General features: G+C 59.8%; 87 protein-coding genes (1 of these 87 cut by a window edge). 56 read left to right on the top strand and 31 right to left on the bottom strand.

What is annotated here, in order from left to right; genetic code table 11:
- Nucleotides 1-49: 49 nt before the first annotated feature.
- Complete coding sequence (locus V8J63_RS02040; protein WP_125927731.1) at nucleotides 50-952, top strand: homocysteine S-methyltransferase family protein; 903 nt, start codon at nucleotides 50-52, stop codon at nucleotides 950-952.
- Between the two features lie 120 nt (nucleotides 953-1,072).
- On the opposite strand, the gene V8J63_RS02035 is transcribed toward V8J63_RS02040, so the two are convergent.
- From V8J63_RS02035 to V8J63_RS02025, 3 genes are read right to left on the bottom strand one after another with little or no spacing between them, the layout of a single operon-like run.
- Nucleotides 1,073-1,744 (bottom strand): GNAT family N-acetyltransferase, encoded by a 672-nt coding sequence (locus V8J63_RS02035; RefSeq protein ID WP_336463488.1) that lies wholly within the window; start codon nucleotides 1,742-1,744, stop codon nucleotides 1,073-1,075.
- 12 nt (nucleotides 1,745-1,756) lie between these two features.
- Nucleotides 1,757-2,203, bottom strand: a complete 447-nt coding sequence (locus tag V8J63_RS02030; RefSeq protein WP_024014846.1) for a GNAT family N-acetyltransferase — start codon at nucleotides 2,201-2,203, stop codon at nucleotides 1,757-1,759.
- Between the two features lie 10 nt (nucleotides 2,204-2,213).
- Nucleotides 2,214-2,837, bottom strand: coding sequence for an FMN-binding negative transcriptional regulator (locus tag V8J63_RS02025; RefSeq protein WP_125927725.1), 624 nt, complete (start codon nucleotides 2,835-2,837; stop codon nucleotides 2,214-2,216).
- Between the two features lie 93 nt (nucleotides 2,838-2,930).
- On the opposite strand from V8J63_RS02025, the gene pdxR reads away from it, so the two are divergent.
- Entirely contained in the window at nucleotides 2,931-4,481 is a 1,551-nt protein-coding gene (gene pdxR, locus V8J63_RS02020; RefSeq protein WP_336463487.1) for a MocR-like pyridoxine biosynthesis transcription factor PdxR, read from the top strand.
- Here pdxR and V8J63_RS02015 read toward each other — a convergent pair.
- The 7 genes from V8J63_RS02015 to aspA form a co-directional block, all read right to left on the bottom strand.
- Nucleotides 4,438-9,042 (bottom strand): dermonecrotic toxin domain-containing protein, encoded by a 4,605-nt coding sequence (locus tag V8J63_RS02015; RefSeq protein ID WP_336463486.1) that lies wholly within the window; start codon nucleotides 9,040-9,042, stop codon nucleotides 4,438-4,440. The genes pdxR and V8J63_RS02015 overlap by 44 nt on opposite strands.
- 141 nt (nucleotides 9,043-9,183) lie before the next feature.
- Nucleotides 9,184-10,278 (bottom strand): polyamine ABC transporter substrate-binding protein, encoded by a 1,095-nt coding sequence (locus V8J63_RS02010; RefSeq protein ID WP_336353144.1) that lies wholly within the window; start codon nucleotides 10,276-10,278, stop codon nucleotides 9,184-9,186.
- Nucleotides 10,275-11,300 carry a histone deacetylase family protein gene (locus tag V8J63_RS02005; RefSeq protein ID WP_130928014.1) on the bottom strand — a complete coding sequence of 342 codons (1,026 nt, stop codon included), beginning with the start codon at nucleotides 11,298-11,300 and terminating at the stop codon, nucleotides 10,275-10,277. The genes V8J63_RS02010 and V8J63_RS02005 overlap by 4 nt, the downstream gene beginning before the upstream one ends.
- A gap of 155 nt (nucleotides 11,301-11,455) precedes the next feature.
- A complete protein-coding gene (locus V8J63_RS02000) occupies nucleotides 11,456-12,451 on the bottom strand; it encodes an AraC family transcriptional regulator (RefSeq protein ID WP_336463485.1) in 996 nt (331 codons plus the stop codon).
- A 245-nt stretch (nucleotides 12,452-12,696) separates the two neighbouring features.
- Entirely contained in the window at nucleotides 12,697-13,701 is a 1,005-nt protein-coding gene (locus V8J63_RS01995; RefSeq protein ID WP_336463484.1) for an asparaginase, read from the bottom strand.
- A 109-nt stretch (nucleotides 13,702-13,810) separates the two neighbouring features.
- Nucleotides 13,811-15,259 (bottom strand): alanine/glycine:cation symporter family protein, encoded by a 1,449-nt coding sequence (locus tag V8J63_RS01990; RefSeq protein WP_016772471.1) that lies wholly within the window; start codon nucleotides 15,257-15,259, stop codon nucleotides 13,811-13,813.
- 557 nt (nucleotides 15,260-15,816) lie between these two features.
- Nucleotides 15,817-17,241, bottom strand: coding sequence for an aspartate ammonia-lyase (aspA, locus tag V8J63_RS01985; RefSeq protein ID WP_016772472.1), 1,425 nt, complete (start codon nucleotides 17,239-17,241; stop codon nucleotides 15,817-15,819).
- Nucleotides 17,242-17,421: 180 nt separating this feature from the next.
- On the opposite strand from aspA, the gene V8J63_RS01980 reads away from it, so the two are divergent.
- The 5 genes from V8J63_RS01980 to V8J63_RS01960 all read left to right on the top strand — a co-directional run bounded on the left by V8J63_RS01980 (nucleotide 17,422) and on the right by V8J63_RS01960 (nucleotide 21,237).
- A complete protein-coding gene (locus V8J63_RS01980; protein WP_073470875.1) occupies nucleotides 17,422-18,330 on the top strand; it encodes a LysR substrate-binding domain-containing protein in 909 nt (302 codons plus the stop codon).
- Nucleotides 18,331-18,665: 335 nt separating this feature from the next.
- The gene (gene purE / locus V8J63_RS01975; protein WP_007920220.1) at nucleotides 18,666-19,157 is read left to right on the top strand and encodes a 5-(carboxyamino)imidazole ribonucleotide mutase; all 492 of its coding nucleotides are present in this window, start codon (nucleotides 18,666-18,668) and stop codon (nucleotides 19,155-19,157) included.
- 10 nt (nucleotides 19,158-19,167) lie between these two features.
- A complete protein-coding gene (locus V8J63_RS01970) occupies nucleotides 19,168-20,250 on the top strand; it encodes a 5-(carboxyamino)imidazole ribonucleotide synthase (protein ID WP_073470876.1) in 1,083 nt (360 codons plus the stop codon).
- 111 nt (nucleotides 20,251-20,361) lie between these two features.
- On the top strand, nucleotides 20,362-20,607 hold the full coding sequence (locus V8J63_RS01965; RefSeq protein WP_016772475.1) for a GlsB/YeaQ/YmgE family stress response membrane protein: 246 nt from the start codon (nucleotides 20,362-20,364) through the stop codon (nucleotides 20,605-20,607).
- A 93-nt stretch (nucleotides 20,608-20,700) separates the two neighbouring features.
- A complete protein-coding gene (locus V8J63_RS01960; RefSeq protein WP_125927713.1) occupies nucleotides 20,701-21,237 on the top strand; it encodes a DUF3299 domain-containing protein in 537 nt (178 codons plus the stop codon).
- Between the two features lie 133 nt (nucleotides 21,238-21,370).
- Here V8J63_RS01960 and V8J63_RS01955 read toward each other — a convergent pair whose 3' ends face one another.
- On the bottom strand, nucleotides 21,371-22,270 hold the full coding sequence (locus tag V8J63_RS01955) for a D-hexose-6-phosphate mutarotase (RefSeq protein WP_130902825.1): 900 nt from the start codon (nucleotides 22,268-22,270) through the stop codon (nucleotides 21,371-21,373).
- 57 nt (nucleotides 22,271-22,327) lie between these two features.
- Nucleotides 22,328-22,732 (bottom strand): acyl-CoA thioesterase, encoded by a 405-nt coding sequence (locus V8J63_RS01950; protein WP_003229628.1) that lies wholly within the window; start codon nucleotides 22,730-22,732, stop codon nucleotides 22,328-22,330.
- 377 nt (nucleotides 22,733-23,109) lie between these two features.
- Between V8J63_RS01950 and V8J63_RS01945 the strand changes: the two genes are divergently transcribed.
- From V8J63_RS01945 to V8J63_RS01910, 8 genes are all read left to right on the top strand, one after another.
- A complete protein-coding gene (locus V8J63_RS01945; protein ID WP_073470879.1) occupies nucleotides 23,110-24,408 on the top strand; it encodes an MFS transporter in 1,299 nt (432 codons plus the stop codon).
- A gap of 240 nt (nucleotides 24,409-24,648) precedes the next feature.
- Nucleotides 24,649-25,647, top strand: coding sequence for a phosphate ABC transporter substrate-binding protein PstS (locus V8J63_RS01940; protein WP_016772480.1), 999 nt, complete (start codon nucleotides 24,649-24,651; stop codon nucleotides 25,645-25,647).
- Between the two features lie 220 nt (nucleotides 25,648-25,867).
- Nucleotides 25,868-28,153 (top strand): ABC transporter permease subunit, encoded by a 2,286-nt coding sequence (locus tag V8J63_RS01935; protein WP_024014834.1) that lies wholly within the window; start codon nucleotides 25,868-25,870, stop codon nucleotides 28,151-28,153.
- 16 nt (nucleotides 28,154-28,169) lie between these two features.
- Nucleotides 28,170-29,840 (top strand): phosphate ABC transporter permease PstA, encoded by a 1,671-nt coding sequence (gene pstA / locus V8J63_RS01930; protein WP_016772481.1) that lies wholly within the window; start codon nucleotides 28,170-28,172, stop codon nucleotides 29,838-29,840.
- A 95-nt stretch (nucleotides 29,841-29,935) separates the two neighbouring features.
- Nucleotides 29,936-30,769, top strand: a complete 834-nt coding sequence (pstB, locus tag V8J63_RS01925) for a phosphate ABC transporter ATP-binding protein PstB (RefSeq protein WP_016772482.1) — start codon at nucleotides 29,936-29,938, stop codon at nucleotides 30,767-30,769.
- 105 nt (nucleotides 30,770-30,874) lie between these two features.
- Nucleotides 30,875-31,636 carry a phosphate signaling complex protein PhoU gene (gene phoU, locus V8J63_RS01920; protein WP_336463483.1) on the top strand — a complete coding sequence of 254 codons (762 nt, stop codon included), beginning with the start codon at nucleotides 30,875-30,877 and terminating at the stop codon, nucleotides 31,634-31,636.
- A 176-nt stretch (nucleotides 31,637-31,812) separates the two neighbouring features.
- Entirely contained in the window at nucleotides 31,813-32,745 is a 933-nt protein-coding gene (locus V8J63_RS01915; protein WP_041476598.1) for a response regulator, read from the top strand.
- A gap of 207 nt (nucleotides 32,746-32,952) precedes the next feature.
- Nucleotides 32,953-33,849, top strand: a complete 897-nt coding sequence (locus V8J63_RS01910) for a peptidoglycan DD-metalloendopeptidase family protein (protein WP_016772485.1) — start codon at nucleotides 32,953-32,955, stop codon at nucleotides 33,847-33,849.
- Nucleotides 33,850-34,023: 174 nt separating this feature from the next.
- Here V8J63_RS01910 and V8J63_RS01905 read toward each other — a convergent pair whose 3' ends face one another.
- The 3 genes from V8J63_RS01905 to phoB form a co-directional block, all read right to left on the bottom strand.
- A complete protein-coding gene (locus V8J63_RS01905; protein ID WP_016772486.1) occupies nucleotides 34,024-35,364 on the bottom strand; it encodes a hemolysin family protein in 1,341 nt (446 codons plus the stop codon).
- 123 nt (nucleotides 35,365-35,487) lie between these two features.
- The gene (gene phoR / locus V8J63_RS01900) at nucleotides 35,488-36,774 is read right to left on the bottom strand and encodes a phosphate regulon sensor histidine kinase PhoR (RefSeq protein ID WP_231991049.1); all 1,287 of its coding nucleotides are present in this window, start codon (nucleotides 36,772-36,774) and stop codon (nucleotides 35,488-35,490) included.
- 138 nt (nucleotides 36,775-36,912) lie between these two features.
- Nucleotides 36,913-37,602, bottom strand: a complete 690-nt coding sequence (phoB, locus tag V8J63_RS01895) for a phosphate regulon transcriptional regulator PhoB (RefSeq protein WP_007896474.1) — start codon at nucleotides 37,600-37,602, stop codon at nucleotides 36,913-36,915.
- Between the two features lie 151 nt (nucleotides 37,603-37,753).
- Here phoB and V8J63_RS01890 point away from each other — a divergent pair, with 151 nt between their 5' ends.
- Complete coding sequence (locus V8J63_RS01890) at nucleotides 37,754-38,137, top strand: COG4315 family predicted lipoprotein (protein WP_073470882.1); 384 nt, start codon at nucleotides 37,754-37,756, stop codon at nucleotides 38,135-38,137.
- A gap of 117 nt (nucleotides 38,138-38,254) precedes the next feature.
- Here V8J63_RS01890 and ubiA read toward each other — a convergent pair whose 3' ends face one another.
- Entirely contained in the window at nucleotides 38,255-39,145 is an 891-nt protein-coding gene (gene ubiA / locus V8J63_RS01885; protein WP_130888948.1) for a 4-hydroxybenzoate octaprenyltransferase, read from the bottom strand.
- Nucleotides 39,145-39,705: a chorismate--pyruvate lyase family protein gene (locus tag V8J63_RS01880; RefSeq protein ID WP_336463482.1), complete on the bottom strand. Its 561-nt coding sequence runs from the start codon at nucleotides 39,703-39,705 to the stop codon at nucleotides 39,145-39,147. Before V8J63_RS01880 ends, ubiA begins: the two co-directional genes overlap by 1 nt.
- 201 nt (nucleotides 39,706-39,906) lie before the next feature.
- Here V8J63_RS01880 and V8J63_RS01875 point away from each other — a divergent pair, with 201 nt between their 5' ends.
- From V8J63_RS01875 to V8J63_RS01865, 3 genes are all read left to right on the top strand, one after another.
- A complete protein-coding gene (locus V8J63_RS01875) occupies nucleotides 39,907-40,074 on the top strand; it encodes a rubredoxin (protein WP_016772491.1) in 168 nt (55 codons plus the stop codon).
- Nucleotides 40,075-40,094: 20 nt separating this feature from the next.
- A complete protein-coding gene (locus V8J63_RS01870; RefSeq protein WP_130889036.1) occupies nucleotides 40,095-41,243 on the top strand; it encodes an NAD(P)/FAD-dependent oxidoreductase in 1,149 nt (382 codons plus the stop codon).
- A 190-nt stretch (nucleotides 41,244-41,433) separates the two neighbouring features.
- A complete protein-coding gene (locus tag V8J63_RS01865) occupies nucleotides 41,434-41,709 on the top strand; it encodes an HU family DNA-binding protein (protein ID WP_003213368.1) in 276 nt (91 codons plus the stop codon).
- Nucleotides 41,710-41,806: 97 nt separating this feature from the next.
- Here the strand turns inward: V8J63_RS01865 and V8J63_RS01860 are convergent, their stop codons facing one another.
- The 5 genes from V8J63_RS01860 to tssI form a co-directional block, all read right to left on the bottom strand.
- Nucleotides 41,807-42,163 carry a hypothetical protein gene (locus V8J63_RS01860; protein ID WP_071172084.1) on the bottom strand — a complete coding sequence of 119 codons (357 nt, stop codon included), beginning with the start codon at nucleotides 42,161-42,163 and terminating at the stop codon, nucleotides 41,807-41,809.
- Between the two features lie 94 nt (nucleotides 42,164-42,257).
- Nucleotides 42,258-44,588 carry a lipase family protein gene (locus V8J63_RS01855; protein ID WP_336463481.1) on the bottom strand — a complete coding sequence of 777 codons (2,331 nt, stop codon included), beginning with the start codon at nucleotides 44,586-44,588 and terminating at the stop codon, nucleotides 42,258-42,260.
- Entirely contained in the window at nucleotides 44,585-45,370 is a 786-nt protein-coding gene (locus tag V8J63_RS01850; protein WP_016772495.1) for a hypothetical protein, read from the bottom strand. Before V8J63_RS01850 ends, V8J63_RS01855 begins: the two co-directional genes overlap by 4 nt.
- Complete coding sequence (locus tag V8J63_RS01845) at nucleotides 45,367-46,215, bottom strand: DUF4123 domain-containing protein (RefSeq protein ID WP_016772496.1); 849 nt, start codon at nucleotides 46,213-46,215, stop codon at nucleotides 45,367-45,369. The genes V8J63_RS01850 and V8J63_RS01845 overlap by 4 nt, the downstream gene beginning before the upstream one ends.
- Nucleotides 46,212-48,236 (bottom strand): type VI secretion system tip protein TssI/VgrG, encoded by a 2,025-nt coding sequence (gene tssI / locus V8J63_RS01840; protein ID WP_336463480.1) that lies wholly within the window; start codon nucleotides 48,234-48,236, stop codon nucleotides 46,212-46,214. The genes V8J63_RS01845 and tssI overlap by 4 nt, the downstream gene beginning before the upstream one ends.
- A gap of 699 nt (nucleotides 48,237-48,935) precedes the next feature.
- On the opposite strand from tssI, the gene tssA reads away from it, so the two are divergent.
- The 34 genes from tssA to V8J63_RS01670 all read left to right on the top strand — a co-directional run bounded on the left by tssA (nucleotide 48,936) and on the right by V8J63_RS01670 (nucleotide 89,140).
- Complete coding sequence (tssA, locus tag V8J63_RS01835) at nucleotides 48,936-50,498, top strand: type VI secretion system protein TssA (protein ID WP_024014827.1); 1,563 nt, start codon at nucleotides 48,936-48,938, stop codon at nucleotides 50,496-50,498.
- 32 nt (nucleotides 50,499-50,530) lie between these two features.
- On the top strand, nucleotides 50,531-51,034 hold the full coding sequence (tssB, locus tag V8J63_RS01830) for a type VI secretion system contractile sheath small subunit (protein WP_016772498.1): 504 nt from the start codon (nucleotides 50,531-50,533) through the stop codon (nucleotides 51,032-51,034).
- Between the two features lie 28 nt (nucleotides 51,035-51,062).
- Nucleotides 51,063-52,538: a type VI secretion system contractile sheath large subunit gene (gene tssC, locus V8J63_RS01825; RefSeq protein WP_016772499.1), complete on the top strand. Its 1,476-nt coding sequence runs from the start codon at nucleotides 51,063-51,065 to the stop codon at nucleotides 52,536-52,538.
- Between the two features lie 9 nt (nucleotides 52,539-52,547).
- The gene (gene tssE, locus V8J63_RS01820) at nucleotides 52,548-52,955 is read left to right on the top strand and encodes a type VI secretion system baseplate subunit TssE (RefSeq protein ID WP_007920274.1); all 408 of its coding nucleotides are present in this window, start codon (nucleotides 52,548-52,550) and stop codon (nucleotides 52,953-52,955) included.
- An 11-nt stretch (nucleotides 52,956-52,966) separates the two neighbouring features.
- Nucleotides 52,967-53,470 carry a PAAR domain-containing protein gene (locus tag V8J63_RS01815; protein WP_125927433.1) on the top strand — a complete coding sequence of 168 codons (504 nt, stop codon included), beginning with the start codon at nucleotides 52,967-52,969 and terminating at the stop codon, nucleotides 53,468-53,470.
- A 5-nt stretch (nucleotides 53,471-53,475) separates the two neighbouring features.
- Nucleotides 53,476-54,327 (top strand): hypothetical protein, encoded by an 852-nt coding sequence (locus V8J63_RS01810; protein WP_130889039.1) that lies wholly within the window; start codon nucleotides 53,476-53,478, stop codon nucleotides 54,325-54,327.
- A complete protein-coding gene (locus tag V8J63_RS01805) occupies nucleotides 54,324-54,707 on the top strand; it encodes a hypothetical protein (RefSeq protein WP_016772502.1) in 384 nt (127 codons plus the stop codon). The genes V8J63_RS01810 and V8J63_RS01805 overlap by 4 nt, the downstream gene beginning before the upstream one ends.
- 101 nt (nucleotides 54,708-54,808) lie before the next feature.
- Nucleotides 54,809-56,596 carry a type VI secretion system baseplate subunit TssF gene (gene tssF, locus V8J63_RS01800; protein WP_336463479.1) on the top strand — a complete coding sequence of 596 codons (1,788 nt, stop codon included), beginning with the start codon at nucleotides 54,809-54,811 and terminating at the stop codon, nucleotides 56,594-56,596.
- A complete protein-coding gene (gene tssG / locus V8J63_RS01795; protein ID WP_056790879.1) occupies nucleotides 56,560-57,567 on the top strand; it encodes a type VI secretion system baseplate subunit TssG in 1,008 nt (335 codons plus the stop codon). The genes tssF and tssG overlap by 37 nt, the downstream gene beginning before the upstream one ends.
- 11 nt (nucleotides 57,568-57,578) lie before the next feature.
- Nucleotides 57,579-60,236, top strand: a complete 2,658-nt coding sequence (gene tssH / locus V8J63_RS01790) for a type VI secretion system ATPase TssH (RefSeq protein ID WP_336463478.1) — start codon at nucleotides 57,579-57,581, stop codon at nucleotides 60,234-60,236.
- A 10-nt stretch (nucleotides 60,237-60,246) separates the two neighbouring features.
- Nucleotides 60,247-61,767: a sigma-54 interaction domain-containing protein gene (locus V8J63_RS01785; protein WP_206421366.1), complete on the top strand. Its 1,521-nt coding sequence runs from the start codon at nucleotides 60,247-60,249 to the stop codon at nucleotides 61,765-61,767.
- 297 nt (nucleotides 61,768-62,064) lie between these two features.
- On the top strand, nucleotides 62,065-62,205 hold the full coding sequence (locus V8J63_RS01780; protein ID WP_003229566.1) for a hypothetical protein: 141 nt from the start codon (nucleotides 62,065-62,067) through the stop codon (nucleotides 62,203-62,205).
- Nucleotides 62,206-62,223: 18 nt separating this feature from the next.
- Nucleotides 62,224-63,420 (top strand): type VI secretion system-associated FHA domain protein TagH, encoded by a 1,197-nt coding sequence (gene tagH, locus V8J63_RS01775; RefSeq protein ID WP_016772508.1) that lies wholly within the window; start codon nucleotides 62,224-62,226, stop codon nucleotides 63,418-63,420.
- Nucleotides 63,421-63,425: 5 nt separating this feature from the next.
- Nucleotides 63,426-63,926: a type VI secretion system lipoprotein TssJ gene (tssJ, locus tag V8J63_RS01770; protein ID WP_016772509.1), complete on the top strand. Its 501-nt coding sequence runs from the start codon at nucleotides 63,426-63,428 to the stop codon at nucleotides 63,924-63,926.
- A gap of 2 nt (nucleotides 63,927-63,928) precedes the next feature.
- Nucleotides 63,929-65,260, top strand: coding sequence for a type VI secretion system baseplate subunit TssK (gene tssK / locus V8J63_RS01765; RefSeq protein WP_016772510.1), 1,332 nt, complete (start codon nucleotides 63,929-63,931; stop codon nucleotides 65,258-65,260).
- Nucleotides 65,261-65,265: 5 nt separating this feature from the next.
- Nucleotides 65,266-66,141 (top strand): type IVB secretion system protein IcmH/DotU, encoded by an 876-nt coding sequence (icmH, locus tag V8J63_RS01760; protein WP_016772511.1) that lies wholly within the window; start codon nucleotides 65,266-65,268, stop codon nucleotides 66,139-66,141.
- A gap of 14 nt (nucleotides 66,142-66,155) precedes the next feature.
- On the top strand, nucleotides 66,156-69,695 hold the full coding sequence (tssM, locus tag V8J63_RS01755) for a type VI secretion system membrane subunit TssM (protein WP_336463477.1): 3,540 nt from the start codon (nucleotides 66,156-66,158) through the stop codon (nucleotides 69,693-69,695).
- Nucleotides 69,695-70,423, top strand: a complete 729-nt coding sequence (locus tag V8J63_RS01750) for a PP2C family protein-serine/threonine phosphatase (protein WP_041476618.1) — start codon at nucleotides 69,695-69,697, stop codon at nucleotides 70,421-70,423. The genes tssM and V8J63_RS01750 overlap by 1 nt, the downstream gene beginning before the upstream one ends.
- The gene (locus V8J63_RS01745; RefSeq protein ID WP_130926256.1) at nucleotides 70,420-71,421 is read left to right on the top strand and encodes a serine/threonine-protein kinase; all 1,002 of its coding nucleotides are present in this window, start codon (nucleotides 70,420-70,422) and stop codon (nucleotides 71,419-71,421) included. The genes V8J63_RS01750 and V8J63_RS01745 overlap by 4 nt, the downstream gene beginning before the upstream one ends.
- A 28-nt stretch (nucleotides 71,422-71,449) precedes the next feature.
- On the top strand, nucleotides 71,450-73,492 hold the full coding sequence (locus tag V8J63_RS01740; protein ID WP_336463476.1) for a type VI secretion system Vgr family protein: 2,043 nt from the start codon (nucleotides 71,450-71,452) through the stop codon (nucleotides 73,490-73,492).
- A gap of 49 nt (nucleotides 73,493-73,541) precedes the next feature.
- Nucleotides 73,542-76,415, top strand: coding sequence for a hypothetical protein (locus V8J63_RS01735; RefSeq protein ID WP_130926257.1), 2,874 nt, complete (start codon nucleotides 73,542-73,544; stop codon nucleotides 76,413-76,415).
- Complete coding sequence (locus V8J63_RS01730; protein ID WP_130926258.1) at nucleotides 76,405-77,259, top strand: tetratricopeptide repeat protein; 855 nt, start codon at nucleotides 76,405-76,407, stop codon at nucleotides 77,257-77,259. Before V8J63_RS01735 ends, V8J63_RS01730 begins: the two co-directional genes overlap by 11 nt.
- Nucleotides 77,260-77,912: 653 nt before the next feature.
- Nucleotides 77,913-78,491, top strand: a complete 579-nt coding sequence (locus V8J63_RS01725) for a lysozyme inhibitor LprI family protein (protein WP_336463475.1) — start codon at nucleotides 77,913-77,915, stop codon at nucleotides 78,489-78,491.
- 47 nt (nucleotides 78,492-78,538) lie between these two features.
- On the top strand, nucleotides 78,539-78,919 hold the full coding sequence (locus V8J63_RS01720) for a hypothetical protein (protein WP_241663583.1): 381 nt from the start codon (nucleotides 78,539-78,541) through the stop codon (nucleotides 78,917-78,919).
- Nucleotides 78,920-78,974: 55 nt separating this feature from the next.
- Nucleotides 78,975-79,436 carry an XAC2610-related protein gene (locus tag V8J63_RS01715; RefSeq protein WP_130901940.1) on the top strand — a complete coding sequence of 154 codons (462 nt, stop codon included), beginning with the start codon at nucleotides 78,975-78,977 and terminating at the stop codon, nucleotides 79,434-79,436.
- A gap of 20 nt (nucleotides 79,437-79,456) precedes the next feature.
- Nucleotides 79,457-80,821 carry a lysozyme inhibitor LprI family protein gene (locus V8J63_RS01710; protein ID WP_130901941.1) on the top strand — a complete coding sequence of 455 codons (1,365 nt, stop codon included), beginning with the start codon at nucleotides 79,457-79,459 and terminating at the stop codon, nucleotides 80,819-80,821.
- Between the two features lie 138 nt (nucleotides 80,822-80,959).
- A complete protein-coding gene (locus tag V8J63_RS01705; protein WP_336463474.1) occupies nucleotides 80,960-82,354 on the top strand; it encodes a TIGR01777 family oxidoreductase in 1,395 nt (464 codons plus the stop codon).
- Between the two features lie 9 nt (nucleotides 82,355-82,363).
- Nucleotides 82,364-84,814: an alpha/beta hydrolase gene (locus tag V8J63_RS01700; RefSeq protein ID WP_336463473.1), complete on the top strand. Its 2,451-nt coding sequence runs from the start codon at nucleotides 82,364-82,366 to the stop codon at nucleotides 84,812-84,814.
- Nucleotides 84,811-85,320, top strand: coding sequence for a hypothetical protein (locus tag V8J63_RS01695; protein ID WP_110644516.1), 510 nt, complete (start codon nucleotides 84,811-84,813; stop codon nucleotides 85,318-85,320). The genes V8J63_RS01700 and V8J63_RS01695 overlap by 4 nt, the downstream gene beginning before the upstream one ends.
- Nucleotides 85,321-85,406: 86 nt before the next feature.
- Nucleotides 85,407-85,862 (top strand): hypothetical protein, encoded by a 456-nt coding sequence (locus V8J63_RS01690; protein ID WP_129998090.1) that lies wholly within the window; start codon nucleotides 85,407-85,409, stop codon nucleotides 85,860-85,862.
- A gap of 4 nt (nucleotides 85,863-85,866) precedes the next feature.
- A complete protein-coding gene (locus V8J63_RS01685) occupies nucleotides 85,867-86,730 on the top strand; it encodes a tetratricopeptide repeat protein (protein WP_336463472.1) in 864 nt (287 codons plus the stop codon).
- Between the two features lie 2 nt (nucleotides 86,731-86,732).
- Nucleotides 86,733-87,491 carry a lysozyme inhibitor LprI family protein gene (locus V8J63_RS01680; protein WP_336463471.1) on the top strand — a complete coding sequence of 253 codons (759 nt, stop codon included), beginning with the start codon at nucleotides 86,733-86,735 and terminating at the stop codon, nucleotides 87,489-87,491.
- A gap of 58 nt (nucleotides 87,492-87,549) precedes the next feature.
- The gene (locus tag V8J63_RS01675) at nucleotides 87,550-88,638 is read left to right on the top strand and encodes a tetratricopeptide repeat protein (RefSeq protein ID WP_130926264.1); all 1,089 of its coding nucleotides are present in this window, start codon (nucleotides 87,550-87,552) and stop codon (nucleotides 88,636-88,638) included.
- A 73-nt stretch (nucleotides 88,639-88,711) separates the two neighbouring features.
- A complete protein-coding gene (locus V8J63_RS01670) occupies nucleotides 88,712-89,140 on the top strand; it encodes a hypothetical protein (protein WP_336463470.1) in 429 nt (142 codons plus the stop codon).
- Between the two features lie 58 nt (nucleotides 89,141-89,198).
- On the opposite strand, the gene V8J63_RS01665 is transcribed toward V8J63_RS01670, so the two are convergent.
- Complete coding sequence (locus V8J63_RS01665; protein ID WP_336463469.1) at nucleotides 89,199-89,561, bottom strand: DUF6124 family protein; 363 nt, start codon at nucleotides 89,559-89,561, stop codon at nucleotides 89,199-89,201.
- Nucleotides 89,562-89,993: 432 nt separating this feature from the next.
- Between V8J63_RS01665 and V8J63_RS01660 the strand changes: the two genes are divergently transcribed.
- On the top strand, nucleotides 89,994-90,377 hold the full coding sequence (locus V8J63_RS01660; RefSeq protein WP_007920327.1) for a hypothetical protein: 384 nt from the start codon (nucleotides 89,994-89,996) through the stop codon (nucleotides 90,375-90,377).
- A gap of 188 nt (nucleotides 90,378-90,565) precedes the next feature.
- A complete protein-coding gene (locus tag V8J63_RS01655; protein WP_336463468.1) occupies nucleotides 90,566-93,139 on the top strand; it encodes a hypothetical protein in 2,574 nt (857 codons plus the stop codon).
- A gap of 84 nt (nucleotides 93,140-93,223) precedes the next feature.
- Here V8J63_RS01655 and V8J63_RS01650 read toward each other — a convergent pair whose 3' ends face one another.
- The 6 genes from V8J63_RS01650 to exbB form a co-directional block, all read right to left on the bottom strand.
- Entirely contained in the window at nucleotides 93,224-94,624 is a 1,401-nt protein-coding gene (locus V8J63_RS01650; protein WP_073470910.1) for an aminoacyl-tRNA deacylase and HDOD domain-containing protein, read from the bottom strand.
- Between the two features lie 79 nt (nucleotides 94,625-94,703).
- Entirely contained in the window at nucleotides 94,704-96,779 is a 2,076-nt protein-coding gene (recG, locus tag V8J63_RS01645) for an ATP-dependent DNA helicase RecG (protein ID WP_336463467.1), read from the bottom strand.
- Nucleotides 96,780-96,788: 9 nt separating this feature from the next.
- The gene (locus V8J63_RS01640; RefSeq protein ID WP_024014805.1) at nucleotides 96,789-97,718 is read right to left on the bottom strand and encodes a hydrogen peroxide-inducible genes activator; all 930 of its coding nucleotides are present in this window, start codon (nucleotides 97,716-97,718) and stop codon (nucleotides 96,789-96,791) included.
- A 276-nt stretch (nucleotides 97,719-97,994) separates the two neighbouring features.
- On the bottom strand, nucleotides 97,995-98,741 hold the full coding sequence (locus V8J63_RS01635; RefSeq protein WP_024014804.1) for a TonB family protein: 747 nt from the start codon (nucleotides 98,739-98,741) through the stop codon (nucleotides 97,995-97,997).
- Nucleotides 98,738-99,166, bottom strand: coding sequence for a TonB system transport protein ExbD (gene exbD, locus V8J63_RS01630; protein ID WP_016772535.1), 429 nt, complete (start codon nucleotides 99,164-99,166; stop codon nucleotides 98,738-98,740). Before exbD ends, V8J63_RS01635 begins: the two co-directional genes overlap by 4 nt.
- 6 nt (nucleotides 99,167-99,172) lie before the next feature.
- Nucleotides 99,173-100,126 carry a tonB-system energizer ExbB gene (gene exbB / locus V8J63_RS01625; RefSeq protein ID WP_024014803.1) on the bottom strand — a complete coding sequence of 318 codons (954 nt, stop codon included), beginning with the start codon at nucleotides 100,124-100,126 and terminating at the stop codon, nucleotides 99,173-99,175.
- Between the two features lie 188 nt (nucleotides 100,127-100,314).
- Here exbB and V8J63_RS01620 point away from each other — a divergent pair, with 188 nt between their 5' ends.
- Nucleotides 100,315-101,172, top strand: coding sequence for an SDR family oxidoreductase (locus tag V8J63_RS01620; RefSeq protein ID WP_336353165.1), 858 nt, complete (start codon nucleotides 100,315-100,317; stop codon nucleotides 101,170-101,172).
- A gap of 140 nt (nucleotides 101,173-101,312) precedes the next feature.
- On the opposite strand, the gene V8J63_RS01615 is transcribed toward V8J63_RS01620, so the two are convergent.
- Both V8J63_RS01615 and V8J63_RS01610 read right to left on the bottom strand, forming a co-directional pair.
- Nucleotides 101,313-102,053, bottom strand: a complete 741-nt coding sequence (locus V8J63_RS01615; protein WP_024014801.1) for a hypothetical protein — start codon at nucleotides 102,051-102,053, stop codon at nucleotides 101,313-101,315.
- Nucleotides 102,054-102,118: 65 nt separating this feature from the next.
- Nucleotides 102,119-102,246: the final stretch of a RidA family protein gene (locus tag V8J63_RS01610; RefSeq protein ID WP_014340863.1), read on the bottom strand. 253 nt of this gene lie beyond the right edge of the window; only the last 128 of its 381 coding nucleotides appear in the window; its start codon lies beyond the right edge, outside the window — the gene reads right to left on this strand; the stop codon is at nucleotides 102,119-102,121.

The raw sequence follows: 102,246 nt of genomic DNA, 5'->3' as shown, positions 1-102,246 counted from the left end.
AACGACTCTGATAGTGAGTTATTTTCATAAGCATATGAGTGAAAAGCATATGGGTGCAGCGAACAGGGTCATTCTCGATGGCGGCATGGGCCGCGAGTTGCAACGCGCCGGCGCGCCGTTTCGCCAACCGGAGTGGTCGGCACTGGCGCTGAGTGAAGCGCCGCAGGCGGTCGAGGCGGTGCATGCCGCGTACATCAACAGCGGCGCCGACGTGATCACCAGCAACAGTTACGCGGTGGTGCCGTTTCACATTGGCGAGGCGCGCTTTGCGGCTGAAGGCCAGGCGCTTGCGGCACTGGCGGGGGAGTTGGCACGGCGGGCGGTGCAGGCATCCGGCAAGTCAGTGCGTGTTGCCGGTTCGTTGCCGCCGCTGTTTGGTTCGTATCGTCCGGATCTGTTCGAAGCGGATCGCGTGACCGAGCTGCTGACGCCGCTGGTCAATGGGCTGGCCCCGCATGTTGATCTGTGGCTGGCGGAAACCCAGAGTTCGATTATCGAGGCGCGGGCCATTCACGCCGGGTTGCCGAAGGACGGCAAACCGTTCTGGCTGTCGTTCACCCTCAAGGATGAAGACACCGATGAAGTGCCGCGCCTGCGCTCCGGTGAGCCGGTAGCCGAAGCGGCTGCGGTGGCGGCTGAACTCGGCGTCGAAACCCTGCTGTTCAACTGCAGTCAGCCCGAAGTGATTGGCGCGGCCATCGATGCGGCGCGCGCAACCTTTGAGCGTCTCGGCGTCACGATCAACATCGGCGCGTATGCCAACGCGTTTCCTCCGCAACCGAAAGAAGCCACGGCCAACGACGGGCTCGACCCGTTGCGTGACGATCTCGATCCGCCGGGGTATCTGCACTGGGCGCTGGACTGGCAACAGCGCGGCGCCAGTCATCTGGGGGGTTGCTGCGGGATCGGCCCGGAGCACATTGCGGTGCTGGCGCAAGAACTGCGTCGTTAAGAAAGAACCCGCCAATTGTGGGAGCGAGCCTGCTCGCGAAAGCGGTCAGTCAGTCAATATTTCAGTGACTGACACAGCGCCTTCGCGAGCAGGCTCGCTCCCACAGGGGCTTTGTGACGATCAGCTACGGCACTCGACCAAGCCTTTCACCTGGCCATCAGGCGTTTGGTTTTCATCGCTCAGCCAGCGCTCGAACCCGGCACCAATCGCTGGCCATTCCGAATCCAGAATCGAATACCACGCGGTATCGCGGTTCTGCCCCTTGACCACCATGTGCTGGCGGAACACCCCTTCGAAGCTGAAGCCCAGACGCTCGGCCGCGTATTTGGAGCGGGCGTTGCCGTTGTTGCACTTCCATTCCAGGCGCCGGTAACCCAGCTCGAACGAATACTTGGCCAGCAGGTACACCGCCTCGGTGCTTTTCGGCGAGCGCTGCATTGGCGCACCGAAAGTGACGTGGCCGATTTCGATGCGGCCCTGAGCCGGGACGATCGACATCAGGCTGAGGATGCCCTGCACCTGATTGGTCGCACGGTCGATGACGCTGAAGAAATACGGGTCGCTGTTGGCCGCATGATTGTTCAGCCAGTCGTTGAATGCGCTGCGCTCGCGAAACGGCCCGTAAGGCAAGTAATCCCAGAGCTTCGGATCAGCACCCGGCCCTTCGAGGGCGGCGTAAAGCTGCTCGGCATGGCGCGCCGGGTCGAGCTTTTCCAGGCGGATGAAACGGCCTTCGAGCAGGGTGGCGGAGGGGGCGGGGACGCCTTTCCAGTCAGCGAGTGAAGCGGTCATGTGCGCGTCTCCTTAAAGGGCTTTACGAAACTGGATGAATCCCGGACGTTCGGCAATGCGCTCGTAGAGCTGGATCGCCGTGGCGTTGGTTTCATGGGTCAGCCAGTGGACTTTGCAGCAACCATCAGCCTTGGCGGTAGCGTAGACATGCTCGATCAACAGCCGACCGACACCGGTGCCACGGGCTTCCGGCACCACCAGCAGATCCTGCAGATAGCAGGAATTTTCGATGCTCCAGTTCGAGCGATGATAGATGTAATGCACCATGCCCAGCGCTTTGCCTTCAGCCCAGGCGAGGGCGGCGTGGGTCGGTTCGTTCGGGTCGAGAAAACGCTGCCAAGTGCTTTGGGTGACAGCGTCCGGCAGTTCCGTGTTGTAGAAGCGCAGGTACGCCTGCCACAGCGGCAGCCAAGCGGCGTGGTCATTGGCGCTGACCGGGCGAATGTCGATCTGGGTCATGGGTAGATCCTTAGGGCATCAGGCTGGCAAGGGTTTGGTCGTTGGCGTCGGGGCTTGCGGCGAGGCCTTCGCGCACCCCGGCAATATCTTCGGCGCTGCGGTTCTGGCTGAGCTTGCGTTTGCCTTCGAGGCGGTCGATGGGAATGGCGAAGCCGACGATGGCTTTGAGCATGGTGTCGATGTAGTCGGCCGGCGCATCGTCGACCGACCACGGCTGGGCACGGCCTGCCTCGTGACGGTCGGTGAGGGTGCTGACAATGTCGAGCAAGCGGCCGCCATCGCTGAAGGTCTCAGCCTGGCCGTAGGCGTGCACGGCGATGTAGTTCCAGGTCGGCACGACCTTGCCGTGCTCGGCCTTGCTCGGATACAAGCTTGGGCTGACGTAGGCGTCTGGTCCGGCAAAGATCAGCATGGCCTCGGCGCCGTCACGCAGGTCTTTCCACTGCGGATTGGCCTTGGCCAGATGGCCGTAGAGCGTGCCGTATTCGCCCTGTTCGCGATGCAGCAGCACCGGCACGTGGCTGGCTTGCAGGCCGCTTTCGCCGTGGCTGACCAGAATGGCCAGGCGCGTGGCGAGGATCAGTTCGTGCAGTTGGGACAAGTCTTCGATGGCAAAGGCGCGTGGCGTGTACATGGACAGATTTTCCTTGGCGAATGCCTGCATCCTAGGCAGGCTATTGGTCCGTTGTAAGAGCCATTGCTGAGCCATTTCATAGGTCCATTCGCCATGCCTGATTTGCCACCCTTGTCGATGCCTTTCAATCCGGCCGGAATCGAGCTTGATCGCCGTCAGGGCCTGAGCCGCCAGCTCTATCAGGCTCTGCGCCTGCGGGTGCTGGATGGACGTCTGGCCAGTGGCACGCGATTGCCGGCCAGCCGAGACCTGGCCTCGGCGCTGGGCATTTCCCGCAATAGCGTGGTGCGCGCTTACGATCAGCTGTATGCCGAGGGCTTTATCGAAGGGCGCGTGGGCGACGGTACTTACGTGGCGCAATTGGCTCAGGCATCCACGCCGAAGAAAAAACTATCCACAAAATCATCCACAGGCTTGTCAACAGGCTTACCCACAGCCTTATCCACAAATTGGCTGGATTTACCTGTGAATCCATCCAGCAAAGTTATCCACAGCGACGGATTTTGCCGCATTGAAAAGCATCATTTGCCACGACCACCGAGCGGTCCGCCGCGTGCTTTTCGGGTGGGTGTGCCGGCGTTCGATCTGTTTCCGTTCGAGGTCTGGGCCAAGCTCAACGCGGCTTTCTGGCGCAAACCGGATCTGCAGCAGCTGTGTTACGGCGACCCGGCCGGTGACGCGCGGCTGCGCGGCATGATTGCTGCGTATTTGCGCAGCTCGCGCGGCATGCAGTGCACGGCTGAGCAAATTGTGATCACCAGTGGCGCGCAGCAGGGCATCAGCCTTTGTGCACAGCTGCTGGTCGAGCCTGGGGACGGTGTGGCGATCGAGAATCCGGGCTATCGCGCCGCCGGACATGCCTTCGCTGTAGCGGGGGCGCAATTGCATGGGGTGGCGGTGGACAGCGACGGCATCGATTGCAGCGCCATGGCTCAGCTCAGTGATTGTCGAGTGGCTTACGTGACGCCGTCTCATCAGTACCCGACCGGCGTGGTGATGAGCCTGGCCCGGCGTCTGGAGCTGCTCGCCTGGGCCGAGCGTGTCGGCGGCTGGATCGTCGAGGATGATTACGACGGCGAGTATCGCTACACCGGCGCACCGCTGGCACCGTTGGCGGCACTTGATCGTCAGGGGCGTGTGCTCTACGTCGGTACGTTCGGCAAGGTCGCTTTTCCGGCGTTGCGCCTGGGCTATCTGGTGCTGCCGCCCGCGCTGGTCGAGGCGTTCGCGCAACGCCGCGCCGTCGATGTGCGGCACTCGGAGGTCAGCACGCAAGCGGTGATGGCCGAATTCATGGCCGCCGGGCATTTCCAGCGGCATATCCGCCGCATGCGCCGGGCTGCGCTGAGCCGACGCAACTGCCTGCTCGAAGGCTGGCCGACGGTCGCCGGCGTCGGTCAACTGCCCGCCATGCCGGCCGGGCTGCACTTGACCGTCGCCGTGGACAGCATCGAGCGCGAGCAGCAATTGATCGCTCGGGCCGCTGAGGTCGATGTCGAAATCAACGGCCTGAGCAGCTACTGGCTCCCCGATTCGACTACGCCCATGGATAAGCGCGCCGGCCTGGTGCTGGGGTTCGCTGCTGTACCAGAGCCAGCAATCAAAGCGGCGCTGTCGCGTCTGCGGCAGGCTTGGCGAGATTGAAGAACAGCGTTTCGGCGCTGCGACTGGAAATTTCGCTGCGATGGATTTCGATCAGCCTCTGATTATCCACATCGGTTATTTCAGAGGTGCCTCCCAGGCGGTGCTGGGCAACTGTCTTCATGTGTCCACGCAAAAATGCGCCATCGGGCGCGTCGGCGCTGCTGTAATGGAAATGCGCATAGCAGAGGACCTTGTCGGTATGCGCATCACGAATCTGATACTCGTCGAGGAAGTCATTCTTATGGCGCCTCAGGCGCCGTCGGGTCAGGGTTTTCGAAATGTTCACTTCGCCCTTGTCCTTGAGCCACTCGACCCCGGCGGCTGTTGGTAGTTGTTGCTTGACCAGACGGATTCGCGTGCTGGTGCCCTTTTCCTCCAGCGTCGTAGCCGCAGCGTCGAGCTTGTGGTTGAGCGTTTCGGACGGTTCATGCAGAGCTGCGGTGAGGTTACTCACCGTCAACGCTTCATCGATGGCGGCACCGGCCTTGCGCAACAGGGCGGCGTGGTTGTGGTATTCCTCTTCGACTTCCACCGGAATGCGCGAGCCGCGTTTGAGGCGCGCCTCGATGCGCCGATGGAACGCCGCCAGCCCGTCGATCAAGGCCTGCCCTGCGCTGATGCTGTTGTTGAGGTTGGGCCGGGCTTTTGGCGACGGTGCCGGCCGTGCATTCTGCTCGACCCAGATACCTGGCGACTCCTCCTTGAATGTCGCGATGACTCTCGTCAGTGCTGTACTGACCTCGACCAGATCGGTGTCTTTGCCGTCGAGGCTTTTTTTCCGTTCGCCGACCAGGATGCCCTTGTTGCGCGTCTTGATGATCTGCCGATTCGAAGATGACGTTGAAGGTCTCGACGGACCGGCTTGCGGCACCAGTAAATGCCGGTAGCGCAACAGATCGGCGAGTCGATTGTCGGCGTTTTCCTTGAATGCGGCCACGCGCGCCTGCAACTGCTTGAGTCGCTCCGTGTGTATGTGTTCGGAATATTCACTCGCCAGGTCATCGAATCGCTTGTCCACGGAAGCAAACTGTTCGCTCACCTGGCTCAGGGCGTCGATGCGTATGCGCAGATCACTGAGGCTTTCATCGGCGCTCAGGTCCCGTGAACTCTGAACGTTCAGCGCAGCATCTTCGAACAGACCGGCCAGCGCTTGTTGTGCCTCGACATGAGCGGTGGAATCGCCGGGCTTGATGCAGGTGTACTGGCCGAGACTGATCTGCAGAGTCTTCAGATCATCCAGCGGGTAGGGCGCAAGGCTGATGTTGTATTTCTGCTTTACATCAAAGCCATCCGGTCCCAGCCTGGTGAGCTCCACCATGCAGGCTTCAGCCGACTCCATTTTCTCGATAATGGTTTGAGTGACATCGTTCAACTGTTCGAACGCAGAGGTGGCGGCCTGCGATTCGCTGCGCAGTTCGTCGTCGAGTATCGCCTGCACCGCCAGTACCCGCTGCTGGTAATCCGAAGCGTTATTACTCAGCCACTCCTGTCCCAGAAACAACTGCATGTCCAACCGCTCCGGCATTACCGTGCGGTAGTTGGGGATCGACTGCTTGCAGTTGAGTTTCTTGATCAGCTTTATGTTTGCGGCATATTCGTTGTGCTGTGAATCGAGCGTGGCAAGGTACTGCGCAAGCGCTTGCTCGCGTGCCTGCGCAGGGGCATCGTGCAGGCTGTTGCGGTCTGCATCGAGACGGCTCCCTTTGCTCTCCATCGTCAAATCGAACGCAGTAATCTGCTCGGCCAATGCGGCCACCTCCTTGGTTCTTATGCCTTGCGCGGCTTGGCGACCTTCCTCCAGTCCGCCGCCGCGCAGACGCAAGCGCAGATCGATTACCCACTGGCCGTTGGCGGTATAGGCCAGCCTGGGTCCGGCAGGTCGGGTGGGCTGACGCGTATCGACAATGTGCACATCGCCATGCGCGTTGCGCGCGACTTCGAACCAGCGTTCACCGACGCGGGCGTACCATTTGTCTGCGTGGGCGTAGAGGCCTCGCTGCGCACCCTCTCTGGTGGCAGCGCCAAGCCCTTTGGGCTTGGCGAGGTTGAACGTATCCAACAGCTTGGCGAGGGCCAACGGGGATCGTTTCAGCGCCGTGATGCTGTCAATCGATGTGCCATGGGCTTCGGTCAATTGCGGGCCGGTGATGTCCGGCTGGCGCAGCGCTTTGACGATTCTGGCGGCAGGTTTGCTCGTTGCTGTGTCCTCTTCGAGCGTTGTGGCCACGGGCGTCGATGGCGCATCACCCATTGCCGCACGATGGGCGAGCACCATGCCCAGCGCCAGGAGGATATCGGCGATGGCCGTCCAGGCGACTTTCGCCGATTGCTCGTTGGCGCCGTCGGTGATTTCCTGCAGATCATCCATGATCTGCCAGATCCACGCCGCTGTACCTACGCTGCGGCCCAGAAACGGCAGTGCGGCATTGAGCATCACCCAGCCACCCTGTTTCAGCGAGGCCCAGCGTGCTTCTGCATCGGATACCGATTGCCGGTCGGCTTGAGTGACAAGCGCCTTGACGTTGCGTTCGTGCAGGGTGGCGAGGACATCGCTGGCGATCACCTGAGTGCCCAGCGCGACCGCGCCGGACATGTCCAGTGCTGTGGTCGGGTTGATCATCAGTTGCGGGATCGTCCACACCGACGGCAGCCTGGCGGTGAAGACGAACTGGCTGTAATTGAAGCGCACATCGTCCGGCAACCAGGCCAGTACCGAATCGCGCAGATGTCGCGAATGCTGGATCGCAAAGAGCAGATTGGCAAATCCCGGATATTGCAGCAGAGCCTTGTCGAACAACGGTCGATACAGCACGCACGGCCCTTTGTCGGCATCGCGCGGGCCTATGACATACATGTTGTCGACAGTGTCTGCGGTGGAGCGGCTGCGATGGGCCACGAACGCCAATGGGCGAATGACGATTTCCTCACCATCGACGTAGCGTTCTGCGTCAGTCGTGGCCAATGCGGCAACCACGTATCGATAACCCGATTCGTCAATGCCGGCTCTGCCCTGGATCTTGTGCTGCAACGCCAGCAATGGCAGCTCGACGCGTAGCTGACTGGTATAGAGCCTTTCCAACCGTGATGTTTGCACTGAGTCGTCTATCAGTACGGCCTTGAGATGCGCCGGGTAGGTCTTGCCGATGTCGACCGTGCTGACCAGCTTCTCCAGAAAAGTCGCGCTCATCCACTCGGGTACCGGGCTGCCATCCTTGTACCGCACAGTCTTGTTGCCCAAGGGCAGGCCGGCGAGATTTTGCAGGGCGAGCTCGGTCAGCGTCCATGTCTGGGTCTGAGTATTTCCCGGCAACACAAACGTGCCCCAGACCACGAGACTGGTGATGGTGATTTCGATGTTGTCGATGTCCAGGTCTTTGGCGTCGGGCTGCTCCTTGAGAATCTGTTTGATCAGCGCTGCCCGAGTGAACGCCTGCAGGCTGGTGATTTCGTTCTGAAAGGATTTGCCGTTGTTCTCGTGCTGCAGCGTCGTCAGGTCCAGCAGGTGCCGGCTGTAACGTGTCTGATCGATGGGCAAGGCGTCGTTCAGCCAGTCCGGAAGCATCGGCTGTAAACGCTCGAAGTGCGCTTCGAGGCGCGGTGTCGGTTGTGCCGGTTTGCCGGCCGTGCCGGTATGCGGATAGACGCGTTTATCAGGGGAGTCCTGAAAAAAACTGATTTTGCCCAAGGCATCCGCTTCCAGGGAAATCAGGGTGCAGGCCTGCTGGTCGAAGAAATTTCCCTGGGGTTCGACCAGCCGCCACTTGAGATCTTCGCCCGAGGCGTTTGTGCCATATATCCGCAGCAGAGCCTCGCCGAGTTCTTCCAGTGAATCGAAACGCTGAAAGCCCTGAGTAATCGCGTGGGTGAGAATCAATGTACGGTCTGCGATGCTGCCGACCAACACTGCGGCGTCGAGCAGGGTCAAGTGGCTTTGCGTGTCGGCGTTCCCCTGATCGAGATCAATCAGATATGCCTTTGCCGAGTACGGGGCGGGGGCCAGGCGTTGTTGCGGGTCGGGCTGTTTGAAAATCGCCTGGGCCATGGCGATTTCATCGGCATCCCAGCCGACGCTGGCATCGACGTTCCACAGGTTGCGCAGTGCCTCGGACAATTGCTGCCAGCGCGGTTGCCCGGGATAGGTGAACTCGTCCCAGTAGTCGACGTGCTGCTCCTTGTAGGCGATGAACAGCAGCGGTGCCAGTTCGTTGAGCAACAGGCCGATCGCATCGATCTTCACCGGCAGATGCGCAGGGGCGGGCACGCCGGGTTGCAGGGTCAGGTAATGCTCACCATCGAGGTACGTCACCGTGGTACCGGACAGGCCGAGCCGCACCAGCGCGTTGGTCAGCGATCCAGCCTGATACCCGTCGGGTACCACTCGACCCTCCACAATGGCCCAGGTGGGTTGCACGACCATCGCCAGACGCGGGTCTATGTCGAGATTCGGATACAACGTCTTGAGGGCTTCGCGCAGCGTTTTTGAAGCGACCTCTTGCAGCGAGGGGCCGGTAACCAGCTGAGTCACGATATCGACGGCACTGGCTTTGGGAATGGCGGTCATGGTGGTTTCCTGCTCTGTCGGGACGCCGCGAGGGCGGCGGAGCAGGTCAAGTTAAAAGGCGCGACAGCGACCCGTGCGGTAGATAAAGCTGCCAGGCAAAAAAAAGACCCGCCTCGGCGGGTCTCCGGCAAACGAGCCGGTTCAGGTCCCGGACTTGATTTTCGTCCAGGCCCGCGTGCGTGCGCGTTCGGCATCCCGAGGCAGCGGCTGCAAGGTGTAGAGCGTGCTCATTGCCGCATCGGTCGGATACAGGTTCGGGTTGTTGCGAATGGCTGGATCGACCAGGCCGGTGGCGTCCTTGTTCGGGTTTGGATAACCGACAAAGTCGCTGACCGGAGCAATCACCGCCGGTTGCAGCAGATAGTTGATGAAGGTGTAGGCGTCTTCGGTGTTCTTCGCGCCCTTGGGAATGGCGAGCATGTCGAACCAGATCGGCGCGCCTTCTTTCGGCAAACGCATATCGACCACCACGCCGTTTTTCGCTTCCTTGGCGCGGTTGGCCGCTTGCGAGAAGCTGCCGGAATAACCGACGGCCACGCAGATGTCGCCGTTGGCAATGTCGGCCATGTACTTGGAGGAATGGAAGTACGTCACATAAGGGCGGATTTTCATCAGCAGCGCTTCGGCCTTGGCGTAATCCGCCGGCTTCTTGCTGTTGGGGTCGAGACCGAGGTGTTGCAGAGCCAGCGGCAGAATCTCCGACGGCGAGTCGAGCAGGGCGACGCCGCACTGCTTGAGCTTGCTGATGTTTTCCTCTTTGAAGATCAGATCCCAACTGTCCACGGGCGCGTTGTCGCCCAGGGCCGCCTTGATCCTGGCCGGGTTGAAACCAATCAGGATGGTGCCGTACATGTACGGCACGGCGAACTTGTTCCCCGGGTCGTTGGCCTCGATCAGCTTCATCAGTTTCGGATCAAGGTGGTTCCAGTTCGGCAGTTTGCTGCGATCCAGCGGCTGGAACACCCCGGCCTCGATCTGCTTGGCGAGGAACACGTTGGACGGCACCACCACGTCATAACCGGAATTGCCGGTGAGCAGCTTGGCTTCGAGTGCTTCGTTGGTGTCGAAGATGTCGTAGATCAGTTTGGTCTGGCTGTTCTGTGCCTTGAAGTCGTCCAGCGCCTTGGGCGTGATGTAGTCGAACCAGTTATAGACGCGCAGCGTGCGTTCTTCGGCGTAGGCGCCAGCGCTGAGCAGAGCCGCGCACAGCGCCGAGGCGATCAGTCGCTTTTTCATTGTTCGAAACCTTCCAGCACGTTCACCGCGTTGATGCCGATTTCCTCCACCGCGTAGCCACCTTCCATGACGAACAGGGTCGGCTTGCCGAGGGCGGCGATGCGTTTGCCCATGGCCAGATAATCCGGGCTGTCGAGTTTGAACTGCGAGATCGGGTCGTCCTTGAACGTGTCGACGCCGAGGGAGACGACGATGATGTCCGCGCCATAGCGATCGATCTCGTCGCAGGCCTGATCCAGCGCCGCGCTCCAGACATCCCAGCCGGAACCGGCCGGCAGCGGATAGTTGAAATTGAAACCTTCACCGGCACCTTCGCCACGCTCGTCGTCGTAGCCGAGGAAGAATGGAAACTCCGCTTCCGGGTGGCCGTGGATCGAAGTGAACAGGACGTCGCTGCGTTCGTAGAAAATCGACTGAGTGCCGTTGCCATGGTGGTAGTCGACGTCAAGAATCGCGACTTTCTTGTGGCCCTGCTCGAGAAAGGCCTGAGCGGCGATGGCGGCGTTGTTGAGGTAGCAATAACCGCCCATCAAGTCGCTGGCGGCGTGATGTCCCGGCGGACGGCACAGGGCGAAGGCCGCGCGTGCGCCACGCTGGATTTCTGCTTGTGCGGTCAGGGCCACTTGCGCTGCGCTGTAGGCCGCTTGCCAGGTACCGGCGGTAATCGGCGCGCCGCCGTCGAAGCTGTAATAACCGAGCTGGCCATGCAGGCTGGTCGGTTTGATCGCACGCAGCGTGCGCGCCGGCCAGGTGTAGGGCAGCAAGTCGCCGTCAGTGTTGAACTCGGTCCAGCGCTGCCATGCACCTTTGAAAAACTCCAGATAGTCGCGGCTGTGAATGCGCGCGATCGGCTCCAGGCCGAAATCCTTCGGCGCTTCGACCGCACCGAGGTTTTGCTTGCGCACGCGTTGCAGCACATGGTCGGCACGCGACGGCATCTCGAAGCACGGCTTGAGCTGGCCATCGATGAGTTCGCAGCGGCCATGGTGCAAGTGGTGATCGTCTGAGTAGATCGTCAGCATTTGTTGTTCTCCGCAAGGCTGATTCGGTGGTCTTCAGTGTTGCGGCGCAACTTGAATCGGAGAACGTCGGGAGCGGCCAAAAGGGGATCGATATGGCCAAAACCTCTGACCGCAATTCGCCCCTTGTTCATGCAGGCTCATGCCTGGAGCAGCCATCAATGCGGTCGGAACTGACTCGGCGCCACGCCACTCCAGCGCACAAACGCATGGCGGAAACTCGCGGTCTCGCTGAAGCCCAGCGTCTCGGCGATCCGATAGATTGGCAACTGGTCTTCACACAACATCTGCTTGGCCCGTTCGAAGCGCAGTTCATCGAGCAGTTCCTGATAGCTGCTGCCCATGTCTTTCAAATGCCGGCGCAGGGTGCGCGGTGAGCACTTCATCTGCTGTGCCAGACCTTCCAGTCCCGGCGCGGCATTCAATTGTGCGCTGAGCAACTGCCGAATCCGCCCCAGCCAGGCCTGACGTCCGGTGAATTCCAGATTCTGTTTGCGGCAGCGCTCGGCCATGGCCTGATGGGTGATCGCGTCGGCCAGCGGCAGCCGCTGATCGAGCCAATGGCGGTCGAAGGCGAAGGCGTTGTCCTTGGCCGAAAAGTGCAGCGGCGAGTCGAAGGGTTCGGCGTAGCTGGCGCGATAGTCCGGCGCTGCATGTTCAAAGCGCGTGGCGCTTAGCGGCAGCGGATGGCCGAGCAAGTCGTCGCAGATGACTTTCAGTGACACCAGACAGAATTCGGCGTTGAACACCGCCATCGCCGGGCTTTCACGGTAATCAGCAGCGACGAACCAGACCTGCTCGCCATCGTCTTCCAGGCTCAGTTCGAACAACGTGCCCAACAGCGCCGGATAACGGATCGCCAGACGCAAAGCGTCACCGAAGGTGGCACAGGTCAGCAGGGCGTAACCGAGCATGCCGTAACAGGACACGTGCATGCGCCGACCCAATTCGAGGCCGATGTCACGCTTGAGTGCCACTGCGTTGGTGCAGACCTGCATCTCTTGATGGGTGGTGATGCGCGTATCGGCACGCTGCAGATCTGCCGCCACGATGCCGCTGCCAGCCAGCAGCGCCTCGCTCGACAGACCTTCGGCCTTGAACGTGTTGAGGATCAGCGAGACCGCGTTGAGGGTGGTGAGGTGGGAGTGGAGCATGGGATCTTCCAGCCTGGAGGTGGCTGGAACGCAGCAAGTTGCATGCCGCAGGCCCTCACCCCAGCCCTCTCCCAGAGGGAGAGGGGGCCGAACGGGGGATATTGCAGAAATACACCGACGTGAGACACCGCCGCCGAATCCATAATCGACACTGTTTATCAGGTCGGTGTATAGCGCAAGACACTACGATCAGTTCCCTCTCCCTCTGGGAGAGGGTTAGGGTGAGGGGCAATCCAGCGCCGTGCTCAGATCAACTCACCACACAAATCCAGTTCGATCAATCGACGCACTTCAGCCGTTTCCAGCCCGGCCCCCAGCAACCCATGCAACTTGCCTAACGCCGCCTCGCGCGTCATGCCGCCACCGGACAGCACGCCAACACCTCGCAAGCGGCTGCCGGCCTCGTAGACATCCAGCTCGACCCCACCTTCATGGCATTGCGTCACTGCAACCACCACCACGCCGTTATCCCGTACGCGGGCAAGGCTGGCGAGGAACTCGGGGTTATCGCTCGGCCCGGTTCCGCTGCCGTAGCATTCCAGCACCAGACCTTGAATGCCGCTGTCGAGCAGGCCGTCGAGAACCTCGGCACTGATCCCGGGAAACAGCGGCAACACCGCCACTTTCGCCAGTTGCTTCGGCTGGTTGTAGTTCAGCGCGACTGGGATCGACGGCGCCTTCACACCACCGCCCTGACGCTCCAGGCGTTTGAACGGATGGCGGCCGAAGCTGCGCACTTTCGCGCAGCGGGTCGGCGCCAGCAGTTCGCCGTGGAAGTACAGGTGCACGCCCGGCGCCAGGCCCTGGCCGAGGGCGACCAGCGCGCCGCCGAGGTTTTCCCAGGCATCGCTGTCGGTCACACCCGCCGGCAGCATCGAGCCGGTGAAACACACGCGGGCATGCAGGCCGAGCAACTGAAAACTCATCGCCGCCGCGCTGTACGCCAGCGTGTCGGTGCCGTGCAGGATCAGCACGCTGTCGCAGCCTTGCACGTCCACGGCATCGACTACCGCTTCGCGCAGTTGCTGCCAGTAGGCCGGGGTCATGTTGGCGCTGTCGATCAGCGGCGACATTTCCCGAAACTGCCACTGCGGCACTACCAGCTCAGGCTGGCTGTGCAGGTAGTCGCGCATCCGCGCTTCGAAACCGGACGCCGGGGCCAGACCGTTGGCGCTGGCCTGCATGCCGATGGTGCCACCGGTGTAGAGCACCATGACGTGTTGAGCGGCGGGGTAGGTCGACGAGCTCATAGGATTCTCCGAAACGATGAGGGCCTTGCAGGAGCGAGCAGGCTCGCTCCTGCAGGTTATTGCATCACAATAACTGACGGGCGCGGGGGATGCGCCCGTCATTCACCTGTCAGCGTTGCGCTGCAGGTACGCCTTGCGGCGCAGTTTCAGTCTGGCCCGCCGCTGCTGGCGGGTTGACCGGCCAGGCGTTGCGATCCAGATCCAGGTCGGCGAATTTGCTCGAATCGAACACTGGCTGTTTGACGCCGGCGCGACGCTGCTCGTCGTAGTCGCGCATCACCCGCAGGCCGACCTTGAACAGCATGGCCAGGGCCACGAGGTTGACGAAGGCCAGGCAGGTCATGGTGATGTCGGCGAAGGCGAATACCGTCGTCAGGTCCTGCATCGAACCCCACACCACCAGCGCCAGCACCAGGCCGCGGAACAGCATCAGCAGGGCGCGGTTGCGGCTGAGGAACTGCAAGCTGTTCTCGCCCAGGTAGTAGTTGTAGAGGATGCAGGTGAAGACGAACAGCGACAGCGCGACGCTGACGAACATGCGACCCCAGTCACCGACCACGGCAGCCAGCGAGTTCTGGGTCAGGACGATGCCGTCACCTTCGAAGCCCGGGGTGTAGAAGCCCGACAGCAGGATCAGCAGCGCGGTGCAGGTGCAGATCACGAAGGTGTCGAGGAACACGCTGAAAGCCTGGACCACGCCCTGCGCGCCCGGGTGCTTGACGGCGGCGACGGCGGCGACGTTCGGCGCACTGCCCAGGCCCGCTTCGTTGGCGAACACGCCACGCTTCACGCCCATGACAATGGCGCTGCCGAGCAGACCGGCAAAGGCCGGGTCGAGGCCGAAGGCGCTCTTGAAGATGGTTTCCAGCATGGCCGGTACGTGTTCGATCTGGGTGCCGATCACGTACAGGGTCACGCCGATATAGGCCAGGGTCTTGATCGGTACCAGCAGGTCGGAGACCGAAGCGATGCGCTTGATCCCGCCGATAAAGGTGATGGCCAGCAGCACCGCCAGGACAATCCCGGTGTGTTGTGGATTGAAGTCAAAGGCGTTCTGCAGCGAGTGGGTCACGGTGTAGGACTGCAGGCCGATGAAGGCGAAGCCGTAGGTGACCAGCAGCAGAACGGAGAAGACTATCGCCATGCCCTTGAGCTTGAGCCCGTGCTGGATGTAATACGCCGGGCCACCACGGTACAGGCCGTCGCCATCGGCGCGCTTGTAGACCTGGGCCAGGGTGCACTCGAAGAAGCTGCTGGACATACCGACCAGTGCGGTCACCCACATCCAGAACACCGCACCCGGACCACCGAGGGTCACGGCGATGCCGACACCGGCAATGTTGCCTGCACCGACGCGGCCGGCGAGGCTGAGCATCAAGGCCTGAAACGAGCTGAGCTGCCCGGCGCTGCCTTTGAGGCTGTCGCGGAACACCGCGAACATGTGGAAGAAGTGACGCAGTTGAACGAAACGCGAGCGAATCGTGAAGTAGCTACCGAGCCCGACAATGAGCACGATCAGTACTTTCCCTGAGAGGAAGTCGTTGATGACTTCGAGCATGGATTTATCCTCGCTGTTTTTTGTGGGTGCAAATGCTGGATCGGAGAAACATCGTGTTACACCGGCATGCACGCGGCACGACGGGTGAGGCGAAGGTTTCGTCCCGGATCCATATCGCGGGTTTTGTTATTAGTTCGGGTTTCGCATGGGTTATGGCCTCGTTACCGACGACCGCTCACGCGAAGAGGGGCGGCACTATACCGATCAGTGGCGCGCCCGTCTGCACGGTAGTGGTGCAAGCGACGAAACGAAGCTTTGAAACACTTGGCGTTTGTGGCGAGGGGATTTATCCCCGTTCGGCTGCGAAGCAGTCGTAAACCATTGCACGCGGTGTTTCTGGTACATCTTTATTGTTGGTATCGGGGCCGCTTCGCAGCCCAACGGGGATAAATTCCCTCGCCATAAAGGCTCACCTGCATATTGTTCAGTCCTCTACATTCGGGTCTCAGGATAAACAGTTAAAAAAAAGGGCTCGGGGACAAAATCCCCAAGCCCTCAAAAGGTGAGAGGTGTCTAGTCCCTCGACCTGGTGAGCGGTGCTACAAGTTCGCGTCGGCTCAGGCTTTGAGCGGAACCAGACGCGGGGCAATCATGTTTTCCGGGCGCAGGATGTCGGCGAGCATGGCTTCGTCGAGCAGACCTTCTTCGCGCACCAGTTCCAGCACGCCGCGGCCGCTTTCAAGGGCGATACGGGCGATGCGGGTGGCGTTTTTGTAGCCGATGTACGGGTTCAGTGCGGTGACCAGACCGATCGAATGCTCGACCAGTTCGCGGCAGCGCGCTTCGTTGGCGGTGATGCCGACGATGCAGTGCTCGCGCAGCATGTCCATGGCACGTTGCAGCAGGCGGATCGAATCGAGGATCTTGAAAGCGATCAGCGGCTCCATCACGTTCAGTTGCAGCTGGCCGCCTTCGGCTGCCATGGTCAGCGCCAAGTCGTTACCGATGACCTGGAACGCGACCTGGTTCACGGCTTCCGGGATCACCGGGTTGACCTTGCCGGGCATGATCGAGCTGCCTGGCTGACGCGCCGGCAGGTTGATTTCATTGATGCCGGTGCGCGGGCCGCTGGACAGCAGGCGCAGGTCGTTGCAGATCTTCGACAGCTTGACCGCGGTGCGCTTGAGCATGCCGGAGAACAGCACGAAGGCGCCCATGTCGGAGGTCGCTTCGATCAGGTCGGCGGCCGGTACCAGCGGTTGGCCGCTGATCAATGCCAGACGTTGAACAGCCAGTGCCTGATAACGCGGGTCGGCGTTGATGCCGGTGCCGATCGCGGTGCCGCCCAGGTTGACTTCAGTCAGCAATTCCGGGGCCAGCGTCTTCAGACGCGCGAGGTCTTCGCCCATGGTGGTGGCGAACGCGCGGAATTCCTGGCCGAGGGTCATCGGCACGGCGTCTTGCAGCTGGGTACGGCCCATTTTCAGGACGTGGTCGAACTCTTTACCCTTGGCCGCGAACGCCTGAATCAGGCTGTCGAGGCTGGCCAGCAGCGCGTCGTGACCCAGCAGCAGACCCAGGCGGATCGCCGTCGGGTAGGCGTCGTTGGTCGACTGCGCCATGTTCACGTCGTCGTTCGGGTGCAGGTACTGGTACTCGCCTTTCTCGTGGCCCATCGCTTCCAGAGCAATGTTGGCGATCACTTCGTTGGCGTTCATGTTGGTAGAGGTGCCGGCGCCACCTTGAATCATGTCGACCACGAACTCTTCGTGGTAATCGCCGCGGATCAATCGGGCACAGGCTTCGCTGATGGCAGCGTGCTTGGCTTCGCTCAGGTGACCCAGCTCGCGGTTGGCGTCAGCGGCGGCCTGTTTGACCATCGCCAGGCCCACAACCAGTTTCGGGTAATGCGAAATCGGAACGCCCGAGAGGCGGAAGTTGTTCACCGCTCGCAGGGTCTGGATGCCGTAGTACGCATGGGCCGGTACTTCGAGGGCGCCAAGCAGGTCGGTTTCTGTGCGGAAAGATGCAGCGGAGGACATGATAGAAATCATCTCGATAAGGACCCGGTCTGTGCCGGAACGCTGCGAATGCTAGGCTTGTGGGGATTTTTGGGCCAATGCTGTTCAGCACTGCCCTATGCACATTCGGCATAATGCCCATGTGACGCCGCCTGTGCGGCAGACGTGTGACCTGTTTTGGTGCGTGTCCGGGAGGACGTGATGAATCTGGAAAGCAAATGGCTCGAGGACTTCAGTGCCCTGGCCGCCACCCGCAGCTTCTCGCAGGCAGCCGAACGGCGCTTCGTGACTCAGCCGGCGTTCAGTCGGCGGATCCGCAGCCTCGAAGCGGCGCTGGGGCTGACCTTGGTAAATCGCTCGCGCACGCCGGTCGAACTGACGGCGGCGGGGCAGTTGTTTCTGGTGACCGCGCGCACCGTGGTCGAACAGCTCGGCGAAGTGCTGCGCCATCTGCATCATCTGGAAGGCGGGCAGGGCGAGGTGATGCAGGTGGCGGCGGCACACTCGCTGGCGCTGGGCTTTTTCCCGCGCTGGATCGCCCAGTTGCGCAACGAAGGGCTGAACATCGCCACGCGGCTGGTGGCAACCAACGTTGGCGACGCCGTGCACGCTTTGCGTGAAGGTGGCTGCGATCTGATGCTGGCGTTCTACGATCCGGATTCGGCGATGCAGATGGACCCGGAAATCTTCCCGTCGCTGCATTTGGGCCAGACCGAGATGCTGCCGGTGTGCGCGGCCGATCTGGATGGCAAACCGCTGTTCGATCTGGAAGGCGAGGCGAGTGTGCCGTTGCTTGCGTACAGCGCCGGGGCGTTTCTCGGCCGATCGGTGAACGGCTTGCTGCGCCAGCGCCAGTTGCGCTTCACCACGATCTACGAAACCGCGATGGCCGACAGCCTGAAAAGCATGGCCCTGGAAGGACTCGGCATCGCCTGGGTGCCGCAATTGAGTGTGCGCGCCGAACTGGCTCGCGGTGAACTGGTGGTGTGCGGCGGCCCGCAGTGGCATGTGCCGCTGGAGATCCGCCTGTACCGCTGCGCCCTGGTGCGCAAGGCCAACGTGCGGTTGCTGTGGCGCAAGCTTGAAGGCGGCGCTGCCCAAAACGCTTGAAGCTGATGAAGATTGAATGTGGGAGCGAGCCTGCTCGCGAATGCGCAGTGTCAGGCCCTGAGGTATCGTCTGACACAACGCTTTCGCGAGCAGGCTCGCTCCCACAGGGGGATTTTTGCGCTGTTCTTTCGCTGACCTCAAGGTCAATAAAACCGGGCGTTTCGCTCATTTGACAGATGGTCGTTTCGGGGGCTGTTTATTGCTTTCTTTGCGGTATACTGCGCGGCCTTCGGCCGGCACGTCCGGCCATTTTTCGCACAATCAAGCCACGCAACCTGCGTGGCTTGTTGTTTTATGATGCGCCTGCGGGCGCTCCAGAGAGAAGAGGCGCGACGATGAGTGCACTGGTTGGCGTGATCATGGGCTCCAAGTCCGATTGGTCCACCCTTAGCCACACCGCCGATATGCTGGAAAAGCTCGGCATCCCGTACGAGGTCAAGGTGGTTTCCGCCCACCGCACCCCGGATCTGCTGTTCCAGTACGCCGAAGAGGCTGAAAGCCGCGGCATCGAGGTGATCATCGCCGGTGCCGGTGGCGCCGCCCACTTGCCAGGCATGTGTGCGGCCAAGACCCACCTGCCGGTGCTGGGCGTGCCGGTGCAGTCGGCCATGCTCTCGGGCGTCGATTCGCTGCTGTCGATCGTGCAGATGCCGGCGGGCATTCCGGTCGCCACCCTGGCCATCGGCAAGGCCGGCGCAATCAACGCCGCCCTGCTCTCGGCGAGCATCCTCGGCGCCAAGCACCCGCAATTTCATGCGGTACTGAAAACCTTCCGTGCCGAGCAGACAGACAGCGTCCTGGACAATCCAGACCCACGTATTGCCTGAGGTTGTTGAGATGAAGATCGGTGTAATCGGTGGCGGCCAGTTGGGTCGCATGTTGGCTCTGGCGGGCACTCCGCTGGGGATGAACTTCGCTTTTCTCGACCCTGCGCCGGACGCTTGCGCCGCTGCGTTGGGCGAACACCTGCGGGCCGATTACGGCGATCAGGATCATCTGCGCCAACTGGCCGATGAAGTCGATCTGGTGACCTTCGAATTCGAAAGCGTCCCGGCCGAAACCGTGGCGTTTCTTTCGCAATTCGTGCCGGTCTACCCGAGCGCCGAAGCCCTGCGCATTGCTCGTGACCGCTGGTTCGAAAAGAGCATGTTCAAAGACCTCGGCATTCCGACCCCGGCCTTCGCCGACATCCAGTCGCAAGCCGACCTGGACGCCGCCGTCGCTTCCATCGGTCTGCCGGCCGTGCTGAAAACCCGCACCCTGGGTTATGACGGCAAGGGCCAGAAAGTCCTGCGCAAGCCGGAAGATGTTGCCGGTACGTTCGCCGAACTGGGCAGCGTTGCCTGCCTGCTGGAGGGCTTCGTGCCATTCACCGGCGAAGTGTCGCTAATCGCCGTGCGTGCCCGCGATGGTGAAACGAAGTTCTATCCACTGGTGCACAACACCCACGACAGCGGCATCCTCAAGCTGTCGGTAGCCAGCACCGATCACCCGTTGCAGGCGCTGGCCGAAGATTATTCCAGCCGTGTGCTCAAGCACCTCGACTACGTCGGCGTGATGGCTTTCGAGTTCTTCGAAGTCGACGGTGGCCTGAAAGCCAACGAAATCGCCCCGCGCGTGCACAACTCCGGGCACTGGACCACCGAAGGTGCCGAGTGCAGCCAGTTCGAAAACCACCTGCGCGCCGTGGCTGGCCTGCCGCTGGGTTCGACCGCCAAGGTCGGCGAGAGCGCGATGCTCAACTTCATCGGCGTAGTGCCGCCGGTGGAAAAAGTCATCGCCATCGAAGACTGCCATCTGCATCACTACGGCAAAGCTTTCAAGGCCGGACGCAAGGTCGGCCACGCCAACCTGCGCTGCGCCGACATGGCCACGCTGCAGGCGCAGATCATCAAGGTCCAAGCGCTGATCGCCGAGTAAACCAGTTTCATGTGGCCGCGGCGGAACCATTCAGGGGCCGCCGTTCTCTCATGGCAGGATGCCAAAGTCTGTCTAGGCTTTGGCATATCTACCAAATCAGAGGGAAATGCCATGGGAATTATCGGAACCATCTTTATCGGCTTGATCGTCGGCCTGCTGGCTCGGTTCCTGAAACCGGGCGATGACAGCATGGGCTGGATCATGACCATCCTGCTCGGTATCGGCGGTTCGCTGGCGGCCACCTACGGCGGCCAGGCTCTGGGCATCTATCAGGCGGGCGAGGGCGCGGGTTTCCTCGGCGCACTGGTCGGCGCTGTCGTGTTGCTGGTGATCTACGGTCTGATCAAAAAGAACTGATCGAAAGCGACAAAGCCCTCTCGGCCCGCGCGGCCGGGAGGGCTAGAATGCGCGGCGACTCACCGTCCATTCCTTTGTCTGCCGAGCACCTTCATGCGCCGTCTTCTGTTGATTCTCCTCTTGCTGGGCAGCTATCTCGCCCACGCCGGCGAACTGCCGGAAACCGACTGGCTGGAACTGATGCCCAAGTCGGATCAAAAGGCCCTCGAGGCCATGCCTGAAATCGACCACAACACCCCCGAAGCCACCGGCACCTTCACCGAGAAGGGCGGGATGAAGCAGGCCAAAGGTCTGCCGGCGGTGATGTATTCGACGAAAACCGTGGCGTCGATGAACGACAAGCACATTCGCATCGGTGGTTACCCGGTGCCGCTGGAGTCCGATGCCAAGGGCCGCAGCACGTTGTTCTTCCTCGTGCCGTATCCGGGCGCCTGCATCCACGTACCGCCACCGCCGCCCAATCAACTGGTGCTGGTGCGATATCCGAAGGGTTTGAAGCTGGACGATATCTACACACCGCTGTGGGTGACCGGCACACTAAAAATCGAGAAGGTCAGCAATGACCTCGCTGATGCGGCGTATGCGCTGGAGGCGGAGAAGGTGCGGGTGGTGCAGGAGGCTGATCTCTAAAGCGCGCCGCACATAAATTTGGGAGCGAGCCTTTGTGGTGAGGGGATTTATCTGTAGTGAAGGGATTTATCTGTGGCGAGGGGATAAATCCCCTCGCCACAGGGCTCTTTGCCCTTTTGTATAGCGCTAGAGCTTAGAGCGGCGTAGCAGCTACGCTGACACCCATCGTATGGCGCGCCCCCGGCGCCAGGGTGACCAGATCATCCATCACATTCGCCGTTTCGATGCACAGCATGCGCTGCCAGCCATCGTTGTCCATGTCCGGCAGGGCGGCGGCGCGGTCGATCCATGGGTTCCAGATCACCGCCGTGCGCGAGCCGGTGGAGGTCAGCACGATGCGTCGTTCCCAGGTCGGATCAATGATGCTCAATTGCGGCGGAACGTCGAGGTAGATGCGGTCGGTCTCGCCGGCGAAATGCAGATCGCCGCTCTGGCTGGCCGTGTTCCAGTCATCCAGGGTCTCGATATAATTCAGCCCGGCCACGCCGTCGACATGCACATTGCGCACGTCACTCACGGCGAAATAGGTGTGCAGCGCCTGACTCAGCGTGACGGTGTCATTACCACGGTTATGGCTGGTCAGGCTGTAGTGCAGTTGATCCGCCAGATGCAGGGTCAGGGTCAGATCGACCTCGTGGGGCCAGCCCGGCAGGCCACCTTCCGGGTAGGGCAGCTTGAATTCGACCTTGATGCCGTCAGCCTCTGATTCGATGTTGCCCAACTGCCAATCCATCGCCCGCACCAGACCGTGCGCGGGGGCCGGTTGCTCGCCGGTGTACATGGCCTGCACGCTGCTCGGATTGCGTTCGAATTTGCCGAACCACGGCCAGCACACCGGCACGCCGGCGCGGATGCTCTTGCCGGTCTTGAACTCGGCCTTGTCGTTGAGCCAGATGATCGGCGGCTGGCCGTCGATCTGATAACTGAGGATGTGCGCGCCTTGCTGGGCCACCAGCACTTCGGCCTTGCCGTGGCGGATGCGCCAGCAGTTCAGTTCATCCTGTTTCACGGCTTCAACGTTGGGCGTGTTCATGGGCAACTCTCGATCAGACACTGGGGACGACTATCGACCGCAAAACGGCCGCGAGGTTTAACGCGCGCGTGGCGGCACCGAACGGGTGCGACCGCTGCCGTCGATGGCGACGAAAACGAAAACCGCTTCGGTGACCTTGCGCCATTCGCTGGACAGTGGGTCATCGCTCCACACTTCGACCATCATCTGGATCGAGCTGCGGCCGATTTCCAGGGTCTGGGTATAAAAGGACAACTGCGCGCCGACGGCGACCGGGACGAGGAACGCCATGCGGTCGATGGCGACAGTGGCAACGCGGCCACCGGCCACCCGGCTGGCCATGGCAGTGCCGGCCAGATCCATCTGCGCGACCAGCCAGCCGCCGAAAATATCGCCAAAGCCGTTGGTTTCGCGGGGAAGTGCGGTGATTTGCAGGGCCAGGTCGCCCTGTGGGATCGGATCTTCTTGTTCGAGCTCTATCATGCCGAGGGGCCTCTGACCCGTGACTCTTCGTGGGTATTGCGGGTGGTAGCCGTCTTCAAGAAAAACGATTCAACACCGAACACACTGCGTTCGTCACGTTTTCCATCAGGCGCCTAAAGGGAAACTCTGCGAAAAAGGCTAAATCCCGAGCAAAGGACGGGCCAACAACGTTTTCGCACAGCAACCTCTTACAAATCCTGCGCAGGTGGCGAGTATATCGGTCGATAGACCCCGCGACGACCACCCGGTTCTGATTTCGACCGTCAATTACGCGCCTCTATGTGCTTTTTCGAACAATTTGCTATGGTGCCGAACCTGTCCGAGCCACCGCCAGCGTTGTTGTGGCGACAGATTCGACTATAAGAGAAGCCCTTGCCATGACCACAGCGCCTTCGAGCCTCGCGCAGCCCGAGCAACCCGCACGACCGTTGACCCGCAATGACTACAAGACTCTGTCGCTGTCCGCCCTCGGCGGGGCGCTGGAGTTCTACGATTTCATCATCTTCGTTTTCTTCGCCACCGTCGTCGGCAAGCTGTTCTTCCCGGCCGACATGCCCGAGTGGCTGCGCTTGATGCAGACATTCGGCATCTTTGCTGCCGGCTATCTGGCGCGCCCTTTGGGCGGCATCGTCATGGCGCACTTCGGTGACCTGCTGGGGCGCAAGAAGATGTTCACCCTGAGCATTTTCATGATGGCCGTGCCGACGCTGATCATGGGCCTGCTGCCGACCTACGCGCAGATCGGCATCTGGGCGCCGATCCTGTTGCTGCTGATGCGGGTGATCCAGGGCGCGGCGATTGGCGGCGAAGTGCCGGGAGCGTGGGTCTTCGTTTCCGAACACGTACCGCAAAAGCACATCGGTTATGCCTGCGGCACGCTCACCAGTGGCCTGACTGCCGGCATCCTCCTCGGCTCGCTGGTCGCCACGGCGATCAACAGCATTTATACGCCAGCCGAAGTGTCGGATTACGCCTGGCGGATCCCGTTCCTGCTCGGCGGCGTGTTCGGCCTGTTCTCTGTGTACCTGCGCCGCTGGCTGCACGAAACTCCGGTGTTCGCCGAACTGCAACTGCGTAAAGCGCTGGCCGAAGAAGTGCCGTTGCGCGCGGTGCTGCGGGATCATCGCGGCGCCATCGCCATTTCGATGCTGCTGACCTGGCTGCTGTCGGCCGGCGTCGTCGTAGTGATCCTGATGACCCCGACCGTGCTGCAAACGGTCTACCACTTTTCGCCGACCACGGCGCTGCAAGCCAACAGCCTGGCCATCGTCTTCCTCAGCCTCGGCTGCATTGGCGCCGGCGCGCTGGCCGATCGCTTCGGCGCCGGTCGCGTCTTCGTCTTTGGCTGCTTGGGCCTGCTGATCAGCTCCTGGACCTTCTACCACAGCCTCGCCGACCACCCGGACTGGCTGTTCCCGCTGTACGCATTGACCGGTTTGCTGGTCGGCACCATCGGCGCGGTGCCGTACGTGATGGTGAAGGCGTTCCCGCCGGTGGTTCGCTTCAGTGGCTTGTCGTTCTCGTACAACGTCGCGTACGCGATCTTCGGTGGCTTGACGCCGATGGTGGTGAGCCTGCTGCTGAAAGAAAGCGCGATGGGGCCTGCCTACTATGTGGCAGTGCTGTGCGGGATGGGGATTGTGGTCGGGGCGTGGCTCTGGAAGAAGGGGCGTTGATTTTCTCTCCCGCCTGATCGTTCCCACGCTCCGCCTGGGAACGCATCCTGTGACGCTCCGCGTCACGTCTCAAATGCGGACGCAGAGCGTCCATGGCGGCGTTCCCACGCAGAGCGTGGGAACGATCTGTCGCGACATGCTGGCCTTTCATCCAATTGTCATATTTCAGCCATAGAGTGTTCACATGGCCTGCTGATACTTGGCCCCGACTTAACACACCCTATCTGCTAGGAGTAAGGCATGAAACTGAAGCGTTTGATGGCGGCAATGACTTTTGTCGCTGCTGGCGTTGCGACTGCCAACGCGTTCGCCGCTGTTGACCCTGCTATCCCGAGCTACACCAAGACCACTGGTGTGTCGGGCAACCTGTCCAGCGTCGGTTCCGATACCCTGGCCAACCTCATGACCCTGTGGGCTGAGAACTACAAAAAAGAATACCCGAACGTCAACATCCAGATTCAGGCTGCCGGTTCTTCCACCGCGCCACCTGCACTCACCGAAGGCACCGCCAACCTGGGCCCGATGAGCCGCAAGATGAAAGACAACGAGCTGCAGGCTTTCGAACAGAAGTACGGCTACAAGCCGACGGCAATCCCGGTTGCCGTGGATGCCCTGGCGGTGTTCGTGCACAAGGACAACCCGATCAAGCACCTGACCATGGCTCAGGTCGATGCGATCTTCTCCTCGACGCGTCTGTGCGGTGCCAAAGCTGACGTCAAGACCTGGGGCGACCTGGGCGTAACCGGTGACCTGGCCAACAAGCCAGTCCAGCTGTTCGGCCGTAACTCGGTGTCCGGCACCTACGGCTACTTCAAGGAAGAAGCCCTGTGCAAAGGCGACTACAAGCCGAACGTCAACGAACAACCAGGTTCGGCGTCGGTGGTGCAGTCGATCAGCAGCTCGCTTAACGGCGTCGGCTACTCGGGCATCGGCTACAAGACCGCCAGCGTGAAAACCGTCGCCCTGGCCAAGAAAGAAGGCGGCGAGTTCATCGAAGACACCGAAGAAAACGCCCTGAACGGCAAGTATCCGCTGTCGCGCTTCCTCTACGTTTACGTCAACAAAGCCCCGAACAAGCCTCTGGCCCCGCTGGAAGCCGAGTTCGTGAAACTGGTGCTGTCGAAGCAGGGCCAGGAAGTGGTAGTGAAAGACGGCTACATCCCGCTGCCAGCCAAGGTTGCCGCCAAGGCACTGGCTGACCTCGGTCTGCAGGAAGGCGGCGCTGTCGCCAAGAAGTAACACCCTGAGGCCGGCCTGAAGCCGGACTCCTGTGGGAGCGAGCCTGCTCGCGAAGGGGTGGTCACATGCAGCATCGATGTGACTGACCCGACGCCTTGGCGAGCAGACGCGCTCCTGCAACCACCAAATTTTCGACTCCGCTGCCGGACTTCCGGCTGGCGGATTTGCTGCGTCACTGCACTGTCATCTTTCTGTCATACAGGATCGCTAGGGTGTGCGCATGAATGATCTGGCCAATTCCCCAATGACTACGTCTTCCCCTCCCAAGCGCATTGATTTCAATACGCCTGAGCTGCAACGCAAGCGCCGCATCCGCGCGCTCAAGGATCGCTTCACCCGTTGGTACGTCCTCGTTGGCGGCCTGGCGGTGCTCGCGGCGATCACCCTGATCTTCTTCTTCCTAGCTTACGTTGTAGCGCCGTTGTTTCAAGGTGCCGACCTGACCGCGAAAGACTCGATCACCCCGGCCTGGATGCAGGACGCGGGCAAGCCGCTGATGATCTCGCTCGAAGAGCAGAATCAGGTGGCCATGCGTGTATCCGACAAGGGCCAGGCGCTGTTCTTCGATCTCGACAGTGGCGCTGAATTGAGGCGTGTCGATCTGCCGCTGCCAGCGGGCGCTACCGTGACATCTATTGGCGAAGACCAGCCGGGTCATCCGCTGGTGGCCGTGGGGCTGTCCAACGGTCAGGCGCTGGTGTTCCGTCATACCTATAAAGTCAGCTACCCCGATGGCAAGAAAACCATCAGCCCGGCCATCGAATATCCCTATGGCGAGGCACCGATCGCGCTGAACGAAAGCGGCGGCGCGCTGGAGCATGTCAGCCTCAACGCCACCGACTCGACGCTGATGCTGGTCGGCTCTACTGGGTCGCAACTCAACGTGCTTTCGCTGACCAGCGAAGAAAACATGATGACCGGCGAAGTCACCAACGAACAGACGCGCATCGATCTGCCGCAGATGACTGAGCCTGTGAAAAACATCTTCGTCGACCCGCGCCAGCAGTGGCTTTACGTGGTCAACGGGCGAGCTCAGGCCGACGTGTTCAGCCTGCGCGACAAGAGCCTCAACGGGCGCTACAAACTGCTGGAAAATGCCGACGCCCAAGTCACCGCCACCGCGCAGCTGGTCGGCGGTATCTCGCTGATCGTCGGCGATTCCAAGGGCGGTCTGGCCCAGTGGTTCATGGCCCGCGATACCGATGGCGAGCAGCGTCTGAAGCAGATCCGCACCTTCCAGATGGGCACCACGCCGATCGTTGAAATCGCTGCCGAAGAGCGCCGCAAAGGCTTCCTCGCCCTTGATGCCAGCGGCAAGCTCGGCGTGTTCCACAGTACTGCACACCGCACGTTGCTGGTCGATCAGGTGGTTGAAGGCCAGGGCCTGTTCGGTCTGTCGCCGCGCGCCAACCGAGTGATCGTCGAAGCCGGCGGCAAGCTGCAGCCGTTGCTGCTCGACAATCCTCACCCGGAAGTATCGTGGAGCGCGCTGTGGAGCAAGGTCTGGTACGAGAACTACGACGAGCCTAAGTACGTCTGGCAGTCGACCGCCGCCAACACCGATTTCGAACCGAAACTGAGCCTCTCGCCGCTGACCTTCGGCACTCTGAAGGCCGCGTTCTACGCCATGCTGCTGGCCGCGCCACTGGCCGTCGCTGCGGCGATCTACACCGCGTACTTCATGGCCCCGGGCATGCGCCGCAAGGTCAAACCGGTGATCGAGCTGATGGAAGCGATGCCGACGGTGATCCTCGGTTTCTTCGCCGGTCTGTTCTTGGCTCCATATGTAGAAGGGCATCTGCCGGGCATCTTCAGCCTGCTGATGTTGCTGCCGATCGGCATTCTGGTCGCCGGCTTCACCTTCAGCCGCCTGCCTGAATCGATCCGCCTGAAAGTCCCGGACGGTTGGGAAAGTGCGCTGCTGATTCCGGTGATCCTGTTTGTGGGCTGGCTGTCGCTGTACATGAGTCCGTTCATGGAGAACTGGTTCTTCGGTGGCGACATGCGCATGTGGATCTCCCACGACCTGGGCATCACCTACGACCAGCGCAACGCTCTGGTGGTCGGTCTGGCCATGGGGTTCGCGGTGATCCCGAACATCTACTCGATCGCCGAAGACGCCGTGTTCAGCGTGCCGCGCGGCCTGACCCTGGGTTCCCTGGCCCTGGGTGCCACGCCATGGCAGACCATGACCCGCGTGGTGATCCTGACCGCCAGCCCGGGGATTTTTTCGGCGCTGATGATCGGCATGGGCCGTGCGGTCGGCGAAACCATGATCGTGCTGATGGCCACCGGCAACACCCCGGTGATGGAGATGAACCTGTTCGAAGGCCTGCGCACCCTGGCCGCCAACGTCGCGGTGGAAATGCCCGAGTCGGAGGTCGGTGGCAGCCACTACCGCGTGCTGTTCCTCTCGGCGCTGGTGCTGCTGCTGTTCACCTTCGTCATGAACACCCTGGCAGAACTGATTCGTCAGCGTCTGCGCAAGAAATACTCGTCGCTTTAAGCAAAGGTAGAAGTCTGTGAAACAGAACTCCCTGAAAGGATGGTTCAAGAGCGGCGCCCCGGGCGTCTGGATCAGCGGTGGCGCGGTGTCCATCGCGGTCATCATGACCATTGGCCTGTTGGCGGTGATTGCCGTGCGCGGTCTCGGTCACTTCTGGCCGGCGGACCTGATCCACGCTCACTACGACGTACCGGGCCAGGCCAATCACCTAGTGATCGGCGAAGTGGTGCAGAAAGAAGAAGTGCCGCGCGCACGTCTGAAGAGCGCCGGTCTGCCGGTGCCGGACGAAGGTCCGGAATTCATGACCCGCGAGCTGATCAAGGTCGGCAACCGTGACCTGAACGGCAACGACTTCACCTGGATCGTCGGCGAGTGGCTGACCAAGCAGACCACACCGCCAGAATTGATGGCGATCGAGCGTCGCGAGTGGGGCAACTTCTACGGCTATCTGGTCAACGTCAAACAGGATGGCAAGGTCATCGCCGAGGGCGAGGCCGCATGGCCTGAACTGCAAGCGCGCATCGATCGGGTGAACGATCTCGCGGCTCAACTGAAGACGCTGGAAAAAACCGACATCGGCGCAATTAACGCCGGTCTTGAACGCATCCGACTGCATGGGCGCAAGCTCGAGCTGGAAGGCAAGCTCGACGCCACCGCACAAGCGGACATGGAATCCGAGCGCGCCGAGCTGGACGCGCGCTACAAGGACATCGAAGCACGTCTGTCTGATTTGCATGCTCAGTTCAACCGCGACGCCTTGACCGCCCGTGACGCCAACGGCAAGGAAATCGAAATCGGTCTGGGCAAAGTCGTGCATGCCTACCAGCCAAACGGCATGAGCACCTTGACCAAGGTTGGTTTCTACTTCAGCAAGATCTGGGAATTCCTCTCCGACGACCCGCGTGAAGCGAACACCGAGGGCGGGATCTTCCCGGCGATCTTCGGCACCGTGATGATGACCCTGATCATGGCGATGATCGTCACCCCGTTCGGCGTGCTGGCTGCGGTGTACCTGCGCGAATACGCCAAGCAGAACACCCTGACTCGCGTTATTCGCATCGCGGTGAACAACCTCGCCGGCGTACCGGCGATCGTCTACGGTGTGTTCGGTCTGGGCTTCTTCGTTTACGTGCTGGGTGGCTCGGTCGACCGCTTGTTCTTCCCTGAAGCTCTGCCGGCGCCGACGTTCGGTACGCCGGGCCTGCTCTGGGCTTCGCTGACTCTGGCGCTGCTGGCTGTGCCGGTGGTGATTGTAGCGACCGAAGAAGGTCTGGCACGGATTCCGCGTACCGTGCGTGAAGGTTCGCTGGCCCTCGGTGCGACCAAAGCGGAAACGCTGTGGAAAATCGTTATCCCGATGGCCAGCCCGGCCATGATGACCGGGATGATCCTCGCCGTGGCCCGCGCCGCCGGTGAAGTGGCGCCGCTGATGCTGGTGGGTGTGGTGAAACTGGCGCCGTCGCTGCCGGTGGACGGCAACTACCCGTACCTGCACCTGGACCAGAAGATCATGCACCTGGGCTTCCACATCTATGACGTCGGCTTCCAGAGCCCCAACGTCGAAGCAGCCCGCCCGCTGGTTTACGCCACCGCGCTGCTGCTGGTGCTGGTGATCGCGACGCTGAACCTGTCGGCGGTGTATATCCGCAACCACCTGCGCGAAAAATACAAAGCACTGGATAGCTAAAGCCATTAGCCACAAGCGGCAAGCTACAAGCCGCTTTTGCTCAAACTTGCAGCTTGCAGCCAGAAGCTTGCAGCTACGAACGGAGTGAGAACCCCATGCAGCACGAAACACACAGCCACGGCATCAACATGTCTGCCCTGGGCCGCGACAAGCAGAGCCTGGACCTGGCGCAGGAAACCGTTGCCATCGAAGTGCCGGGCCTGAGCCTGTACTACGGCGAGAAACAGGCACTGTTCGACGTCAGCATGAACATCCCGAAACAGCGCGTGACCGCGTTCATCGGCCCGTCGGGCTGCGGTAAGTCGACGCTGCTGCGTACCTTCAACCGGATGAACGATCTGGTCGACGGCTGCCGTGTCGAGGGCGCGATCAACCTGTACGGCAACAACATCTATCGCAAGGGCGAAGATGTTGCCGAGCTGCGTCGTCGCGTCGGCATGGTGTTCCAGAAACCCAACCCGTTCCCGAAGACCATCTACGAAAACGTGGTCTATGGCCTGCGCATCCAGGGCATCAACAAGAAGCGCATCCTCGACGAAGCCGTTGAATGGGCGTTGAAAGGCGCGGCATTGTGGGACGAGGTCAAAGACCGTCTGCACGACTCGGCCCTCGGTCTGTCCGGCGGTCAGCAACAGCGTCTGGTGATCGCGCGCACCATCGCGGTTGAGCCGGAAGTGCTGCTGCTCGACGAACCGTGCTCGGCTCTCGACCCGATCTCGACGCTGAAAGTCGAAGAGCTGATCTATGAGCTGAAGTCCAAGTTCACCATCGTCATCGTTACCCACAACATGCAACAGGCGGCACGGGTGTCCGACTACACCGCGTTCATGTACATGGGCAAACTGGTGGAATTCGGCGACACCGATACCCTGTTCACCAATCCGGCGAAGAAGCAGACCGAAGACTACATCACCGGTCGCTATGGCTGATTGGGGCAGCTGCAAGCCGCAAGCTACAAGCGGCAAGAAAGATGCGGTGCGATATCAGGACTTACACATAACTGCTTGAAGCTTGCAACTTTCGCGGAGCGAACAATGATTTCCAAAGAAGGCCTTACCCATCACATTTCCGCGCAGTTCAACGCTGAACTGGAGGAAGTGCGCAGCCACCTCCTTGCCATGGGCGGGCTGGTCGAGAAGCAGGTCAACGACGCGGTCACGGCGCTGATCGAGGCCGATTCCGGCCTGGCTCAGCAGGTGCGTGAGATCGACGACCAGATCAACCAGATGGAACGCAACATCGACGAAGAATGCCTGCGCATTCTCGCCCGTCGTCAGCCAGCGGCGTCGGACCTGCGCTTGATCATCAGCATTTCCAAGTCGGTGATCGACCTTGAGCGTATCGGCGACGAAGCCACCAAGATCGCCCGTCGTGCCATCCAGTTGTGCGAAGAAGGTGAAGCGCCGCGTGGTTACGTCGAGGTTCGTCACATTGGCGACCAGGTGCGCAACATGGTTCGTGATGCGCTGGACGCCTTCGCCCGTTTCGACGCCGATCTGGCCTTGTCGGTGGCGCAGTACGACAAGATCATCGACCGCGAATACAAAACCGCCCTGCGTGAGCTGGCCACCTACATGATGGAAGATCCGCGCTCTATCTCGCGGGTGCTGAGCATCATCTGGGTCCTGCGTTCACTGGAGCGCATCGGCGATCATGCGCGCAACATCTCCGAACTGGTGATCTACCTGGTGCGCGGTACCGACGTGCGCCACATGGGCCTCAAGCGCATGAAAGAAGAAGTTGAAGGCACAAGCGCTGAAACCGCTCATGTTCCGGGCGAAGCTGACGATAAGTAAGATTGCCTGAGAAAAGCGCCTGGCCCTCTGGCCGGGCGTTTTTGTTTCTGCTTTTCAGAAGCGGATTCGTATCAAAAGCAGCACCCGCGAACGAAAAGTCCCGGCGTGACTGAAGAGTTTTGGCAATGTGCCATCAGCCAGCGTTATGCTTGCCGGGATTTTAATAGGGGTGTTGGATGAGCAAGATCAGTGTGTTGGTCGTGGACGATGCTTCGTTCATTCGTGACCTGGTGAAAAAGTGCCTGCGTAATTACTTCCCGGGGATCCGCACCGAGGACGCCATCAACGGCAAAAAGGCCCAGGCGATGCTGGCCAAAGAGGCTTTCGACCTGGTGCTGTGCGACTGGGAAATGCCGGAAATGTCCGGCCTCGAACTGCTGACCTGGTGCCGCGAGCAGGACAACCTCAAGACCATGCCGTTCGTCATGGTCACCAGCCGTGGTGACAAGGAAAACGTCGTGCAGGCGATTCAGGCCGGCGTATCCGGTTACGTCAGCAAGCCGTTCACCAACGAGCAGCTGCTGACCAAGGTCAAGCAGGCACTGAACAAGGTCGGCAAGCTCGACACCTTGATGAACAGCGCGCCGACCAAAATGAATTCGGCATTCGGCAACGATTCCCTGAGCGCACTGACCGGCGGCAAGCCGGCCGTGGTCGGCGGCGCTGCGGCCAGGCCTGCCGCTGCTGCCCCCGCTCCAGCCGCTGCACCGTCGCGCGGTTTGCTCAACAGCCCGCCAGTTCAGGCGCCCGGTGCATCCAAGGCGCCGGTGGGCGGTCGTGGTCAGGGCCAGTTGCGCCTGCCGAGCGGTACTCAGCAATGCGTGATCAAGGCCTTGAGCATCAAGGAAGCCCTGCTGGTAGTGAAGCGCACCGAAACCCTGCCGCAGATCCTCGACAGCGCTGTGCTCGATCTGGAGCAGGGTGACAACGCCGAGATCGCGCGCCTCAACGGTTACCTGCACGCCATCGTCGCCCACGAGCAGAAAGCTGACAGCGACTGGCTGCAACTGACCTTCCGCTTTGTCGACCAGGATGCGCAGAAGCTCGACTACATCTCGCGCCTGATCGCCCGCGGCACGGCGCAGAAGCACTTCGTACCCGGCGCGTAAGCTTCGTCGCCCGATAGGCCGCCTTCGCGAGCAGGCTCGCTCCCACAGAGATCACACCGAACCTGTGGGAGCGAGCTTGCTCGCGAAGGGGCCATCAAAAGCACCACCCATCTTCCGCGCTGGCCATTTTGAAACATCTGTCGACTAGCCTGGTCTGTCTCAGCTGCTAGGCTGATTCCCAGGCCTTCCTTCGACAGACTTTTGCCCATGCTCGCGCGCCTGCTGTTTTTCTGCGGTCTCTGCCTGGCCTCCCAGCTGGCGATGGCCATGACCATCTACAAATCCACCGACGCCAACGGCGTGGTCTCGTACAGTGACCGCCCGAGCAAAGGCGCGAAAGTGTTCGTGTTTCAGGACCGCATGGTCGAGCGCCTCGACCGCCAGGTGTACCTGGACATCAAGAAGCAGAAGGGCGTCGACGTAGTGTTTGCGCGCAACGATCTGTACGCGCCGGTCGAGGTTGCCCTGGCTTTCATCGGCACGAGCAATGTGCGTGGCGCGCCGTCGCGAGCGATCCGTCGTGTGCTGCCACCGCGCAGCAACACGCGGCTGGCGCTGCTGACGGCGATCAGTCGTGACCAGCCGCTGGTGTATTCGCCGCAGTTCCAGTACTCGCTGGGCGACCCCGCAGGCACCGCGCAGAGCTATCGCTATCCGCTGCCCTGGCGTGGCGGGCCGTTTCGCCTGAGCCAGGGCGCCAACGGCCAATACAGCCACTACGGGCCGAAGAACCGCTACGCCATGGACATTGCCATGCCGGTGGGCACGCCGATCATTGCCGCGCGAGCGGGAGTGGTGGTCAAGACCGAGAACTCCCAGAGCGGGCGCGGCACCGATGCCTCCGGCAATTTCGTGCGGGTGCTGCACGACGACGGCACCATGGGCGTGTACCTGCATCTGAAACAGGGTTCGGTAAGCGTGCGCGAAGGCCAGCGGGTCAAGGTCGGCAGCCCGCTGGCGCTGTCGGGCAACACCGGCAACAGCAGCGGCCCGCACCTGCACTTTGTGGTGCAGCGCAATACCGGCGAAGGGTTGGTGTCGATTCCCTATCAGTTCAACCAGCCGCTGGGGGCGTTGCCCAACTTTGCGTTGGGCAAGCAGTAGGCGCGATAGGGTGTTGAGGGTTTTTGTGGCGAGGGGATTTATCCCCGTTGGGCCGCGAAGCGGCCCCAAATATTGCAACTCTGTACTCACTGACTGCATTCAATGGTTTTGGGACGGCTTCGCAGTCCAACGGGGATAAATCCCCTCGCCACAAAACCTGCCCCGCAATCCTGTTCAATCGAGCATCAACACCTTGGCCAGGACAATCTTCGGCCCTTTCATCTTCTTGATGATGATCCGCAGGCCTTCGACTTCCAGCACTTCTTCCTCTTCCGGCACCCGTTTCAGGGTTTCGTAAACCAGCCCGGCGAGGGTTTCCGCTTCGATGTGATCAAGATCGATGCCGAGCAGACGCTCGACCTTGAACAACGGCGTATCGCCACGCACCAGCAACTTGCCCGGCTGATAGGCGAGGATGCCGCGCTCAGCCTTGCGATGTTCGTCCTGAATGTCGCCGACCAGCACTTCCAGCACGTCTTCCATGGTCAGGTAGCCGATGATGTTGCCGTCAGCCTCCTCGACCACGGCGAAGTGCGAGCCACCCTTGCGGAACTGCTCCAGCAGCTGCGACAGCGGCATGTGCCGCGATACGCGCTCCAGCGGGCGGGTCAGCTCGGCCAGGTTGAACGACTCGGGAATGTGGTCCAGCGCGGCCAGTTCCAGCAGCAGATCCTTGATGTGCAGCAGGCCGACGAACTCCTGGCGCTCGCTGTCGTACACCGGATAACGGCTGAACTTGTGGCGACGGAACATCGCCAGGATTTCCTTCAGCGGCGCGTTGAATTCCAGAGTGATCAGGTCTTCGCGGGAGTTGGCCCAGTCGACCACTTCCAGCTCGCCCATTTCCACGGCCGAGGCCAATACGCGCATGCCCTGATCGCTGGGATCCTGGCCACGGCTGGAGTGCAGGATCAGTTTCAATTCTTCGCGGCTGTAATGGTGTTCATGGTGCGGGCCGGGTTCACCTTGCCCGGCGATACGCAAAATCGCGTTGGCGCTGGCGTTGAGCAGGTAGATCGCCGGGTACATCGCCCAGTAGAACAGGTACAGCGGCACCGCCGTCCACAGCGACAGCAGCTCTGGTTTGCGGATCGCCCATGACTTGGGCGCCAGCTCGCCGACCACGATGTGCAGGTACGAAATGATGAAGAACGCGGTGAAGAACGACACGCCTTTGATGATCTCGGGCGAGTCGACGCCGACCGCGCTCAGCAGCGGTTCGAGAATGTGCGCGAACGCCGGTTCACCGACCCAGCCCAGACCGAGGGAGGCGAGGGTGATGCCGAGCTGGCACGCCGACAGGTAGGCATCGAGCTGACTGTGCACGGTGCGCAGGATGTGCCCGCGCCAGCCGTGTTGTTCAGCGATGGCCTCGACCCGGGTCGAGCGCAGTTTGACCATGGCGAATTCCGCCGCAACGAAAAAGCCGTTGAGCAAAACCAGGATCAGAGCAAAAAGGATCATGCCGAAGTCGGCGAAAATGGTAGCGAGGGACAAGCCAGGGGAAGGGTCCATGATGGAGTTTTGCGGGTTCCGTGTGATTCGAAAGTAGGGAGAAACAGCGCCTGAAAGGCAGGCACAAGTCAGCCAATGTAGCGGCTGACCGTGCGATTGCCTAGTGGCGTGTGCCGGGCGGCATCACTCGGCGGCGCTGATCGCCCGTGCGCTGGCCACCTGAGCCGGGGCGAAATGGCAGGTGAAGGTGCTGCCGTGGCCGGGCACGCTGCTGATCTCCATGCGCGCGCGGTGGCGCAGCAGCACGTGCTTGACGATGGCCAGGCCGAGGCCGGTGCCGCCGGTGTTGGAGTTGCGGCTGGAATCGACGCGGTAGAAACGCTCGGTCAGGCGCGGCAGGTGTTTGCTGTCGATACCGATGCCGGAATCCTGCACGCTCAGGTGCGCGCCCTGATCGTCGCCCCACCAGCGAATGCGGATGTTGCCCTCGGCCGGGGTGTACTTGACCGCGTTGAACACCAGATTGGAGAACGCACTGCGTAGCTCGGCCTCGCTGCCCTTGAGCAGCACTCCGGCATTGGCCTCGAGGCTGATGCGCTGGTTCTTCGCCCCGGACAACTGCTGCGCATCGCTGGTAATCGATTGCAGCAGTGTGTCGATCTGCACTGGCTGGTTGTCCGACGGATAGTCGGTGGCTTCCAGCTTGGCCAGCAGCAACAGATCGTTGAGCAGCGTCTGCATGCGCCCGCCCTGTTGCTGCATCTGTTGCAGGGCTCGGCTCCAGCGCGGGTTCACTTCCTCGACATTGTCGAGCAGAGTTTCCAGATAGCCGCAGATCACCGTCAGCGGTGTACGCAGTTCGTGGGAGACGTTGGCGATGAAGTCCTTGCGCATCTGTTCCAGCTGATGAATGCGCGTGACATCGCGGACCAGCATCAGGTGTTCATTGTTGCCGTAGCGGGTCAGGTACAGCTGAATGCGCACGCGATCGTTGGTCGGCGAAGGGATTTCCAATGGCTCGGCGAAGCTGTCCTGCTCGAAGTATTCCTTGAAGCGCGGATGGCGCACCAGGTTGGTCACCGGTTGGCCGCTGTCCTGCGGAGTCTTCAGGCCGAGCAGGGTTTCGGCGGCACGGTTCCACCATTCGAGATTGCCGTCGCTGTCGAGCATGATGACCGCGTCTTTCAGCGCGGCGGTGGATTCCTGCACCCGGTCGATCACCGCTTGCAGACGTCCGCGCACCCGTTGGTCGCGGCGTTGCAGGTGATAGATGCTGTCGAACACCTCGCCCCACAGACCATAGCCATCGGGCGGCGCTTCGTCGGGTTGGTGCTGGCGCAGCCATTCGTGCAGACGCAGCAATTGCTTGAGCGTCCAGGCCAGATAAAGCCCCAGACCCGCCGCGAGGCTCCAGCCGTAATAGCCGGTGATCAATCCGATCACCAGACACGCTGTGACCAGCAGCAACATGTGGCGAATCAGGGTGCCATGCCAGTTTTGATTCACGAGGGCGTCCTTAGCCGCAGCTTCAAGTTTCAAGCCGCAAGCTCCAAGCTAAAACGGATCGGCTTTCACTTGCCGCTTGTAGCTGGAAACTTGCAGCTGCTTTTACGCTTTTGTAGAGAACCGATAACCGGTGCCGCGCACGGTTTGTACCAGATTTTCGTAAGCGTCGCCGAGGGCCTTGCGCAGGCGGCGGATGTGCACATCGACGGTGCGCTCTTCGACGTAGACGTTGCCGCCCCAGACCTGGTCGAGCAACTGGCCACGGGTGTAGGCGCGTTCCTGATGGGTCATGAAGAATTGCAGCAGGCGGTATTCGGTCGGGCCCATCTCGGCGGGTTTGCCGTCGATGGTCACGCGATGGCTGATCGGGTCGAGCAGCAGGCCGCCGACTTCGATCGGCGCTTCGCCATCGGTCGGTCCGGCGCGGCGCAGCACGGCTTTGAGGCGGGCCACCAGTTCACGCGGCGAAAACGGTTTGGTGATGTAATCGTCGGCGCCGACTTCCAGGCCCTGGATCTTGTTGTCCTCTTCGCCCTTGGCGGTGAGCATGATGATCGGGATATCCCCGGTCAGCTCGTCACGCTTGAGGCGCCGGGCCAGCTCGATGCCCGAGGTGCCGGGCAGCATCCAGTCGAGCAGGATCAGGTCCGGTTTGCGGTCGACAATGATGGCGTGAGCCTGCTGCGAGTTCTCTGCCTCGAGGCAGTCATAGCCGGCCATTTCCAACGCCACGGCGATCATTTCGCGAATGGGCGCTTCGTCGTCGACGATCAGAATGCTCCTGCCAACCATGCCTTAATCCTCTTGTCATTTAACTGTCTTGCGCCGCATTAGATAACGGAATTATTGCAGTCGTGTGACAGTATTTCAGGCCGGCAACATTTGCACCTATCCTCGACTAAGCTCTAAGTCCGAATCCTGACAACCACAAAAGAAGGTTTCCATGACTCAGATGACTGCTTCGTTCAAAGCCCTGCTGCTGGCCGCCGCCCTGACATTGCCGGGGCTGGCCATGGCGGCCGATCCGGCGATGGAGAAGGACGGCATGTACACCGACCACAAGGGCATGACCCTGTACACCTTCGCCAAGGACTCCGCTGGCAAGTCCGCGTGCAATGACAAGTGCGCGGCAAACTGGCCGCCGCTAATGGCGACAGCGAATGACAAGTCGATGGGGGACTGGACGGTAATCACTCGTGATGATGGCAGCAAGCAGTGGGCCTACCAGGGCATGCCGCTGTACACCTTCGTGATGGACAAAAAGGCCGGCGACATGACCGGCGACGGCAAAATGGACGGCGCGTGGAAAGTCGCCAAGGCCAAGTAACCACGACGCACAAAACTGTGGGAGCGAGCCTGCTCGCGAAAAGCGGTGTGTCAGCTATTGCAGAGGTGACTGACATGACGCCTTCGCGAGCAGGCTCGCTCCCACAGGTGTCATGCATCAGCGCAGTGCGTAATCCAGCACGATCCCGACAAAGATCGCCAACCCTGCCCAATGGTTGTGCAAGAAGGCCTGGAAGCAACGCATGCGGTCCTTGCTGCGCGTGTACCAGAACTCCCACGCATAACATCCCGCAGCCACCAGCAAACCGAGGTGGAACCAGGTCCCCAGCTCGAACTTCGACCCGGCCAGAATCAGGCAGGCCAGCGACAATGCCTGCAAGCTGAGGATGATCACCCGATCCGCCTCGCCAAACAGAATCGCCGTGGATTTCACGCCGATCTTCAGGTCGTCATCGCGATCGGTCATTGCGTAATAAGTGTCATAACCCACCGTCCACAGCAGATTGGCGATCCACAGCAACCACGCCGCTGCTGGCAACTCGCCGGTCTCAGCGGTAAAGGCCATTGGCATGCCCCAGGAAAACGCCGCCCCCAGCACCACTTGCGGGTAGTAGGTGTAGCGCTTCATGAACGGATACGTGAATGCCAGCGCCAGACCGCCCAGCGACAGCCAGATCGTCGGTGCGTTGGTGCACAGCACCAGCAGAAAACTGATGCCCATCAGCACGGCAAAGAACATCAGCGCTTCCTTCGAGCTGATGCGGCCAGCAGCGAGCGGCCGTTGCGCGGTGCGTTTGACGTGGCCGTCGACCTTGCGGTCAGCCCAGTCGTTGATCACGCAACCACCGGCGCGGGTCAGCACTACGCCAAGAACAAAAATCACCACGTTGGCCAGCGACGGCGAACCCTTGCCGGCAATCCACAGCGCCCACAGCGTTGGCCACAGCAGCAGGTAAATGCCAATCGGCTTGTCCATGCGCGTCAACTGAACGAAATCCCAGGCGCGCGGGTTCAGACGGTTGAGGGACTTGAGCAGGCTCTGATACATCAGCAGTTCTCCGGATGGGCGCGGGCGGCGTCCCACAGGCTCGGCAGGAAGATTTCCGCGACCAGCACACTCAGCGCGCCACGGTCGAAACGCGAACGCCGGCCCCACAATTCAGGGGCTTGCACCGCTGGCGGGAGCCATTGTTCGGGGTAGCGGCAGACTTCAATGGCGCGGCGCTGGAACGCCTGATCGCAAAACAGCAATTCGCCCAGCGAGCGGCTGCCCAGTTCATCCATGTGCAAACCATCACCTTGCAGGGCCGCCCGCGAGGCAACGCTGCGGGCAAACACCCAGGCCTCGCCGTGGCCGCGCAAATACACCTCACGCACCCAGCCTTCGCTGCCCTCGGCCAGCTCCAGTGCCGCGCATTCATCAGCGCGCAAGGTGTCCCAGCCTTCGAACAGCGGCGACACGCTGAAGCCGTCCTCGGACAAACGGGTCAAGCGGCGGGTCAGCGAACCTTCGTCGAACAACCAGTCGAGGGTCAACAGATCGGGGCGGGGCGTCAGGCGGTCTTGGGTCAGCCAGAGCGGGGCGGGGCAGGCATTTGAATGTTGCACAATGAGTCATTATTGGCCGCAAATGAGGCGGCGAGCTTACCATGGCGGGCGACAGGATTGAGCGGCGCCGGCCGCCGTTGCGCCGAACAGGCTTGCATCTGCGCGGCACCCTCAGTACAAAACGCCCTGAGCCGGATGGCAACGCAGCACCCATCGACCGTCCGCGCCGGCACTAGGCCTGAACCCTGAGGAAGTACCTGAATGAAGAAGTGGCAATGTATCGTCTGTGGCCTGATCTATAACGAAGCCGATGGTTGGCCGGATGACGGCATCGCGGCGGGCACCCGCTGGGAAGACGTACCGGCAGACTGGCTGTGCCCCGACTGCGGCGTCGGCAAGATGGACTTCGAAATGATCGAAATCAACTAAGCAAATCAGAGGAGTAAGGCATGAGCGCACCAGTCGTCATCATCGGCACCGGGCTTGCGGGCTACAACCTGGCCCGCGAGTTTCGCAAGCTCGACAGCGAAACTCCGCTGCTGTTGATTACCGCCGATGACGGCCGCTCTTACTCCAAGCCGATGCTCTCCACCGGCTTCGGCAAGAACAAGGACGCCGATGGCTTGAGCATGGCCGAGCCTGGCGCCATGGCCGAGCAGTTGAACGCCGAAGTGCGCACCCATACGCGCATCAGCGGTATCGACGCCGGCCACAAACGTTTGTGGATCGGTGAAGAAGCCGTGCCCTATCGCGACCTGATTCTGGCCTGGGGCGCGGAGACTGTGCGCGTGCCGATCGAAGGCGACGGCGGGGAACTGGTGTTCCCGATCAACGATCTGGAAGACTACGCGCGCTTCCGTGCCGCAGCGGCGGGCAAGCGTCGGGTCTTGGTACTCGGCGCGGGGCTGATCGGCTGTGAATTCGCCAATGACCTGATCCTCGGCGGCTACGAAGTGCAACTGGTCGCGCCGTGCGAACAGGTCATGCCGATGCTCTTGCATCCCGCCGCTGCGGCGGCCGTGCAGGCCGGGCTGGAAAGTATCGGGGCGAAGTTTCACCTCGGCCCGGTGTTGACCCGGCTGCAGAAAGTCGCCGATGGCCTCGAAGCGCACCTGTCCGATGGTCAGATCATCCCGTGCGATGTAGTGGTCTCGGCGATCGGCCTGCGCCCGCGCATCGATCTGGCAGCGGCTGCCGGCGTGCAGATCAATCGCGGCGTGATGGTCGATCGTTACCTGAAGACGTCCCACGCCAATATTTACGCATTGGGCGACTGCGCCGAAGTCGACGGGCTCAATCTGCTCTACGTGATGCCGCTGATGAGTTGCGCGCGCGCGTTGGCGCAAACCCTCGCAGGAAACCCGACCCCGGTCAGCTACGGGCCGATGCCGATCACCGTGAAAACCCCGGTGTGCCCGCTGGTGGTTTCGCCGCCGCCACGGGGCAGCGAAGGCATTTGGAGCGTCGAAGGGCAGGGCGCCGACATCAAAGCGCTGTGCCACAGTGCCGACGGTCAGTTGCTCGGTTACGCCCTGACCGGCGGGGCGGTCATGGAAAAACTGGCCCTGAACAAACAGCTGCCGCCGCTGCTGGCGTAAATGCCGGTCGTTCTGTCGCAAACACCGCTCTTTTGCCCCGACAAAGGTCTTGGGGAGACTGGCGCCGCCGTTGGCGGCGTGCCATTCTCACTCCCGTCTGCCGCAGAGTAGAGCCTGCGGCGCCTTGGGCGCTGTTCCAACGAGAACAGCACGGACATAACAACAAAAAACCGTCAAAGGGGCTTCACTAATGCGTAAACCAGAACTCGCCGCTGCAATCGCCGAAAAGGCCGACCTGACCAAAGAACAGGCCAACCGCGTCCTCAATGCCGTCCTCGAAGAAATCACCGGCGCCCTGCACCGCAAGGACAGCGTGACGCTGGTCGGCTTCGGCACCTTCCTGCAGCGCCACCGCGGCGCCCGCACCGGCAAAAACCCGCAGACCGGCGAGCCGGTCAAGATCAAGGCCAGCAACACCGTTGCGTTCAAGCCAGGCAAATCGTTGAAAGACAGCGTCAATCCTTGATGGCGGCGTGCTCCCCTGAATGACGGGGAGAACCGCAAATGAGAAATGGGCACACCGATTGCGGTCGGGTGCCCATTTTTTGTGGCTGTCTGTTGGCTTACTGGCGTCGGAAGCAGGCCTTGCCGTTGCCGAAATCCACGGCCAGGCAGTTTGGCTCGATCGCCAGTTGCAGGTCCTGGAACAGTCCGCCCAGATCGCTGTTGGAGGCAGGCTTGGTTTTGCTTTCCAGCACTACTGTCTGGTTCTCGACTTTCCAGGTGCCTTTGGCAAAGCCATCGGCGCTACCATACGCCACACCGGCATCAAAGGTGCCGTCCTTTCGCAACAGCAACTCGGCGCCCATTTCCATTGCGCCGGTCAGGTAGTAATGGCCGTCCAATGGTGGGGTTTCCGCTGACGCGTGGGTGATGGGCAGCCACATGAGCGCGGCGAAAAACAGTGGTTTCAGTTCCATGAAATGAAGCTCCTTGGCAGTTGTAGTAGAGGGATCGCATTTTCGAGCGTTGGATTCTGGCACAGCCATGTTTTGCCCGCCCGTTGTTCAGGCGCTACACAATCGAATCAATATCCAGATGAAACGGCGCGCCAACTGCATGTCCACCGGTCATCGCGGCGATAGCGGCGTCGTGGTCTTCAGCGGCTGGCGGGATCATCGCCAGTTGCTCCTGAACCAGGTTTTCAGGGTGGGCGTTCCAGCGCAGCAGACCTTCCTCGACCCATTCGGGCTGGTCGGCATAGCTGCCGTAAACGTCGGTCTCAGTGACCCGTTGACTGCGCAGCGCTGTCAGGTGGGCCTTGGTCATGCTGATTTTGTCTATTTCCTGATTGAGCATCAGCGTCTTGTGCACGCGCTCCTGCTCTCGCACGTAAGAACGGTGGTTGTTTTGCAGATCGCGCTTAACGGCCCGCAGCTGTTGCTGAATATTCTCCAGGGCGCTGCTGATCCACTCGTATTCGCGATTGGTCACCAGCGAACGCTTGAGCTGCAGTGCTTCCTGCCAACGGCGCAAGCTGGCCCAGCAGCCGGGGATGTAGCTGCCGACCATTGAGTGGTGACCTGCGGAGAACAACTGCCGCAAAAACGATCCGCGTTCGGGCAAGCCGTTGGTAGCGCGCAGGGCCTTGGCGCAGCCGTGATCGACGATCGTGCTGCAACCCGGCTCCCAGAGAAGCGAGGATCGGTGGTCGTTGTCGAACTCAACGGGCATGAAATGGCGCAAAGCACCGTGATGCCCATAGTCGTCGCCAAAGAAATTGATGATTCCCCAGATCAGCAGGCCGAGGCCGGCGACCGGGTTGAAGCCCAGCACCACGGCGTTGGTTGCGTACATCGGCCCAGGCTTGGCAAAGGTGTTCATCCAGGTCGCCGGCACGCTCGGTACCGGATCGTTCTGATTGACGATGCGGTGATGAACCAGCGACTGGGCGCTTTCGATGAAGGTAGTGTCGCCGGCGCGGGGGGCGCCGTAGGTGTAGAGCACGATTTGCGGGGAGAACTCCAGGTTGCGTCTCAGCATCTCGGACAGGATCAATGCAACTGCACCGCCCAGACTGTGACCCGTGATCAGCAGCTTTTGCCCGCTGTAGAATTTTTCCAGATAAGTCACGATGAATGGATAAGCCGCCAAAGCGCCACCGTAGAAACCGCGGTGCACTTTGCCTTCGCCTTCGGCAAAGGGAACCTGATAGGCATCGCCGTCACGCCGGCCGTCGGGCCAGATCTCACTGGTACCTCGCACGCTGATCAGGATCAACTCGTCATGGTGGCAGATGAAAGCTTGGGTATCAGTACTGTTGTCTTTGTTACGGTCATCGAGACAGTGCAACTTGGCCGGGTGTTCTTGTTCGTCGCCCAACGCGGGGTCATTCACTTCGGGGTAAAGGTTCGGGTCGAACGGCACCACTTCCAAGCGTTTCGAATACGGCACGTCTTCGTACAGTGGGTAGTATTTCTGCGTTTGCGAGTCATCGACCTTCCACAACTCGTCGAACTGCGGTAGCGCGTGGCCGAACCAGTTGCCGCTGCTGGGCTGTACCGGAAAGCTTACCGTGTCGGTCTGCACCGGTTGAGTGTTGGGTTCCTGTCCGAAATCGGTGTAGCTCAGCGTCGCCATCACCGACAGCTGATAAAGGTTGAGCGCGCAGAACGCGTCGCCTGTCGACAGCATTGGCCGTAGCGCTCTCATCGGCCGTACTTCCAGCACATGGTGTTTGTTCGGCAGCAGTGCGACGCCCTTGGGCGGCGGCGGGGAAAACCCCAGTTCGACGGTGGCCATCTCCGCCGCACTCAAGATTGTGTGCAGTCCGCCATCCGCAGAAGTTTTATCGACGAGCGTGAAGTCTCTGGACTTCGCCGCCGATCGCATGAGCTTGTGCGCCGCCCTCTTCGGAGGGTCGCGACGAGCAACCAGTGGTGGCAGGTGGGCGATGTGCTTTACCAGTTCACTGACTTCGACCTGACAGTACGCGTCGGTTTCGGGCAGGTCCTTGGCGGGGTTTGCCTGGGTGCGAGTGCCTGTTTTGTGGAAGAAGCGGGTTTTTTCGGCGCGGACTTGGAGTTCGGTGATGGGAAGGGGATAGTGGGGGCGCTTTTGCAAAAATGTGTAAGATTTTTCGCTGCCTTGATAGCGGCTCTTCAATTTGAGTACTAGCGGACCGCAATAATGATCGTCGATCTTTGCAGATCCAGTCGCATCAAGTTTTCCGCTATGGACCGTGTCTTCGTAATCAATCACTTCGTAAGACAGACCAGCGTATGGCTTACCGTCGCCGAATTCGTCCACTAGCTGGAAGCTGGTACGATGGCCGCGTTTAGGGCAGGCATGTATGTCGCCCTGCATGAAGCGCAAATCGGTCGCCGAGGGAGTCTCAATGTTCATGGTGCCCCTTGCTCCGTGCATCCCGGATAGATGGTGCAAACCCGCCCATCGACCATTTTAAAAGTGCTGAAATTTGTGTCGTTGCCGTAGCAAAAGGCGTATTGATCCTCGAAGTTCTCACCCATACAGCGCTTCCAGCCGCGGGTTACTTTGATCCAGGTATCGCCGATGGCTGGAAGTTCTTCACTTGCCAGCCTGACCTTCAGCGTCACCGTTTTGCCCTCAAGTTGAGTCAATGTGTACGCCGTGGAAGGTCTCGTTCGCAGCACGTTGCCCTGAGCATCCATGTTTTTGCAGGTCAGCAGTTTGATCAGGAAACGATGTGGACCGACGGTGCGGAATGACCACCTGCATTCACCATAAAACTCCCCTGCACCGTCCTCGTTGAAAGTGCCCTTTAGTCGTTCCAGCAACTCTGGACGCACGAAAATCGAGGCGTAGTCCATGCTGAAGTTGCTTCGGCCTTTTCCATAAAAACCGATGAGCTTGATTTCCACTTTGTTGAGCGCCAACGGACAATCGCTGACGGTTTTGTACAACTCGATTTCCGCAGTGCTTACATATTCCATGGTGGGTTTATTGAAGCTCACCCAGAAATCCGGCTTTCCTGGCACGCGGCAGGTTTCACCCGCTGCGGGCAGGTAGATAGCCTTCAGCTCATATTTGAATCCAGGTGGAAAATCCGGAACAAACGTAAACGTGTTCGGGGTCTTCACCGTCGTACAACCCACCAGCAATCCCAGGCAACCACTCAGCAGCAACCCTCGTTTCAAGTTCCTCATCGACCTACCTCTCCCTGCCAATACAACGCTTCCTGATATACCCGCTCAAAATGCATCGCCGGATCTTCACCGGGTTTGGGCAGCCATGATTTGCCTGGCCGATATCCCGGTAACTGCAAACTGCGGGTCAGCAAGAAATGCACTTGCTCCGGTTGTTGCCAGCCCCACAATTGCGTCAGTTGAATCAGGCCCCACAGCCACTCATCGACGTCGAGCTGTTCGGCCAGCGTGGCCATTGCTTCGGTGTGTTCGCCGACCAGGTAACGGCGGGTGTTGTCGAACAGCACGTTGGCGTAGATCAGCTCCGGGGTCGGCGTGTGCAGCCAAGGCGGATCCATCGGCAGCGGGTGGTGGCCGGGGTCCGGGTTGTCGATCGCGTTCCATCGCTCTGCGTGCCAATAGCAGACGCTGTTGAATGGCCCGAGAAACGCCGCGCGGTGCTCGGGTTGCAGGTGCGCCAGCGCACGGCCCAGAACCCGGTTGTCATGCACGCGGTACACCGCCTGATTCGGGCGTTCGCCGGTTATCAGGCGCTCGCGCCAATGCGCCGCCAGCGCGTCAAGTTCGACGTGACGGGCACTGGCCAGCCAGCCCCAATTGCGCTCGGGCGTGGCGAGCAAGATTTGGATGGCGGGATGCTGCGCCGTATCGATTTGCAACAGCAGCGGGCCGGTCGGCACCAGCGACTCGGCCGGCGTGCCGCTGTAGAGCGGACGAAACCGCTCGGTGCCGAGGTCGCGGGTCAACGCAGCGTGCTCTGCGCTTTGGCCCTCGGTGTCGAGCATCAGATACAGTTCACAGCCGGCGCGGGACTGAGCGTGCAACCATTGTTCGACCGGGCTCATGCGACTTCTCCCAGCTCACACTGACCCGCTGCGCAGGCTTCGCACAGCGGGCAAAAATCCGCTGCCTGCTGGCGGGCACTGTTGACGATCGACAGCGGCGTGGCGTTGATCGCAGCTGGCAGGCCGGCCTCAACTTGCAGCGGTTGTAGCGGTGCGAGACCCGGCAGTGGCGCGCCGCCCTGAACGATGGGCACGCTGCTGAAAATCCCGCCGGCATTGATCACGATGTGATGACCGCCCGCTGACAGCGTCAGGCTCATGCCGGCATCGATCACCACGTTGCTTGCCGTGACATGCGCCTGCTGGCCGGCCTGGATCACCAGAGCGCCCAAGGTCTGGCTGCTGGTGCCGCTGACCTGCAACAAGTCGTCGGCGTTGATTACTGTGCTTCGCAGTCCTTGATGAGTGCGCGAATCCTTGCCCTCGATGAGACTGGTGCTGTCATTGCCGACATGCTCATGGCGGTCTCGAGTGATCAGGCTGCGGCTGTCGTTGAGGATCAGTTGCTCAAGGTCGCGCTGCGCGCGCAGGTAGATCTTCTCCTGCCCGGCGCGATCCTCGATCGACAGTTCGTTGTAGCCGCCATTGCGCGGTGAGCTCTGGCTGCGTAATACCGTGCGGGTTTTACTCGCCGGCAAGGGATGGGCGACGGCATTGACCTTGTTGGCGATGCAGCCGGTAATCAGCGGTTGGTCCGAGTCGCCTTCCTGGAAGGTCACGACCACTTCCATGTCGACCCGGGGAATGGTCACCGCACCAAATCCGTCACCTGCCCAACTGGAAGCTACGCGTAACCAGCAGCTGCTTTTTTCGCTGTTGCGTTCAGCGCGATCCCAGGGAAACTCGACACGAACCCTGCCGTACTCATCGCAGAAGATCTCCTCTCCGGGAGGCCCGGTAACGCGCGCGGTCTGGCAGACCAGCAAGGGTCTTGGCGCGGGCAAAGGCGGGCGGAAAACCACTTCTGCGGGAATGGCCCTGAAGGTATTGCGGTAGCCCTGGGAAAAACCATCGGCAGGTTTCGCCTCGCTGCTGAAAGCCTCTTCGAGCACTGCCGGTTGCTTGCCTTCGTGACTGAGACTGACCAACAGCCACAACTCGTTGCACTCGGCCCTGGGATGTTCGCTCAGCTCGAACAAGTGACCGCTGCGCAAAATCGCCTGATCGCTTTTGCCTTCAATCCATTGATAGTCGCTGCGATGGCGCTCCAAGGCCTGACGCGCCAGCTGTTTGCCGTGCTTCTCGGACTTCATCAACAGTGGATAGCGATACTCCTCCAGAGCCGGCGTGAACTCTGCGGTGAAGCGGCTTTCCAGCAGCAGGCTTGGCCGCTTGAGGTCATAGTCACGGCGGGTGACGGTGCTGGTACGGGTGTTGAAGCCCATGGTCAGGTGGTTGACCACCGGGTGTTCGGCAACCATGCCGCTATCAACCCGAAAGGCTGTCGTACCCAATTTGGGTGCGAACACCGGGCTGTCGCTGAATACCAGTAAGTGCCCGTCGAGCGAATGTTGATGGTGCCAGGCGATACCCTCTTCGGCGCACAGACGCTGAATGAACAAAAAGTCGCTTTCGCCGTACTGCGTGCAGTACTCACGAGGCTCACCGGCGGCGACATTGAACGTGAAGTCATCGGCCTGGATGCCATGCCCTTTGAGCACTTGCGCGATGATCTGCGGCACGGTCAGTTGCTGGAAAATCCGCTGGTCGTGGCTCAGTTGCAGATAATGCAGCGCCGGTACCAGTGTCAGTTCATAACGGGTCAGGCGCTGGCCTGATTCGCCGAGCATGACGTTTTCGGTCCGCCCGTGAATGCCTTCGCCCGCTGATCCGACCTGCAGAAACGCAGGTTGGCTGAGCAAGCTTTCCAGATCGAAATCCGCGTGCTCGCTCACCAGCTCAAGGCGAAATGCGTACAGCTGACTGATGGCTTCGGTGCCCGTGAACGCGAGCACCTTGAAGTCGTGACGAATGGCGGGGATATGCAGAGAGAATGGCGCGCAGTGGCCTTTGCCGAACATGGGCTTGTCCTTAAGCAAAGTGAGTCAAAGCGCGATGCTGTCCTCCCTGATCGCCGCGCATGAAAAGTGGCCAGGGCAAGCTAGCGGCGCGGCAAACTAATTGATGTAAGAAGTATCCCTGAAATTTGTCAGAGTATTCCGGTGTGGAAGTCTTGGTCGTGATGCGAGAACTATCTGAAGGACGCGGCTTCGATAACTATCGAGTTGGCAGTATTTGTTGGCGCGGGAAAGTTTCAGAATAATGAAATGCCATCATTATAGTGGCACTTTTTGCGTTGATCGTTGTCGCGGAAAACTTGTTGAGGCAAACCAGCTATTTTCGGAAGTGTCCTACTTCTATTTTTTTTTGAATTTGGCATGCTGCACGCCGCTCGAGGATACGAGCGTCAGGTAAACTCGCCCGGCTGCGGCGCAGGGCTCTGGGTCAAGGGTTTGCCGGGGGCTGGTAAAATCCGCCAGTTAATAAACGGCCTCAGGGAAACCCCTGCGACATATAGGGCGATCTCCTACAGACCGCAATGAACAGTTCGTCTTGTTGTTTAATCAGATGCTTGCTAGTGGCCATCATAGTGATTACGATGCGCCCACTTGAAAGAGCACATCTCAATTGGATGAGTCGCTGAACTGCTCTTCGATACTGTCCCGCGTTGCTGAAACTCCATTCGCGCGCATGACTGTAATCCTTAATAAAGGCCATGGATGTCCTACTCAAGCAAACTTTCCGCCCATTACCTCGAACTCGCAAAAGTCTCTGTTTCCAAAGAGAATTTCGCGGGCGAAGACGTTCGTTTTTCGAGCGAATTCGAGGCGCTGGAAAGTGAGCTGGCCAAGGCTTCGTCGATGCACGAAAGCGGGCAGATCGACTGGCTGAAAATCCGCGAAAACAGCGAAAATCTGCTGCGTACCCAATCCAAGGATCTGCGTGTCGGCGCCTGGCTGACCTGGTCGCTGTACCAGCGCGAATCCTTCCCCGGGCTGCTCGCCGGCCTCGGTCTGCTGCACCATCTGTCGGAAAACAACTGGGCCGACGTTCATCCGCTCAAACCCCGCACCCGTGCCGCCGCGATCGGCTGGCTGGTGCCGCGTCTCGAGCAGGTCATCACCGAAAACATTGCGATCAAAGAGCAGTTGCCGATGTTCCGGCAGCTATCCGAGCACCTGGCCGGCCTTGAGGCCGCGTGCACTGAGCATCTGGGCGATGACGCGCCGCTGCTGCTGCCGATCTCCCGCCGCCTGAAAACCATGATTCAGCGCGCCGCCGACAACCAGCCGGCACCCGGTGTGGTGGGCGCGGCGGTGGCGCAGGTCAAGCAGGCCGCGACCCAACTGCTCACCCCCGGCGCGCCGATCGACAACGAGCGGGATGCGCACAAAGCCCTGCGCGCCCAGCAGGAAAGCGCGCGCCCGTTGTGTGCCTGGTGGCTGAAACAGAAAGCCACCGACCTGCGTGCCCTGCGCCTCAATCGCACGCTGCTGTGGATGACCATCGACGCGGTGCCCGAGCGCAACGCCGAGCAGATCACCGTGCTGCGCGGTCTGCCGCTGGAAAAGCTCAAGCTCTATCAGGACCGTTTCGATCAGGGCAAATACGCCGACCTGCTGGTGGAACTGGAGGCGAGCCTGGCGAAGGCGCCGTTCTGGTTCGATGGCCAGAGGATGGTCTGGGAATGTCTCCAGAACCTCAACGCCGAGCTGGCCATGCGCGAAGTGGAAATCCACTTCGCGCTTTTGATTCAGCGCCTGCCGGGCATCATCGAGTTGCGCTTCCATGACGGCGCGCCGTTTGCCGATCCGTCCACCCGGGCGTGGATCGCCGCCAATGTCATGCCGCACCTGCAAAGCGCCAGCGCGCCGCGCAAGGTCGAAAGCGAGAACGTCGAAACCCAGCCGGCCTGGGAAAAAGCCCTCGAGGAAGTTCAGCCGATCCTGCGCAAGGAAGGCTTGAAGCCGGCCGTGCAGATTCTCAAGCAGGGTCTGCAATCGGCCCACGGTGGCCGCGAACGCTTCTTCTGGCAGTTCACCCTCGCGCGGCTGTGTTTCCTGGCCAAGAAATACGAACTGGCCAAGAACCAGCTCGAAACCCTCGATCAGACATTACAGGACTCAGGCCTGCACGCCTGGGAGCCCGATCTTGCATTGCAAGTGCTGCACCTGCTGCACAGTTGCTGCGAGTTGTTGCCGCAGAACCACGCCGTACGTGAAAGCAAGGAAGAGATTTATCGCAGGCTGTGCCACCTCGACCTCGAAGTGGTACTCGAATAGGCCCCAGGGCCACAACCGCAAGGAGAAAAGCCATGGCCAAAGAAGGCTCGGTAGCCCCCAAGGAACGCATCAACGTCACCTTCAAACCCGCCACCGGCGGAGCTCAGGAAGAGATTGAACTGCCGCTGAAGCTGCTGGCAATCGGTGACTACACCCACCGCAAGGACGATCGCAAAATCGAAGATCGCAAGCCGATCAGCATCGACAAGATGACCTTCGACGAAGTGTTGGCCAAGCAAGAGCTGGGTCTGACGCTGAGCGTGCCGAACCGTCTGCAGGAAGATGGCGAGGCTGAAGAGCTGGCCGTGCAATTGCGCGTCAATTCGATGAAGGACTTCAACCCGGCCAGCCTGGTCGAGCAAGTGCCTGAGCTGAAAAAACTGATGGAACTGCGCGATGCGCTGGTGGCCCTCAAAGGCCCGCTGGGTAACGCACCTGCGTTCCGTAAAGCGATCGAAGGCGTGCTCGCCGACGACGAATCCCGCGGTCGCGTACTCGGTGAGCTGGGCCTGAACGCCGCAGCCCCGGACGCCTGAGACTCCAGTAGCCAAGGAAGCCAACACAATGAGCACTAGCGCAGCACAAGAGAAGAGCGCCGCCAGCGGCGAATACAGCATTCTCGACAGCATCATCGCCGAAACCCGTCTGACCCCGGACGACGAAGCCTACGACATCGCCAAGCGTGGCGTGTCGGCGTTCATCGAAGAGCTGCTCAAGCCGCAGAACAACGGTGAGCCGGTCAAGAAAGCCATGGTTGACCGCATGATCGCCGAGATCGATGCCAAGCTCAGCCGTCAGATGGACGAGATCCTGCACCACCCGGATTTCCAGGCGCTGGAATCGTCGTGGCGTGGTCTGCAGTTGCTGGTCGACCGCACCAACTTCCGCGAAAACATCAAGATCGAAATCCTCAACGTCTCCAAAGAAGACCTGCTGGACGATTTCGAAGATTCGCCGGAAGTCATGCAGTCGGGCCTGTACAAGCACATCTACACCGCTGAATACGGCCAGTTCGGTGGTCAGCCTGTGGGCGCGATCATCGCCAACTACTACATGTCGCCAAGCTCGCCAGACGTCAAGCTGATGCAGTACGTGGCCAGCGTTTCGTGCATGTCCCACGCGCCGTTCATCGCTGCTGCCGGCCCGAAATTCTTCGGCCTGGAAAGCTTCACCGGCCTGCCGGATCTGAAAGATCTGAAAGACCACTTCGAAGGCCCGCAATTCGCCAAATGGCAGAGCTTCCGGACTTCGGAAGACTCCCGCTACGTTGGCCTGACCGTGCCGCGTTTCCTGTTGCGTAACCCGTACGACCCGGAAGAGAACCCGGTCAAATCGTTCGTGTACAAGGAAACCGTTGCCAACAGCCACGAGCACTACCTGTGGGGCAACACGGCCTACGCGTTCGGCACCAAGCTGACCGACAGCTTCGCCAAATTCCGCTGGTGCCCGAACATCATCGGCCCGCAGAGCGGTGGCGCGGTTGAAGACCTGCCGTTGCACCACTTCGAAAGCATGGGCGAAATCGAAACCAAGATCCCTACTGAAGTTCTGGTTTCCGACCGTCGTGAATACGAACTGGCCGAGGAAGGCTTCATCTCCCTGACCATGCGCAAAGGCTCCGACAACGCGGCGTTCTTCTCCGCAAGCTCGGTGCAGAAGCCGAAGTTCTTCGGCATCAGCGCAGAAGGCAAGGCGGCAGAGCTGAACTACAAGCTCGGCACCCAACTGCCGTACATGATGATCGTCAACCGCCTGGCTCACTACTTGAAAGTGCTGCAGCGCGAGCAACTCGGTTCGTGGAAAGAGCGTACCGACCTCGAGCTGGAACTGAACAAGTGGATCCGTCAGTACGTTGCCGACCAGGAAAACCCGAGCGCCGAAGTGCGTGGCCGTCGTCCGCTGCGCGCTGCGCAAGTGATCGTCAGCGACGTTGAAGGCGAGCCGGGCTGGTACCGCGTGAGCTTGAATGTGCGTCCGCACTTCAAGTACATGGGTGCCGATTTCACCCTGTCGCTGGTTGGCAAGCTGGACAAAGAGTAAGAGCGACTCATGGACGGATACGGCAGCCTGTTCGAACGCCTCAACGGCGACGCACAACTACGCAAGGGCAACAGCCTTGAGGCTTGTGCCATGGCGTCAGTGGCTGCCCATCTGGCCAAAATGCTCAGCACCCGGGCCGGCAGCGTGCAAACGCTGGCCGACTACGGGTTGCCCGATCTCAATGACATGCGCCTGAGCCTGCACGACTCGCTGAGTCAGGCCCGCCTGGCCATCGAAAACTTCATCGAAGCCTACGAGCCACGCCTGAGCAACGTGCGTGTCATTTCCCTGCCGCGTGACCACGATCAACTTCGCCTGGCCTTCAGTATCGAAGGCCTGCTGGAAGTCGAGGGTTTCAAGCGTCAGGTCAGTTTCTCCGCGCGCCTGGATGGCAGCGGTCAAGTCAAGGTCACCTAAGGAGATCCCCGATGTCTGGCAAACCCGCAGCACGCGTATCCGACCCCACCGCTTGCCCGCTCCCCGGCCACGGCACCAACCCGATCGCCGCCGGTTCCGGCGACGTGTTCTTCGACGGCCTCGCGGCCGCCCGCCAAGGCGATGTCTCGGCGTGTGGTGGTGCGATGGTCGGCGATCTTGCGACAACCGTGTTGATCAACGGCAAACCGGCTGCGACCGTAGGTTCGGTTGGATCTCACGGCAATAAGGTCACGGCCGGATCCGGGACGGTGATTATTGGCAATTCGCATACGCCGGCGCCGTTTGTGCCGCCGGAGCCGGTCATCATTCTTGGAATATTCAATCGTGTCTTTGAATTCAAAACCGCAGATGGAAGAACGGTTGAAAATTTAAACTACATCATGCGCTCTGATAGCGGGATTGAGAAAACAGGCTCAACGTCAACAGGCATGTCAGGTGGTTTTTCAACTGGAAAGACGGCAGAGCCTGTAACTATATATATTTCGGCGGACTAGTAGGTATGGAGACCGTAATCAACATCGATGGTGTCGCTTACACGTTTGTGACTCAGGACGAGGTGACTACACTTAAAGTTCTTACCGAAACAACTGAGAGCAAGGATACAAAGCCGAAGAAAGTTGACCTTCCGTTGGCCTGGATTATTACGCGAAAAAGTGGTGTGCCGCTCTTCGCCTTGAAACCGGGTAAGGATGACTCTCCATTCAGAATTATCACTGCGGAGAAACTATACGCAGAAAAGGGTCAGTGGTTCGAACCGTTGGCCAGATATTATAGAGAGCTTGTCTGGATCAACCCGGAAACAACGCAGGCCGGATCAGAATCGCATGCGGCTTATAAACATGTTACTTGGCAGGAGCTGATCGACTTCGCAATCGTCGACCGGTTTTCATTCACTTTTCACTCTGGAATGCCGGGTGACTGGAAATTCCGTGCCGTGGGCGGTGCTGAGTTCTTGATGGTGTTCATGGAGGATAAACCGTATTGGACTGATGGCATTGGCCAGGTGCCGTTTGCGGTTAACACCTATAGAAAATATCTGCGAGAAACAAAGCAGGTAGAACTCGCAATAAAGCTGGCTGGTGAAACGGGTATGACCTGGGGCGACGGCAAAGCCTATACCGGAGCAGAGCGAGGACCGAAAGACGTTTACGATAACTTCATCATATTGCGAGGGATATTGTGGGCAAAAGAAAACTGCAAGTTGGTTGTGAAAAAAGACACGGTATACGATAAAGGTATCCCGCACACAATTGAACTTACTGACGCACCTTATGTGCCTGTATCGAATGCGAAGTTAATAAATCCAATTTCGCAAGGCGATATGGATCAGTACGGGGCATGGAATAAATGAAAGCTCGTCGCTTAGTTGCCTGTATTCCACACCTGATAGTATGTGCCCTGTATATTCCTTTGCATAACTACGGTGTCGACGTATATATCGATATGTATGGCGGGTTGACATCGAGAGGTATCGGCATCGGTATGACGCCGGATCTAATGGTTCAGTATTTTGTGGTGATGAACGCTATAGCGTTTTTTGTCCCCAAGCTGAAATTAAAGGTCCTGTCTGTCTCATTAATGCTGGGACTTATTTTGTACTATTTTTTGCCTCACTACCCCGTCCGTGCGATGGCTTACACCTCGATGGGTGGTGTCCTGACTTTTGCGGCGATATTTGCTGGCCAATTGATTGATCGCTTTTTTTTTTCAAATCGAGAAGTTAAAGCATGACTGTTGGGCGTTATGGCCGACATTGCCCGCGGGGAGTTTCTTACCCGCATGAACTGTTCTGCTGTTTTTTTAAATGAGTTCCACTACCAGGCAGGTACCCCGTGTCCTTTAACCACTACTACCAAAGCGAACTCACCGCACTGCGCCAGCTCGGTCGCCGTTTCGCCGAGCGTAGTCCGGCGCTGGCGCCGTATCTGGGGCAGGCCGGGCGGGATCCGGATGTAGAGCGGTTGCTCGAAGGCTTTGCATTCCTCACCGGGCGCCTGCGCCAGAAGCTCGATGACGAACTGCCGGAGCTCAGCCATTCGCTGATGCAGTTGCTGTGGCCGAACTACATGCGCCCGCTGCCGGCGTTCAGCATTTTGCAGTTTGATCCGCTCAAGCGTTCCGGGCCGGCGCTGCTGGTCGAGCGCGATACGCCGATCGAGAGCAAGCCGATAGAAGACGTGCGCTGCCGTTTCCGCACCTGTTACCCGACCGAAGTCTTGCCGCTGGATCTGGCCGCACTGAATTACTCGGTGAAGGGCGATGGCTCGCTGCTCAGCCTGCGCCTGGAAATGAGCGCTGACGGCCACCTCGGCGAATTGGAGCTGAGCAAGTTGCGCCTGCACTTTGCCGGTGAGCGCTACATCAGCCAGATGCTCTACCTGAGCCTGCTGCGCAACCTCGACGGCATCGAACTGATCCCGCTCGACGGCGCCGGCAAGCCGATTGATGGCGTCAGCGGCAAGCCGATGGCGTTCAAGATTCCCGGCGACCGGGTGAAACCGGTGGGTTTTGCCGAAGAAGAAGCGTTGATCCCGTATCCGCTGAACACCTTCCGTGGCTATCGCTACTTGCAGGAATATTTCGCCTTCCAGGACAAGTTCCTGTTCGTCGACGTCAACGGTCTGGACATTCTCAAGGCGCTGCCGGAAGACACCCTCAAGCAGATGCGCGGCCTCGAATTGCGTTTCGACATCCGCAAGAGCGGCATCATGCGCATGCGCCCGACGCTCGATAACGTGAAGCTGTTCTGCACGCCGATCGTCAATCTGTTCGAGCACGACGCGCTGCCGATTCGTCTCGATGGCAAGCAGGACGAGTACCTCCTGCTGCCGGCGGAATACGACCTGGAAAACTGCGGTGTGTTCTCGGTGGAAACCGTGACCGGCTGGAAACCCGGCGGCCTCGGTTATCAGGAGTACGTGCCGTTCGAATCCTTCGAGCACGACCCGAGTTTCGATGTGCCCAACAGCCGTCCGCATTACAGCATCCGCCAGCGTTCGTCCTTGCTGCATGACGGCCTCGACACTTACCTGAGCTTCGGCATCCGCCACACCGAAGCCCACGAAACGCTGTCGATCGAGCTGATGTGCACCAACCAGAACCTGCCGAAAAAGCTCAAGCTCGGCGACATCTGCATGGCCAGCGAGCAGACCCCGGAATTCCTCAGTTTCCGCAACATCACCCCGGCCACTCCGAGTTTCGCGCCGCCGCTGAACCGTGACTTCCTGTGGAAGCTGATCAGCAACATGTCGCTTAACTATCTGTCGCTGGCCGACGTCAATGCGTTGAAGGTGATTCTGGAAACCTACGACCTGCCGCGCTACTACGACCAGCACGCGGAAAAGGTCAGCAAACGCCTGCTCGGCGGCCTCAAGCAAATCAAACATCACCACGTCGACCGCCTGCATCGCGGTCTGCCGGTGCGCGGTTTACGCACCGAACTGACCATCGACCCGGAAGGCTATATCGGCGAAGGCGACCTGTTCGTCTTCGCTTCGGTTCTCAACGAGTTTTTCGCGCTTTACGCCAGTCTCAATTCATTCCATGAGCTGCGGGTAAAAAGCACACAGGGAGAGGTGTACCAATGGACACCACGTATGGGCCTGCAGCCCCTGCTTTAAGCGGGCTGACCAAGGTAATACGCGAGTACTCGCTGTTTCAGGCCGTGCTGCTGGTGATCGACCGGCTGCGCGAGGCACACCCGCATCTGAGCGAAGACGATCTGTACGACCAGGTCGAGTTCCAGGCCAACCCGAGCCTGGGCTTTCCGCGCAGCGACGTCGATCGCGTCGAGTTTTTCGAAGAGCACGGCAAGATGCGCGCGCGCATGCGCTTCAACCTGATCGGCCTGGTCGGCTCTGGTTCGCCGCTGCCGGCGTTCTATGGCGAACAAGCCCTGGGCGACAGCGAGGATGGCAACCCGACGCGCAATTTCCTCGACCTGTTCCACCATCGCCTGCAACGGCTGATGCTGCCGATCTGGCGCAAGTACCGCTACCGCGCGAGCTTCCAGAGCGGCGCGATCGATCCGTTCTCGGCGCAACTTTTTGCGCTGATCGGCCTGGGCGGCGACGAGATCCGCAAGGCCAAGGAACTCAACTGGAAACGCCTGCTGCCGTACCTCGGCCTGCTCAGTTTGCGGGCACACTCGGCGGCGCTGATCGAAGCCGTGCTGCGTTACTACTTCAAGCACGAAGACCTGGTCATCGAGCAGTGCATCGAGCGCCGCGTGGAAATTCTCGACGAGCAGCGCAATCGTTTGGGCCGCGCCAACAGCGTACTCGGCGAAGACCTGGTGCTGGGCGAACACGTGCGCGATCGCAGCGGCAAATTCCGCATTCACATCACCGAACTCGACTGGCAGCGATTCCATGAATTCCTGCCGATCGGTTTCGGTTACCAGCCGCTTTGCGCGCTGGTGCGGTTCACCTTGCGTGACCCGCTCGATTACGACATTCGCCTGGTCCTGCGCCAGGAAGAAATCCGCGAACTGCGCATCGGTGAGCAGAACGCCTGTCGCCTCGGTTGGACCAGTTGGCTGGGCCGCGAAAAAGCGGACGGCGTGGTGACCCTGGGCAGCAAAATTCATTAAGGACGTGAGCCATGATCAACGTAGACCTGCAACAACTCATCCAGGCGCTGGACGCCGAAACCCGTCGTGATCTGGAACGTTCGGCCGAGCGTTGCGTCGCCCGTGGCGGCAGCAAGATCCTCGTCGAAGACTTGCTGCTGGGCTTGCTCGAGCGCCCGAACGGCTTGCTGTCGCGCGCGCTGCAAGATGCTGACGTCGACGCCGGTGAACTGACCGCTGCATTGCAATCGCGGGTGGAGCACAGCGCTTCGCGCAACCCGGTGTTCGCCCCGGAACTGGTGCAATGGCTGCAAGACGCGCTGCTGGTGGCCAACCTCGAGCTGGGCCAGACCCAGGTCGAAGACGCCGCGCTGATCCTGGCGTTGCTGCGCAACCCGATGCGTTATGCCGGCAGCCGCTATCAACCGCTGCTCGCCAAACTGAACATTGATCGCCTGAAGGAATTTGCCCTGTCGCAACAGGAGCAACCGGCGGCCAACGGCAAGCCGGCGGCGCAAGGCGAATCGCTGTTGCAGCGCTTCACCCACAACCTGACCCAACAGGCCCGCGACGGCAAACTCGACCCGGTGCTGTGCCGTGACGGCGCGATCCGGCAGATGGTCGACATCCTCGCCCGTCGTCGCAAGAACAACCCGATCGTCGTCGGTGAGGCCGGTGTCGGTAAGACCGCGATCGTCGAAGGTCTGGCCTCGCGCATCGCTGCCGGTGAAGTGCCGCAGGTACTCAAAGGCGTTGAATTACTCTCGCTGGACATGGGCCTGTTGCAGGCCGGCGCCAGCGTCAAAGGTGAATTCGAGCGTCGTTTGAAAGGCGTGATCGACGAGGTCAAAGCCTCGCCGAAACCGATCATTCTGTTTATCGACGAAGCCCACACCCTGATCGGCGCGGGCGGTAATGCCGGCGGCTCCGATGCGGCCAACCTGCTGAAACCGGCGCTGGCCCGTGGCGAACTGCGCACCATCGCCGCGACCACCTGGGCCGAGTACAAGAAATACTTCGAGAAAGACCCGGCGCTGGCCCGTCGTTTCCAGCCTGTGCAATTGCACGAACCGACTGTCAGCGAAGCGGTGACCATTCTGCGTGGTCTGGCTCAGGTCTACGAGAAGAGCCACGGCATCTATCTGCGCGATGACGCGGTGGTCTCCGCTGCTGAATTGTCCGCGCGTTACCTGGCCGGTCGGCAACTGCCAGACAAAGCCGTCGACGTCCTCGACACCGCGTGCGCCCGCGTGCGCATCAGCCTCGCTGCGGCCCCGGAAAGCCTCGAGCGCCTGCGTGGCGAACTGGCTGAAGGCGGCCGTCAGCGTCAGGCCCTGCGCCGCGATGCCGAGGCCGGTCTGCTGATCGACCACGAAGCGCTGGAAGCACTGGAAGCGCGGCTGGACGAAGCCGAAAGCGAAATGCTCGCGCTGGAATCCCTGTGGACTGAGCAGAAAGAGCTGGCCGAGCGTCTGCTGGAACTGCGTCAGCAACTGGCCAAGGCCCGCGAGGCTGCAGCCGTCGAGCCGACCGTCAGCGTGGAAGAAGACGCCGAAGGCACCGTGATTGAAACCGTGGTCGCCGAAGTCGAAGAAGGCCAAAGCGTCGAAGCGCTGGAAGCTCAGCTGCATGAAACCCACGCCACGTTGACCGCTGCGCAAGTCAAAGAACGCCTGGTCAGCTTCGAAGTGTGCCCGCGTCTGGTCGCCGAAGTGATCAGCGCCTGGACCGGCGTGCCATTGGCGCAACTGGCCCGCGAGCACAACGCCAAGGTCGCCAGTTTCGCCACCGATTTGCGCACGCGCATCCGTGGTCAGGAACAAGCCGTGCACGCGCTGGATCGTTCGATGCGCGCCACCGCTGCCGGCCTGAACAAGCCTGATGCACCGGTCGGTGTGTTCCTGCTGGTCGGGCCGAGCGGCGTCGGCAAGACCGAAACCGCGCTGGCCCTGGCTGACCTGTTGTACGGCGGCGACCGCTTCATCACCACCATCAACATGTCCGAGTTCCAGGAAAAGCACACCGTCTCGCGTCTGATTGGCGCGCCACCGGGCTACGTCGGTTACGGCGAGGGCGGCATGCTCACCGAAGCGGTGCGTCAGAAGCCGTATTCGGTGGTGTTGCTCGATGAAGTCGAGAAGGCCGACCCGGACGTGCTCAACCTGTTCTACCAAATCTTCGACAAAGGCGTGGCCAACGATGGCGAAGGTCGCGAGATCGACTTCCGCAACACGTTGATCCTCATGACCTCGAACCTTGGCAGCGACAAGATCAGCGAACTCTGCGAAGACGGCGCGCGGCCGACCGCCGAAGTGCTCGAAGAAACCATTCGCCCGGTGCTCAGCAAACACTTCAAACCGGCGCTGCTGGCGCGGATGAAAGTGGTGCCGTACTACCCGGTGGGCGGCCCGGTGCTGCGCGAGCTGATCGAAATCAAACTCGGCCGTCTCGGCGAGCGCCTGAACCGTCGTCAGCTGGAGTTCAGCTGGTGCCAGAACCTCGTCGATCACCTGTCCGAGCGTTGCACGCAAAGCGAAAGCGGTGCGCGCCTGATCGATCATCTGCTCGATCAACACGTGCTGCCGTTGGTGGCCGATCGTCTGCTCGATGCGATGGCGACCGGCGAAAGCCTCAAGCGTGTGCATGCCACGCTCGACGGCAACTCCAGCGTGACCTGCGAGTTCGTCTGAGGTGGGCGTGATGTTCACTCAAGTGCCGCAGCCACTGGTCTATGCCGAAGCGTTGCTGGCGCAGTTCGCCAGTCTTTCGCGCGCGGCGGACAGTGCTGCGCTGCTGAGTGAATTCGTCCGTGGCCTGGCCGAACTGAGTGGCTGCGAACTGACGCAGCTGTATCTGCTCGACGCCACCCACACCTGCCTGGGGATGAATGCCGAGTGCCTCGACGGCGCGCTGCAACCGCGTCAGGCGGCGAGCCTGCCGGCGGATTACAACGGTGAACAACTGCTGCAATTCGCCCTGTGCCAGAACCGCGTGGTGTGCCTCGACGACCTGACCGGCAGCCTGCACGAAACCAGTTTTCTGCCAGCGGCGAGCACGCCGTGGCAGTCGCTGTTGTGCGTGCCGCTGGTCAATCAGCACAAGTCGGTTGAGGGCTTGCTGCTGTGTGCCAGTCGTCGTCGCACTGACTTGCAGGGTTTCGCCGACTCCCTTGGCCAGCTCGGCTCGTTCGTGCTCGGCCAACTGCATCTGCTGCAACGCCTGCGTCAGCCAGCCGCCGAATCGGCCACCGCCACTCGCAGCGTGCCGAGCATCAGCGGCTACGGCCTGATCGGTAAAAGCGCGGCGATGCGCCAGACCTACTCGCTGATCAGCAAGATCCTCCACAGCCCGTACACCGTGCTGTTGCGTGGCGAGACCGGCACCGGCAAGGAAGTGGTGGCGCGGGCGATTCACGATTGCGGCCCGCGTCGCTCCCAGGCGTTCATCGTGCAGAACTGCGCGGCGTTCCCGGAAAACCTGCTGGAAAGCGAGCTGTTCGGCTATCGCAAAGGCGCCTTCACTGGTGCCGATCGCGATCGTGCGGGGCTGTTCGACGCGGCCAATGGCGGCACGTTGCTGCTCGATGAAATCGGCGACATGCCGTTGTCGCTGCAAGCGAAGATTCTGCGCGTGTTGCAGGAAGGCGAGATCCGTCCGCTGGGTTCCAACGACACGCACAAGATCGACGTGCGCATCATCGCCGCGACGCACCGTGATCTGGCGGCGCTGGTCAGCGAAGGCAAGTTCCGCGAGGACTTGTACTACCGCCTCGCACAATTCCCGATCGAGCTGCCGGCCCTGCGTCAGCGCGAAGGCGACATCCTCGATCTGGCCCGGCATTTCGCCGAGAAGACCTGCACGTTTTTGCAGCGTGACCCGGTGCGCTGGTCGGATTCGGCGCTGGAGCATCTGTGCGGCTACAACTTCCCCGGCAACGTTCGCGAACTCAAGGCACTGGTCGAGCGCGCGGTGTTGCTCTGCGAGGGCGGCGAGTTGCTCGCCGAGCATTTTTCCCTGCGCCTGGAAGCGATGCCGGAAGACAACAGCGGCCTGAATCTGCGCGAACGCCTGGAGCAGGTCGAGCGCACTTTGCTGCTCGATTGCCTGCGCAAGAACGACGGCAACCAGACCCTCGCGGCCCGCGAACTGGGCCTGCCACGGCGCACGCTGCTGTACCGCCTCGGGCGCCTGAATATCAATTTGGGTGACTTTGATGGTTGAGCTACAGCACTTCTTCGAACCCAACACATACCCTGTGGCGAGGGGATTTATCCCCGTCCGGCTGCGCAGCAGTCGCAGTCCGGTACATACGGTTTCACTGAGAAATCGCGCTGGCAGGTTATGGGGGCGCTGCGCGCGCCAACGGGGACAAGTCCCCTCGCCGCGGGAGGTCGCCGTACCTCCAGGCTATGGCGCAAGGCCTCGATCTAGAGGCTTCGAGCCCACCTCAAAAACTTATTTCAGCGCCGCCCGCAAGGGTCGGCGCTTTGTGCTTTGTCTACACCTGGAGACCCTCTGATGTCTGTTCGTCACTGGCACGCTGTCCTGCTGACCCTCGTCGTTCTATGCGGCCTTGGCGGCTGTAGCGGCAATTACAAATTCAACGACAACGACTATCGCCCGTTGGGTGATCCGCAAGCGGTCAATCGCGGCAAGTGACCGCAAGGAGCATCAAACATGGAATTGGTTTTCGAAATGCTGAACACCAAGCAGTTCGTGCCCACCGAGCTGTGCCAGCGGACCTTCAAGCAGGCCGGCGGCGTGATCGGGCGCGGCGAGGACTGCGACTGGATCATCCCTGACCGCAAGCGGCACCTGTCCAATCATCACGCGATTGTCAGCTACCGCGAGGGCTCGTTCTTCCTTACCGACACCAGCAGCAACGGTGTCCAGGACGGCAGCAGCGGCGCGCGCCTGCACAAGGGCGAGCCGGTGCGCATCGAGCACGGCAGCACCTACATTCTCGGCGACTTCGAGATCCGCGCGCGGCTGGTCCGTGACCCGGCGACCTTCGACGGCGAAGTCGGCCGTCCGCGTGCCGCTGGCAGCATCATTCCGGATGACGCGTTCCTCGACCTCGACCCGCTCAATGCCCTCGAACAGCAAGAGCGCGTCTACTCGGAAATCGACGAACTGCTGTCGCCCACCGCCAAGCCGGAAGACTCCCGTCAACGTGCCGACTACGCGCGCATCGACATGGAAAGCCTGATGGTCCCGGAGCTGATCGCCGCCCCGGTCGAGCCTGAGCCGGCGCCTGCACCGAAAGCCGTCGAGCGTCAGAGCGAAGGTTTCTGGGAACACTTCGGCGCGGCGCTGGGCGTCGACGTCAAAGGCCTCAGCCACGACGAACGCGAAGCGCTGGCGCTCAACGCTGCGCGCCTGCTGCGCCAGAGCATCGGCGGTTTGCAGCAGAGCCTGCGCACCCGCTCCGAGCTGAAAAACGAACTGCGTCTGGCGCAGACCACCGTGCAGGGCACCAACAAGAACCCGCTGAAATTCGCCGTCGATCCGAGCGAAGCACTGCAGATTCTGTTGCAGCCAAGCAAGCCTGGACACCTGCCGGCCGAGCAGGCGATCTCCCGTGCATTCCGTGATTTGCAGGCGCACCAAGTGGCTTTGCTGACCGCCAGTCGCGCCGCCGTGCGAGGCACGCTGGAGCACTTCTCGCCGGAGCAACTGACCCTGCGTTTCGAGCGCGACAGCAAGCCATTGATTGCAACATCGGGTGGGCGCTGGAGAGCGTTCGGCCGCTATCACCAGGCACTGCGTCAGGACGATGACTGGAGCGAGCGTCTGCTGGCCCGCGACTTTGCCCAGGCCTACGAAGAACAGATCCGCCTGATCTCCACCCTCCACACCGACCACCAAGGATGATGCGCATGTCTCGCCGCTCGACCGCTTTTTTCAAGACGCTGACTGCGCTCACCGTGCTGGTGCTGCTTGCCGGTTGCTCGTCGCTGTCGCCGTACTCGAAAGTGACCAAGATCAATCTGAAACTGACCGGCAGCGATCAGCTCAACCCGGACCTCAACGGGCGGCCGTCGCCGATCGTCGTGCGTCTGTTCGAACTCAAGCACCCGGTGACCTTCGAGAACGCTGATTTCTTCAGCCTCTACGAACGCGCCAAGGAATCCCTCAACCCGGATCTGGTGGCCAGCGAAGAACTCGAACTGCGCCCGGGTGAAACCGTGGAACTGAAACTCAGCGTGGAGGAGGGCAGCCGTTACGTGGGCATCCTTGCTGCCTATCGCGACCTGCCGGATACGCAGTGGCGGCACACCGTGCAGATCACTCCGCTGGAACTCACCGAGGCTGATCTGACACTCGATCAGGCCGGTATCCGCAATACCCAACAAGTGCTCGCCAAGGCGGATGACTGATCATGAACACCCATAAAGTCATTTGGCAGGAAGGCATGTTGCTGCGGCCGCAGCACTTCCAGCACAACGATCGTTACTACGATCACCAGATGAAAACCCGCACGCAATTGCTCGGTGGCTACACCTGGGGTTTTCTCAATCTGGAAATCGACTTGCAGTTCCTCAACATGGGCAAACTGGTGATCAGTGAAGCCTCGGGGATTCTGCCGGACGGCAGCCTGTTCGAGCTCGGTGGCAACACCGAGCCGCTGGCGCTGGACGTGCCGCCGAACACCGGCAACACGCCGATCTATCTGGCGCTGCCGCTGGTCACCGGCAACCACATCGAGGCCCGGCGCCCGGAGCAATCCGACGTGCTCGCACGCTACACCGCGTATGACGCCGAAGTCGCCGACTCCAACGCCGGCGATGATTCCGCCAGTCAGGTCAGCTGCGGTCGCCCGGACTTCAAACTGTTGCTCGGCGAGCAGCAGAGCGATCAGGCCTACGTGAAGCTGAAAATCTGCGACGTGCTCGACACCACGCCCGACGGCGTGATCAGCCTCGACCCGGATTTCGTCCCGACCTACATTCAGGCCCACGCCTCCAGCTACCTGCTGTCGTGCCTGAAAGAAGTCATCAGCATGCTCAGCCACCGTGGCGACACCATCGCCGAGCGGATTCGCTCCAACGGCAAGGTCGGCGGCGCTGAAGTCGGCGACTTCATGATGCTGCAACTGATCAACCGTACCGAACTGCTGCTGCGCCATTACCTCGGTCTGGAACAAGTGCACCCGGAAGAGTTGTACCGCACGCTGCTGACCATGCTCGGCGATCTGGCGACCTTCTCCGGCGAGAGCAAGCGCCCGCGTCTGGACAGCCGCTATTCCCACGCCGATCAGGGCGCAAGCTTCCGCAAACTGATGGAAGCGATCCGTCAGGTGCTGTCGATGGTGCTCGAACAGCACGCCATCGAGTTGATCCTGCAGGCGCGTCAGTACGGCATCATCGTCTCGCCGTTGCACGATCACAAACTGCTCGGCTCGGCTTCGTTCGTGCTGGCAGCCAGTGCCAACTGCGACTCCGAAGAACTGCGTCAGCGTTTGCCGCAGCACCTCAAGGTCGGCCCGGTGGAGCGCATCCGCCAACTGGTCAACCTGCACTTGCCGGGGATCAAGGTCAAACCGTTGCCGGTGGCACCACGGCAGATCGCGTTCCACTCGAACAAAACCTATTTCATTCTCGAACTCAGTTCCGAAGACCTGGCACAACTCGAACGCTCCGGCGGTTTCGCGTTCCACGTGTCCGGCGAATTCGCCGAGCTTGAACTGAAATTCTGGGCCATCAGGAACTGACCGACATGATCAAGGAAACGGATTACAACCAGGACGACAAAACCGTCCTGCTCGATCGTCAAGGCCACGGACCGGCATCGAGTCCGCTGACCGACTTCGCCGCGCCGCCGCGTTTCGAGCAACTGGAAGAACGCATGATCTACGCCGCGCGCCTGCGTCCGGCGGAGGCGTTCAACATCAGCCTCAACTCGCTGGTCGCGGCCTCGTCCGACCTGCTCTCGGAAGTGGTGCGTCTCAAGCACAGCGAAACACGCGAAGACCTGTATGCGCTGAATGAGCGGCTGACTGCCGGGCTGAAATTGTTTGAAGTACGCGCCCTGCACAACGGCGCCGAAAGCAGCCAGGTGATGGCCGCGCGTTATGTGCTCTGCACCGTGGTCGACGAAGCTGTCGTGACCACGCCGTGGGGCAACGAAAGCGAATGGTCGCAGATGAGCCTGCTGAGCAGCTTCCACAACGAAACCTTCGGCGGCGAGAAGTTTTTCCAGCTGCTCGATCGGCTGTCGAAAAACCCGGTCAAGCACCTGCCGATGCTCGAGCTGATGTACCTGTGCCTGTCCCTCGGTTTCGAGGGCAAGTACCGCGTACAGGCACGCGGCATGCTTGAGCTTGAAGGCATCCGCGACGCCTTGTACCGGCAGATCCGTCAGTTGCGTGGCGACGTGCCGCGCGAGTTGTCGCCGCACTGGGAAGGCCTCAACGATCAGCGCCGCAATCTGGTGCGCATCGTGCCGGCGTGGATGGTGGTGCTCTTTACTCTGGTCTGCCTGGTGGTGATGTATTCGGGCTTCGCCTGGGTCCTGAGCGAACAACGCGACACCGTTCTGCATCCTTATCAGCCGCTTGATCCAGCCGCGGTGCAACCGCAGGCGCAGCCGTAAAACAGGGACGTGTGATGAAAAAGTTTTTCAAGAAAGTCGGCGCCTTCCTGCGCCAGACCTGGGTCTGGACTCTGCTGCTGGTGCTGTTCGTGGCGCTGCTGGTGTGGTTCGTCGGCCCGTTGTTGGCGGTCGATGATTACAAGTTCTGGGAAAGCGCGACCTCGCGCCTGCTGACCATCAGCGTGCTGTTCCTGATCTGGGGCCTGACCATGGTCTTCGTCAGCTGGCGCGCGGGTATCCGCAAGAAAGCCGAGGAAGAAAGCGAGGACGGTCAGGACCGCATCCGCCGCGAAGAGCTGATCGACGAAGAACAGAAAGAGTTGAAGGCGCGTTTCAAGGAGGCGCTGAAAACCCTGAAGACCTCGAGCCTGTATCGCGGTCGCAGCGAGCGCTGGCGCAGTGACTTGCCGTGGTACCTGCTGATCGGTCCGCAGGCCTCCGGCAAAACCAGCCTGCTGGATTTTTCCGGTCTGGAATTTCCGATCAACAAGATCGACCGCAAGCTGACCCGCGACACCCTCGGCACTCGTCATTGCGACTGGTATTTCGCCGATCACGGTGTCCTGATCGACACCGCCGGGCGCTACACCACTCAACCGGACGCGGAAGTCGACGGCAACGCCTGGACAACCCTGCTGGAACTGCTGCGCAAGCGTCGTCGCGGCCGTCCGTTGAACGGCGTGCTGGTGACCATTCCGGTGGAAACCCTCACCGGCGGCAGTGAGCAGGACATCGAGACCCTCGCGCGCCAGGTGCGCAGCCGTCTGCAGGACGTGCATCAGAAACTCCACGTCGATGTGCCGGTGTATCTGGTCCTGAGCAAGGCTGACAAGCTGCTCGGCTTCGACGAGTTCTTCGATCAACTGACCCGCGAAGAAAGCGATCAAGTGCTCGGCACCAGTTTCCGCAAGGATCAGGTCGGCACCGACGTCACGGTCCTGCGCAACGAGTTCGAAGAGCTGCTGCGCCGCTTGAACAGCCAAGTGATCATGCGCATGCACTCCGAGCGCGACACTCAGCGCCGTGGGCGCATCCTCGACTTCCCGCATCAGTTGGGGCAGATCGGCGAGCGTCTGTGCCTGTTCGTCGACATGGCGTTCACCGGCAACCGTTATCAGCGCGCCACGCAACTGCGCGGTTTCTACCTGACCAGCGCGCCACACCTGACCCAGGAAATGGATTCGACCACCGCCGGCATCGGCGCCAGCCTGGGCATGAACGCCGGCGTGCTGCCGACTCTGCGCAGCGGCCGTTCGCGGTTCATCCACCACTTGCTCAGCCAAGTGATTTTCCCCGAGGCCGATCTGGCCGGTCTGGACAAGCGCGAGCGCAGCCGCATTCATTGGGGCCAGCGTGCGCTGTACGTCGGCGCACTGGCAGCACTGGCACTGTTCGGCATGCTCTGGGCCGGTGGTTTTTCGGCCAACTACGAGCGTCTGGAAAACCTGCGCACGCTGGCGCAGAACTGGACCCAGCAACGCTCGGCCGTCACGCCGCGTGATGACGCCATGGGCGTGCTGAAAGTCCTCGACACCAGCTACGCCGCGACTCAGGTGTTCCCGAGCAAGGGCGACGTCTCGTACCACGAGCGTGGCGGCCTGTATCAGGGCGAAGAGATCAACCCGGTGGTGAAAACCGCCTACGAGCGTGAGCTGGAAGCGCAGTTGCTGCCACGGGTCGCGACCATGCTTGAGGGGCAGATCCGCGCCAACATGAAGGACCGCGATCGCCTGCTCAACAGCCTGCGTGCGTACCTGATGCTGAACATGAAGGATCGTCGCGACGCGGCGTGGCTCAAGGACTGGGTCGCCACTGACTGGTCGCAGCGCTACACCGGCAACACCGCGGTGCAGAACGGTTTGAACACGCACCTCGAGCGCTTGCTCAAGCAGCCGTTCATTTATCCGCTGAACGATCAACTGGTGACGCAGGCGCGTCAGGTCCTGCGCAGCGAATCGTTGGCCAACGTGGTTTACCGCATGCTCCGCGAGCAGGCGCGCAACCTGCCGGACTACCGCTTCAGCCAACACCTCGGCCCGCAAGGTTCGTTGTTCATCGGCACTGAATACGTGATTCCGGGTTTCTACACCCAGCAGGGTTATCAGCAGTATTTCTCGGTGCAGGGCGCGGCGCTGGTCACCGATATCCTGCGCGACAACTGGGTGCTGGGCGAAGGCGCGGGCATCAGCGACATGGACTTGCGTCGCCTGATGGTCGAGCTTGAGCAGCTGTACTTCCGCGACTACGCCAACTACTGGAGCGAAGCCGTTGGCCAGGTCGCACTGCCACCAATCAGCGACGCTGGCGAAGGCGCCGAGCAACTGGCGGGCCTGACTTCGGCCAACTCGCCGGTCCTCGCATTGCTCACCGAGGTGCGTGAAAACACCCGCTTCGAAGCCGCGGCTGATCCGGTCGATGAAGCCGGCGAAGCTGCCGATGCGCTGGCCGGGCAGAAAGGCAAACTGGGCAAGGTCGGCAAACTCGCCGCGGCTGCCGCCGACAAGGCTTCGGCGCTGAACGTGGCGAAGAATCTGCCGGACACCGCGAAGAAATCCCTGCAACGCCGCTTCGAACCGCTGCATCGTCTGCTCGATGACAATAACGGCCCGGGCGCTGACCTGACGCCAGCGTTCAGCGCGCTCAACGACCTGCAACTGCAACTGGCCGGCCTGGCCCGTTCCAGCACGCCGGAGCAAGCCGCGTTCGAGATGGCCAAGACGCGCATGAGCGGCCAGCGTGATGCGCTGACCAACCTGCGCAATGCCTCCGGTCGTCTGCCGCGTCCGCTGAGCGTGTGGTTCAACGTGCTGGCCGAAGACTCGTGGCGTCTGGTGCTCAACGATGCCTATCAATACCTGAACGGCCGTTATCAGAACGAGCTGTACAGCGTGTACGGCAAAACCATCAGCAAGCGCTATCCGTTCAGCGCCAGCAGCACCAGCGACGTGGCGATCAGCGACTTCCGTGAGTTCTTCCGTGCGCAAGGTACCGTCGACCGCTTCTTCGACAGCTACATGCGTCCGTTCGTCAGCGGCGATCCGGGCAACTACCGCATGCGCAGTGTCGACGGTCACAGCCTGCCGGTATCGAAGGTCTACCTCGATCAGATGGCGGCGGCGCAGACCATTCGCCAGAGCTTCTTCTCGATCAACCCGGCCGAGCCGACCGTGCAGTTCAAGCTCGAGCCGTACACCCTCGATCCGGCGGTCAGCCGTTCCGAATTCAAGTTCGGCGACAAGACCATGGAATACCGTCACGGCCCGATCCTGCCAATGACCTTCAAATGGCCGACCGATGCTGAAGACGGTCGCACCAGTCTGGTCATGGACAAAATGGCCGGGCGTCCGATCGGGATCGAGAAAAACTCCGGCCCATGGTCGCTGTTCCGTTTGTTCGACCTGATGCAGACCGAGTACCTGAACGGTCGCGACGTGCTGGTACTGAAAGCCGACGTGGGCGGCCTGCGCGCAAACTACCTGCTGACCAGCCAGCGCACGCCGAACCCGTTCGACATGGGCGTGCTGCGCACCTTCCGTATGCCGGTGCAGCTCTGATGCTGGTGGCCAGTCCCTGGCGCAGCGCGGCGCGTACCGACCCGGGCAAGGTGCGGGCGCGCAACGAAGATGCCTTCCTCGACTCGCCGCAGCACGGGCTGTGGGTGGTCGCGGACGGCATGGGCGGTCATCAGGGTGGCGACATCGCCAGCCAGTTGATCGTCGCCAGCCTGGCTGAGTTGCCGCAACACGAGGACTTCGACGAACGCCTCAAAGCCATCCGCCAGTGCCTGCACTGGCTGAACCGGCGCTTGGGGCAGGAGTTGACGGTCACTGCCGGGCGTCACGACAGCATCATGGGCAGCACCGTCGTCGCGCTGCTGGTGGAAGGCAATCGCGCGGCCTGCATCTGGGCCGGCGACAGTCGTTGCTACATGTGGCGCGGGCAGCGGCTGTATCAACTGTCCAAGGACCATTCGCTGCAACAGCAACTGATCGACGAGCAGCAAATGAGCGTCGAACAGGCGGCAGCGCACCCGGCGGCTCAGGCACTCACCCGAGCCGTCGGCGCCGCCGACACACTGACCCTGGATGTGCTTGAACTCGAGGTCTATCCGGGCGATGTGTTTTTGCTCTGCAGCGATGGTTTGTATCAGGGCCTGAGCAGCGATGCCCTCGGCAACGCCCTCAGCCTCAGCGCGCCGCATGTCGCGCTGGAACGTTTGTTCGACGGCGCTCTGCGGGGCGCCGCGCGCGACAACCTGACTGCCGTGGTGATCCGCCAATGAGTGAACTCGAATCGCCCATCGATGACCTGCTGATCAGCGAAGAACAGGCCAGCAACCTGACCTACTTCGCCTTCGCCAAGGGCAACAAGGCCGAACCGTTGCGGGCGCCGACCAAGGCCAGCATCGGTGCGCTGCCGGATGTACTCGCCGGTCGCTACCACCTTGAGCGTCTGCTCGGGGCCGGTGGCATGGGCGCCGTTTACCGGGCGCGGGATCTGCTGCATGAGCAGTTCGGCGATCCCGACCCTTACATCGCGCTGAAAATCCTCAGCGAAGAATTTGCCGAATCGCCGGACGCCAGTGCCTTGCTCTACAGCGAGTTCGCTCTGACCCGGCGTCTGCGCCACGACAATGTCGTGCGTGCGCACACCTTTGAAGTCGACACCGACTGCCAGCGGGCCTTCATCACCATGGAATACATGCGTGGCCTGACCCTGGACAAATTGCTCTGCGAGCGGCCCCTCGGCCTGCCGTGGCAAGAACTGCGCGACATCGTCCTGCCGCTGCTCGACACGTTGGCCTACGCCCACCGTCGCGGCGTGCTGCACGGTGATCTGAAACCGAGCAACGTCATGCTCAGCGAAGACGGCCTGCGCCTGTTCGACTTCGGTCTGGGGCAGGCAGAGGAGGGCACCTTGCCCGGTCTGCCGCACCTTAGCCGCGAGCGTTTCAACGCCTGGACGCCGGGCTACGCCGCCCCCGAACTGCTTGAGGGCCAACCGTTGTCGGCCAGCGCGGACGTGTACGGCGTGGCCTGCGTGATCTATGAACTGGCGGGCGGCAAACACCCGTTCCGCCGCTTACCCTCGACCCAGGCCCGCGACGAGCACCTGGAGCGCGAGCTGCGCGCCCCAGCGAATCTACCCCAGCACGGCTGGCAAGCGCTGCGAACCGCGCTGAGCTTCAACCCGGCAGAACGCACCATCACTGCCCAACAATTGCGTGACGCCTTGGGCGCCACTTCGTCCTGGCTGCAACGTCTGCGACTTCGGGCGTAACGGATGACATTCGAACAGGGAGCACACGATGTTCAACTCAGCTAACGAAACCCACTTCAGCCTCAAGGTCGAAGACTACGTCGGCGACCTGCAAGTGCTGTCGTTCACCGGCACCGAAGGCATCAGCCAGGCGTATCGCTTCGACCTCGAGCTGGTCAGCGAAAACCCCGATCTGGATCTCGAACAACTGCTGCACAAGCAGGCGTTTCTGGCATTCGATCCACAGGGCTCGGGCATTCACGGGCAGATCTACCGCGTCGCCCAGGGCGATGCCGGCAAGCGCCTGACCCGCTACAAAGTCTCGATCGTGCCGCAACTGCAATACCTGCATCACCGCACCAACCAGCGCATCTACCAGCAGATGTCGGCGCCGAAAATCATCGCGCTGATCCTCGAAGAACACGGCATCAAGAGCAACGCCTACAGCTTCCAGCTCAGCCAGCCGTGCCCGGATCGCGACTACTGCGTGCAGTACGACGAAACCGACCTGCATTTCGTCCAGCGCCTGTGCGAAGAGGAAGGCATTCACTACCACTTCCAGCACAGCGAAAAGGCCCACCTGCTGGTGTTCGGCGACGACCAGACCGTGTTCCAGAACTTGGGGCAGCCAACTGCTTATGTGCAGGGCAGCGGTATGGTCGCCGACGAGCCGGTGATCAAAGCTTTCAAACTGCGCCTGGAAACCCGCACCACGCGCACCACGCGCCGCGACTACGATTTCGAAAAACCGCGCCTGCGAATGGAAGCGGCGTACAAACCCGACGGCGACAGCACCGAGCCGGATCTGGAAGATTACGACTACCCGGGCCGCTTCATCGACCGCGCGCGCGGCAAGTTCCTCAGCCAGCGCGCCCTCGAACGCCATCGCGCCGACTACCGCCAGGCCGAAGGTCGCGGCGACCAGACCAAACTGGTCAGCGGCCACTTCATGGAAATGTCCGACCACCCGCGCAGCGAGTGGAACGACCTGTGGCTGCTCACCGAAATCTTCCACGAGGGCAAGCAGCCGCAAGTCCTCGAAGAAGGCGTGACCAGCGACACCACCGACAACAAGGACGACTTCCACCAGGGCTACCGCAACACCTTCCTCGCCACCCCCTGGGACGTGTTCTACCGCCCGGCCCTCGAACACCCGAAACCGCGCGTACTCGGCAGCCAGACCGCCATGGTCACCGGCCCCAAAGGCGAAGAAATCCACTGCGACCAGTACGGCCGCATCAAAGTGCAATTCCACTGGGACCGTGAAGGCCTCGCCGATGACAAAACCAGCTGCTGGCTACGCGTCTCCAGCTCCTGGGCCGGCGACCGCTACGGCGCCATCAGCATCCCGCGCATCGGCATGGAAGTCCTCGTCACCTTCCTCGAAGGCGACCCCGACCAACCGCTGGTGACCGGCTGCCTGTACCACAAGGAAAATCCGGTGCCGTACGCATTGCCGGCGAACAAGACTCGCAGCGTGTTCAAAACGCTTAGCTCACCGGGTGGCGGTGGGTACAACGAACTGCGCATCGAAGACAAGAAAGGTGCGGAGCAGATCTACATTCATGCCCAGCGGGATTGGGATGAAAACGTTGAGCATGACCAGAAGATTCGGGTCGGTAATGAACGTCACGACACAGTGGTGAAGAACACCTACACCGAGCTGAAAGCCGAGGAACACCGCACGACGATTTCCGACCGCAAGATTGAAGCGAAGCTGGATGATCACCTGACGGTTGGGCAGAACCAGCATGTGAAGCTGGGGACTGCGCAGCTGACCAGTGTGGGGAAAGAGATTCACCTCAAGGCTGGGGACAAGATTGTTATTGAGGCGGGGACAGAGCTGACCATTCTTGGGGGTGGGAGCTTTATCAAGCTTGATGGCGGTGGTGTGACCGTGGTTGGGCCGGTGATCAAGATCAATGCGGGTGGTTCGGCTGGTTCCGGCACCGGGATCGGGATTAAACCGCCGGTGCTGCCGGGGGCGGCGGATAAGGATAAGGCGGGGAGTTTGATGGATCAGGCGTTGGGGAATGCGGTGCCTCAGAAAGCTGACCGTCGACCAATGCGAATGATCAGGTTCTCTGGTTGACCGTCAACGGATCAAAAAGGATTAGGTAAAAGTACAAATGACAGAGCCAGTGAAAGTTAAAAAGTGGTCTTACCCAATAAAGATTGGTGGTGCGGGTGGCACAGATCCACAGCAGTATTACGCGGCATTAGCGAAGGCGCAGGATGGTTATTACCCACTTGGCAGCAATGGCTTGTGGCATGGCGGCGTGCATTTTGATGAGGCTTCCGGATTAGTCTCGGCACAGAGCGAGGTTCGTTGCATCGCTGATGGGCAAGTAGTTGCCTATCGGATCGATGACACTTATCCAGCCACGGTATATACCGACCGTACCGCTTTTGCTTCGACAGGGTTTGTGCTGATTAAGCATGCCTTGGAGGTGCCGTCCCCTCCAGCACCACCTGCTGGAGCAGGTGGACCTCCGCCACCTGCTCCAGCTGCGGGACCGATATTGACGTTTTATAGCCTGTATATGCATCTGTTGGACATGGATGGCTACAGGACGAAAACGCCTATGTTGGAGCGCCCGTCATATTGGGTTAATGGAGGCTACCAAGTAAAAGCGGATGTGAAGGATCCCGTTGAGGGCCTGAATGCGCGCGCAGGGCTTCCCGGATCCGCGGATTACAGCAATATTCTGACGACTTTGCCCCGTGGAACCACGGTGACCACTGGAGAGGCGAGCGCAGATGGGAAATGGCTAAAAGTTGTGAGTGTGACGCCTGAAGCTGATCAGTCCGCGGCTATAGGCGGATGGGTATTCAAAGCCCAAATGAACAGTAAAGGCGGAAATCAGTACTTGATTGGCGAGCTGGCGAAAAACATTCCTGCTAATCAAGCCAAGGGGTTGAGGGTGCGTAGGAGCGGTTCGACCACCGGAGAGGTTATGTCGATACTGCCTGCTGGCACTCAGATTGAGATTAGCCAAGAGGGTGCAGTTGGTAACTACCGAAAGTTAGTAAAAGTTGTGAGTGGAAATCCAATTCCTGCACTTGCTACTGATGAAGCTGGCAATGTTGGAGGTTATGTATGGTTTCCCTCCCTTGAAACTAAGACTGAACCAAAGGATATGGGGAAGGTCGTTTTGCTCGATGAACCAGTGACCATTAAGGCTGGTGCGTTGGTTGGATTTGCAGGTCATTATCAAGAGCACGATGAAGGAGCACCTCGCAACCTAGTGCATGTGGAAGTATTCACGTGCGATGACATTGAGAAATTTGTTTCTCTTAGCCAAGGTGCAGCTGCTGCTTTACCAGACGATCAAAAAAATCTGTTAAAGATTCACAAAGATACGAAGCTAATTACTCATCGCCCAGATATAAGTGCGACCAATCCACCACAAGCCAACGACGCCGGTGTGGTGATTGGATATGATCTGGTTGTTCCCTCAAGTGTTTTAGAGGCCCTGCCGGATTCAAAAAAAATCAAACAATCTACCACTACCCCCAGCACAGGCAACGCTCCCGCAACTACAAGTACGACTAGATGGTGGCACCTCGAAGGGATACTGGGTGACGGCCAAGGAAATCCTATCAGCGGATGGGTGTGCGAAAAGGATTTGATGACCACTCGCCATAAACCGTGGGAATGGGTCGGGTTTAAATTTATTGAAGAGACCGGCAGTAATGCCGATCACTTTTCTTCGTTTCTTCACGATCGCGATATGCTTACCGAGGAAGAAAAAGCTACCTTCGTTCCTCTAGCTAGTAAATCTACTAAAGGCCCGGTAAAGGAAGGGTTGTACGACATTATTGATTCTGATAAAAACGACAAGCTGACATCTACTGAAATCCAAGCAGCACTTGCTAAGCCTTGGTTTGCACAATCTATATCCCAGCTTATCACTAAGTGTGAAAGTGAGTGGTTCTATGATGCGGCGAAATGGGATGCCCTAGATGAACTAATGGGGCATTCAGCGGATCGTCCGAACTTAGATTGGGTTGCGCAAAAGCAGCGAATCAATTCGTTGTCTTGGTGGAAAGAAGTTGCTGCAAAGGTAAGCCTTAATTCAGATGGAAAAATTTGGCACGTACACGTTGTTGCTCTGATAGCTAATTTTGATCGAAAAAAACAATGTGCTTGCAATGCTGTTGTGAAAGTTACCAGATACCATGGTCGTTATGGTCCAGCAGCTTGGGGGAATGGAAAATTGGGGGACGCTCCTCAATGGAGCGCTGTAGAGGCCGCTAGTAACGTATCAGCTTTTGAGAAAAAAGTTATTTCCGTCATGTGTGAAAATGAGGGGAAGGTGAATACTGTTCAAGCGTATGATAGTGAAATAATATCTGCAGGCGCAATGCAAAAAACTGTCAATATCGATGGCGAGGGCGAGCTTCCGATTCAAATCAAAAATTTCAAAAAACTCTATCCTGAAGAGTATGTAGAATTATTTGAAAATCAAGGCTGGCACTTGGACCTGAGTTCAGATAAACCTAGGCTATACTATCAAGATGCTGAGTTTTCAAACGGTGAAAAATTTGAGCGGGAGGCGTTGAAGAATAAATTAAGGGAAGGCTGCGGTGAGTTTAATTTTGGACATGTAATTCAGTGTAAGCCAGTAGCTGTTTTGTCTTGTGCAGTAGGATCGCCTGAATATGTAGAGCTTCAAATCTCAGAATTTGTTGAGCGCTTGAGAGATGTTCGTGTCAAGTCGATAAGTACGTATAGCTTTAATGTTGGGCAGCTATTTCTGTCAACACTTGGCTTAGCTACGGTTTTAGATGAGCACGTCAATCGTCCTGGTAACGTGGGCGCAAATTTGAAAAGTGCGTTAAATAAGTTTTTTTTACAGAACCCTACTGTAAGTAAAGATTTGGCAACCTGGGGTAGTAATCACGCACTCTATGAGCGAAAAATTACCGATATTTATGGACCTAATCGGGTCGGTATGACGGACCCATCAGATCGATATGAAAAGTTGAAGGCGGCGGTTAATGTTCAATAATTTCTTGTTCGCGGTTTTGGCGTTGTTCGCTATTGAGCCTAGTTATGCTGAGAATTCAAGTTTAGGATTGCTTGGCATAAACAATAGCAAGTTAAGCTTTACGGGGTATAACGAAAAATTTGGAGGGTGGAGTGAGGTTGAGTTTAAAAACTCTAAAGCTGAATTCAAGATTTACGCGATTCCTACTAAGGCTGATAATTTAGAAGAAGGAGTTGTGGCCAGTTCTGATGTGAGCATGATGTCTCCTCAGAAAAAATATTTGATCGTTCAAAGAACCAATGCTGGGGAAGTTATTGATGGGGATGGTAATAAAAAAATTTCCTCTCAAGCGTACTGCGACGTGATATCGCTAGAAACAGGTTGTGTTAAAAATATTGGTTCAGTGCAGCAGTGTGATGGTGCTTGGCAGGATGAACGGTGGAAGGACTCTACAGGAGATGTTTTTGATGCTGCTACGGGAGGGGTTCCACCAAGTCGATTGATTTCTAACGTGGCTGGAGTTACTGGAAGCGAATCTCGTGCTAGTGCATTAAAAGATTATGTTTTTATGGGGGTTCCTTCATATATGGCATGTTACCCACCGGAAAAAAGTATTCCAGCATATAACGATGTTGCGTTCTACTTTGCGCAGGGTGGTGAGCACCTATTAGCAATGCAAATTTATGAGCGTCTACTTCCTCTTGCAGCGAATAGGGTACCGTTGAAGCTTAATGTGGCAGATTCGCTCTGGGCGCTTGGTAAACACGAAGAAGCAATGGGCTATTACGTTGATTATCGTTCGGCGATGGCAAAGAAAGGCCTGCTGGGGAAAATGCCCGCGCGAGTTGCAGAACGATTGAAGTAGGTGGGATGATATGAGGCATTAGTGATCGTTTTACTTATGAAAAGAGCCAGTCTTTTATAGACTGGCTGCATAGGCGAAATGGGTAGGTAATAGGTTAGTAATTGTTCGAAAAAATGGCTGTTCATGAGTGGGCTTACAAATTACTTCATTCTCTGCGCCTAATGATCAGTGAAATTAGGAAAGGCCACGTTTTAGTAATGACCAAAAAACGTTGCCTGACTACGGCGTTCCTTATTTTCCATTTTTTGCTAGTTTATTTATTTTGAGATATACACAAATGATCCGACTCTTGCTGCTTTTGCTATTTATATATATGCGGAGGGGACTGAGGAAAAGGGGACGGATTTATTTGTTGCGTTCGATCGCTTTGAATTTGGTTGAGAACTTAAATAGATCTGGCCCGTTTGTCGGTTCTGACTCTATCTTCTGTCGCAGGCCCCTTCAGAATTGAACGGATCAATGAGTTTTTACGGACGCCAAGGAATGCAGATTTTCAGATTCAGCCTCATTTTTTTACTTTCAATACTGTCGCCTGTGGTCATGGCTGAGGGCACGATGATTGCCACCATCCTTCAGGCCGACTTTTCCAAGGACCCGGAAGTCCGGTTGTTGTCAGAGTCGTTGATGTGGGTGGCGGTTCGGATACCCCTTCAATGGCGGTGCGAAATCAATGCCTGGAGAGGAAGGCGTCCGCAGAGCGTCCTGGGCCGGATCCGTGCTTTTCGATAGAGATCACGGAGAGCAAAAAGCAACGGGCCATTGTTCGGCAAACGCTATTGAATGATCCTCAGCGCACAACCGACCCTATCTATTTGGAAATTGTTTATCGCTCGGAGGTCAGCGAGAGCGATCCGACGAATCACCATCAGCGATCCGCCACACTGAAGATCGAAGAAAACGGCCTCTACAATTGGAACAATGAGAGCGAACAGGCATTGGCCGACGTTGAGTGGTTTCCCTCGGGAAATGGTGTTCTTGATCTGATGGTTCCTGACGCGGATGCATTGCTGAATTCTGTATATCGGGATCGTATGAGTCGGCTGGACGAAAGCGGTCAGAAAGCACTGAGGGAAACTCAAAGAGCCTGGATGAAATTTCGAGATGCGGAGTGCCAGGCCGACCCGAAATTGCATAAATCAGTTTTCGGTGAGTGGTCCGATGCCTGCCTAATTCGCGCGACGATAGAGCGTGCTCGCCAATTGGCTTTGGCACCGGACAAGAGCAGACGTTGAAACGGACAAGCCAGAGCATTCGCGCGAAAGCGTCGACTTGGATGAGCATGAACAAACTTTTCTTTCTCTTTTTTGTGCTATTTCCTTTAGGCGCTCAAAGCGCAGTCACCACCGAATCACTTTGCTTCGAACTATCCCAATCGAGCCCGGTAAAGTTCGAACTCCGTACCTACTACGACGAAGCCAGCAAATGGTCCGGTGGCTTCGTCAAGTACGCCAAGTCCAGCGAACCCATTTCCATTGTGCTGACGGATTACGAGGACGAGATGCTCAGTCCCGATGCGCCTTGGCAGAGCACCACAACCTGGTCTGAAGTCATCAACGGCAACGTCACGGGAACCTATCAGTTCGTGTCTCAAGGGACGCACATCGTCTCGATGTCTTACACGAAGAGGTCTAACGGCAAGGTTTTTTCATTTCGGAAATAACACCAGCATCGACTCTTCTCTGGAGTCCGGATGCAAGTGGGAGTAGGGCGAGAACATGCAATTCAAAACTCTTGCGGTATCACTGCTCGGCCTGATGTGGACGATCCCGGCGTTAGCCGAAACCACCACGTTCAGTCCAACCAAAGGCGTCGACGCGACGCTGGTTCTCGAAGGCTCCAAGCTGAGCATCGCGGTTAAAAGCGAAACGCACAGCGAGTCGCGAACAATCGATTTTGAAGCCGAAAACGAACTCCACATGCAGTTCGATGATTTCAACTTCGACGGCGCCAAGGATTTCGCGATCTGGCAGCTCGATGACGGCATGGGCACTTATGACTACTACCGAGTGTTCAATTATCAAGCCATAACCGGCACCTTCGAAGAGTTACAGCCGGACTGCGGCGATGGATTCGTTAACCTGCGCGTCGACAAAAAGCGTAAAGCGTTGCTCAGCACCTACTGGGAAATGAACATGCCCAAGCAATGCATCACCCGATTCACCAAACGCAAAACCTGAATGACTCAAGGAAGAACACAGTGAACCGTTTTGTTTTAACCCTTCTGGGCTTACTGCTGCCGGCTTCAGCTGCCTACGCGCAGGACGACTGCCGCAATGTCACCTCAAGCCTGGAAATGGTGCCCTGCTCGGAGGCGGCGAAGAAGGCTGCCGATACGCAGTTGAATGTCAGCTACAAGCAGTTGATGACGCGGCTTGAGTCTGACTATCGAACAGATCCGGCGTTGGGTGCGGAGTACGCGGCGAAGGTTAAAGAATCGCAACGTGCGTGGTTGAAATTGCGCGATGCGAACTGCCCTTTGGAGGCGTTCGAGATCGAGACGGGGATGCCGGCGCATGTGTTCGCTGTCAACTCGTGCATCGCCAGAATGAGTCGTGAGCGCTCGGCGTATCTGGACAAGATTGTCCCTGCTCTTGCATCCGACAAGAGCGCTTCGACGGCGCCGGCCAGCGGCGCTTGCCCCTCGGAGGAGTTCGCGCCGTTCCTGACGGCGTTTTCCGCCAGCAGCGAATCACAGCGCCGTCTCACTGCAATGACGGTCAAGTCCCTGGTGTTGAAACCGGTGGCGGGAAAGGAACGTAGTACCTTTGAGCCTTCGACCTCGGGAGTTAGTGGAACAACGTTCACCTATCCGCTGATGGCTGCAATCACACCCGGCAAGACACCTGGAGTCGAGATCGAAGAGGTCGACGACAGTCACGTCAACGTTGTGGATAAACGGGCGGGTAACAGCAATGTGAAAATCTTCAACTTCTCTCGTCAGGCGTGCTGGGTGCTTGAGGGGATTGAGGATTGGTCGATCAGTGAGAAGGATCTTGTCGCAACACGTAATCCAGGAATGAGCCGCGCCGAGAACTTCTGTGATCAGCGTGCTGAAGCTTTAGGTGGGCTGGGGTTTCTTGAGCAATACCGGCTGACTGCGGAGCTGATTGAAGCGTCCCTGGAGAATTTTGTGTGTGCTGCTGAGTCGGGTGATGCACAGGCGAGCCTGTCGGCGGCAAGCCTGAGTCTTTCGCAAATGGCATCTCAGTTGGAAACCCCTAAGGTTGAGGCTTTGTTCAAAGCGGCTTCGAAAATACCAAAGGGTGCGATGGGTTATGCGACGTTTCTTTGTTCAGGAAACTCCACTGACTATAACGGCCCTTGCCTTCATCCCAAGCAGGCAGAAGAGCAGGTTATTCGGGCGATTACCATGGGCTCCACGGACGCGATGAATTACCTGGCCTCTACCTTTGAGGGTGGGGAGTTAGGAACGAAGGATATATCGCGGGCGTTAGCCTGTTATCAAATGGCGGCTGACAAAGGTGACCAGTTGGGCGTCTTCAACGTGGGGCGATTGGGATCGTCAGCCACGGCGCCGATCAAAGTCAGCCACTGCATTTGAATTTCGAGGGGCTGTTCGAGGCGGTTTTGCACAAGTTTTGTCTGAATCCCCTACGCTAAAACGTTTAACGCTTGAGCATCTGACGACCCCGATTTTCCTTTAAACTCCCCACCCCAAGGAACGCGCTAAGGACACGGAATGCCAGCCCCTTCTTCCTCGCTTCGCCCAGCGTTGGTGCTTTGGCTATATGCCGCTGCGATCACGCATATCCTCGCCGGTCTTATCCTGACCTGGGCCGGTGACTCCGGCTTGCTCGATGGCTACCTGCAAGTCCTCGAACTGTCGTTCTGGGGTGCCGATGCGGTTCCCACCGCCGGCCACGAACAACAAGTCTGGTGGCTCGCGCTGTTCGGCGCGACGTTGCAAAGTTATTCGCTGTACATGCTCGCGCTGGTGCACTTGGGCAATCGCTTGAAAGCCCCGGCAGTCTGGGGCTGGTTGAGCGCCGGCATCCTGTTATGGGCGCCGCAGGACATGTGGCTTTCAGCGCAACAACAGGTCTGGTCGCACTTGTGGCTCGACGGTTTTGCGTTGCTGGTGTTGTTGCCGCCGTTGTTCTGGCTGTATCGGCATGATCGCCGGAAGCCTCCTGCAGTAAAGACACCGAGCCAATCCAACCCGTTTGCCGGCAGCGCTTTCAAACGCGTGCTGATCACCGGCGGCACCGGGTTCATCGGCGAAGCCTTGGTCAATCGATTACTCGACGCGGGCCATTCGGTCAGCGTACTGACGCGCGATCCGTTGAGCGCGGCCAATCTATTCAACGGCCGCGTCCGCTGCGTGCATTCACTCATCGAACTCAGTCATGACGAAGCCTTCGACGTAGTGATCAATTTCGCCGGCGCCCCTGTCGCCGGCCCACGCTGGACTCCCAAACGTCAGGCGCAATTGCTCGCCAGCCGAGTCGGCACCACCGAAGCGCTGATGACCTGGCTGAAGAACACCAAGCACAAACCCGCGCTATGGATTCAAGCCTCGGCCATCGGTTTCTACGGCGTGCGCGATGCCAGCGAAAGCCTCGACGAACACGCCAGCAAGGGCGACGGTTTCATGGCCGAACTCTGCGCGCGTTGGGAAGCCGCCGCGCAACCGGCCACCGAGTTTGGCGTGCGTCAGGTAGTGCTGCGTCTCGGCGTGGTGTTCGGCCCCGGCGGTGCGTTGACGCCGTTGCTGCTGCCATTCCGCCTGGGTTTCGGCGGGCGCATGGGTGACGGTCGGCAGATCATGAGCTGGGTGCATCGCGACGATGTGCTTCAGGTGATCGCGCGGGCTTTCAACGATGACACTCTGCGTGGCACCTACAACATTGTCGCGCCCGAAACGGTCAGTCAGGCAGCGTTCGCCGAGCAGGCCGGCAAGGTCCTCAAGCGTCCGGTGTGGTTGCACATTCCCGCCGCGCCAGTGCGTGCAATGGCGGGGGAGATGGCGCAGCTGTTTTTCGATGGTCAGCGCGTGGTGCCGGAGCGTTTGACCGAGGCCGGCTACACATTCCGCTATCCAACCCTCGACGCCGCTCTGCGCGATCTGATCTGAGGATCGTTCATGAGCAAGCCGTTGATGTACCTGCTGGCCGGCAACGGCAGCGCTGCCGATTGGTGGGATGACGCGCTGCCGCACTTTCAGCGCTACGACGTGGTGCCGCTGGAGTTGCCGGGCTTCGGCGCCAACCCGCAGCCACCCTGCGAGGATCTGGCGGACTACGCGCAGACCTTGCTGGCGATGACGGAGCAGGGCAGCGCGATCATGGCGGTCGGGGTCAATGCGTTGCTTGTATTGCATGCGTTGCAGCGTCGGCCCGGACATTTTTCCCGCAGCGTTTTGTTGGCGCCGGTCGGTGCGTTTTTGTGGCAGCGTCGATTGCCGGCGCTGATGTCACCGCTTCCGATCCGCAAGACCATCCACTGGCTGCTGTCGAACAAGCCCACGCTGTTCGCGCGCAAGTTCTCCAACCAGACCTGGACGCCCGCGCAGTACCGGCGCGTGGGCGACGGCTATGCGCGCTGCCGTGCGTTCGTGCCGCACTGGGATCTGATTCGCGCCGATACCGCGTTGCCGCTGCTGGAGTGGATCACCGATCCGGTCGAGCTGGTTTGGGGCGATCAGGACGCCGTGCTCGGCATCGAGCAAGCGGCGGCATGGTCGGCGATTCTCGCCCGCGCCGAGCTGACCATCAGCCTCAAATCTGGTTGGGGTCATTACCCGTGGATCGACTCGCCCGCGCAGTTCGCGCAGTGGCTGGAGTCGGGCGAGCGCGGGTTTGTCGCCCACACCAAGGGCGGGCGTTTGCGCCTGGCTGAACTCGCGCGGCAAGCGGTGCCGGCGGCACTGACGCTCAACGATTGCGACGATCCGCGTCTGCCGGCATTTCTCGCTGCTCAACCTGATGTGACCTGGGCGGTGCGCTCCTCCAGTTATGGCGAGGATCAGGCCGATTCCGCGAATGCCGGTTTGAGCACGACCTATCTGCGTGAGCCGTCCGCCAATGTGCCGAAACGCATTGCCGAACTGACGGCCGAAGGTGTCGAGGAAGTGGTGGTGCAACGCTTCATCACTCCGGTGGTTTCCGGGATCGCGTTTGTGCGGCATCTGTCGGTAGAGCTCGAATGGGTTGAAGGCCATCTCGAATCGCTGGCCGACGGTCACGTCAGCCCCTCGCGCGCGACACTTTCGCGGCTCGGCGATGCCTGGCGCAGCGGCACGTTCACGCCGTCCCACGGTTTGACCGAAGACCTGCTCTGGCGCTTTTTGCAAGACGTACTGCGCGTGTTCCACTACGTGCCCGGCGATGTCGAATGGGCCTGGGATGGTGCGCAATTGTGGTTGCTGCAATACCGGCCGATCAGCGATTACGGCTGGCGCCGCCACCTGACCGCCGCCAATATCGCCGAGATCCTGCCGCCGCAACCGAGCGTGTTGGTGGAATACGCCCAACGCCGCGCGGCAGCGAGTATTCCGGCGATCATGGCGCGTTGGGATGCGCGGGTGCTGCAGGACAATGAGCCGTTCACCGCCTTGTTCGGCGGCGCTTCCTACATCAACAATGATCTGTTTCTCGCCCGGCTGGCCGACTGGGGTATCAGCGCCAGTAACTACGCCGGTGAAGTTGGCGGGGCGACTCCGCATCTGCCGTGGCAACCGTTGAAGATGCTGCGTTCGTTGCCGCTGTTTTTGCGTATGCAACGCAAGGCTCGCGGCCATTTGCTGAATCTGGAAAGCGGCTTGCAGCGCTTCGATCGGGAGCTGGCCGAACTCGTCGCCCAGAGTGCCGATGGCCAACAACTGGCGGACTGGTTCACCCGGTTTTACGTGTTCGTGGTGCAAGGCAATCTGTGTATCGCTACAGCGCTGGCCAGCAGCGGCGGCGATTGGCTGGGCCGCCCGCCGACCGCTTACAACAATTTAGAAAACAGTCCACATCGATTGCCGTGGGAAACCGATCCGGCTACACCTCGACCCGCGTCGAGCGAACTGCCGTTACAGCCATTCCCGCCATGGTCAGGGCTGATCCGCCTCGCGCATTCGACCGGCCTGCCGGGCCTGCGCGGCTACTACCTGCAAGTGCGCGAGTGGTATCGCGACAACCTCATGCGCATCTTCTTCCGCCTGCACCACGCCGTGCCGCTGGCGGATCGCGAACATTGGTTTGCACCGCACCCCGATGTGCGCGCCCGCGATGGCAGCTTCTGGCAGGACGGTCGCGAAGGTGCGGAGCTGGCCACCCGGTTCATGATTTATCCGGGGCAGGTGCAGGGCATCCTCGGCGAGGACATCTTGCTCGAAGACACCCTCGATCCGGGGCGACATGCGCATTACCAAACAGCGCGTGCGGTGATTGCGCGGATGGGCGGGCGCTTGTCCCATGGCTCGACGTTGTTGCGGGAGTTGCGCAAGCCGTCGGCGGTGATGCCGCAGGTGGATCCGGCGTGGGTGGGGTGTGAGGTGGTGTATCGGGATGGGGAGTTGGAATTGATTAATTCAAAGGATGCGAAGTGAAACGATTGCTGGTGTTATGTGTGAGCTGGTTCCCGATAGCGGTTATGGCGGCAGATGTTTGCAATCAGGAAGCTGACTCAAAATATTTCTTATCGCAATGGCCGCAGAGCAGTGAACATCCGGAAGACATACTTTCCAGTCTCGATGGAAAAGAGTTTTCTATCGATCCGGGCCACGTGGTTTTTCGCGGCGATCTAAATGGCGATGGCATCGAAGACTTCATCTTCAATTCCCGCGTCGGCATTGGCTCATCAATGGATAGCACATTCGCCTTCCTGATCCAGTGCCGTGGTTATTTGAGGTATTCGGGCGGCGGTTACTTCGCCGGGGTCAAAGTTCTGGACGGCCCAGCCAAGGGGGGAGGTGAGTTCAAGGACATCGAGATCTACTCCTACATCAGGGACAAGCGTGGGCGGATTCGCTACAAGGGTGAAAAGGCCATGACCCGGCCACATCTGTGGCAATTCGACCCGCAGACACAGCGTTACGAAGGGCAGGCTGAGTAAGCCGACGGTCCCCACGGCATTTACGGAGCTACTGCGTGAAAGGATTTCCGGTTCTTCTCGGCAGCTTGATATTGGCTGCCGCGTCCATGGCATTCGCTGCCGATCCAGCCTTCAAGGATTACACCGTCACGCCAGTTTTCAACGGCCCCAACCATAAGCTGGTGCCGCAAGAAAACAGCAGCCCAATGATGGATCAGGCACGGGTGCAAGCCCTGAAAGGCAAGGTCAACTTCGCCGGCCATTACATCCTTCACAGGCTCGGCTGTGGCGGCAGCGCGATTTGCGGCGAAGTGCTGGACGCCCAGACCGGTGAGGTTGTTGGTGGTTTGCCGAATGTTTACGACGGCAGCACGTTCGGCATGGTTTACCAACCCGAGAGCCGCTTGATCATCGTCTCCGGCATCACGCTCGACGGCGAAGAAGATGCCCAAGGGAATGCGTTGGAAAGTGGTAACCGGGATCGTTACTACGAGTTTGTGAACAATGAGTTTCGGCTGCTAAGCATGACCGATGTGGAATCGTCGCCGATGGATGAGGAGTGAGTGGATGAGCCGTTTTCTCGCGGGCAGTCTTAAGCGGTTGATGTTTGTCATGGGCCTGTCAGCTTCAGCCGATGCCTTGTCTGAAAATATTCAGATCGTGGGGGTTGGCGGGCACTTAGTGACGCTGAATGACAAGACATGGGGAAGGCCTGCTGCGGAGTCGGCGGTCGCCTCGTTTACCGCCAATGGAAAAACGTTTCCCCTCTATGTACCCGCGGTGGGTACTGAAACGCATGAGGCTTGGTTAAGTCCCGACAAGAAAACATTGCTCCTCCTTCAGACTCTGTATGGCGTTGTCATTGGCCAAGAGGGTGAAGAAATCCCGACAGAGGAAACTGGTTGCGGGGTCATTTCGATGGAGACCGGTTGCGTGCTCAGTCAGCACGCAGCCAGGTTTTGCTACGGCAAGTGGGAGGGCAATCGGTGGACTTTCGGGGAAGAGGATGCGCCTGACCTCGTCATGCACACGCCGTCTCCAAAGGACTTATTGAAGCAGGTCTCAAATATTGAGATGCCGCAATCTCGCGTGGAAGAACTCGCATTCAATCTTCGCACTATAAGTCCAGAGTCCTACATGGCTTGTCACCCACCGGCGCGCAATGTTCAAGCTTTCAACGACTTGGCCTTCTATTTGGCCGAGGGCGGTAGAGATGAGCTGGCGCTGAAGTTTTATCGCGGCGTTGAGGCCGTTGGTAAACGCACGGTACTGATGTTGAACATTGCCGACTCGCTCTGGCGCCTTGATCGCAAAGATGAAGCGCAGAGCTATTACAGCCAGTACCGCGACGCGATGAGCGCCGACGGCAAGGCGCAGAAAATACCTCAACGTGTCGTTGAGCGATCCGTCATTCAGGGAATGAAAAATTGAACATGTTTGCGCGTTTTATCGCGTTGTCCTTTGGATGCCTGTTTGCCTCTTTTGCGATGGCCGAGGACGACTGCAAAGAAATCACCGTTAGCGCCCAGGTTGATCGGTGTGTGGAGGCAGCTCGCAAAGAAGCCGACACGCAACTCAATGCCAGCTACAAGAAACTGCTGGGACGGTTTGAGGCTCAACAGCGGCGCGACCCTGAGCAGGGTAAGGCGCTGGTCGCCATGGCCAGAGAATCCCAGCTCGCCTGGATCAAGCTACGCGACACCACGTGCCCGCTTGAAGCCACGGAAATCGAGCCTGGGGTGGCAGCGCATGTCACGACGATCAGCAACTGCATGGCCAGAATAAGTCTGGAGCGTGCGGCCTACCTGGACACAATCGTCGCTGATGAGCCGGGTAATGTGGTCGATCTCAACAAGGTGTACCTGTCCGGCTCTCAGCGCTTCGGCGATGTCGTGGCACGTTATGTCAGCACCTTTGGCAGCCCATGCCTGACGGTCCAGATACTGGCGCCCAACGGCGGTTGGAGAGTGCTGTCCTCCAAGCGGTTTTGCAGTTTCGAGGGCAAGGCATTTTGGACGGACTATGCCGATGCCGGGTTTGAGGATCATGTGTTTGCCGAGGATGGGTTGCACGTGACGCTCAGTTTGACGGAGCTTCGTGGGCTCGGAGAGAAGCGCCTTGCTTGTGTGATTCCGATCAAGAACGAGCAAATCAAAGAGCTGAAATGCGGCGCGCCTGAACCCGGTGCCTAATCGGGGCTCAATTGGGACGTATTTGGACATCATTTGATTGAATCAAGGATTGAAGAAAGTGAAACGCGTATTGCAGAGCGTTCTCTGCGCTCTAACTTGTTGTCTCGCTGTACCGGGTTCTCCCGCGCTTGCTGCGCCCCAAGTCCTCAAGGAAATTCCGGCTAGCTTGTTGGGTGATGCATCACGGCAAAACGTATTTGTTCTGGCAGGAGATGCGGACGAGGCCTCCAACCGGTTGTTGATTGCGCCGGTGCAGGCACGTAATGAGGACATATTGCTCGATACGTCGAAGGCGCTGCCTCTGATCAAGAGTCAGTACTCGTCTGCGCTTCAAGGTGTCTTCAGCGTCCATGTACTCAAAGGTCGCCCTGGCGTCATGACCGTCATTGATCCACAGGCTGAGGAAGCTGTGGTCAAGCAGCCGTTCGTTGAGGCTGGGGATTACATCGCGCTGGTAACCAGCGAGGAAGATAACGCGGTTTACAACTTCAACCTGTTGTTCGCCTTCAATAGAGGCTCAAAGCAGTTTGAGCTGAAAGCTCTGCTGGAAGTGGCGAACAACGACTCCTGTGACCGGTCGCTTGTTAGCGTAGTGGAGTTGCCGGTGCAGACACTGGGGCCTATCACTCTCGCTTCTTTCGATGGGCGTGAAGTGCTGCAGAAGCTGCAGGTTGCTCGTACTGGCAGTATTGAGGGCGTTAGAAAGAAATTGATGACCGTCAATTCGGCTGATTTGCTGGATATGGCGCTGGCGGCCTACCGAAAGGGTGATGACTCTTCCTTCAAGGATACGATGAGCTACGCGTTGATGGACGGTGGCTCGCATGACACTTGTCCCCCGGATAGCTATATCGTCGCAAAGTACTACTACCCGCAGCGTCCAGGCTGGTCCAACGACCTCGGTTTTCTGCTCGGCGAGGCGGGTTACTACGCTGAGTCGATTGAGTTGCTCAATGCAGTGATTGCCAACCACCCAAACAGGACGGTTGCTTACCTGAATCTCGCTGACAGTTATTGGGCCGTGAACGATAAAGAGCGGGCGGTGGCGGCGTACAAGCAATACGCATCGCGAATGTCTGAAGCGGGGAAGGTTTCGAAGATCCCGGCGAGGGTGGGTGAGCGCTGTGCTGGACTCTCCAAGAAATGATTCGGGCCCTATTCCCGTATAGTTCGCAGAAAAGCACTTTCAATTGCCCATAAGTCGCTAAGGAATGATCGGTTTGAAATCGTCGTTTGCGTTTATTTCTGCGCTTCTTCTAATACCGCTGACTGCCCTAGGTGAGGTTACCACCGAGGTTTCCTGCTTCCGTTCGTTGGAAGGCAAGAACATCAATTTCGAGTTTCGATCCTATTACGACACCGTCTCACGGTGGAGCGGAGCAGGGGTCAAGTACACGAAGTCCCGAAAGGTCATTCCACTTGTCTATCGGAGTGTCGAAGAGGAAGTCATGGCAGAGGGGCGGCCTTCTCAGTTCACGACAACTTGGGTAGAAGTGTCCGAAGACTCGCTGACAGGCGAATACGAAATGGTCAGCCAGGGTGCTCGAATTTACCGGATGACTTACACGAACTACAAATCCGGAAATAAGTATTCATTTGAACAAGACATCACCATGGATGCATCTCCAGAGACAGGCTGTCGGTGGTAAGACAGGGATCATCGAGAAAGGGGGCTCAACGCCCCCTCTTTTTCATCCGTGAATCTCGCTAAAACTTGGCCGCCATGTTCCGCACTTCAATGTGATCAAGCGTCCCTTCCACCATCAATCTCACCCCGTCCGCCATCCTACTAAATGCCAGTGCAACCGAGCGGCGTGAGCCATCTATGTCGTCCGCAAGATCCGCAGCGATGATGCTGATGGATAGCAGGTCTTCCGAGGCGTTGGCCAGCAGGGCTTCGGCGTCGATGTCCGGGTTCAGGCTGAACAGGCCTTCGCGGCGTGGGGCCTGAGGGAGGTCGGATTTGCAGAAGTGGTGATCGAGGGCGCGTTCGGCGGCTTCATGTAGTTTTCTTGAATCGAAGGATTCGTAGGGGGAGGTGTCCTCGGTGTTGGTCGTTGAATTGGTCATCGGTGTAAATCCCTTGGAGTAAGAAGAAATTGCTCCCGAATTCGGACTTGCACATCCGGTCACCGAATAGCCGATGACGCAGGAAGCCTATCGGTGATCTTCAAGCTCGACTAGTTCACGGACAGCCCCGCACTTCGCAGGAAATTTTCCATGGATTCGCGGGGCGGAAGATCAAAAGATCGCAGGCTTCGCCGGCTCCTACAGGGATGTGTTTCAACAGGTGTAGGAAAGGTGAGCGGTGAGACGCGGAGCGTCTCGGGATGCGTTCCACGCGCAGCGGGGGAACGATCAGGGGTAAACGTTGAATCGTGACTTGGCAGTCATCGTGCAGGAATTGGTCTACATCCTCTTCCAACAGCGTCAGATACTGGCGTTATCGTCCGAATCCCTTACACTGCCTCGGCCGTTCATTTTCCTTTTGAGGCTGTGCGCATGAAATTTCGTTTTCTTCTGTGGATGATGGGTTTGTTGATGGGTAAGGCCAGCCGGACAAATCCTGCGTTCCAGCAGCAGTTGGGTGACAAGGATCTGGTGTTTCAGTTGCAGACGCTGGACGGGAAAGTGGCGCGGCATTTCGTGGTCAAGGATCAGCGCATCACCAGCAAGTCTGGGGTGGTGGCGGAGCCGGCGTTTGCGATTGCGTTTAAAGATGCCGGTTATGGCTTTGCCACGATGCAGGCAAAGAACAAGCAGTTGGCGTTTATGCAGGGGATTCAGGACAAGTCGATTCAGTTGAAGGGTAATCCGGCGCTGGTGATGTGGTTTCAGGGGTTGATGAAGTATTTGAAGCCGAGGAAGGCGAAGGCCAAGGCTTGAGATTTTTTCGGGTTGGCTTCAAGCGAAGCACGATGAAGGATCGTGCGTTCTTTGGCTCGCAAAGTCGTTATTCAGGCCTGTAAAGACGGTCGTACTGTCATTTCTGTCAGGTGCTTTGCTCATCTTCGCGATGCTCTACTCAAGCTCTGGTCCCGTAAAGGACGCAACGCACTTGATGGAGCAAGAACATGACTCAGGCTCACGCTCAGGTCTTTATAACCCCAGGTACCCCCGATCCCTCTTTTGCCCTGAATGGTTTATTGAAGTTGCCGATACCGGGCATTGCGAGCCATGAGGCTGCGGCCGTTTTGGCACTCCCCGACAGGAAGTTGCTGGTCGCCCTTCCTCAGGAAGGAAATGATGCGCCGCTTGCCATCGCACGATTGAACGAAGACGGGACGCTCGACAAGTCCTTCGGAAGTCATGAGACAGGTTTCGTCGAGATATCTTTAGTCAACGCTCGCATCAGCGCCGTGTTTGGGCTCGATGCGTTGCAGGACGGCGGTTGGCTGGTGCGCGTTCAATACTTCACACAGAAGGCCGTCGACGCTGGCCAGGCACTGATTCGCCTGCAAGACAGCGGTGAGCTGGACGATTCGTTCGGCGATCACGGCATCAGTCTACTTTCCTATTATGAGATTCCGGGCTCCCCGCTTGCGTCGTCGGCAGGGGCAGAGTTGAACCGAATGTCCTCCTCTGCAAATGGTTCTACCGGCTCGGTAGCTCAGCAGGTCGATGGTAAAATCGTCCTGCTCCATTTCCTGCTGGTCGATGAACCTTCGCCATCACCCGTGGTGATACGTCTTTTGTCGAACGGCTCGCTCGATCAATCATTTAACGGCGCGGGCTACGTCTCGGTGGATGTTGGTGCCACCTCGAGCACCGCCAGCGCTATCGCTGTTCAAGCCGATGGCAAGGTGTTGGTTTGCGGATCCTTTCAGAATGGTGAGACAGGCTCCGGAGTTTTTCTGGCACGTTTGGACGCAGCGGGGAAGTTGGATAGGGAATTCAACAACGGACAAGCGAAGCTGATTTTCAACGAGGATGGCGAGCGCTCTCTGAAAGCCATTTCGGTGCGCGGAAGTGATGGCCGGATCGTTGCGGTCGGTGATGCCTGGCAAGAAAACGTCCACGGCGGGTTAGTGGTTGTGCTGAACGCCAGTGGAGCATCCAATCTTGTATTCAATAATGGCCAGCCTCTGTTTTCCCCGTTACTGCCAGACGTATTGACGTGGTGGCATACATCACAGCTCGACGGTTCGATCATTGTCGTTGGTGCCGGGGATTCAGCGGTAATGACCGCGCGCTTTCTTGCTGACGGCAAACTGGACACGGCCTTCAACGGTATTGGCTATACGCTCTTCGATGACGTCGCGGGGCCAGTGTTTCCTCGGGATCTGGCAATCATGGAGGACGGCCGAATAGTGGTGTCCATGACCCACACCAGCCTTTCTGATCCTTCACGGGTGGATGGCTGGATCACTCGCTATCTCAGCGCAAACCTGACGGGTGGCACGCTTGATTTTGATCCGTCTTTTGGTGACAGCGGCATCGTCAGATTTCCCCTTGGAGGACTGTCTGAGTTTGACGTAAGAGCGCTGCTGGCGCTGCCCGACAACAAGTTGCTGGTGGCTGTCCGTCGACGCAAGGATGGCCTGGAAACGCTGATCGCCCGGCTTTTGGAGAACGGCCAACTGGACCTTGAGTTTGGTGAAGAAAGGACCGGATTCGTCGAAATCTCACTCAAGGACGGTCTATATATGCACTCGATGCTAGAGCTGACGCCGTTCCCGGATGGTGGTTGGCTCGTTCGCGCCGAGTACCAGAGCAATGGGCCTGTTGTTTCTGCTGGGCTGGTTGTTGTGAAACAAGACCAAGACGGGCGGCTGGATCAGGACTTTGCTGAACAGGGTGTGCGTTACCTTCCTTATGCGCAGATGGGGAGCGCGGGTCATACCGGCGACGCTGTCTTGCGGCAGGACGAGAAAATTCTTCTGGTCAGCTCCGTCGAAGACGGCACTGGCCGTTTGAGTGGCATCGTCATGCGGCTCAATCCGGATGGCTTCAACGACATCACATTCAATGGTGCGGGATTCGCGTTTGTCGAACTCGCTGGCATTGCACACCAGCACAGTTCTGCGCAGGTGGTCGCGCATCAACCTGACGGCGGTGTAGTGGTTGGTGGCAGCTACAGCGGACCCTCTTCGGGCGCTTACGTCATTCGATTCGACGCTAACGGCCAGATCGACAGGGAATTTGGCGAGAACGGTAACGGCGTCGTGATCATCTCTGGAGAGGACGATATCCACCTGTCCGCCATTTCAATTGTGGATGGCAAAATTGTTCTTGCAGGGTCTGCCGTAAGGGACGGTGCCATGCGTGGAGTGATTGCGGTCCTCACGTCCAAAGGCTCCTACAATCTCGTATTCAATGACGGTAAACCATTGTTCTCCGACTTCGTCCCGCAAGGCTTGAGGTGGTTGCACTGTGTGGCGCGACTTGACGGTTCAATCGTCGTCAGCGGCGATACCGGGATCGGAGTAACTGACGATGATCCGAGTGCGATCACGGCGAAGTTTTTGGCAGACGGAACACCAGACCTGTCATTCAATGGCACAGGGTTCAGTATTTTCGACGAGGACGGCGTCCTGGAAGCTCTTCATGACATGGCGCTTTTGACGGACGGCCGAATTGTAGTGGGAGGGTATTTCATTGGAAGCTTCCCGAATCCGCAGGGCTGGGTGATTCGGTACCGAGGTTGATTACGCCAATCAACAGTTGGCCGCAACACACCCGCTCCTGGGGATCGCATCGATCTTGTGGGAGCGGGCTTGCCCGCGAGCTTTTCAGCCCTGGCTGAACTGCGAAGCCAGTTCACGCAACAGCACTTCAGCCTCAAGCACTTTGCTGACGACATCGTTGGCTTTGTCACGGCTCAGGCCGACGCGTTCAAGCAGGGCATCCGGAATGTCTTCATCCGGCCCGGAGCCGATCCCGCGGCTGCGCAGCAGGCGTACGGCCAGGCAGACGAGGTTCGGGTATTCGGCGTAGGCGCCGTCGTAGCTTGGGTCGTGCTGGAAGCGCAGGGCGGTGGCCAGTTCATCGGGCATGTCCCAGTAGCGCATCAGCCACGAGCCGATCTGTTCGCGGCTGATACCCAGCAGGTGTTGCTCGATATAGCTGTGGCACAGATGCGGATTGACCTCCAGGTGGCGGCAGATCAGTGAGAAGTGCGGCGGAAAGACGTGGGCCAGCAACAGGTAACCGAAGTTGTGCAGCAGACCGGCGAGGTAGGTCAGGCCGGCTTCCGGGCGCTGGGCGCGGGGCATGGCGCGGGTCAGGCCTTCGATGACGGCGGCGGTGTAGATCGACTGCTGCCAGTACGGCGTGGTGTGTTGCGGGTGGTCTTTCGGCAGGCTCAGGGTCTTGCCGAGGGCCAGGCCCAGCGCGAGGTTGATTACCAGATCAAAACCCAGCACGCGAACGATTGCGTCTTCCACCGAGCGAATCTTGCCCGGCGAGGCGTAGTACGGCGACGCCGCCCAGCTCACCACTTGCGCGGCCAGCGCCGGGTCGGTTTCGACTACGCCGGTGATGTCGTCGATGGTGGCGTTGGGGTCGACGCGCAGCTTGATGATTTTTTGCGCGGTTTCGGCCAGCGGTGGAATCTCGATGGTCGCTTCCAGACGTTGCTGAATGCGCCGCGCGGTGAACGCCTGCACAGCCTGGGTGATTTCCTCGCGGTCATCGTCCGGGCGGTCGAGGTTCGGGCGGATGCTGCTCAGGGCTTCGCCGAAGTTGGCGGCGCTGGCTTTGGTCAGCATCGATTTGAAGTCTTCGCTGCTGATTTCCAGCAGCAGGCCCGGCTCGCCGGAGTTGATCAGCAGCTTCGGCTCGCGCAGCAGGCTTTCTTCGTAGAGGCACGGCGAACTGGTCAGCGCCGGCAGGCCCGGCAGCAGGCTCAGATTGTGTTTGCCGAGCATCTTTTCCAGGCGCTCGGTGGACACGGCTGTGAGGCGGCGACCAGTGAGTTCGGCGAGGCGATTGAGATCCAGCAACTGGCTCTGTGGAAACAGCACCATCAACGCGCCCACGGCGTCGTCCAGCAACACGGCCTGCACCTTGCGCGAGGCATTGAGGCCGTGGTGGTCGAGCACTTCTTCGTAGGCAACGCCCAGCTTGTTGAGCAGCAGCCGAATAACAGACGGAGCTTGCGGAGATTCGGGGACGAGAGCAGCTTCGGTCATGGTCTGTATCCGTTTTTGAAACAATGGCAGGAGTATAACCAGCTCTGTAGGAACGATCCTGCACAAACTGCGACGGTGCTCACACTTGGCCGTATTGCTGCCCATGGCGCAGCCAACGGTCAAGCAGTGGGCTGACGTGGGTCGGCCAGCGCTCCAGCAAAGCCTGGGCGGCGTCGCGCACGGCGGGCAGCAGGTCGGCGTCGCGCATCAGGTCGGCGACCTTGAATTGCAGCAGGCCGGTCTGACGGGTGCCGAGCATTTCCCCAGGGCCGCGCAGTTCGAGGTCTTTTTCGGCGATGACGAAACCGTCGTTGGTCTCGCGCATGATGCCCAAACGCTGACGGCCGATCTGCGACAGCGGCGGGTGGTAGAGCAGCACACAATGGCTGGCCGCGCTGCCCCGACCAACCCGACCGCGCAACTGGTGCAGTTGCGCGAGGCCGAGCCGCTCGGGGTTTTCGATGATCATCAGGCTGGCGTTGGGCACGTCGACGCCGACTTCGATCACGGTGGTGGCGACCAGCAGTTGCAGGTTGCCGGCCTTGAACTCGGCCATCACTGCGGCTTTCTCGGCCGGCTTCATGCGCCCGTGAATCAGCCCGACTTTCAATTCGCCGAGGGCGGCGGTGAGGTCTTCAAACGTGGTTTCGGCGGCCTGGCAGGTCAGCTCTTCGGATTCTTCAATCAGCGTGCACACCCAATAGGCCTGTCGCCCTTCGGCGCAGGCGCTGCGTACTCGTTCGATGACTTCGACGCGGCGGGTGTCGGTGACCAGCACGGTGTTGACCGGGGTTCGGCTGGGCGGCAATTCATCGAGGATCGAGGTGTCGAGGTCGGCGTAGGCACTCATCGCTAATGTGCGTGGAATCGGCGTGGCGGTCATGATCAGTTGGTGCGGGCACATGCGCCCGCCGACGCCTTTCTGCCGCAGCGCCAAACGCTGCTGCACGCCGAAGCGGTGCTGTTCGTCGATGATCACCAGAGCGAGGTTCTTGAACTGCACTTCGTCCTGAAACAGCGCGTGGGTGCCGACCACCATTGGCGTGCCGCTGGCAATCTGTTCCAGCGCGGCGACGCGATTCTTGCCCTTGAGCTTGCCGGCCAGCCACGCGACTTCAATGCCCAGCGGCTCGAGCCAGCGCTTGAAGGTGATGAAGTGCTGTTCGGCGAGGATCTCGGTCGGTGCCATCAGCGCGACCTGATAACCGGCCTCCAGCGCCTGCAAGGCGGCGAGGGCGGCAACCACGGTTTTACCCGCGCCGACGTCACCCTGAATCAGGCGCAACATCGGTTCGTGCTGGCTGAGGTCGTAGGCAATTTCATTGCCGACGCGCTGCTGAGCACCGGTTGGGCTGAAGCCGAGGTTCTTCAGGTATTTCGGCGGCAGCCTGGTGGCTTTCGGCATCGCTGGCGCGCGCAGCGAGCGCATGCTTTCGCGCAGACGCTGCTGCGACAGTTGATGGGTGAGCAGTTCTTCGAAAGCCAGGCGATGCTGCGCCCAGTGATGGCCAAGGGCGAGTTCGTCGACGTCAGCATCGGCGGGCGGGTTGTGCAGGTAGCGGATCGCATCGGCCAGCGGTGCCAATTGATAGTCGCGGGCCAGCTCAGTCGGCAACCAGTCGGGCAGGGTGCTTGGCTTGAGCAGCGTCAGAGTCTGCATGCACAACTGGCGCAGGCGCTGTTGGGTCAGGCCTTCGGTGAGCGGATAGACCGGGGTCAGGGTTTCGTCCACTGGCGGTGGTTCATCACCGGTGATCGCGCGGTATTCCGGATGATAGATTTCCAGGCCTGAGGCGCCGGGCCGGGCTTCGCCGTAACAGCGCACCCGCGTGCCGCGCTTGAGCCCTTCTTTCTGCGCGTTGCTGAAATGGTAGAAGCGCAGGCTCAGCCCGCCGGTGCCGTCCTGCAAGCGCACGACCAGGCTGCGCCGGCGGCCCATGACCACGTCGGCGCCGCTGACGGTGCCTTCGACCACGGCGTCCTGTCCCGGCCGCAACGCACCGATCGGCACCACGCGGGTGCGATCCTGATAACGCAGCGGCAGGTGGAACAGCACGTCCTGCAGATTCTCGAGGCCGACCTTTGCCAGTTTCTCGGCCATGGCCTCGCCGACACCCTTGAGTGCCGTCACCGACACTTGCGACAGCTCCGTCATGACGCTCGCTTAACCGGCCGTAACCGGCGCGGCAGGCTTGGCCACCGAACACAGGCGAATGGAGTCGGCGAGGATCTCGATGGCTTTCGGCCGTGGGAAGCTCGCGCGCCAAGCGATCGCAACGGTGCGGAACGGCACCGGCGCGGTCAGTGGACGCACTTCGATCACGCCCGGGGCGTAGTGATGGCTGTCCACCGCCGACAGCGGCAGGATCGAGATGCCCAGGCCGGACGCGACCATGTGGCGAATGGTTTCCAGCGAGCTGGATTCGACCGTGGTGTGCTTGGCGCCGTCGTTGCCCTTGGTCAGGGTCGGGCAGGCTTCGAGCACCTGATCGCGGAAGCAGTGGCCTTCACCGAGCAGCAGCAGGCTCTTGTCATTGAGCAGGCCGGCGTCGATGGACTCTTTCTTGGTCCACGGGTGCTGGGCCGGCATCAGGACGTAGAACGGCTCGTCGTACAGCGGCAGGGTCAGCACGTCGGCTTCGTTGAACGGCAGGGCGATGATGATCGCGTCGAGTTCGCCGTTGCGCAGTTTGTCGCGCAGCACGTGGGTGAAGTTTTCTTCGATGTACAACGGCATCTGCGGGGCAACCCGGTGCAGTTGTGGGATCAGGTGCGGGAACAGGTACGGGCCGACGGTGTAGATGGCGCCGACTTTCAGCGGCGCGGTCAGCTGATTCTTGCCGGCCTGGGCCAGTTCGCGAATGCCTTGGGCCTGTTCCAGGACCTTCTGCGCCTGGGCGACGATGCCTTCGCCGACCGGGGTCAGGCGCACGGCGCTTTTGCTGCGCTCGAAAATCAGCACACCGAGTTCGTCTTCAAGTTTCTTCACGCCCACCGACAGCGTCGGCTGACTGACGTGGCAACGCTCGGCGGCATGGCCGAAGTGCTGCTCTTGGGCGAGGGTAACGATGTAGCGTAATTCTGTGAGGGTCATAGCAAGCGTCCATGAAGATGCGCGCCAAGCATACCGGCTGCAATCGATAGACGCACGTTATCAGACTGCGGGCTGAGTGCGACACCGGTCGAGGTCGGTTTGCCGCTGGCAGATACGCAAAAGGCACCTTTCGGTGCCTCTTGGCTGGATCTACTGGTTAGCACATCACTTTGTGGGAGCGAGCTTGCTCGCGAATGCGGTATGTCAGACGAAACTGCTCTGACTGACCTGGCGCCTTCGCGAGCAAGCTCGCTCCCACAGGTATTGCGGTGTTGCTTAGCGACGGCGTTCGAGCGAATAAACAAACGGCGCAACAATTTCGATCGAGCCGTTGTTGAGCATGTCGGCCGGCGGCTTTGGCAGCGGTTGCGCGCGGCGGATCATGTCCAGGGTGGCCCGGTCCAGATCAGCGTTGCCAGAGCGGCCCACCAGTTCGAACGACAGCACATTACCTTCGCCATCGACCACGAAGCGCAGACGATTCAAGCCCTCCTTGCCCCGCGACTGCGCACTCTGCGGGTACTTCTTGTACTTCTGCAGATGCGCGAGCAGGGCGCCTTGCCAACTGGCCTTGGCCGCTACTTGAGCTGGCGATGGACCCGGTGCCGGCTGGGCGGATTTCTCCGTTGGCGCCTGGGTCGGTTGAGTATCGGCCGGTTTTTCCTCGGAAGGTTTTTCCTTCGGCGGCTCGGGCAGCTTTTTCTCGACCGGCTTCGGCGGTTTCGGCTTGGGCTTCGGCTTGGGTTTGGGTACCGCGATTTCCGCTTTCGGTGCTTCAGCCAGTTTCGGAATCGGCAATTCTTCCACCGGAGCCGGTGGCTGCGGCGGTGTGACGACTTTCGGCGGAGCCGGCGGTGGCGGGGCAGGCAACGGGGCCAGCTCGACCATCATTGCCTGCGGCGGCAATTCGATGGGCGGGCGGGCAGTCCAGTTCAGCGCCAGCGCGATGGCCAGCGCATGCACACCCAGCACCACGGCCAGGCTACCGCTGTAACGCGTCAGCTTATGGCGCGTCGTGATCATTTTTTGGCTGCCGTCTCAAGACCGACCAGACCAACCTTCAGGTAACCGGCGGCGCGCAGGCTGTCCATCACGCTCATCAGGTCGCCGTAATCCACGCCTTTGTCGGCCTGGAAGAAGATGGTGGTGTCTTTCTTGCCCTGGGTCTTGGCGTCGAGGGTAGCGCCGAGGGTTTCGGCTTTCACTTCATCGTCACCGAGGAACAGGCGCTGGTCAGCTTTCACACTGAGGAACACCGGTTTCTCCGGCCGCGGCGCCGGTTTGGCGGTCGAGGCGGGCAGGTCGACTTTGATGTCTACAGTGGCCAACGGCGCGGCCACCATGAAGATGATCAACAGCACCAGCATCACATCGATGAACGGCGTGACGTTGATTTCGTGGTTCTCGGCCAGATCGTCGTCTGCGCCTTCTTTCAAATGCAGGCCCATGGCCGATTACCCCACTTTAACCATGTGCGGCTGCGAGCTGCGCTCAGGCTGGTGGTCGAGATCGCGGCTGACCAGCAGCAGGACTTCTGCCGAGGCATCGGAGACCTGCGCCTTGTAACCGGCGATGGAGCGGGCGAAGACGTTGTAGATCACTACCGCAGGAATCGCCGCAACCAGACCCAGTGCAGTGGCCAGCAGGGCTTCAGCGATACCCGGTGCGACAACGGCGAGGTTGGTGGTCTGGGTTTTGGCGATGCCGATGAACGAGTTCATGATGCCCCACACGGTACCGAAGAGACCTACGAACGGTGCGGTCGAACCGATGGTGGCGAGGACGCCGGTGCCGCTGCTCATGTTGCGACCGCAGGCCGCTACGAGGCGCTCAAGGCGGAAGCTGACGCGTTCCTTGATACCCTCTTTCTCGCGGCTGTTGACCGACAGGCGCATCTCTTCGAGCGCGTCGTGCACCAGCAGGTTGGCGAGGGTGCCTTCTTTACCAGCGGTGGCGCTGGCTTCCTTGAGTGTGGTGGCTTTTTTCAGTGCGGCGATTTCGCCACGCAGACGACGCTTGGCGCCCATCAGCTCGAAGCCTTTGGCGATCCAGATAGTCCAGGTGATGATCGATGCGATGGCCAGACCGATCATCACGATTTTCACGATGATGTCGGCGTTCTGGTACATGCCCCACGGCGACAGGTCGTGGGCCATGCCCAAGGTGTTGTCGGCTTCGAGGACTTCAGGTGCGTCGGCCGCGTCGACAGCCTGCACCGGATCGGTGGCGGCCGGTGCAGCCGGAGCGGCAGCGGGTGCGCTCTGCTCGGTGGCGGCTGGGGTGGCGGGCGCTTGAGCGTCGGCGAAGGCGGCGGTCGGTGCCAGCATCAGGCTGAGCAACAGAGCCGCGACGGCGCTCCAGGCGCGAGGTCGAGTGGTTGGCGAAGCGGGAGTTTGATTACGTGTCATGCTGGCCGGACCTGAGATAGAAAAACGTTGTTGCTCTTCCAGGCCTCGTGAGGCCGAGAACAAAAGTGGCGTGCATTATTGCAAGTAATTCTTGTTAACAAAAGTAATAGAGTAACTTTTTTTCCTTCATCGCTAGCCGTTCGTCCTGTGCCAGAGCTAGTCTGTGCCTTTCTGATGGGAGTTTTCTGATGTCCGCGCCTTCTGTTTTGATTGCCGGTTGTGGTGATGTCGGCAGTCGTCTGGCCACGCAATTGCTGGCGGCTGGCTGGCAAGTCCATGGCCTGCGCCGGGATGTTTCCAAACTGCCGGAGGGTGTCATCGGCGTCGCCGGCGACCTGTTCAGCGAAGAGTGCCCGGCGACCTGGCCGGTAGGCGCTGTCGATTATCTGGTGTATTGCGCTGCGGCCACCGACCACGATGAAGAGGGCTATCGCAAGGCCTACGTGCAAGGCTTGCAGAACGTGCTGAGCTGGCTGAACGACTATGGGCAAGTGCCCGAGCGACTGATCTTCGTGTCCAGCAGCAGCGTGTACGGCCAGCAGGACGGAGCATGGGTGGATGAGACCTCCGAGACGGTCGCGGCCGGATATTCAGGTCGCTTGATGCTCGAAGCCGAGCAGGTCGCGCTCAATAGCGGCATCCCGGCTAGCGTGCTGCGCCTGACCGGCATTTACGGTCCGGGGCGCGAGTGGCTGCTGACCCAGGTGCGTCGCGGCTATCGCGTGGCAGTCGAGCCGCCGCTGTATGGCAATCGTATTCATGCCGATGATGCAGCGGGGCTGCTGGCGTTCTTGCTGGAAAAAGACCGCGAGGGGGTCAAGCTGGACCAGCTCTATATCGGTGTGGATGACGCGCCAGCGCCGTTGGCCGAAGTGGTGGGCTGGTTGCGCGAGTACCTGGGTGTGACTGAATGGGCCGAAGACGCCAGCGTGCGGCGCACTGGCAGCAAACGTTGCAGCAATGCGCGGGCGAAAGCGTTGGGGTGGGTGCCGAAGTATTCGAGTTATCGCGAAGGCTATGCAGCGATTCTTGAAGGTAAGTGCTGAATTTTCAGCAACACAAAAACCACTGTGGGAGCGAGCCTGCTCGCGAATGCGGTATGTCAGTCATTATCAGTTTGACTGACCCACCGCGTTCGCGAGCAGGCTCGCCCCCACATTTGATCTTCTGAGATTTCGGAGGCAGGTTACTGCTTTTCCAGCAACCACTTGCGCTCACCCGCGGCGAACTGCGGTTGCTCATCCGCTAGCGCAGCGTTGACTGCTTGCAAAATCTCAAGCTCCTTGCCCTTGCGCACAAAGATCCAGTTGTTGCCCTGGCCATTGAGTTGCAGCCACATGCTGTCGTTGCCATTGCTCATCGATGCGCAATCGCCCGCCAGGCACAAGGCATAACGATCAACGCCCGGCAGGCCGGTCACCTGGCCGTCTGCCTGGAACTGCACAGTGCCGCCTTCACCCTGGCCGCTGGCGATGGTCCAGTTGCCGCCCAAATACGCTGAATACAGAGCGCGTTCGAAGCTTGCACCGATTGGCGCGCCTTCCGGCACCGGGATCTGTGCGCGATCGAAAACTTGTTCGGGTTCGTTGTCACTGGCAGCTTGCTGCAAACGTCCGCCGTCGCGTTTCAGTTCGCTGGCGGAGCTGCCATAGAAGTCGACTTTCCAGGCGCCGGACTCTTCGCCCAGCAGCCGTCCTTCGACGTTCTCAAAACCGTTGGTGTAGCGGGCCTGACCGGCCTTGGTGTTGACGTCCCATTCCAGATTCGGGCCGTAAGCCTGCAGCGCTTCACGCAGGGGACCGCCCTTGGCGGCGGCATCGATCGCCACCTGGTTGATCCAGGTGCCGCTGATGTCACGGTCGGCAGGGTCGCTGGCGCAGCCGCCGAGAAACAGGGCGAGCAGCGAGAGAGCTAGCGCTTTGCGCATGGTGGAATCCTTTCAAAACCTTTTCTTGCGGCAGTCGGCGCGGCGTGGAGGCCGCGCCGTGCGCATCACTCGATGACCAGAATGGCATCCATTTCAACCTGCGCACCCTTCGGCAGGGCGGCCACGCCAATGGCGGCGCGGGCAGGGTATGGCTGGTCGAAGTACTTGCCCATGATCTCGTTGACCTTGGCGA

It is taken from the genome of Pseudomonas sp. CCNWLW23 (assembly GCF_037095675.1).
Lineage (GTDB): Bacteria > Pseudomonadota > Gammaproteobacteria > Pseudomonadales > Pseudomonadaceae > Aquipseudomonas > Aquipseudomonas atacamensis.
Note: the sequence above shows the minus strand (reverse complement) of the source record. Positions and strands in the feature narration are given on the sequence as shown.

Coding starts and splice junctions, on each gene's coding strand:
- V8J63_RS02040 (WP_125927731.1), top strand. CDS start 50: ATGGGTGCAGCGAACAGGGTCATTCTCGATGGCGGCATGGGCCGCGAG.
- V8J63_RS02035 (WP_336463488.1), bottom strand. CDS start 1,744: ATGACCGCTTCACTCGCTGACTGGAAAGGCGTCCCCGCCCCCTCCGCC.
- V8J63_RS02030 (WP_024014846.1), bottom strand. CDS start 2,203: ATGACCCAGATCGACATTCGCCCGGTCAGCGCCAATGACCACGCCGCT.
- V8J63_RS02025 (WP_125927725.1), bottom strand. CDS start 2,837: ATGTACACGCCACGCGCCTTTGCCATCGAAGACTTGTCCCAACTGCAC.
- pdxR (WP_336463487.1), top strand. CDS start 2,931: ATGCCTGATTTGCCACCCTTGTCGATGCCTTTCAATCCGGCCGGAATC.
- V8J63_RS02015 (WP_336463486.1), bottom strand. CDS start 9,042: ATGACCGCCATTCCCAAAGCCAGTGCCGTCGATATCGTGACTCAGCTG.
- V8J63_RS02010 (WP_336353144.1), bottom strand. CDS start 10,278: ATGAAAAAGCGACTGATCGCCTCGGCGCTGTGCGCGGCTCTGCTCAGC.
- V8J63_RS02005 (WP_130928014.1), bottom strand. CDS start 11,300: ATGCTGACGATCTACTCAGACGATCACCACTTGCACCATGGCCGCTGC.
- V8J63_RS02000 (WP_336463485.1), bottom strand. CDS start 12,451: ATGCTCCACTCCCACCTCACCACCCTCAACGCGGTCTCGCTGATCCTC.
- V8J63_RS01995 (WP_336463484.1), bottom strand. CDS start 13,701: ATGAGCTCGTCGACCTACCCCGCCGCTCAACACGTCATGGTGCTCTAC.
- V8J63_RS01990 (WP_016772471.1), bottom strand. CDS start 15,259: ATGCTCGAAGTCATCAACGACTTCCTCTCAGGGAAAGTACTGATCGTG.
- aspA (WP_016772472.1), bottom strand. CDS start 17,241: ATGTCCTCCGCTGCATCTTTCCGCACAGAAACCGACCTGCTTGGCGCC.
- V8J63_RS01980 (WP_073470875.1), top strand. CDS start 17,422: ATGAATCTGGAAAGCAAATGGCTCGAGGACTTCAGTGCCCTGGCCGCC.
- purE (WP_007920220.1), top strand. CDS start 18,666: ATGAGTGCACTGGTTGGCGTGATCATGGGCTCCAAGTCCGATTGGTCC.
- V8J63_RS01970 (WP_073470876.1), top strand. CDS start 19,168: ATGAAGATCGGTGTAATCGGTGGCGGCCAGTTGGGTCGCATGTTGGCT.
- V8J63_RS01965 (WP_016772475.1), top strand. CDS start 20,362: ATGGGAATTATCGGAACCATCTTTATCGGCTTGATCGTCGGCCTGCTG.
- V8J63_RS01960 (WP_125927713.1), top strand. CDS start 20,701: ATGCGCCGTCTTCTGTTGATTCTCCTCTTGCTGGGCAGCTATCTCGCC.
- V8J63_RS01955 (WP_130902825.1), bottom strand. CDS start 22,270: ATGAACACGCCCAACGTTGAAGCCGTGAAACAGGATGAACTGAACTGC.
- V8J63_RS01950 (WP_003229628.1), bottom strand. CDS start 22,732: ATGATAGAGCTCGAACAAGAAGATCCGATCCCACAGGGCGACCTGGCC.
- V8J63_RS01945 (WP_073470879.1), top strand. CDS start 23,110: ATGACCACAGCGCCTTCGAGCCTCGCGCAGCCCGAGCAACCCGCACGA.
- V8J63_RS01940 (WP_016772480.1), top strand. CDS start 24,649: ATGAAACTGAAGCGTTTGATGGCGGCAATGACTTTTGTCGCTGCTGGC.
- V8J63_RS01935 (WP_024014834.1), top strand. CDS start 25,868: ATGAATGATCTGGCCAATTCCCCAATGACTACGTCTTCCCCTCCCAAG.
- pstB (WP_016772482.1), top strand. CDS start 29,936: ATGCAGCACGAAACACACAGCCACGGCATCAACATGTCTGCCCTGGGC.
- phoU (WP_336463483.1), top strand. CDS start 30,875: ATGATTTCCAAAGAAGGCCTTACCCATCACATTTCCGCGCAGTTCAAC.
- V8J63_RS01915 (WP_041476598.1), top strand. CDS start 31,813: ATGAGCAAGATCAGTGTGTTGGTCGTGGACGATGCTTCGTTCATTCGT.
- V8J63_RS01910 (WP_016772485.1), top strand. CDS start 32,953: ATGCTCGCGCGCCTGCTGTTTTTCTGCGGTCTCTGCCTGGCCTCCCAG.
- V8J63_RS01905 (WP_016772486.1), bottom strand. CDS start 35,364: ATGGACCCTTCCCCTGGCTTGTCCCTCGCTACCATTTTCGCCGACTTC.
- phoR (WP_231991049.1), bottom strand. CDS start 36,774: ATGTTGCTGCTGGTCACAGCGTGTCTGGTGATCGGATTGATCACCGGC.
- phoB (WP_007896474.1), bottom strand. CDS start 37,602: ATGGTTGGCAGGAGCATTCTGATCGTCGACGACGAAGCGCCCATTCGC.
- V8J63_RS01890 (WP_073470882.1), top strand. CDS start 37,754: ATGACTCAGATGACTGCTTCGTTCAAAGCCCTGCTGCTGGCCGCCGCC.
- ubiA (WP_130888948.1), bottom strand. CDS start 39,145: ATGTATCAGAGCCTGCTCAAGTCCCTCAACCGTCTGAACCCGCGCGCC.
- V8J63_RS01875 (WP_016772491.1), top strand. CDS start 39,907: ATGAAGAAGTGGCAATGTATCGTCTGTGGCCTGATCTATAACGAAGCC.
- V8J63_RS01870 (WP_130889036.1), top strand. CDS start 40,095: ATGAGCGCACCAGTCGTCATCATCGGCACCGGGCTTGCGGGCTACAAC.
- V8J63_RS01865 (WP_003213368.1), top strand. CDS start 41,434: ATGCGTAAACCAGAACTCGCCGCTGCAATCGCCGAAAAGGCCGACCTG.
- V8J63_RS01860 (WP_071172084.1), bottom strand. CDS start 42,163: ATGGAACTGAAACCACTGTTTTTCGCCGCGCTCATGTGGCTGCCCATC.
- V8J63_RS01855 (WP_336463481.1), bottom strand. CDS start 44,588: ATGAACATTGAGACTCCCTCGGCGACCGATTTGCGCTTCATGCAGGGC.
- V8J63_RS01850 (WP_016772495.1), bottom strand. CDS start 45,370: ATGAGGAACTTGAAACGAGGGTTGCTGCTGAGTGGTTGCCTGGGATTG.
- V8J63_RS01845 (WP_016772496.1), bottom strand. CDS start 46,215: ATGAGCCCGGTCGAACAATGGTTGCACGCTCAGTCCCGCGCCGGCTGT.
- tssI (WP_336463480.1), bottom strand. CDS start 48,236: ATGTTCGGCAAAGGCCACTGCGCGCCATTCTCTCTGCATATCCCCGCC.
- tssA (WP_024014827.1), top strand. CDS start 48,936: ATGTCCTACTCAAGCAAACTTTCCGCCCATTACCTCGAACTCGCAAAA.
- tssB (WP_016772498.1), top strand. CDS start 50,531: ATGGCCAAAGAAGGCTCGGTAGCCCCCAAGGAACGCATCAACGTCACC.
- tssC (WP_016772499.1), top strand. CDS start 51,063: ATGAGCACTAGCGCAGCACAAGAGAAGAGCGCCGCCAGCGGCGAATAC.
- tssE (WP_007920274.1), top strand. CDS start 52,548: ATGGACGGATACGGCAGCCTGTTCGAACGCCTCAACGGCGACGCACAA.
- V8J63_RS01815 (WP_125927433.1), top strand. CDS start 52,967: ATGTCTGGCAAACCCGCAGCACGCGTATCCGACCCCACCGCTTGCCCG.
- V8J63_RS01810 (WP_130889039.1), top strand. CDS start 53,476: ATGGAGACCGTAATCAACATCGATGGTGTCGCTTACACGTTTGTGACT.
- V8J63_RS01805 (WP_016772502.1), top strand. CDS start 54,324: ATGAAAGCTCGTCGCTTAGTTGCCTGTATTCCACACCTGATAGTATGT.
- tssG (WP_056790879.1), top strand. CDS start 56,560: ATGGACACCACGTATGGGCCTGCAGCCCCTGCTTTAAGCGGGCTGACC.
- tssH (WP_336463478.1), top strand. CDS start 57,579: ATGATCAACGTAGACCTGCAACAACTCATCCAGGCGCTGGACGCCGAA.
- V8J63_RS01785 (WP_206421366.1), top strand. CDS start 60,247: ATGTTCACTCAAGTGCCGCAGCCACTGGTCTATGCCGAAGCGTTGCTG.
- V8J63_RS01780 (WP_003229566.1), top strand. CDS start 62,065: ATGTCTGTTCGTCACTGGCACGCTGTCCTGCTGACCCTCGTCGTTCTA.
- tagH (WP_016772508.1), top strand. CDS start 62,224: ATGGAATTGGTTTTCGAAATGCTGAACACCAAGCAGTTCGTGCCCACC.
- tssJ (WP_016772509.1), top strand. CDS start 63,426: ATGTCTCGCCGCTCGACCGCTTTTTTCAAGACGCTGACTGCGCTCACC.
- tssK (WP_016772510.1), top strand. CDS start 63,929: ATGAACACCCATAAAGTCATTTGGCAGGAAGGCATGTTGCTGCGGCCG.
- icmH (WP_016772511.1), top strand. CDS start 65,266: ATGATCAAGGAAACGGATTACAACCAGGACGACAAAACCGTCCTGCTC.
- tssM (WP_336463477.1), top strand. CDS start 66,156: ATGAAAAAGTTTTTCAAGAAAGTCGGCGCCTTCCTGCGCCAGACCTGG.
- V8J63_RS01750 (WP_041476618.1), top strand. CDS start 69,695: ATGCTGGTGGCCAGTCCCTGGCGCAGCGCGGCGCGTACCGACCCGGGC.
- V8J63_RS01745 (WP_130926256.1), top strand. CDS start 70,420: ATGAGTGAACTCGAATCGCCCATCGATGACCTGCTGATCAGCGAAGAA.
- V8J63_RS01740 (WP_336463476.1), top strand. CDS start 71,450: ATGTTCAACTCAGCTAACGAAACCCACTTCAGCCTCAAGGTCGAAGAC.
- V8J63_RS01730 (WP_130926258.1), top strand. CDS start 76,405: ATGTTCAATAATTTCTTGTTCGCGGTTTTGGCGTTGTTCGCTATTGAG.
- V8J63_RS01725 (WP_336463475.1), top strand. CDS start 77,913: ATGGCGGTGCGAAATCAATGCCTGGAGAGGAAGGCGTCCGCAGAGCGT.
- V8J63_RS01720 (WP_241663583.1), top strand. CDS start 78,539: ATGAACAAACTTTTCTTTCTCTTTTTTGTGCTATTTCCTTTAGGCGCT.
- V8J63_RS01715 (WP_130901940.1), top strand. CDS start 78,975: ATGCAATTCAAAACTCTTGCGGTATCACTGCTCGGCCTGATGTGGACG.
- V8J63_RS01705 (WP_336463474.1), top strand. CDS start 80,960: ATGCCAGCCCCTTCTTCCTCGCTTCGCCCAGCGTTGGTGCTTTGGCTA.
- V8J63_RS01700 (WP_336463473.1), top strand. CDS start 82,364: ATGAGCAAGCCGTTGATGTACCTGCTGGCCGGCAACGGCAGCGCTGCC.
- V8J63_RS01690 (WP_129998090.1), top strand. CDS start 85,407: ATGGCATTCGCTGCCGATCCAGCCTTCAAGGATTACACCGTCACGCCA.
- V8J63_RS01685 (WP_336463472.1), top strand. CDS start 85,867: ATGAGCCGTTTTCTCGCGGGCAGTCTTAAGCGGTTGATGTTTGTCATG.
- V8J63_RS01680 (WP_336463471.1), top strand. CDS start 86,733: ATGTTTGCGCGTTTTATCGCGTTGTCCTTTGGATGCCTGTTTGCCTCT.
- V8J63_RS01665 (WP_336463469.1), bottom strand. CDS start 89,561: ATGACCAATTCAACGACCAACACCGAGGACACCTCCCCCTACGAATCC.
- V8J63_RS01660 (WP_007920327.1), top strand. CDS start 89,994: ATGAAATTTCGTTTTCTTCTGTGGATGATGGGTTTGTTGATGGGTAAG.
- V8J63_RS01655 (WP_336463468.1), top strand. CDS start 90,566: ATGACTCAGGCTCACGCTCAGGTCTTTATAACCCCAGGTACCCCCGAT.
- V8J63_RS01650 (WP_073470910.1), bottom strand. CDS start 94,624: ATGACCGAAGCTGCTCTCGTCCCCGAATCTCCGCAAGCTCCGTCTGTT.
- recG (WP_336463467.1), bottom strand. CDS start 96,779: ATGACGGAGCTGTCGCAAGTGTCGGTGACGGCACTCAAGGGTGTCGGC.
- V8J63_RS01640 (WP_024014805.1), bottom strand. CDS start 97,718: ATGACCCTCACAGAATTACGCTACATCGTTACCCTCGCCCAAGAGCAG.
- V8J63_RS01635 (WP_024014804.1), bottom strand. CDS start 98,741: ATGATCACGACGCGCCATAAGCTGACGCGTTACAGCGGTAGCCTGGCC.
- exbD (WP_016772535.1), bottom strand. CDS start 99,166: ATGGGCCTGCATTTGAAAGAAGGCGCAGACGACGATCTGGCCGAGAAC.
- exbB (WP_024014803.1), bottom strand. CDS start 100,126: ATGACACGTAATCAAACTCCCGCTTCGCCAACCACTCGACCTCGCGCC.
- V8J63_RS01620 (WP_336353165.1), top strand. CDS start 100,315: ATGTCCGCGCCTTCTGTTTTGATTGCCGGTTGTGGTGATGTCGGCAGT.
- V8J63_RS01615 (WP_024014801.1), bottom strand. CDS start 102,053: ATGCGCAAAGCGCTAGCTCTCTCGCTGCTCGCCCTGTTTCTCGGCGGC.